Genomic DNA, 115,343 nt, shown 5'->3' with positions numbered 1-115,343 from the left:
AAATGGTACTGGCGAACATTCTCAGCGAGGCTATTGATCAGCACTATATTCCCGCCAATGACATTCAAGAGATGGCGCTTTTAGTACACGGTTCACTGGGGTCTAGCGCTGACCGCGCCGAAGACGCAGAAGACGTTGCCGAGCGTGAGCGCCACATTGCCTCGTCCATTCGTTTTATTCAGATGGGATTGGGGGCCCGTTTTGATGCCGAGGGGCATCCTGTGGCTTTACCCTTAGAAAAGGATGCCTTGGTTGCGGTGTAGGGGCGTAACTGACTGCACAACGGGGAACGGCAGATGGCGTTAGCCGAAGGTGAGCGCTCCGTAGAGCAGAACCCCGGTTACCAAGGCGATGAGTACGTTTTTGCGCCACAGGTATAAGCCGATAGTTGCTACCAGGGCAGCCGCCAGAGCCAGTGTGTTGCGGGTTTCAGTGAAGTTGCCGTGCTGAATGGAGTAGGCAACGAGAATTACCATGATTCCGCCGGGTAGCATTTTGCCGATGGCGAGCACGTAGGGGTTGGCGGCAACTGCGCGCATGCCCATCATGGGTACGAACCGCAGTCCGAAAGTGACGACAGCCGCTACCGCAATCAGAAAGCCCTGCCATAGCGAAAAGGGAAAGTGCTCTCTCTTTGGGGCAGCGCGCCTACGCTGACCTGTTCACCGCTTATGCCTCTTTTGGGAAAGTCTTTTACCCTGCGCTGATTGGTTTGCAGGTGGCGATGAGTGTGCTCTACCCCGAGGGGTAGATGGGCGCGATTATCGCTTCAGCGGCGTGATTTGTGTGGCGCTGGTGGGTAAGGGGTCTATCTCTAACTATTTCTTCGGTCTTGTTCAGAACGTTTTCTATTTTTATTTGGCATTGCAAGCGGTCTTCTTTGGTGAAGTGATGTTTGAGTTCTTCTACGTGATTACTCAGTTCTGGGGTTTATATACCTGGCGTAAGAATATGACTAAAGAACCAGAGGGGGGGACGAGGCTAAGAAGGTTCGCGCCCGCCGCGTCTTTGTGGCTGACTGGGCAGGTATTTTAGCGGTTTTGGTGGCTGGTAGCTGGGGTTACGGCATCCTGCTGACGAACATTGGTTCTAACCAGCCCTACGTTGACTCTTTCACCACCGTGATTGCGGTGATTGCCCCAGTTGCTCATGGTCTACCGCTTCCGTGAGCGGTGGCTGTTGTGGATCGTGCTGAACATCGCGCAGATTATTCTGTGGCTAACCAGTGACACTGACGGAGCTATGAACATATGTGGTCATATACTGCGCCTTTATTTTGAACTCCCTCTGCGGCTGGTACAACTGGACCAGACTCTCCAAGGTATCCGAAGTCCGTAGGGCAGGGCTGGCGGATGCGTCCATCGCAGACAGCGCGGACGCGGCTGCGAGTCGCAGGGCGTAAGTTTTGCGCACCCCTGTTGCAGATACCCACTGCGCGTTTGCACCAGGGTTTTTCGCGTGTTGCAAGAATTGTTGTAAGAGCGCTCTTTGAGGGCAAAACAAAACCCCGTTCATCTCAGTCTGACTGAGATGAACGGGGTTCATTGTTGGCGGAGGATAGGGGATTTGAACCCCTGAGGGCGTGAACCCAACACGCGTTCCAGGCGTGCGCCATAGGCCGCTAGGCGAATCCTCCAAGTGCTTACTCTCACCGGCCAAAGCCAGCAAAAAGTGAACAGGTACGAGCTTACCCTAAAACACCACCCCGTGGCAACGTGAGACCCCGCCCCAAGTGCTGCCCGCCCCAGTTTGCACCGCCTCAATCTCGCGTCCGCACACAACGTAGCAGGCACCATGAGAGCGCATTTGCCTCCACCTTGAGCTGTGGGGTAGACTCTTACCTAGCCTCTCATGTGGCGTCATCTTGGAAAACTCCCCCAGGGCCGGAAGGCAGCAAGGGTATCTGGGCTCTGACGGGTGCGTGAGAGGTCTTTTATTTTTAAGCACCCCTCATCACCGCTGTACACGCAAATGGGTGTAGGCGCAGCACTTTCGGCGTACCAGAACGCGGTCAGAGGCGGATGAGTCCCTAAAATGTCAGTCAACATCGTTAGACTTGTAGAAGCCACCCCTTTCGCCGGGTGTACAATCTCGTTAGAAACTTTGAGGGGTTAGTTGTGAGCACCGCTTTGTACCGTCGGTATCGACCCGAAACTTTTGCCGATGTCATCGGTCAAGAGCACGTCACTACCCCACTCATTACTGCCCTTGAGAAGAACCGCGTTAACCACGCCTACCTCTTCTCAGGCCCGCGCGGTTGCGGTAAAACCACCAGCGCCCGTATTCTCGCGCGCTGCCTTAACTGCGCCGAAGGCCCCACACCCGCCCCCTGCGGTGCATGTGATTCCTGCCGCGAACTCTCCCGCGACGGCGGCGGCTCTCTTGATGTGATTGAGATGGACGCCGCCTCCCACGGCGGTGTTGACCACGCCCGCGATCTGCGCGAGCGTGCGTCCTTCGCTCCGGTGCGTGACCGCTACAAAATCTTCATTATTGACGAGGCGCACATGGTCACCCGTGAGGGCTTCAACGCACTGCTGAAAATCGTTGAAGAGCCCCCGGCGCACATTAAGTTTATTTTTGCGACCACCGAGCCGAACAAGGTGCTGGGCACTATTCGTTCACGTACCCATCATTACCCCTTCCGTCTTGTACCACCCGAGACTCTGACTGCTTACCTGGGTCAGCTTGCCCAAGAAGAGGGCGTGCAGATTGCCGAGGGCGTACTACCGCTGGTGGTACGTGCCGGTGGTGGTTCGGTGCGCGATTCGCTCTCAATTCTTGACCAGTTGATTGCCGGCGCAACCGATGAAGGCGTCACCTACGATCTAGCGGTCGCACTGCTGGGCTTCACCCACGGTGAGCTGCTCGATACCGTTGTGGGTGCTTTCGCGGCGCAGAACGCTGGCGATGTTTTCGCCTCGGTTGACCGCGTCATTCAAACCGGGCAAGATCCGCGTCGTTTCATTGAAGACCTCTTGGAGCGTCTGCGCGACCTAATTATTGTCAAAGCTGTTCCGGACGCCGCCCAGCAGGTTCTGCACGGTATGTCAGCAGATCAGATTGAGCGACTCAAAGACCAGGCGCAGCAGCTGACCGGCGCTGAGCTGTCGCGAGCTGCTGACCTGACGAACGAATCACTCAACGCCATGAGCGGTGCCACCAACCCCCAGCTTCACCTTGAGCTGTTGTGCGCGCGCATCATGCTCTCCCCCGCCCAGACCGGTGGGGCACCTGCTGCTCCCGCAGCGGCTGGTGCTAGCAGCGGTAGGGTTAACGTTGGTGACCCTGTGGGTTCCGGGCGCGCCGCTGTACAAGCAGCCCTCAATGCCTCACGTCAGAAATCAGCTGCACCCGAACAGGGTAGGCAGCCGTCCCATGGCCGGCCCCAGCAACCTGCATCGAAAGGTCAGGGTGTTCATCAGAGCCCAGCACCCATCCATGCTCCTTCACCCCAGCAGCCTCAGTCATCAAACGGCGCAGGACCGCTCGCAGGTTTCCAGAGCAGCCAGCAACAGGCACAGAGCCAGGCTCGGCACCCTCAGCAAGTCCAGCCTCCGCGTCCTGCGTCCCAGAACCCTGCCCAACAAGGTGGTGCTCAGGCATACGCCCAGCAGGGTCAGAATGTTCATGCCGGTGACAACGTAGTCAATATGGTCGCGCATTCCTGGAACGAGATTATTAAGCTGGTTCCCAGCCCCGTCGCGCAGAACTTCTTTGCCCAGTGTGTACCCTCAAAATTTGAGAACAATCAGCTTTTCATTCGTGCCACCATGCCGGTGCTCCGCCGGGTCAAAGACCACATTGGGGAACTCGAACAAGCTATCTATCGAGTCGTGCAGTTGCAGACCAAGGTGCGCGGTGAGGTTGATAGGGGCGAGCAGACGCAGGGCTCTAGTACACCTGCAGAGACTCCTCGCAGCGTCCCGTCGCATGCCGGGCAGAACGCACCGCAGCAGGGCCAAAAGCGCCCGCCGTTAGCTACCGCCCAGCAAGCACCTCAGGGCAACCAGCAGAACACCGCACAGCGTCCTGAAATTCCCGTAGCAGAGGGGCCCCGCGGTGGTGAACAGGCGTGGGCGGCGCACGGTCAGCCTCGCTCGCAAGCAGAACCTCAGTGGAGCCAGGACGACTGGAACAACCCCGTTACCAGCTGGGACGTCGTAGCTGTACCCCAGGGAGATGAGAATCCCGCCATAGCACCCAGCGCACCCCTTGAAGCTGCATCAGAGACAGCGCCTAAATCACCGGCTACCGATTCTGACCAAGGCACCGCACCAGACGCTACCCCGATGCACGAGAGCTCTACCGAAGAGTCCTCGTCAGCCAGCGCTCCCAACGGGCAAAAGTACGCCCCCCAGCCCACGGTGGCGTCCCCTGCCGTACCCGAACAGTCAGAAGAAGCAGCCGAACAAACCGCCGAACAGCTCGGTGAGAGCGAAGACGAGGTCATGGAGGATTCCCACCCCGCCGCCGCTGAACCCGTAGAACCCGAGGGTAAGCCGGTAGCCGATGGCACCACAGCCACCGATACCCCTGCGCAACCCAATGAGAACGCCCACAATGAAGTGCAGGAGCAGCCTGCCGCTGGTGGTTTCCCAAAAGTCCCTGAGCAGCAGGCAGCCCACCCCGCAGCGGAGCAGCCTACCGCCGAACAGCCCTCTACTGAGCGCCCACCCCAGCAGGCGCGACCCATCGCTGAGGAATACAGCGACTACGAGGGGGGTTACTTCGATGCCCCCGTTGACGAGCCCGAATACATTGCTGGCGCTGGTTACGTCAACAATACTCAGCCCACCCCAGTAGCCACCAGGCAGACCCCCGTAGCCGAGCACTCACGTCCTGAAACTGCGGACGCGGACGCGCCCGCCGGGCCGCTTGCTGGTGGGGCAGATTCACTTGCTGCTGGACCGTTAGGTGGTAGGTCACAGGGGGCGGATCCGTTAGCGTCTGGACAGGTTGCTCCCCAAAACTCAGATGCGTCCGCACCGGGCACCGGTGTACCCAGTACCCCAGATGATTCCCCCTCCCCGAGTGCCCCCGCCAAGAAGCTCTCCTTTCGAGAACGCCACGCAGCGCAATTTGAGGCGGGCAAGCAGGCAGTAGCGCAAAGCAACGAACCGCAGCCACAGGTTGAGGATCCAGCTGAGTTTGTTCCTTCAGATGAAGATACCGCTCTTGAAGAGACGGTACTGATGGGTCAGAAAGCTATCGAGCAGATTCTTGGCGGCAGGGTGGTTGAAGAAACCAGTAACTTCTCTTAGAAACACAGCCCGCCTGGCAGCTAACAGGTACTGACCCGGCACGTTTTGCGTGCCTACTTATAGATGTGTGAAAAGGTGAGCATGTACGAAGGTGCAGTCCAGAATCTTATTGACGAGCTTGGGCGGTTGCCCGGTGTTGGCCCGAAGTCGGCGCAGCGTATCGCATTTTATATTTTGAATGCTGACCCGGCTGAGATGGCGAAGCTTTCTGGTGCGATTACGCAGGTGAAGCAGACGGTGAGTTTCTGCGAGATTTGCGGCAACGTGTCTGAGACGAAGCAGTGCGCTATTTGCCGTGATGACCGGCGCGATCCGGCGGCTTTGTGCGTGGTCGAAGAGTCGAAGGATGTTCTTGCGGTGGAGCGCACCCGCTCATTCACGGGACGCTACCATGTGCTGGGTGGGGCGATTAACCCGCTGGCTGGTGTGGGCCCTGAGCAGTTGCGTATTCGTGAGCTGGTGGCGCGTCTTTCTGATGAGCGTATTCAAGAGATTATCTTGGCGATGGACCCCAACCTTGAGGGCGAGGCGACCGCGACCTACCTCTCACGGATGCTTTCACCCATCGGTATTCGCGTTTCACGGCTGGCGTCCGGTCTGCCCGTGGGTGGCGATTTGGAGTACGCCGACGAGATTACTTTGGGGCGAGCTTTGGAGGGGCGCCGCATTATTTCTGAGGGTACCCGCTTTGAAACCAAGAACGCTGCCGAGGAGTTTGAGCAAGCAGTTGAGCAAGAAAATGCCGAGGTTGAAGCCCGCCAAGAGGCAGAACCTGTTCTTGAGCGCCCCCGCTGGAGCGGCTCGATGTTTGACGATATTGAGGACGCACCTGCCTCAGACCGCGCCGCAGTGGAGTCTGAGCAGGGCAATCTCAATGAGGTTCTGCTAGAGAACCATGTGCAGGCAGCTACCGAGGGCAGCCAGGCAGAAGATGAGCAGGAGCGTCCTGAAGTTCCCGGTGACTTGGAAGAAACGCAGCAGGCAGAACGACGCGCCGCAGCCGCTTTCGACGCCGAGCAAGCGCAGGCTAACGCCGAGCGAACCCAGCGTCAGGCGGAGTACGAGCGTCAGCTCACCGAGCTAAAAAAGACGCCCCTGCGCACTGCGGCACCGCAAATTCCGCCGATTCCCGGCAAAAAGTACGTGAACCCCTGGGAGTAAGTTTCTCCCACCAAGCAACCAACAGTAGACTGATAATCACCCACTCAAAGGAGAATCATGAAGAAGAAACTGATCATACTGGCATTCCGTATTATCCCCGCCTCCCTAGCATTCCAGATAGCTCTCTTTATCATCAAGAACAAGACTGCGCGCAATCTCGTCAAGAAGCTGTTCGGCCGTAAGATTACCCATTTCATCCCCTTTATCGGTCGCTAAATCATCGCTTAAGAGCGGGCAAGGCCTTCGGGCAGTGGGCTTTCAGCACCACGCCCGAAGGTTTTTGTTTTTAGTCAACTAGCGACACCGTGCTTGCCGGTCGTTTAGCCTACCCCGCGTCTAGATTGAAGTGACCCGCATCCCCCTTAAGGTAGGCAGGTAGCCAGATCGCCTCCCACTCGGGGGCTTCAGCATGAAGCACCGTCTCCCATCGGTCGGGGGCGATGTCGGCTAGCCAGTATGTTCCGGTCTTGTCGCGTTTGAGGTAGCCATAGTCCACCAGCTCGCGGCGCAGATAGGCAAAGTCCGACCAAAAAGCGGAGAGAATCTCGTTGACCTGTTTTTCGGTGTAGGTGCGCCCCGGTTCAAAATAGTTGACCAGGTACAACAAAACGTGCGCCCGCGCCTTACGTTTAGCGGGAAAAGCCGTCAGCGCCGCGTCCTTGAAAAAACGGGAAACCACGGTACGGTGCTCGGCCTCGGCAACCTGAACCTGCCGGGTGCGCTCTTTAAGAAGCTGCGCGCGGGCAGCGGTGTAGTTAAGCCCGCTTTCAGCCATACGCTGACGAACAAGAGTCTTGAAGCTGCGTGAAGAAGTCACGGATAACCTACCTTTGCGCATCCCAGCTCTGCGTTTTTAGGCACGGTTAACGCGCGTCCATCAGTGAAAAAGAAGTATCGCCGAAAGATTCTCTCTCCTTCGCGTGTACCCCACCGCGCTGGGTAGGTGAGGACGCTGGGCACCGGCTGTGTGCCTGCAAGTCAGTGTATCAGTATAGCGAACGTTGTCTTTACACCCGAGCGTTGCGGTTTTTGCCTACGATGTGGGCGGCAGACCAACGCCCACCATGTGAAACAGCACCGTCCCGCCGCGCACAGCCGTCATACCGCGTCATAAAGTAGTATTTGTTATCAAATGTGGCGGGCTAACCGTAACCGCATACGATGTAAACAGCCGGAAAACTAGCCGGTGCCACAACCTTTTTTACTGGAGATATCGATGAGCCTGATCGTCCAAAAGTTCGGTGGGTCTTCTGTTGCTGATGCTGACGGCATCAAGCGCGTAGCCCGTCGCATTGTGGACACCCAGCAGGCAGGCAATGATGTTGTAGTGGTTGTCTCCGCCATGGGCGATACCACTGACGAGCTGCTTGATCTTGCTGCGGAAGCCACCAATTCTGTGCCCGGCCCTTCCCGCGAACTAGATATGCTGCTGACGGCCGGTGAGCGTATTTCTATGGCGGTGCTTTCTATGACTGTGAACTCCCTGGGCGCTAAAGCTCAGTCATTCACCGGTTCGCAGGCTGGCATGATTACGGACGGCGTACACGGCTCCGCGCGTTTGGTTGAGGTAAACCCCGAGCGTATTCAGCGTTCTGTTGAAGAGGGCAACATCGCTATCGTCGCCGGGTTTCAGGGCATGAACCGTCAGACCGGTGATATCACCACTTTGGGGCGCGGCGGTTCAGATACCACCGCTGTAGCGCTGGCTGCCGCGATGAACGCTGACGTGTGCGAAATTTACTCCGATGTTGACGGTGTCTTCAGCGCTGACCCGCGCATTGTGCCTTCAGCCCGTAAACTAGATACTGTTACCAGTGAAGAGATGCTTGAGATGGCTGCCAACGGTGCGAAAATTTTGCATCTGCGCAGCGTTGAGTACGCGCGTCGATTCAATTTGAAGTTGCATGTGCGTTCGTCGTTCTCGCAGCTTGAGGGAACCATTGTGCTCCCCGATAACCCCGAAGAATTTGAGTTCGAGAACTTAAAGGAGATCCCCTTGGAGCAGCCCTTGATTTCTGGTGTTGCGCACGATCGCACCCAAGCGAAGGTCACCGTTATTGGTGTGCCCGATGTGCCCGGTTCTGCCGCGAAGGTGTTTGGTCTACTGAGCGAGGCAGATGTAAACCTCGACATGATTGTGCAGAACGTTTCAACTGATCGTCCCGATGTCACCGATATTTCTTTCACTCTCGACCAGGCGCAAGGTGGTAAGGCTGTTGAGGTGCTGACCAACCGCAAGGCTGAGCTGGGTTTTGAGGAGATTCAGTACAACGATTCCATTGGCAAGCTGTCTCTGGTGGGTGCCGGCATGAAGGCAAACCCCGGTGTTTCCTTCAAATTCTTTGATGCGCTGCGCGAGGCAGGTGTGAACGTTGAGATGATTTCTACCTCTGAGATTCGCATTTCAGTGATTACTGATATTGACAAGCTGGACGAGGCTGTTCGCGCTGTTCACTCTGCTTTCAATTTGGACGCCGAGGGTCAGGCTACTGTTTACGGTGGTACCGGCCGCTAAAGCCTAGTTTTTGTAGAGGTGCCCGCGCTCTTTCACGACTGTGAGAGAGCACGGGCGCTTTGTGTTTGTGGGGTGTATAAGGTTCTCCCCATTGTTAGTTGCCTTTCCTGCAAATAAACTGTTGAGATAACCATGCAATCAGTATGAGTTGCCTCAACGCATCCGATGTCTATTTTTGGGCTGTGCGAACTTTCGACAGGAGTCGCTACAGGGGAGCTGGTGATTCGTCATGATTAAATTCCTTGCATCACGGAGGAGGCTAAGGTTTCTCCTTTTTCTGTGCGTCCTTTGCTATCTAGCAACGGGGATCAGCGCCTTGATTACCCACACTTACGCAGATGCCTATATGGGGGCGGGCTTCCTTACGCTGCAATTCTTTGTGCTAAGCCTTGCCTTCACTATTTGCCTCATCTCGTGGCTTTTATTATTTGTCGAAGCAACCGATCGAAACGTTGAGGGATGTTCAGAAGTTTGGCAGCGGGCTGAGGTTCTTGAGGGAAAACACACCCCTTTCATGTCGTGGGCGTCTTATCGCAGAGCAGTGAACTCACGAGCCAGACTAAACTTGTACCCATGACTTCTTCTACTTTCACCGTTTTACCCCGCAAGGATTGGGAAAAGCTGGCTGCCGCTCACGAGAAGCGCGCCAGCCGCTACGCTAATCCTTACGTTGAGCGGCGTAATCGTGGGTTGAAGCATCCGGTAGAGGACTTTCTTTTCACTTATTACACGCTCAAACCTGCCCAGCTCAAGCGCTGGCATCCGGGTGCGGGTGTAGTTCTTTTGGACGCGCCAGAGTACGCGAGCCAGAAGTTTTACCGGACACTTTCGGCACCTGAGTTAGAACAGTTAGGTCTTGATACCGACAGGGCGCATAGACTCGCTAGCCACAACAGCGCGGTCACCGTTGATATTCACGCTTTCTTAGAAAAGCGCGGCACTGCTGTTGATTTCACGCGCGAGATTCTGGGCAATACCGCGGCTAAGCCCGGCTATTTTGGTTGCTTTGGTATGCACGAGTGGGCAATGGCGTATAAATCTGTTGAGAACAATATTCGCCACGACTACCTTGATTTGCGTCTGGGAGCAGAGGGCACAGATGCTGTGGTTGAAAGCCACAAGATTCGCTGTTCTCATTTTGATGCTTTCCGGTTTTTTATGCCGCAAGCGACCCCTATGAACGAGTTGCAACCTACCCGCGAGACCCAGCGCGTCCTTGAGCAGCCTGCTTGTTTGCACGCCAATATGGATGTCTACAAGTGGGCGTACAAACTTCTGCCCTTGGTCTCATCAGAGTTGCTCATGGATGCTTTCGAACTTGCTTGGCAGGTGCGAGAACTTGATATGAAAGCAGCCCCTTACGATCTTGTTGATTGGGGTTATGAGCCGGTTAAGGTTGAAACCGCCGAAGGTAAAGCAGAGTATGTAAAGATTCAGCGTCAGTTTGCGCTGCGTTCAGTTCAGATTCGTAACCGCCTCTTACAGGTGGTTGTTGATTACCCCACTTCACTCAATTTTCAGGAGAGTTATGTCTGATTCCATGACTATTGCAGAGACCGCCGTGTACTTGGGCGTCAATGAATTCAGCGTAATGAGTTGGTTCGGTGAGGACGCGCTGGCCCAGGACGAGTCGGCACCGGGCATCCGCTTCACCCGCGCGTCTGTGGAGGCACTCAAAGAAGCACTGTATGAGAGAACCAGCGCCTCTGCCGGGCTGTTGCGAGATTTTCACGCCCATCAGTCTGGTCATTAAAAAGCTGCTGCACCTCGGTGATGAGGTGCAGCAGTTTTTATATCAGCGCTGTGAAAGTTCTAAGAACTCTTACATGGTCTCGTAGCGGTAAATGAACGCTGCCATTGCCGCACGCTGGATGGAGGAGTCGGGGCGGAAGGTGCCATCAGCCCAGCCCTTTGCGATGTTCTGCTGGGAGAACCAGCTGATTTCGCGGTAGAACATGTTGCTGTCCTTGACGTCGGTGAAAGGCGGAACGTAGTCAGCTGCTACTGCGGGTTCTCCTGCATAACGGTAGAAGAAGGCTGCAATTGCTGCGCGTTCGGTTGAGGCATCGGGGCGGAAGGTGCCATCTGACCAGCCGGTGGTGATGCCCTGGGCTGCCATCCACTCAATCTCTTTGTAGAAGAGGTGGGTGGTGGGTACGTCCTTGAAGGTGGGGGTTGCCGGGGCTTCGAACTCGGGTGAGTCTGCCATGCGGTAGAAGAAGGCTGCCATCGCACCGCGTTCAATTGACTCGGTGGGGCGGAAGGTGCCATCTGACCAGCCGGTGGTGATGCCCTGGGCTGCGAGCCATTCAATTTCCTTAAAGAAGGGGTAATCTTCTGGAACGTCAATGAATCGGGGTTCGCGAGGCTCCTGGGCGAGGTTGATGCGCTCCCCCGCAAATTCAACGGTCTGGGTGGTACCTGAAATCTGCGGTGAGACTTCAAAGACTGCTACCGGGTCAATGTAGCCGCGGGCGATGTCTTCAGCAGTGACAGTATGTACCGCGGTGGTGCAGTCGTAGGATGCCTGTGCGCCCAGGTTGCGGTAACGGCAGTTGGGTGCGCTATTGGGCAGGAATCCAGCGTCGAAGTTACCGGCGGTGGGCACCACGGTTACTGCGTAGTCGTTGGGGTTAGTGACCTTGAAGCTGTAGGCGATCTTGTCACCTTCTGCGTAGGTTTCCTGAGCCGGTGAGCTCATGGTGCCGGTGACGGTCAGTTCAGGGGCGACGGGGGTCAGATAAACACGTTCGCCCTTGTGCTCAACGGTAGTGGTGCGGCTAGCATCGGTACGAGAAGTGACGGTGAAGACCATCAGCGGTTCGAAGTAGCCACGAGCGATATCTTCTTCAGTAACGGTGTGTGAGGCAGTCTTGCACTCGTACATCGCGTCAACTGCGAGGTTGCTGTAGCGGCAGTTGGGCGCGATGGGCGGGAAGAAGCCCTGCTCAAAGTTGCCCGCGCTGGGTACGACGCTGACAGATTCATTCGAGGTGTTAGCAACGGTGATGTTGTAGTTAATCTTGTCGCCCACCTTGTAGGGGGTGGTGGTCAAATCGCGCGACTGCGGACCGGTTCCTGACACAGTAACGCCAAAGACGTAAGCTGCGGGGACTTTCACCTGGAAAGTACCGCGGGACTGCTTGCCTGTGGTGCTGGTGAAGACAGCGTCCATGCTAGCGTTGCGTGCTTCCTCGCTGGCGGTCAGTTCTACGTTCACGGTGCGGGTTTCACCGGCAGGGATCGCCTCAACAGTGACTTCGTTGGCGGTGAAGCCCTTGGAATCGTGAATGGTGACCTTGCCGCTGAGAGGGGTGTCTTCTTGGTTGGTGATGGTAACGGGAACGCTGGTGGTTTCGCCCGCTACTGCCTTAGTTTCATCAACGCTCACTGGCGCGCAAACGTAGTTCAGCCAGGCTTCATCGAAGGAGCCAAAGCGCATGTCATTCTTGTAGCTCGCCTCGTAGAAAACACCGAATGTGCCGTCTGAGAGGGCGGTTGCGGTGGAGTAAGCGCCGAAGCCGTCCTTGAACTGGCGGACGCTCGGCCAGGTTTCGCCGTCATCACACGAAACGCGAGCGCTCAGGTTAACGCGGGCGCTATTAGCGTTGTTGTTGGAGTTGGTGAATATCAGCTTCTTCGCATCAGCTGAGCCTTCGGGTGCGTCCGGGAACATGCGGGTGATTGAAGCGTTGTTCTTGGGGTCAGGTAGCGCGGTGTCAATTACGGTTTCGCCCCAGGTCTCACCGCTGTCATTGCTGATGATAACCTTGCGGTAGCCGGAGCCGTCAAAGTCGCGGGAGTTGAGCATGATGCGTCCGTCAGACAGCTCAACAATCTTGTTTTCGTCCATGCCGATGCCTGCGAAGCCACCGCGCTTCCAGGTGACACCGTGGTCATCGGAGTAGACGGTGTAGGCGCGGGTCTTTTCGCTACCATCGGGCATTTTGACCATGCCGGTGAACTGTTGCATGAGGCGACCCTTGTGCTCACCGTACTTGAGCTGAATACCCTCACCGGAGGTAGCGAAGGTTGAGCGGATATCACCCACTGCGGGCGCGCCTTCACCGTTGCCGGGCTTGACGATAGAGGTGATGTCGCGGGGCTCTGACCAGGTAACGCCCTGATCTGATGATTCAACCACAACCGCTGCCATGACGTTGGGGTTCTTACTAATGTCATTACCGTACTGGCTACCCCAGAAGCCCTGGTTCTTGCAGTACACGAAGAAGGCAAAAACCTTACCGCTTTCATGGTCTACAACGAATGAGGGGTCTGAGTAACCGTACTTCTGGGTGCCATCAGTACCGAGGTTGCCCTTGGCGATGAAGGTTGTTTCGCCCCAGGTCTGACCGTTATCAATGGAGCGACGCATGACGATGGAGTTGGGGTTGGGAGCATCTGCTGCGTTTGTCGGACGCCCGTCCCAGGCGGCAAGTACTACACCGTTACCGAGGTCTGCCAGCGCAGGAATTCGGTAGTTTGAAGAATCGCCGATCAGTTTTTCGGCGATGTTCTGCTCGGTGTATGTTCCGGGGTCGCCTGTGGCGGGGAGGATGGGGGCGGGTGTTGCCCCTGCAATACCTACACCGGTAAATAAGATGGTTGCGGCGAAAGGAAGAGCGGCAAACTTTCTGACATTTTTCACGAGTACGCACCTTTGCGACATGAGGGGTAAATACATATGGGCTGGACGTAACAAGACGTCCTACCTCCCAAGATAACGTAGTTCACATCACTTTCCCAGACCTCGGCAGATATTTCGCTCACCCTTTAAACAATAGGTACGGAAGGGAGCAGACCGCCCAGTCTGCCTCCCACCTCTTGTATGGAAGTCTAGAGAATTGTCACCGCGTCCCGGTATTTTCTGCGGCGCTTAAACTTTCTGATCTTCATGCCAACGAAGACGGCGGTGGCAACCAGAGCGATGAGGGCGATCAGCGGCAGGAAGATAGCAGCCAGCGAAAGGGCGATAGCACCGGCATCCTCACCGGTTGAGAACACGGGGACAGCGAACCCAGCGGACACCGCGTTGAGCAGGGGGCGCAAGCAAAGGCACATACGCATTCAGCCCAGCCGAAGCAGCAAGTCCCGTTCCTATCAGAAACTCCATGGTTTTATAGTACGCGATAGGAGCACAAGCACCCTTTGTACACCCACCTGCGAACCGCCCGGCACATATGGTTACCACCCCTAGCTTTTAAGTTAAGATGTAACTGGTCAATTGTTACCTTTTACGCACATCTAGGAGTGCCCACACTATGGCCCGTATTGTTGTTGACGTTATGCTCAAGCCCGAGATTCTTGACCCCCAAGGTAAGGCTATTGCTAACGAACTGCCCCGCATTGGTCTGAAGAATTTCACTGATGTTCGTCAGGGTAAGCGTTTTGAACTCACCGTTGAGGGTGAGGTAACTGAAGAGCTGTTGGCGCAGGCTCGTGAAGCTGCTACCGAGTTGCTGTCTAACCCCGTTATCGAGGACGTCGTCAACGTTGAAGCGCTGGAGGACTAAGTAATGGCTGAGTCTTTGGCTCCTACCGAAGTTCCCTTGGTGGGCGATTTTTCTACCGCACCGACCAATAGCGCGCTGGCTGATGTGCGCGTGGGTGTTATTACCTTCCCTGGCACTTTGGATGACCGCGACGCTGTGCGGGCGGTTACTCTTGCTGGTGGCACTGCCGTACCGCTGTGGTACAACGATACCGATTTGCAGAATGTAGATGCAGTTGTTGTGCCCGGCGGTTTTTCGTATGGTGATTACCTGCGTGCCGGTGCTATTGCGGCAAAGGCTCCGATGATGGAGAAGGTTGCTAAGGCTGCTTCTGCCTCTGGCACTTCTGGTTCATCGCCGCTGCCGGTGCTGGGTATTTGCAATGGTTTTCAGATTCTGACAGAGACCCACCTGTTGCCCGGTTCGATGATTAAGAACGATCACCGCAAGTTCATTTGCCGCGATCAGGTTCTTCGCATCGACAACAATGAGACTTTCTGGACTTCTGATTTTGAAAAAGGTCAGCAGATCGTTGTTCCGTTGAAGAATCAGGACGGTCAATACGTTGCGGACGCGCACACCTTAGAGGCTCTTGAAGCTGAAGGACGCGTGGTGTTCCGCTACGTTGGTGTGAACCCCAACGGTTCTCGCAATGACATCGCCGGTATCACCAATGAGCGCGGCAACGTGGTTGGCTTGATGCCCCACCCCGAGCACGCAGTTGAGCCCGGTTTCGGCCCTGATTCTTCTGGTTTCGGTGATGTTGCCCTGCGCGGTGGCGCTGATGGTCTGGGTGTTTTCACTTCTGTTCTCAACCAGCTGGTTTCTGCCCGCTAAGCTCTAGTTTCAAGGAAATTTATACTCTTATGAGCGAAAAGCAGTTTAATCTGGATACCGTCAAGAATGCGGCGGCTACCCCCGACGCCGAGCTGCCTTGGGCTGAGCTCGGTCTCAAAGAAAACGAGTTTGAAGACGTCAAGAAGATTCTGGGACGTCGCCCCACTGCCGCTGAGTTGGCGATGTATTCGGTGATGTGGTCTGAGCATTGCTCCTACAAGTCATCGAAGGTTCACCTGAAACAGTTTGGCGCTAAGGTCACCGATGAGATGAAGAAAGATCTCATGGTAGGCATTGGTGAGAACGCCGGTGTGACCAACATTGGTAACGGTTGGGCTGTTACTTTCAAGATCGAGTCGCACAACCACCCCTCCTACGTTGAGCCCTACCAGGGTGCTGCAACCGGTGTTGGCGGTATTGTGCGTGACATTATTTCGATGGGTGCGCGCCCGGTTGCTGTCATGGATCCCCTGCGTTTCGGCGCCATCGACCACGAAGATACCGCGCGCGTCCTACCCGGCGTTGTCTCGGGTGTGGGCGGCTACGGCAATTCACTGGGTCTGCCCAATATCGGCGGCGAAGTTGAATTCGACGAGTGCTACCAGGCAAACCCCCTGGTTAACGCGCTGGCTGTTGGCATCATGCGTCACGAAGACATTCGCCTGGCAAACGCTTCTGGTGTTGGCAACAAGGTTGTTCTCTTCGGTGCCCGCACCGGTGGCGACGGCATCGGTGGCGCGTCCGTTCTGGCATCAGAGTCATTCGATGACACCAAGCCTTCTAAGCGTCCCGCTGTTCAGGTGGGCGACCCCTTCGCTGAGAAGGTACTGATTGAGTGCTGTCTGGAGCTCTTTAAGAACTCCATTGTTGAAGGTATTCAGGATCTCGGCGCTGCCGGTATCTCCTGTGCAACCTCCGAGTTGGCGTCCAACGGTGACGGCGGCATGCACGTCGATCTGACCAAGGTACTCTTGCGCGACCCCACCCTGACTCCCGGCGAGATTCTCATGTCAGAATCCCAGGAGCGTATGATGGCTGTTGTCACTCCCGAGAACCTCTCACGCTTTGAAGGCATCATGGAGAAGTGGGACGTCGAGTACTCCGTACTGGGCGAAGTCACCGGCTCGGGTCGCCTGACCATCGAGTGGGACGGCGAAATCATCGTCGACGTTGACCCCAAGACCGTTGCCCACGACGGCCCCACCTATGAGCGTCCTTACGCCCGCCCAAAGTGGCAGGACGAGCTGCAGGCGAACCACTTCACCGGTTCGGAGGCGGACGCGCAGCGCCCCACCTCGGGAGGTGCCCTGGGCAATGCTGTACTGGAACTCATGGCAGGGCCCAATCTCTGCTCAAAGTCATGGATTACCAACCAGTACGACCGCTACGTGCAGGGCAACACCGCTCTGGCAATGCCCGATGATTCTGGTGTCATTCGCGTGGATGAAGAGACCGGTTTGGGTGTTGCACTGGCAACCGACTCAAACCCCCGCTTCACCAAGCTCGATCCCTATGAGGGCGCACGCGCGTCCTTGGCTGAGGCGTACCGCAACGTAGCAACCGTTGGCGCACGCCCCGTTGCTGTGTCTGACTGCCTGAACTTCGGCTCCCCCGAGGATCCCGATGTGATGTGGCAGTTCGCTGAAGCTGTGCGCGGTTTGGCAGACGGTTGTATGGAACTGGGTGTTCCCGTTACCGGCGGTAACGTTTCTCTTTACAACCAGACCGGCGAGCGCGCCATCAACCCCACCCCCGTGGTGGCGATGATGGGCGTGATGGACGATGTCACCCGCCGTACCCCCTCAGGCTGGTCTGATACTGAAGACGGTCAGGCTATTTACCTGCTGGGCACTACCCGCGACGAGCTGGACGGTTCGGAATGGGCACGTTTGAAGGGTCACTTGGGCGGTCAGCCTCCCAAGGTTGATTTGGCGTTGGAGCGCACCTTGGGCGATATGCTGGTGAATATGTCACGCGATGGCATGATTGACGCTGCGCATGACGTTGCTACTGGTGGTTTGGCTGCTACTTTGGTGGAGTCGTGCCTGCGTTTTGGCACCGGTGCCCGTATTGGTTTGGGGGAGGTCGCTCAGCGTGACGGTGTAGATATCTTCACTCTGCTCTTCTCAGAGTCTCTGGGACGTGTGGTTGTTTCTGTTCCTCGTTCTGAGGAAGTTCGTTTCAACGACATGTGTACCGCACGTAACTTCCCCACCGCTCGCATTGGTGTGGTTGATTCAGCATCAAATGCTTTGGAAGTTCAGGGCGAATTCTCTCTGAGCATCGAGCAGATGCGCGAAGCACATGAGGGCACCATGGCACGCTACTTCGGTGAGGTAGCGCAGGGCTAAGCCTCCCATCTCTTGCGAGAGGACACGTGTGCATCATAATCGGCATGATTTTGACGCACACGTGTCCTCTCGCGGTTGAGGGTTTGTTGCACCGGGGGCGTAGTGGTCTGCCGGCTAATCTCGTTCCTGGGAATGGTGACGGGCTACGGTGAGCGCTCTAAAATCTTCATAAGACACCCATTGCCACGGATGCGAAACACGCAAGGACGCCTCCGGCAGGTAAACTGGGCAACATGTAGGCAGGTTCTACGCGGCAGTTGTAAAGACACTTTTCGTTCAAAGGCAGGGCGCACATTCGATGGTAGCTACACACCGGGCAACAGATACGGAACTCGCTACCACCGGGCTTTCTGGTGACCAGGTGCAAGAACTTACCCGCGAGGGTAAGACGAACACAGTTGATACCAGTACCTCGCGCCCTGTGAGCGCGATTGCGCGTACCCACCTCTTTACTCTTTTTAATCTTGTGCTGGGGCTGTGCGGTCTTGCCGTTATTCTCTTGGGCAGATGGCTCGATATGCTCTTTCTGCTTGCGGCGGTCACCAACGTGGTGGTGGGTTTCGTTCAGGAATACTCAGCGAAGAAGAAGCTGGACGCGATTGCCCTTTTGCGCCGCGACCCGGCAACGGTGGTGCGTGATGGGGCGGTTCAGCAGGTTGCTCTGAATGAGCTGGTGCTCCACGATGTTGTGGTGCTTAAGCGCGGGGATCAGGTGCCGGCGGATGCGCGCGTCCTCACCTCTGACGGGTTAGATCTTGATGAATCGATGTTGACCGGTGAGAATGACCCGGTAGCTAAGAAGCCTGGTGATACGGTGCTGTCTGCGTCCTCAGTGGTTCATGGTACCGGTAGGGTGCAGATTTTTGCGGTGGGCAGTGAGTCCCACGCTAACAAGCTAGCGCATGAGGCACGTCAGTTCTCGCAGATTAGCTCTGAGTTGCGTGCCGGTATGGAGCGCGTGGTCAAGTGGATTACGTTCGCGCTGATTCCCATTATTGCCATTGTGGTTAACGGTCAGATGGTTGCCGCCGGTGGCTGGCAGTATGCTCTTGACAGCGGTGCGTGGCAGGACACCACCATTGTTGCTGTTTCGTCGATTGCCTCTATGATTCCGCAGGGGCTGGCGCTCATGACCACCATTTCTTTTGCGGTGGCGGCGGTGAAACTCGCCCAAGATGAGGTGCTCATTCAGGAGCAGCCTGCTGTTGAGGTACTCGCACGCGTTGATGTGGTGTGCTTCGATAAGACAGGTACCCTGACCGAAGGTGGAGTAGGGTTCAACGACGCGGTGGAGTTCCCCGGCGCGCCCTCCGGCTGGCAGCGGGCGCTGGCGTGGTTTGGTGCTGATGAGAACGCTAACCCCACCGCTGCTGCGCTGGGTGAAGAGTTCACTGAGGTACCCGCGCAACCGGCAGCCGCGACCATCGCTTTCTCATCAGCCCAGCGCTTCTCAGCCGTTGAGTTTGAAACCGGTGCCTGGGTACTTGGCGCGCCTGAAGCTCTGTTGCCCGCTGACTCGCCTGAGCGCGTCCGCGCCGCTAAACTTGCCGCTTCAGGTTTGCGCACCATGGTGCTCTCGCATGCCCCGTCCTTGCCGCGAGGAGCTGATGGCAAGGCGCTCACAGACAAGCCCGATGCTACCCCCGCGGTACTGATTACCTTCCGTGAGCAGGTACGCGCTGAGGCACCTGAGACGCTGCGTTACTTCACCGAGCAGGGCATTGACCTCAAAGTTTTCTCTGGCGATAACCCGCAAACCGTTGCTGCTGCCGCGCGTATCGCAGGTATGGATGTTGAAAACGGTGCTATTGATGCCTCAACCCTGCCCGAAAACGGCAAGGAGCTTGCTCAGGCAGCTTTGACCCACAATGTTTTTGGTAGGGTTTCCCCCAAGCAAAAGAAGAACATGGTGCTTGCCCTGCAGGAGGCTGGGCACACCGTGGCGATGACGGGCGATGGCATCAATGACGCCCTTGCCCTCAAACACGCCGATTTGGGTATTGCCATGGGTAATGCTGCCCCCGCAACTAAAGCCGTTTCACGCCTAATTCTCTTGGACGGACGCTTTGACCGTCTGCCATCTGTACTGGCTGAGGGGCGCAAGATTATTGCCAATATTGAGCGGGTCACCAACCTCTTCCTGACAAAAACCGGCTTCGCTATTGCCCTTGGTGTGCTGTTGGGTATTTTGTGCTGGAAGTTCCCGCTACTGCCCCGTCAGTACTCCACCGCTGACCTATTGATTGTGGGCGGCCCGGCCTTCTTCCTCACTATGATGCACAATACTCGCCGCTATGTTCCGGGCTTCTTGCAGCGTGCCCTGCACTTTGCGATTCCCAGTGCCTTGATTGTTGCTCTCACCCTGGTTGCCGTGAATTTTGTAGGACGCGCCCTCTTTGCCGAGGGCGTAGCGTCCGGTCAGCAGTTGCAGACGGCAACACTGATTACCCTGGTCTTGTTGGGTCTGTGGAACCTCACCACCGCCGTCCGCCCCCTCGATGCTAAGCGCGCCGCCCTGGTTGCTGCCATGTACGCAGGTTTGGCGTTGGCGGTTTTGGTGCCCGCTTCGCAGTGGTACCACCAGTTTGAGTTCCCCGCCGGTCAGCTTCTAACCACCTGCCTGGTTGCCGGTGTGGTCGGTAGCGTGCTGATTGAAATCAACTACCGCTACCACAAGCGCTGGATGCACCAGCACCACCCCGAGGCTGTTGAAGCTGCCCGCGAGGCTAGGGTTCACGCGGGCGGACGCGCCTAGCCGCTACAGCGCGCTGGGTTCACCGCCAGCGCAAAGCACACAATCTTTAGTGCAAGCGCTGCAAAAAGATGGGCATATTGCTTTCTTTTTCTTGCCCTTTAAAAAGCAGTGGAGTAGAATCATCACACGAAACGTAATCGGTGGCTACACCGGTTGCACAGTATTCATCAGGATTGTTACTGGTTAGCAGGCAAGACCTGAGTTGCTTACATTTTCAAGAGGAAAGTAGCCAAACGCTACTGCGCTCTTGAAACTTTTCACCTGAAAGCTCAAGCCCTCCCTCGCGGTGTGGTTCGTAGTTTTTCTTAGGTGGTGTGCCTCCCTCATGGTGAGGGCATACTACAGGTGTGAAAAGTCGAACGTTAGCAACTCGGGTCTTTTTGTTTTCTGCAACAGTTTTGATGCGATTTTTTGTTACTTCTTACAAGGAGAAATCACGGTGAATAATACCGAGATGGGTAAGAGGATCCTCGAAGGTCTGGGAGGCCCCGAGAATATCTCTCACTTCACCCACTGCGCTACCCGTTTGCGCGTTACCCCCAAGTCCAAGGCAGCAATTGATGCCAAGGCGATTGAGAACACCCCCGGTGTTCTTTCCATCATTGAGCAGTCAGGTCAGACCCAGGTTGTTTTGGGCGACAAGGTTGAATCTGTTTACAACGAGATGCAGAAGCTACCCGGCATGAATCATGTAGGTGAAAGCGCCGCCGCTAACGATGCCAACGAAAAGAAGGCGTCCCCCTTGACCCGTGTCTTCGACGTTCTGTCAGATTCATTCCGCCCCGTGCTCTGGGCACTGCTGGGTACCTCAATGATCCTGACCCTGATCGTGTTCATGCAGCAGCTGGGCTTCTTTGGTCAGTACACCGACCTCACCGGCGAAAGCGTTAACATCGACATTGTGAATGGCCCGCGTCTTGCTGATGCTGACGCGGCAGCAGCGATGCTCAATGAGTGGCGAGCTGCCTTCCCCTTCTGGTTCATCATGCTGGCAGCCTCCCTGTCTGTTCTGCAGTTCATGCCCATCATGCTGGGTGCGACCGCGGCTAAGCGTCTCGGTGCCAACATGTGGGTTGGTGCAGCTATTCCCGCAGCTCTGATGACCGGCACTTTTCAGGGCTTTGCAGACATCGCTGTAGACGGCGTTGTCCGTGTTCCTTTCTTGGGTCTTGATCTGCCTCTCTACGTTATGAACTACACCGGTCAGATTTTCCCGCCCCTCTTCGCCGCGGCTCTGCTAGCGCCCCTGGAGCGCTTCTTAAAGAAGGTCATCCCCACCATGCTTCACATGGTTTTCGTGCCCATGATTTCTGTGATGATTCTGGTTCCCCTAACTGCCTTCCTCATTGGCCCCATCGGCATCAAGTTCGCGCTCGGTATCTCTGACTTCATTGGCGGCGTCAATGAAGTTGCTCCCTGGCTGGTAGGTGGCGTTATCGCCGGTCTCTACCTGTTTATGGTTCCCCTGGGTCTGCACTGGCCCCTGAACGCTGTCATGATTAACAACCTGCAGACCACGGGCACTGACTTCATCCAGTCCCCCATGGGCGCTTACAACTTCGCTGTTTTCGGTGTTGTTACCGGTGTTGCTATCGTGGCTCGCCGCAACAAGGAACTCCGCCAGACCGCCGTTGGTGCAGCCGCCTCCGGTCTGCTCGGTGGTATCTCTGAACCCTCCCTGTACGGCATTGTTCTGCGTTACAAGCGCGTCTTTCCCCTGATTCTGGTTCCCGCGATTATCGGTGGTGCTACCATCTCAGCTCTGGGTGTTAAGTCCTACGCTTTCGCCTTCACCTCTCTGATTTCTATTCCTGCTATGCAGCCCTGGTACCTCTACATGGTTGGTCTGGCTATCGCCTTCTTCGGCGCTATGGCAGGTGTACTGATTTTCGGCTACGAATCAAAGAGCCAGAAGACCGAGCCTGAGGCAGCAGCTGTTGGTGCCCCCGTAGTAGCAGGTAACGCCGCTGTTGTTGACCCCGTAGAGACCGGGGCCCCTGTAGCTACTCCCACTGAAACCGCAGCAGCTCACACCACTGCACACGGCACCGCGGCAACCGCATCCGCGCAGCCTGCAGCTGCCGGTGATATTATCACTCTGACCGCGCCTCTTGAAGGACGCGCGATTCCTCTGGCTGAGGTTCCCGACCCCATCTTCGCAGCAGCGAAGCTCGGTAAGGGTGTCGCCATTGATCCCAGCGGCAACACCGTAGTGGCTCCTGCTGATGGCAAGATCATCGCAACTCCCGCGTCAGCTCACGCTGTGGGCATCAAGCTGGATTCCGGTGTTGAACTGCTCATTCACGTGGGTATCGATACCGTGAACCTCGGTGGCGAAGGTTTCACCGTGAAGGTAGCTAAGGGTGAGCGCGTTGTTGCTGGCCAGGAGCTGATTGTTTTCGATCGCTCTGTAATCGAGAACGCTGGCTACCCGCTGGTTACCCCGGTTCTGGTGACTAACACTGTGAAGTTCGACGATGTTGAGGGTTCAACCGGTGCTGTCACCATCGGTGATCAGCTGCTGAAGATTACTACCAAGTAACTAGTAGCTTTTCCCGCACAAAATTGTGCAATTTTTGTTTGATTCTCCAAGAGAAAAGAACAAAAATTGCACAATTTTTGTGTTTAAAGAGTGAGCTCCATATCCACATGCGGGATGTCGTCTTCGAGGTAGGGTTCAGAGACCCTGCGAAAGCCGTGGGTCGCATAGAAGGTCTCAGCCAGATGCTCCTGGGCTGAGATAAAAACAGTGTACACGTGCGGCATAGTGGCGCGCACATGCTCAATACCGGTCTCCACCAGCTGGTGCCCTAGCCCGGTGCCACGTGCTGATTCTGTGGTGATGATGCGCCCTAAGGACGCAACGCCCTCCCGGCGCGGTGAATGATGATCCGCCACCGAGCTACGGTCAAAGATACGCAGGTAAGCCTCAATGTCTCCGTTATTCATGCGGTAGAGGTGCTGGCAGTGGGCATCAAGACCGTCGGTATCTTGGTAGGGGCAGTTCTGTTCCACGATGAAAACAGCGGTGCGCGCAGCGACAATGGCGTAGAGTTCAGCGGTCGTAAGCTCGTCAAAGGTTTTGAGGGTAAAGGCACTCATGGGCGGGGAACCTCCAGAATCATCTTGACGTGAGGTAATCCAACTTCTTCAAATTCTTCACCCACCTGCACGAATCTTGCCGGCGCATAGTAGGTATCTTTTAGGTACGACTGGGCATCAATCAGGACTTTTTCAGCCTTGGTTTCTGCGCTCACCCACTCAAGGGCGCGCTCCAGAATTTTGCGCCCCAGACCGCGTCCGCGCGCTTCAGGTACCACTGCAACGCGAGAGATGGCGTAGGCAGCTGTTACTTGCGGGTAATGGGAGTCAGTAAGGGTCTCCAGATGAATAAGACGCAGATAAGCAAGAACAGTACCGTTAGAATCTGCGTGAAAGACATGTACGGCGTGACGATCCACCAAATCTGGTTCTTGCACTGTGAGCTGCTGCCCCACAGTGAAAACTTGAGAACGGGCTATGTAAATCGCGTTGAGCTCTTCAAGGGTTAACTCGTAAAACTGCTTGACCTGAAACATCATAAAATTCAGACTACAGCTTGGTAATATTCGCTGACCCATCGCTGTCTCGCATAGCGTACTGCTCCCCGTTTGTTGCGCTTCATTTCAGGGCTTTAAGGGTCTCCAGCAGTCAGATGGACGGTTCCCTATTTTTTGGGTTAACAAAAACTTAACATCCAAATTCCCTTTTCCATTTCATTTTCTAAGACTTCATGACCTATGATAAAACCACACTTCGTGTTACCAGTCACAGGCGCCTGTGGCAGGGGTCATTAGGCCGCAACACTTACATCACTCATTCATATAGAAGGAGACCAAAAGCATGCGCTCTTCACGTATCTCAAGCGCTCTCAGCCTGACCGCAGTCGCAGCACTCGGCCTCACCGCCTGCGCCTCAACCGGTTCAGGTAGCTCATCAGGTGCAGCCGGCTCAGAAGACAAGTCAGTGTCAATGGCAATCACCAACGTCTTCACCTCACTCAACACTGACGCTGCCGAGGGTAACAGCGACACCAACGGCACCGTTGACCAGCTCACTTCCCGCGGTTTCTACACCGTCACTGACACCTTCGACATTCGCCACAACGAATGGTTCGGCTCCTACGGCATGACCGAAGAGGGCGAAGGTATCAAGGTTGATTACAAGGTTAACGACGGCCAGAAGTGGTCAGACGGCAACGACATCGACAAGGGCGATTTGCTCTTGGCATGGGCTAACCTCTCAGGCTACTTCAACGGCGAAGGCGAAGAAGGTATCACCTACTTCGACTACGCTGGTGACACCGGCGGTCTCGGTGGCGCAAACAAGCCCACCCTGGGCGAAGACGGTCGCTCCATCTCCTTCACCTACCCCCAAGCTTTCGCTGACTGGGAAATCGCTTACGATCTAACCAAGCCCGCTCACGTTGTTGCTGAACTCGCAGGCATGGACGAAGCAAAACTCGTTGAAGTTCTTGAAACCGCAACCCCCGGTGAAGAAAACGCTGACCTGCGCAAGATTGCTGATGCGTGGAACACCGGCTACAACACCACCACCATGCCTGAGAACGAGGCACTGCTGGTAGGTAACGGTCCTTACTTGGTTTCAGGTGTTACCGAAAACCAGGACCTCACCCTGACTGCGAACCCCAACTACCAGGGCGATGTAAAGCCCAAGGTTAACGAAATCGTTCTCAAGACCATCCCCGACGCTGCAGCTCAGGTTCAGGCGCTCCAGAACGGTGACGTCAACATGATTGCCCCCCAGGCATCCATCGACACCGTGTCACAGGTTGAAGGCATTAAAAGTGTTACCACCAACGTCCAGCCCGACCAGGCATACGATCACCTCGATTTGAACATGGTAGAGGGTAGCCCCTTCACCGATGAGAACGTCCGCAAGGCATTCTTGCTGACTATCCCCCGTCAGGACATCGTTAACAAGCTCATCAAGCCCATGTCAGACAAGGCTGTAGTTCTGAACTCACAGCTTTACGTCTCATCAGATGGTGATGCATACGACAAGACCATCGAGTCCAACAACTCATCTGAGTACCCCTCAGACAACATGGACGCGAACATCGAAAAGGCTAAGGAACTGCTGGCAGGCAAGACTCCTACCGTTCGTATTCTTTACAACAACAAGAACACCAACCGCATCAACTCCTACCAGATGATCAAGGAATCAGCTGAGAAGGCAGGCTTCAAGGTTGAGGACGCAGGTAGCGAAGAGTGGGCAAAGCTACTGGTTACCGGCTCTGAGGGCACCTACGACGCTTCAATCTACGGTTGGGTTTCATCAGGTGTTGGTAACGAGTCACTGGGTCAGATTTTTAAGACCGGTTCAAGCTCAAACTTCACCAGCTACTCCAACGCAACCGTTGACGCAGCTGCTAACGAGATCATGAAGACCACCGATCAGGACAAGATTGACACCCTCAAGATGTCAGCAGATGCCGAGCTGTTCAAGGACGCTTACGGTCTGCCCCTCTTCCAGTCAGTTGCAGTTGCTGCTTACAGCGACTTCATCACCGGTGTAAAGCCCAAGCCTGGTCAGCGCCCCCTTACCTGGAACGCTGAAGAGTGGGACATTGCTGAGTAACTCAGCACTACGCACTAACCGCCTACACGCCAATCCGGTCAATTAGGTATGAGCGCGGATGCTATAGGCATCCGCGCTCTGGTTGCATAAAATAAGACTTCATTTTTTCCATAACCCCAGGAACAAACTCATGTTAATGTACGTAGCGAGGCGCCTACTGACAGCAGTGTTCATCCTCTTTGGTGCATCCTTTCTGATTTATCTTCTCACCGCCGCTGCCGGTGACCCGCTCGAAGAGCTGCGCACTATGCAAAGTGCGAACAAAGAGATGCTCATTGCCCAACGCACCGAAGCGCTCAACCTCGATGTACCAGCGCCACTGCGCTACTTCATATGGCTCAGTGGTGTACTCGGCTGCTTTACGGGCCAGTGCGATTTTGGGCAGAACCTAGCGGGTACCCCCGTGACACAGTTGCTGTCTAACGCTATCTACCAGACCCTGGTTCTGGTCGTAGCCTCGACCATTTTGTCAATCCTTATCGGTGTCAGCCTCGGTATTCTCTCGGCGCTTCGCCAGTACTCAGGTTTTGACTACACCATCACCTTCACCAGCTTCCTCTTCTTCTCACTGCCGTCCTTCTGGATTGCGGTTCTGCTCAAAGAGTTCTTAGCAATCGGGTTCAACAACTTTCTGCGTAACCCGCAGGTGACGATTCCCACTACCTTGTTAATCTCAGCGATAGCTGGTCTCTTCTGGTTCGCCGCATCATTCGGCAAAACCAAAACCCGCATTTTGATGGGTGTCTTCGGCTTCGTTCTCACCGCGGCAATCATTGTTTTTGTGTCAATGACTGAGTGGATGCTCTACCCCTTCTTGGGCATTCCCTTCCTGGTAATCCTGGGTCTCATCACCGCTGTAGTAGCCACCCTGCTCATTTCTGGTCTGCGCAACAAGCGCGCTCTTACCTCGGGTCTGTTCATGGTCGCAGTGGGCTTGGCAATCTACTTCCCCGTTCAGCAGTTGCTCAACCAAGCAACCTTCCTGATGATCGTGCTGATTACTGCAGCGCTCGTCCTCATCGGCCTAGCAGTTGGAGCTGGCGCAGGCGGTTACGACCGCGGTCAGGGCATGCGCGTCGGCGCCATCACCGGTTTTGTCATGGCGCTACTCATTTTCACCGACCGCTTCATGCAGTCATGGAACGACTACATCACCAACCCGCGCATTAAGGGACGCCCCATCCCCACCGCCAACGCATCAACCCCCAACCTCAACGGGGATTTCTGGATTACCGGTCTTGACACCATGACACACATCCTGCTGCCCACCATCGCCCTCACCCTGATCTCACTTGCCAGCTACTCACGCTACTCACGCGCGTCCATGCTGGAAATCATGAATCAGGACTACATTCGCACCGCACGCGCCAAGGGCGTTTCAGAGCGCGGAGTCGTCATGAAGCACGCCTTCCGCAACGCGCTGATTCCCCTGGCAACTATCATCGCAATGGACTTTGGTGGCATCATCGGCGGTGCAGCTGTCACCGAACGCATCTTTGCCTTCAAGGGCATGGGTTCGCTGTTCCTAGACTCACTGGCACACACCGACCCCAACCCCGTCATGGGCGTCTTCCTCATCACCGGTCTGATGGCACTGGTCTTCAACCTCGTTGCAGACCTGCTCTACTCCGTTCTTGATCCGCGCGTTAGGGTGAAAGCATAATGAGCAACACTACAAACACCAACGGTAGCCACAAGGCTCCCACCACAGAAACCACCGCTCTACGCGCTGTTGAGACCAACACTGATATTCGTGCCCAAGAATCAGCGGGCAAGACCCAGGGTCAGATTGTTCGTAAGCGCTTTAGGCAGAACACCGGCGCTGTTGTATCGCTGCTCATCATCGTTGGCATCTTCTTACTCTCAATGACCGCTATGGGCATCGGCCCGATTCCCGGTTGGTGGAAGTACAGCCACACCGAAATGCAGTCAGTGCTCAACGGCGGTGCGCCCAACGCAACCCACTGGTTTGGTCAGGACGCCACAGGCCGTGACCTCTTCGCCATGACCATGCGCGGTATTCAAAACACCTTCCTCGTAGTGGTCCTTATCAGCGGCATTGCCGGCTTCTTGGGCGTTCTCTTCGGCGGTATGGCAGGTTACTACCGTGGCTGGGTTGAAGCGGTCATCATGCGTTTCACCGACATGATTATCATTATTCCGCTCATGCTGCTCACCGCTGTGCTCGGTAAAATTGCCGGTAGCTACTTTCAGGGCACCTGGAGCGTTATCGCTCTCGGTATCATCGTTGGTCTGCTCTTCTGGAGCTCACTGGCGCGTCTGGTACGTGCGGAATTTTTGACCCTGCGCGAACGTGAGTTTGTGGACGCTGCCCGCCTAGCAGGTGCCTCAGATATGCGCATCATCTTCAAGCACATTCTGCCCAACGCTATTGGCGTGGTGACCGTGAACGTCTCATTGATGATGTCTAGCGCGATTCTCACCGAAACCGCTCTCAGCTACTTGGGCTTCGGTGTGAAGCAGCCTGACTGGTCACTGGGTTCACTGATTTCAGCTAACCAGTCTGCATTCTCAACCCGCCCCTGGCTTTTCTGGTTCCCCGGTCTCTTCATCCTGGTGCTTTCACTGTGCATCAACTTCGTAGGCGATGGTCTGCGTGATGCCTTCGACCCCCGCCAGAAAAAGTTCAACCCCCGCAAGGCGAAAGAGCGCACCGCTCACTCCGCTGAAAACGGCTTGAACGTTGAGGGTCTGGCAGCGGCAGCACCCGGGGAAGCCACCATCAACGTGGGGCAAACAATCCACGAGGGTGATAACACCCCCGATGCCGGCAAGGCACACCGCTAGAACTCACCCCTGAGCTCAGGCGAAAGGGCGGACGCACCCTCACCGGCGCGTCCGCCCCACCAGAAAATTTCATACAAAATTTCAGAGAGAAACTAAAGCTCCCCTCGGGCACCTAGGGTAAATCTTTTACAGTAGGACGCTCAGGGCAGCAGCAAGAGCCAGTAGGGCAAAGATAACCCCGCCTTTAACATCGAAGGTTGTTTCTTCAATATTGGGGAAACTCTCAAGGTGCTCTGCCTCAACGATTTCTTGCCAGTACCCGCGGGCAACCAAAGCCGCCCCACCTGCAAGAGAATGGGGCAAATCGCTGGTACGCAAGCCGCCCTCAGCACCGTAGGAGATACTCGGTACGTTCTTGGTATCAACGGTCTTACGGTTCATCGCCGCAGCCATACCGTTACTGGGAACAGCAAATGACTGGTAGCGTCGCTGCGAAGTAACCGCGGTGAAGTGGAACTTCGTTGAGATATCAACCAGGTTAGGGTAACCCACCCGGTGATACTTAAAGGGGTTCTTCACCCGAATCTCCTCACGGTCGATCTCAAGCACGGGCGAACCCAGCAAGTACCAGACACCGTAGGCAAGGAAAAACCAGGGCCAGCACCCGGTCAAAAGAGCAGCCACCCCGTATTCCATAACGGTCGTGGCACACAGAATCAGGGCTACTATCACTGCGAAAGCGGTATATACATACCCGGTTCTAGCGCGAAAGCGAACCGGCGGGTCTATCAAGTACTGGGATTTCATAGTTTTAGTATTTTCTCAAACAAATGGGGCAGGTGCCGACAAACGCACTCACCCATTTCTAGAAGATTTCAACAGCAAAGAGTTGGGAAGCAGTACTCATGAACACTAAACCATCCCACATTTCAGCAGACACCCAAGCCCACTACACCGTGGGCGATGTGGTGTTGCAGGTACGCGATCTGAGCGTAGACTTCGGCGTCGAACGCCAGTGGGTACCCGCCGCCATGAACCTCAACTACGAGGTACGCGCCGGTGAGGTACTCGCTATCGTGGGCGAATCAGGCTCCGGTAAGTCAGTGTCATCCATGGGCATGATTGGGTTGCTACCCAAGAACGCCCGCGTCAGTGGCTCCGTCAAACTAGACGGCAAAGAACTCATTGGGCTCAGAAACTCAGACCTGCTGCAGGTACGCGGTGATGACATCGCCGTCATCTTCCAGGAACCCATGACCGCCCTCAACCCGGTGATGACCGTGGGCGAGCAGATTATTGAAACCCTGCGCCTGCACAAAGACATCTCCCCCGCCCAGGCTAAAGAAGAAGCCATTAACATGCTGGAACTGGTTGAAATGCCAGACCCCATCAAGGCATTCAACTCTTACCCCCACCAGATGTCAGGCGGTCAGCGTCAGCGTGCCATGATTGCCCAGTCGCTCTCCACCAACCCCAAACTTTTGATTGCAGATGAGCCGACCACCGCACTGGACGTTACCGTGCAGGCTGAAATCCTCGACCTCATGCGTAACCTGCAAAAGAAGCTCAACTCAGCAATCATCCTCATCACCCACGACATGGGCGTTGTCGCTGACCTCGCAGACCGTGTAGCTGTGATGCGCCGCGGCGAAATCGTCGAAACCGGTGACGTTGCCAAGATCTTCGCCAACCCCCAGCACGAATACACCCAGGCACTGCTGGGCGCTGTACTGCACTTGGGCGGCAACGAAATCGACGTGAACGCTGCCCTCGACGATGCAGCCGAAGGTCAGCGTCCGCCCACCGCCATCATCAACCAGGTAATGCCCGCCCCCGAACGCACCGGCGAGGTCATTCTTTCGCTCAATAACGTCTCACTCGAATACCCCAAGCAGGGACGAGTCGGACCTTTCCGCGCAGTATCCAACGCAACCCTGGACATCCGCGCGGGCGAAGTACTGGGCTTGGTCGGTGAATCAGGCTCCGGTAAATCAACCATCGGACGCGCCACCGTTGGCTTCTTGGACGTCGCAGAAGGCGAACTGACCGTCTGCGGTCACGACATGCGCAAACCCAACCGCAAGACCCTCGCCGCCGTCCGTAAAGACGTAGGCATGGTCTTCCAGGATCCCTCATCATCGCTGAACCCACGTCTGCCCATCGGTGAGTCAATCGGTGAGCCTATGTTCCTCGCAGGTGTTGCCAAGGGCACCGAACTACAGAAGCGTATTGAGACATTGCTTGACCGTGTTGAGTTGCCCCGCTCCTACCGTAACCGCTACCCCCATGAGCTATCTGGCGGTCAGAAACAGCGCGTTGGTATTGCCCGTGCGCTCTCGCTCAAGCCCAAGCTGCTGATTGCCGATGAGCCGACCTCGGCGCTTGACGTTTCGGTGCAGGCGCGCGTGCTTGAACTCTTCCAGGAACTTCAGGAAGAAATGGGGTTCGCCTGCCTCTTCGTCACCCACGACCTCGCGGTTATTGACGAACTCGCCGATCGTATTGCTGTGATGCGCCGAGGTGAGATTGTTGAGCAGGGTACGCGCGAGCAGATTCTGCGCCACCCCAAGCAGGCATACACCCAGCGCCTGTTGGCTGCTGTGCCCCTACCCAACCCGGACGCACAGGCGCAGCGCCGCGAGTTGCGCGCCAAGTTGCTGGAAGAAACCGGGCGCGTGGTTTCCTAGTCACAAAACAAAATGTATGTCATAGAACATATTTTTAAATTAATGCGATAGTGTTTACGTATAACACAAGCCACACAATAAATAGGAGAATACCTGTGGCAACCACTTTCGGTAGCAACACTTATAATGGGTGACCCGGACCCACCACCAACTAAGCAGAAGGCGCAATTGCATAGCAATTGCGCCTTCTCCATAAAATAAACTATAAAGAATTTTCTCACAAGTATTGCTCCCAAAATGATTTACCCTCTAAATTTATAGATGGATTAAATTTGGAGCCAACAACGAACGACCACTCCCACGGCCCTTCTATCTAACTGATCTTGAAGTCAGAAAATTGAATAATCCTCAGGTCTTTCTCAACGAGGTTTCACAAGGCTTCAAGCTCGATCTCCCCGCATCAAAAATACCTTCTTACCCACCCCCCTGCACACGCTCAAGTCAGAAATGAGTAAATTTATTCTACTGACCGATAAATTCAAAGATGACCCTATAAATAAATACTCAGGATATTTAATGGTCAATTTTTCACAGCCAACCATTTTTAGCGCGCACAATCTAGTGCGCGATCTGGGACCAAAGAATTTTCGCGCAGTCGATGACATCTCTTTTAAGATTAATGCTGGGCAAGTTCTCTTAAAATAACCACCATCAACATGTGTTCAACTCTGCTGATGCCAACCTCGGGTAGCATACAGGTAGCGGGCGTTGACGCAGTCGCACACCCTCGCCAAGCACGGCAACATATTGGCTTGGTACTCGGCGGCGATCGAGGTTTCTACTCACGCGCCACAGCCCGCGATAATCTACTGTTTTCGCGGACGCCCTGGGCGTGCCCCGAAAACTCCGCAAGGCGCGAGTTAAGGAAGCCTTAGAAGCCGTAGCTCTCACCGACCGCGCAGGCTCTAAGGTTCAGGATTTTTTTTCGCGCGGAATGAAACAGCGGCTGCACATCGCGCGCAGACTACTCAACGACCCTGCCCTACTTTTTCTGGACGAGCCCACCAATGGGCTTGACCCCGAACTAGCCCTTGATGTGCGCAAATTCGTGAAGTCGCTGGCGCAGCGCGGCACAGGCGTCCTGCTCACCACCCATTACCTTGCCGAAGCTCAGGCACTTACCGATAATCTACTGATTATCAATGAGGGCAAAAATATCTTCCAGGGTTCACTTCAAGAATTACGGGCACACAGTTCTCTACCCGAGCACGCAACTCTAGAAGATGCCTGTTTCGCAATTCTAGGCATTGACCCCGATACGAAAGCTGACGCATGAGACTTTTACGAATGCTCGCCTTTCACACGCGTCTCTTTGCGAGCAACAGTTACTTTGTGCAGCTCATGATTACCTCTACGGTAACGATTCTGCTGATGCAGTATGTGGCGTCATTTGCGTCTCACTCCCCCGAGTCAGCCAGTAGCGCCTGGTTGCGCGCTGGTCTGGTAGGCACATAGACGGTCTGCACGGTTGCAGCGGGTCTCATTGGCTTTCAGCGGTTTCAAGGCACACTAGTACACTTGGTCTTTACTCCAACACATGCCGGTTCTACCCTGCTTCCACTGATAGGCTCCGCGTCAGCTTTCGGTCTGCTGGCTTTTCCACTGACAGGCCTGCTCGCGTGGGTTCTGCGCTTACACCCGCAGGTCAGCTGGCACTGGTGCCCGCGGTATTCGTTTTCTGGCGATCTGCTGCGCTTGAGCACTTGCTGGGGTACTCGCGTCCTCACGTATTCTTGCACTGATTCGTAGCGGACTACACACCGAAGAAATTTGGTAGCCAACCGCGAGGGGTGCTTATAGATAAACCAAGGAAAATTACTTTACAACGAAAGTATATAGGCGTAGGGTTACACCATGAGCACCTCACACGAAACCACCAAACATTCAACCCGCGGCACCTACGTGCGCTCCGGCAAAGAGTACGACCGCGACACCAACTACATTGAAGACCGCATTGTTGCCAGCCCCACCACTTTTTCAGACGATACCGAGCGCAACTACTGGCCCGTTGAGGCCGGTAAGTACCGACTAGTAGCTGCCCGAGCCTGCCCCTGGGCTAACCGCACCCTCATTGTTCGCCGTCTACTCGGTCTTGAGAGCGCGATCTCGGCAGGTATGCCCGGCCCCACCCACGACACCCGCTCCTGGACCTTCGACCTAGACGAGGACGGCAAAGACCCGGTACTCGGTGTCGAACGCCTGCAAGAAGCCTACTTCGCGCGCTTTCCCAACTATCCCCGCGGTATTACTGTACCCGCAATGGTCGATATTGAATCCGGCGCGGTAGTGACTAACAACTTCCCGCAGATCACCGAGGACTTCTCTAAAGAGTGGAAGGACTTCCACCGCGAAGGTGCCCCCGACCTCTGGCCCGCGGAGCTTGAAGAAGAGATGAACGCGGTAATGAAGCACATCTACACCGAAATCAATAATGGCGTGTACCACTGCGGTTTTGCCGGTTCGCAAGAGGCATACGAGGCGGCTTACGAGCGCCTCTGGACTGCCATGGACTGGGTCGAAGAACGCCTTGCCACCCGCCGCTACCTCATGGGCGATCATATCACCGAGGCTGATGTACGTCTCTTTACCACCCTGGTGCGTTTTGACGCGGTCTACTACTCACACTTCAAATGCTCCCGCCAGCCTTTGAGCTCCATGCCTAATCTCTGGGGCTATGCTCGCGACCTCTTCCAGACCCCAGGATTTGGTGACACCGTAGATTTCCAGCACATCAAGGAACACTACTTCATTGTTCACGAAGACATTAACCCCACCGGCATCGTGCCCGTTGGCCCTGACCTTTCAGGCTGGCTGACCGAGCACGGACGCGAAGCCCTGGGTGGCTCACCCTTCAATGCGGACGCCGGTGCAACCGCACCGAATGAAGTGCGCGCGTCCGAACGGGTAGAGGCAGAGCACAACCCGCTCTACACCTAAAGCCAAGGTTTCGAAGCAATCCCCCTCATGTTTCAGAGAAAAAGCGCGTATTAAAAACAGTGGGGCTGGTCTTGAAGAATCAAGACCAGCCCCACTTTTCTGTGCTTTTATTGGCTACATCTTGTTGCGCCAGTTAGGCTCTTGACCAGCCTCAGCATCGCGCAGTGCCTGTAGATTGTGAGCAATGAGATCTTCGGGGTTCACCGGACGTCCGCCCGCTGAGTGCGGGGTGATAATCAGGTTCTTAGCGCCCCACAGGGGTGAGTCGGCGGGCAGGGGTTCCTCAACAACAACATCAACGGCGGCACCGGCAATCTCACCGGTGTTCAAGGCAGCGATCAGAGCCTCTTCATCAACAGTGGTGCCACGCCCCACGTTGATAAGGTAGCTGCGCTTAGGCAGCTTCTCCAGCTTGCAAGAATCCAGGGCGTTAGTGGTCTCGTCTGACGTCGGCAGAATCATAACCAAAATATCTGTCTTTTCCAGCAGCGGATCAATGTCTTCGGTAGCAACTACAGGAAAGCCAGCGCGCTCACCGGCGCTACGGGCAACACCGGTGACCTTGGCACCAAAAGCGTCAAAGAGACGGGCGGTTGCCTGACCGATAGAACCAAAACCCCAAATGGTGACATTGGCGTTCAGCAAGGTGGTTACCTGGTTCTCGGGGTAAAGCTCCTGCGCGCCACCAAGCTCTGATGCCCAGTGGTTGCGCTCCTGGTGATCCGCCAGGGTCGGCAGAAAACGCACAAAGTTCAGGGTCAGCGCCACAGCGTGCTCAGCAACAGTCTTAGAATGCAAACCAATACCCGATGTGATCACGGCTTCATCGCGGAAACCCGCCGCACGCGCCTGATCGGGGCCCGCCAGCAGTGCCTGCACCAGCTTCACCTGCGAAAGGTTAGATGCCGCGTCCTTCAGCTGGTCATTAGTATTGGCCCAAGAAATCAGCACATCAGCATCGTAATCAGCCTCAGCCAGAGGTGCTTTGGGGTCGTAGCTAACGATGGTATCTTCATCGGTTAAGCCCAAGCGGCTCTCATCGAGAGTCACCGAAGTGGGAACAAGAATCTTCATGAAACTATCTTTCTGTGGTGGGTACAAGCTACCCCTAGCCTATTGCGCCGGTATGAGCTGACGCTACTTTTACACCCTGTAAACACCAGAGTGCAGAAATATTTAGACATAGACGCGCGGCACCCCGCGCACTTGCCCCGTGAGGACGCGCCCGCTAGGTGAGGTGCCTGCACCCAAGTTGTAGACTGGGTATCAATGAACTCCTTACCCTTGCCCACCTTCAGCATTCCCGGTTTGCCACCGTGGGTGTCGCTGAGCCTAGTTTTTCTTGATCTGTTCATTCGTCTGATCACGATTTTCTGGCTACCGTACAACCGCAAACCGATTGTGGCGTTGGGGTGGCTGATGGCGATTTTTTTGATTCCCTACGTGGGGTTCTTGGGGTTCTTAGTTTTTGGTTCGTCGCACCTGCCACGCTATCGGCGGATGCGTCAGAGTATTATGAACGATGTTATGCGCGATGCTCTGCCCGAGGATTCTCCGGTGGTGGGGTCTAACATTCAGCTTTCCGAAGTGGCGCGGGTAGCGGCTAATCTCAACTACCGCCTGGGTTCACTGCCCATGGTTAGTGGCAACAGTTTCACCCTGCACCGCGATAATCACGAGGCCATGTTGCTTCTCGCCGATGAGATTGATAAGGCGCAGACCTACGTTCACTTCGAGTTTTACATTGCCTCCCTCGATGAAGCCACCCGCCCCCTATGGGAGTCCCTGGTACGCGCTCACCAGCGCGGAGTGAGAGTTCACGTGCTCATCGACCACATCGGTTCGCGCAGATACAAGGGCTATTGGGCACTGAAAAAGCTACTCAACGAGTCAGGCATTAGCTGGCACCTCATGCTGCCCCTACAACCGCACAAAGGTCAGTGGCAGCGTCCTGATCTGCGTAACCACCGCAAAATCGTTGTCATCGACGGACGGCTCGCTTTCTCAGGTTCGCAAAACGCCATTCACCGCGCCTACAACGTTGCAAGAAATGACGCGCGGGGCATGCACTGGCTAGATCTGAGCTTTACAGCCCGCGGCCCCGTGGTCGAAGAACTGAACGCGGCGTTTGTGTCTGACTGGTACTCAGAAACCAAAGAGCTGCTGATTGAAGAAATCGATCCCTCCCTCAGTACCGCGCACGGCGGTGCGCTGGCTCAGGTTGTGCCCTCAGGACCGGGGTTCGAAACCGAAAATAATCTGCGACTCATTAACCACCTGATTTACAATGCTGAACGCCGTATTCTGATTTGTTCACCCTACTTCGTACCCGAAGAAACCCTCTTACAGGCACTAACCAACGCCGCCCTCTCCAATATCGACGTCACGGTCATCGTGACCGAAAAAGGCGACCAGTTTCTGGCGAACATGGGCCAGCGCTCCTACTACGAACAGCTACTGCGCGCAGGCATTAAGATTCAGGCATACCCCGGCCCCACCGTCCTACATGCCAAGTTCATGCTCATTGACGATGAGATGGCGCTGATTGGCTCCTCGAATATGGACCCTCGTTCCTTCTCCCTCAACCTCGAAATCTCCACCTTCATCGTGGACGGTGCCGTCGTTGATGCCGTAGAAGAAGTCGCCAACGACTACCTCACCTGCACCAAAGAAATACGCTACAACGAGTGGATTATGCGCCCCCACCGCCTCAAAATGATCGAGAACGTTTGCAGGCTCACCTCATCATTGCTCTAACTACCGTGCTGCCGTAATGAAACAGTGAAGTTTTTTGTAATTACACGCAGTGAAGGACGCGCTCCCCTTCCTGTGAGGAAAAGGCGGGGAGCGCGTTGCGTTATTTTCAAAGGCGAAGAGTATCTACTGTGCCGTTAAGGTTTCTTTATTGTTCGGTTGTGTAGACAGCTTCTGCCAGCTTCAAGAAGTCGCGTGCCGGAGTATCGGCGGCGGAGGGCTTACCCACGTAAGCGCCGCGGTACTTGGCTGCCGGGTGGCGGTCATCTACCCTAGTGTTACCCACGCCGAAGAGGCTCTCACGCAGGGTAGTGCCCTCGTAGGCGGTGCGGTAGCGTCCGCGCTTTTGCAGCTCAGGAACCACGAACTCCACGAAGTCCTCAAAAGAGCCGGGTGAGACATGGTAGGCGAGGTTGATGCCGTCAAGACCTCCCTCGTCAACCCAACGCTCAAGCTCATCGGCAACAGTCTGCGGTGAACCCACAATCACCTCACCCATGCCACCGGTGGCGCAGTGAGCGGCGATATCGTTGCGCGTCCACTCGTTCTCTTGGTCCATGAGGGTGAAGGGGGTCAAGAACGACTGAATCGCTTCGGTCTGCACGTACTTGATAGCTTCATCTTCATCGAACTGAGAAAGATCTACACCAGACCAGCCGCCGATAATGCCCTGTGATGATTCAAGGTCAGCATACTTCTTGTACTCTTCGTACTTCGCCTGCGCCTTCTCATCGGTTTCATCAACGATGACAGAGAGCATCGCCAGAATCTTAACGTCATCGCGCTTACGCCCCGCTGCCTCAACTTTTTCGCGGATGCGGTCGGTGAGAAAGCGGGTCAGGTGCGGGCGCAGGGCAGTAATGAAGATAGCTTCAGCGTGTTGAGCTGAGAAGTCCTGCCCACGAGAGGACGCGCCCGCCTGGAAGATCACAGGAGTGCGCTGGGGGCTGGGCTCGCTCAAAGCAATGCCCGGAACCTGGAAGTGCTTACCCTTGTGCAAAATCGGGTGAATCTTAGAAGCATCAGCAAAAACGCCGTTCTCGCGGTCGCGCGGCACTGAGCCGTCCTCCCAGGAACCCTCCCAGAGCTTGTAGCAGACATCCAAGAACTCTTCAGCGATCTCATAGCGCTCATCGTGTTCAATCTGACCGGGCAAACCCTGGTTTTCAGCCGCGGACTGCAGGTAAGAAGTCACCACGTTGAAACCCACACGTCCACCGGTGAGGTGGTCAAGAGTGGAATAGGAACGCGCCAGAGTGTACGGCTGATTATAGGTCACCGCCGCAGTCACGCCAAAGCCCAGGTGCTCAGTCACCGCAGCCATCGCAGAAATCTGCAAGAAAGGATCACCCACAGGCACCTGAGCGCCATCTTTGAGCACGGGAGCTACCGAGTCTTTGTAGACGTCATACACGCCCACCACATCTGCAATAAAAACCGCATCAAACAGACCCTTCTCGCAGACCTTCGCCAAATCAGTCCAGTACTTAATAGTGTTGTACTCATCAGCACGGTTACGCGGGTGACGCCAGGTACCAAAACTCTGGTGGCTGGTAGTGGTCATATCAAAAGCGTTAACAACAATGCGCTTTTTCTCTTCAGAACCTGTAGCGGTCGTGGGGTTAGCCTGCTCAGCCATGATGCGTTCTCTTTCGGCACGGTTTGAATCTCTTGCAAACCCGCAACCCGTTGCACCGCTCGCCACGGTCTTTTGCGGGAAGGCGCGCCAGGCGCCGTACTTGCCCACGCGCGTCCGCCCGTTTTATTGGGTAGTGTTGGGACGCACCGTGTGCCTGATCTTCATCTGGGGCACCCCGCTACGGGAGAGGGTTGCCGCCCAACTAGCCAGAGCTTAACGCTGGGTCTCATGATCGTTGATGTCAGCCTACGGCAGGTGTGTTACGGCTGACAATCTATGACGCGACATAACAAATGTGACGGTTTATTGAGGGGTGGACGCGAGAGGGTTCTTGGTGAGTGTTGGGTTTACGCCCGAGCGTTGCGGCTTTTCCCTAACGTTCGGGAGGAACCCCAACGCCCGGAGTGCAGACACCCGGTTACAGCCGCCCAGCGTCATAGACTGTCACATTCGTTATCTCTTGTCACGCCTTCGCGGTGTACCTGCCTGTTCCGTACTCTAAACAGTAGATAAGAAGGCAAGACCAAAGGAACTCTTGTGGCGCTACCCGCTGATTTCACGTTTTCTGACCCGTTTAATCCCACCCCGAACCCCGCGCTGATTTCTGATGAAGCGCGCATACAGTTTTGGGGCGATCAGGCGCGGGCGCGTCTCACCTGGGGTGTGCCCTTTACCGAGGAGAACACCCACTCCTTCAAGAAACCGGTTTCGCTGGGGCTTGATGCGGACGGCGTAGAACAGTTTACTATTCCCGAAATTAAGTGGTTTGAAGGCGGCAAACTCAACGTTGCCTACAACTGCGTTGATCGTCATGTTGAGGCAGGACGCGGGAACAAGACCGCCCTGCTTTTTGAGGGTGAACCCGGCGACCGCGAGGCGATCTCATACGCAGAACTGCAAAAACGAGTTGCCAAAGCCGCCCACGGTCTTGAAAAACTGGGGGTGACTAAGGGCGATCGCGTAGTCATTTATCTACCGGTGATTCCTGAAACCATTATCTTCACGCTGGCATGTGCCCGCATTGGCGCTATTCACTCCCTCGTGTTTGGTGGTTTCTCTGCCGAGGCACTGCGCTTCCGTGTAGAAGACACCGGCGCCAAGGTACTCATCACCACCGACGGACAGAACCGCCGCGGCTCCGTAGTGCCCGTCAAGGTCAACGCTGATGACGCCTGTACGGGCGAAAACAAGATCGAGCACATCATCGTGGTAGACCGCACCGCAGGCACTGAGGAGGCGCGCGCGTCCGTGCCCTGGGCTCAAGACCGCGATGTTTGGTACCACGAGCTCATTGCCAATGTGCCCGACACCCACGAGGCTCCCCTGCACGATGCCGAAGATCCGCTCTTCATCATCTACACCTCCGGCACCACCGGAAAACCCAAGGGTCTAGTACACACCATGGGTGGCTACCTGACGCAGACCGCCTACACTCATGCCCTGCTCTACGATTTGCTACCCGATGTTGAAGGGGAGGACGGCGTACGCCGCCCCGATGAGCTTTCCACCGTCAATGACCCCGCCAAGGTTGAGTCAGCCGTCCACTGGTGTACCGCCGACCTTGCCTGGGTGACCGCTCATACCTACGAGATTTACGGGCCGCTAGTCAACGGCGTCACCGAAGTTATCTACGAGGGCACGCCCAACACCCCCACTTTTGAGCGTCATTTTGAGATTCTTGAGCGCTACAAGGTCACCAACTACTACACCGCGCCCACCCTGATTCGCTCCCTCATGGGAGCTTTCCCTCAAGGACCGCAGGCAGGCAAGTTCGACTTCTCCTCGATCAAACTGCTGGGCTCGGTCGGCGAGTCGATCAACCCCGAGGCGTGGCACTGGCTCTACACCCACATTGGCGGGAATAACGCATCCTTCATTGATACCTGGTGGCAGTCAGAAACCGGCTCAACCGTGTGCTCCCCGCGTCCGCACGACCCCCAGTTCGCACCCGCTGGCACTTACCCCGACGGCGCACCGCGCACCTCTCTCAAGCCCGGCTGCGCTACCCGCGCCGTTCCAGGCATCTCAACCCGCGTGGTCGATGAAAAGGGTGACCCCGTTGAAACCGGCACCCAGGGTTTTATTGTGGTCGATAAAATCGGTCCTTCCATGGCGCGCACCGTTTGGGGCAACCCGCAACGCTACCTTGACTCCTACTGGAAGCACTACGGAGAGCGCGGCTGGTTCTTAGCGGGCGATGGTGCCAAGCAGGACGCAGAGGGTGACACCTATATTCTGGGTCGTATTGACGATGTTATTAATATTTCGGGGCACAGGCTCTCCACTATTGAAATCGAATCTGCCCTCATCACCCACGAAACCGTCATTGAAGCAGGCGTCTGCCCCATCGAAGACGAGCTAACCGGCCACCAAGCAGTCGCCTTCGTAACCCTATCTAAGGCAGGGAACACACTTTCAACACAAGAACTCAAAACAGTTTTAAGCGAACACATCCGCCACGAAATCGGCCCCATTGCCAAACCCAAAGACGTTGTAGCTGTTGCAGATATTCCCAAAACCCGCTCAGGCAAAATCACCCGCCGACTACTGAGCCAGCTCTACGAAGGGAAGGCTCTAGGCGACCGCTCGTCCCTGCAAAACGAAGAAGCACTGGACGCGATTGCCAGGGTGATAGCAGCCCACTAGTATCCGTCCCTCAAGATCAAGGCGCCACAGACGTCCGCCGGAAGAAGTGCCACCTGTTCGACAAATTGCTTCCAGCTAGTTTCTAATTGAGCTAGCCGTTGCTCACCTTCGGCGGTGATAGCGTACATTTTGCGCCCCGGTCCGCCGTCGCCGTCCTGCCAGTGAGTTTCAAGATAACCTGCCTCCTCGAGCTTGGCTAAAGCTGGGTACAAGGTAGCGCCTTTAATCGGCTCAAACCCCCGCCCGATAAGTGCTTTGCCCAGGGCATAGCCGTGCGTGGCACCCCCCTTAATTTCCTGGAGGAGCAGCAAGGGAAGAACAGCGCGCTGCCAGGTGGCAAAATCTTTAGAACTCATCATCAGCCGCCTTGGCAAGAGCTGCATCGCGTTTGGTTCTATCGCGGCGATAACCAGTTATGAAGGTGACAATAGCAAGTATCGCAACGCCGACTGCCCAGTAGAAGGCAAGACCAGACCACTCTGCACGCGCAGCCATAGAGTAGCAGATAGCAAGCAGGGCAAAGGCGGAAATGGCGCGGGCAATAATCCAAGATATAAAGCGACGGGTAATGCTACGGGTGCCCTTACCCGCCATTTTTTCGGCGTAAGCAGCCGGATCACCAAATTCTTCGCCGGGGTCAGAAGCAGATTCAGCGACATGAGCGCGGGCTTCCTCTACCAGAGCGCGGGCTTCTGCCTTGGAGTAAAGATGCTGCCCACGCAGGGCACCTTCATAGCGAACAAACCAATCGCGGGAATCCACAGGTGTTGCAAGTAGCGAGGGTGCAGAGAATACGAACCAGCCGCTAACTACCAGGAGCAGAAGGTTGATGCCCAAGGCAAGCAGGGTGGGAATCTGCCAACTGTTGTCGGTATCAAAGGCCCAAGTTCCGAGAGCGAAACACGTTGCAGCCAGTAAAGCAATACCGGCAAGGACGCTTACCACGGCCGCCCCCATCATGCCGCGCTTGAAGTAGTTAAAACCTGTCATACCTGCGGTGTAAGAGATGATGAGCATCAGCACTATAAAGACGAGATTATCTGCTTGCTTAACCATCCAGTTTTCGGAGGCAAACAGAATAATGACCAGTGAGAGGATAAAGGCAATAAAGCATCCCGTAGCCATTGAAGAGGCGGTTGTTTCAACGCGGTTTTCGGTGATCCCTACTGAGGTATCTATATCAGCAAAAGCTTCGCGAGCGGCGCCCTGAGGTTCTCCGAGTATCTCAGCAGCAGTAAGGTCTTCGCCGTTTGTCAGTAGGCGGGCTTGTTCAAGGGCATCATGAATGTTCTGATTTGTTGCACCAGGCATACTGACAAGCTCGGTGGCAAAATCAAGTGCCCAAGGACGGTTGCGCTCGTCCCAGGCTGTGAAATCTACATTGTTGTGTAGTTTCTGAGCCATCGAAGATTCACTCCTTGAAACGAAAGGTAAACAACTTTGTATACTAGATAAAATTATTACATAGTTCAGAAAGCTACTCAATAGTCCTGGTGTAGGCTTGTGCGTATGCATTTTGTCTTTGACGTAGACGGAACCACCAGCTTCAACGGCATGACCATTGAGCCCGAAGTCTGCGAAGCTTTCCGACAGCTCATAGCTGCGGGGCATACCGTGGTACTGGCGTCGGCGCGTCCTATTCGCGATATTTTGCCCATGCTGCCCGCCGACCTCAAAGACATCACCTGTATTGGTGCTAACGGCGCTCTAATATATGAGGACGGCGAGGTGCGGGTACGTGCGGTCATTGACGCTGAGGCTTTCAACCGGGTGCGCGAGCTGATTCTGGAGCACACAGTTGATTTTGTGGCTGATTCTTCACGCCACTACGCCTACTCGCTACCGCACAACCATTTTCTCATCGAACGCATCGACGTTAACCAGCTAGATACCAGGGTTGAGTTCGCGCAGTTGAAGCATGCCACCAAGGTGATGATGCTGAATATTACCGACCGCGCCCTGCACCAGTTTCTGCACGATGAAGTTTCAAAGCTGAAAGTTGAGGTCGCTGAGCATGATGACCCCACCGGTGCCAACATTGATTTAACCGCCGCCGGGGTGCATAAACAGGCTGCCCTTACAGAACTGTTAGACGGCACCCCCTATATCGCCTTCGGCAACGACACCAACGACATTGAAATGCTACAGGGCGCTAGCTACGCGGTAGCGGTGGGCCCCAAAGAAGAGATTATTGCCCTCGGCGATACGGCGGTGGACGCGCGTGGGCAGGCAGTTGCCCACGCCATCGACGTGCTGGTAGGAAACATACCGGTAGAAGTTTAGGACGCCTGAAAGTGCCACATCGGGGTCAAATACACCCCCTGATGGTACTTTCAGGCGTCCTAAAGAGTCTGTGGATTCTTATCTAAACACCTCGGTTAGATGCGGTAGTCCGACATTTCGAAAATTTGCAGGAACTGCTTGATGCGTTCGTTATCGGAGTTGAAGAATCCCTTAGGTTCGCCGTTGTACAGCAGGTTGCCGCCTTCAAGAAAAATGATGCGGTCGGCGACCCTCTGCGCGAACGCCATGTTGTGGGTGACAACTACCAGCGAGCGGTTTTCCTTCGCCAGGTTCATGAGGACGCGAATAACCTCGGCTTCAAGCTCGGGGTCAAGGGCGCTGGTGGGCTCATCAAAGAGCAGGTAGTCAGGTGATACAGCCAAAGCACGGGCTATTGCCACGCGCTGCTGCTGACCGCCCGAAAGATTGTCAGGGTAAGAATCTTTCTTCTCGCCCAAGCCCACTTTTTCAAGCAGGGAGAGGGCAAGCGCGTCCGCCTCTTTCTGACCCATCTTGCCATTGAGAACCGGTGCAAGTGCTACGTTTTGCGCGGCGGTGTAGTGCGGGAACAGGTTAAAGTTTTGAAAGACCATCGCTGAATGTTTGCGGATGGTGCGTACCTGCTCGTCGGTGAGTTTGCTACCGAAGTCGATGCGGTCGCCCTCGATGCTGAGACTACCAGATTCGGGGGTTTCGAGCAGGTTGAGGCAGCGTAGCAGGGTTGATTTTCCCGAACCGGAGGGGCCTAGGATGACGGTGGTTTCACCGCTAGTTAGCTCAAGTGAGATGTTGTTAAGTACGGTGTTGTCACCGAAACTTTTGGTGAGGTGATCGAGGCTAAGCATTAGCGTTCCTTACGTAGCGGCTGCTGCGCTTTTCGAGCAGATTCTGACCCCAGGAGAGTACGGTGACAATTAGCAGGTAGAGTACGGCGACTTCGAGGTACATGGCAAGGGGTTCGTAGGTGCGTGCGGCAACCTGCTTGCCTGATTGGAAGAGATCTACCAACGAAATGGTAGAGACCAGGGCGGTACCTTTGACCAGGTCGATGAGGTCGTTGCCCAGTGGTGGCAGCGCGATACGGGTTGCCTGCGGAATGATCACATGGCGTAGGGTCTGCATTTGGGTGAAGTTCAGGGTGCGGGCTGCTTCAAATTGCCCGCGGGGAATGGAAGCAACGGACGCGCGGAAGGTCTCTGCGACGTAGGCACCGGTGTTCAGGCTCAAAGTAATAATCGCTGCTGTCCAAGTATCAAGGGTGATACCAACTTTAGGCAGACCGTAAAAAATTAGGAAGAGCTGCACCAACAGCGGGGTACCGCGAAAAACCCAAATGTAGAACCGTGACAGCCAGTTTAGCGGATTCTTAGCAGATCGCGAGCGCATTGCGGTAGCCACGATGCCAATGAGCAGCGAGAGGCCAAAGGCAATGAGGGTGAGCGGAAGCGTCACCTTCACCATTGCTTCAAGCAGGGAGGGGAGGGACTGAATCCAGAGTTCTATGTAGCGATCCATGGGTGCTTTCGGGTGCTGGTGCGGTAAAAGTGCAAGAAAAACCTTTCCTTGGGGTTACGGGGTTTTTCTTGCACTTTTGCGCGCGTGGGGTGTTTACGCCTTGGGTGAGAGGTCAGCCTTAACGTATTTTTCGTAGATTGCTTTCAGGTTGCCGTTTTCGAGGTGTTTGGTGAGCGATTCGTCGATGGCGGCTTTGAGTTCTTCGGCACCCTTTTCCATGAGGATAGCGGCTTCTGCGCCGTCGCCGAGTGTACCGTCGAGCAGGCGCAGATTGGCGTCGGGGTGCTCTTCCATGTATGCCTGGAAGGTCACGAAGTCGTTGCCGGTCAGATCAGCGCGACCTGAGAGTACCTGTTCGATTGCCTCGTCGAAGCCGGTGACGGGAATAATGGTTGCGCCGCGTTCTTCAACGAGGGTGCGGAAGTTTGAGGTTTCTGACTGGGCGGCGCTCTTGCCGGCGAGGTCGTCGATGCTCTGTAGCTCTGAATCCTTGAGTACACCCACGCGTCCTTCTGATACTGCGTAGGGTACGGAGAAGTCGTACTTCTGCTTGCGTTCTTCGGTGGGTGAGACGTTGTTGATGACGATGTCGTAGCGATCAGCGTCAACGCCTGCAATCAGGGAGTCCCAGGGGGTTTCGATGTATTCAGCTTTAACGCCGAGGTCTTTGGCGATCAGGTCAGCGATTTCTTTTTCGAAGCCGACGAGGTCGCCTGATTCGTCATGGTAGCCGAAGGGCTTGAAGGTGCCTTCCATGCCGATGCGGATTTTGCCGGCGTCCTTGATGGCCTGCAGTTTGTCGGTGGCATCGGCAGATGCTGCGCCGTCGCTGGTGTTGGTGGAGCATGCCGCCAAAACGGTGCCAAGAGCGCCGAGACCGAACATTTGCAGGGCAGCTTTACGGGTTACTTCAAGAGCCATGAGAGTTTCTCTCTTTCATCAGGTAGTTGGTGTTTTTGAAAATCTAAGGGGGGTCGGACGCGCTTAGGCGGCGTCAAGGGCGGTTCGCAGGTCGGTGAGTAGGTCATCGAGGTCTTCGATTCCAACAGCTACGCGCAGGAGGTTATTCCCTACCTGGGAGTCGGCAAGATGTTCAGGGGCGTAGGCGCCCTGAGTCATGGTGGCAGGTAGGCAGATGAGTGATTCAATGCCACCGAGCGAAACAGCGAAAGTGAAGACCTTGAGGTTATCGAGGAAGGTTTTAATGTCTTTGCCTTCTACCAGGGTAAAGGAGAAGAGCGCGCCGATGCCCTTTGCTTGGCGGTTGTGAATCTCGGCTTCGCTTTCGCTGGCTGACCCTGCGTAGAAGATGTCTTCAACGGCAGGGTGTTCGCGTAGCATCTCAAGGATAGCCAAAGTATTCTCTTGCTGACGTTCCATGCGGATCGCGAGAGTTTTGACGTTCTGCATGAGACGGTAAGAATCCATCGGGGGCAAAATACCGCCGGAAATGAGTTGCGCCTTGAAAACCTGTTCGTCAATATCAACAGAGTTAGTGGTGACTACGCCGCCCAGCAAATCACCGTGACCTGCCAAGTACTTGGTCGCTGACTGCACCACTACGTCCGCGCCCAGCTCAAGCGGCAGCTGCAAATAGGGAGTCATGAAGGTGTTATCAACAACCAGCAAAGCCCCGTTACGGTGGGCAATTTCAGCAATGCGAGCAATATCAGCAACGCGCAGGGTGGGGTTGGTGGGGGTCTCCAAAAAGACCATCTTCACATTGCCCTCAAAATCGGCGTCTGTCAGGGTGGAGAAGTCATGAATAAAACGGGTTTCAATGCCACGCTTGGGCAGCTCGATAGTGGCAAAACGGTAGTTACCACCGTAAACAGGCATGCCCAACAGCATCGTTTCACCGGTTTTCAGCATGCCCATCACAGCCGCAGTTGCGCCCATACCCGAGGCGAAAACACGGGCGTGCGCTGCGCCCTCAATTTTCGCCAGAGTGGTCTCAACATTGGCACGGGTGGGGTTGCCACCGCGCTGGTACTCGAAAGGTCCCTCTTCAAAAGTGGTGGGCTGACCGAACGTCGACGCCAAGTAAATCGGGGGAACAATCGCCTCATTCTCAACGTTTTCAATGGCGTGAATAGCGCGGGTAGTAAAACCTGACATGTGCTCTTCTTTCGTGCTGATGGCATTCGGTGTATGCACACCGATAGTTGGGCTATTTTATGTTCCTTCGCCCCTGCACCCGTAATCAATATGAAGCTTTATGACACTGTGCCCTCCATCCAAGACCCCATCGTTCGGAACTCCAAGGCAATTTCTGGTGGCTCTCGCACAGTACCCAACGCTACGATAACTCTATGCACCCTCACCTCATTGCCGAGCATTTCACCCTGCGACCTCTACGCCGGGCAGATGCACCAGAACTTACCGAAGCCTGCCAAGACCCCGAGGTTCTGCGCTGGTGCGCGAGCATTCCCCTGAACTACACTGAACAAGACGCTCTTGGCTTTATTGAGTACACGCAAGATGCCGGTAAGCGCGGAGCAGAGTACGTGTGGGCTATCGATTACTCGGGAGTTCTTGCCGGGGTGGTGACCTTACGATGCGCTACCCCCGATACAGCAGAACTAGGTTTCTGGGCGACACCCACCCTGCGCGGGCGGGGTATCATCACCGAAGCCTGCCACCTGGTGCTGGGGTTCGTCTTTGACCCTGCGGGGCTGAGCTTAGAGTCGGTGGAATGGACGGCAATCTACGGTAATGACACCAGCTACCGGGTTGCTCAAAAGCTCGGCTTCAGCGATATTGAGTTTATTGAGAATGGCACCCCCGACCGTCCCGACGTCGCCGGTGTGCCCCGCCGGGCGGACGCTTGGCACGCGTCCATGACCCGTGAGCAGTGGTTGGACGCCAATTTTAGGGTCTAAATGCCACTTCTTCTAAAATTTACGCGACAGATTGCGTCCCTCACTGCATCATATGCAGATTTCGTCTAACCTATCCGCTAAAACGCTGACTGCAGAGGTGACCATCAAAAGTAATGCTGACCGTACATATCGCGGTCAGCATTACTTTTAGCGGTCACCTCCGAGGCGCGCAGACGAACACCGGGTGAAAACGTCCTCCTTCTTAGTACCCCCCCCGAAAACAAAAGTGCCCCACCCCGGATAAACCGGGTGAGGCACTTTTGGAAAATCCTATATGAGGGGATTAGCCACCGTATGCTGCGCTCATGGAGATGTAGATAGGAGCGGACGCTGCGGGCAGGTTAGCAGAGAATACCTTGGTGCCCATGCCTTCCCAGCCACCGTGGACTGCCTGACCGTTGCCAATGTAAACAGCGATGTGTGACTGACCGAAGCCGTTGGATGCGTAGTAAATCAAGTCGCCGGGCTGGGCTTCAGCGGCGCTCACAACGTTACCCAGTGACATGTAACCTACGGGCCAACCGTGGTAGTTCACGCCAGCTGCCTTGATGGAGTTGGTAGCCAGCAAGGTGCAATCGAACTGTGCGTTCTGCGCTGCGTATGCCAGGGCAGCTGATACGACAGCCTGACGCTGAGCGCTGACGTTCTGTGAGGGTGCAGGAGCTGCAACAGGTGCCTTGGGGGCTTCCTGAGCAGGTGCAGGAGCTGCTACGTGAGCTACAGTTGCGATGTTCACTGCAGGAGCGGCGGGCGCTGGCGCTGCAACAGGTGCCTTCTCTTCAACTGCGGGAGCCGCAGGAGCAGGTGCTGCTGCCTCGGGTGCGGGTGCTTCTTCAACAACCTCAGCCTGTGCAGCTTCTTCAGCGGCAACCTTCTCAGCCTGAGCAGCTTCTTCTGCCGCCTGAGCCTGTGCAGCTTCTTCAGCGGCAACCTTCTCAGCCTGAGCGGCCTTTACCTCTGCGATACGCTGAGCGTGTGCTGCTGCGTCGTATTCAGCGGGGGTCCACTTATCGAACTTGGTTAGCTGTTCAGCTGCGAATGCTTCGAGTGAAGGGGTGGGGTCTACGATGACCTCGGAGTCTGCGGTTGCGGGGTTTGCAGCCGCCAAAAGAGCACCTGAGATGAGCACACCTGCCGCACCAACTGAGAGATAACGCATCGGAGTAGTGACCTTTCGCCGAAACTGTTTATGTAAAACTAAGAAAATCTTGGGGTACCTTGATAAGAGGCACGATGAACACTTTATAACAGTTTGGTAACGATGTATATCAAATCGTTATAAAAAATTAATAATTGTAGCCGAGGGCACGCGGAGCGCATCGCGCTTTATGCAACTCAGAGCTAGCCTCATACCCCTCAAAAACCACGGAAATCCGGGGTCTGAGACCAGGACGGGGGTGCGCGTCCGCCCAGCGAATGCCCACCCCCGTTGATAACTTTTTAATTAACACGCACAGCGCGTGTCTACGCCGTTACCTGACGCTTGGACGAGATGACACCGGTGTTAAAACCTGCCAAGTGCAGGCCGCCGTGAAAACGTGCGTGCTCAATTTTCACACAACGATCCATGACCACGTTCAGACCAGCGCCTTCCCCCAGACGGGCAGCTTCTTCGTTCCAAGAACCCAGCTGCATCCACACGGTCTGGGCGCCGGCATCAATTGCCTCCTGCACCACACCGGGCAGATCTTCATTACGGCGAAAAATCTCAACCATATCGGGGGCTTCCGGCACATCAGCTAAAGAAGCATATACCTTCTGCCCCAAAACTTCCTTACCTTTCGCCGCCAAAATCGGGTTCACAAAAAAGACCCTGTAAGGCGATGATGAAAGCAGGTAAGTCGCTACAAAATACGAAGCGCGGGAGATCTTATCTGACATACCCACAATCGCAATCGAGCGGGTATCACCCAAAATCTTCAGGCGCTCCGGGGCACTGAGCCCCTCCCAGGTGCGCTCAGCGGTGGTATTGGTCGCCTCAGACATTACTTACCCTCTTTCTTGGCAGCTTCGTACGCAGCGACATCCGCCTCAAAAGCAACCTTTTCAGCGGCAAGCTGCACAGCACGTTCTTCTGTTGCGGCGGCACGCTTATCGGCAGCGGACTCCCCCACCCTCTCACCAGAACGGTTGGTGCCAGTAGCGTAGGTCAGCGCCTGGTCGAGATCCCAGATAATATCTTCGACATCTTCAAGACCTACCGAAATACGAATCAAATCTTCTTTCACGCCACCCTCAGCCAACTGCTGCGCGGTGAGCTGCTGGTGGGTGGTGGACGCAGGGTGCAGCACCAGAGTGCGTGCGTCCCCAATATTTGCCAGGTGCGAAGCCAGCTGCAGGGCACCGATGAACTCAGCACCCACGTCGCGTCCGCTCGCCTTTTCGGTAGCGGCAACACCGAAAGAGAAGACCGAACCAACGCCCAGGGGTAGCTGAGCGGACGCACGCTCGTGGTGGGGATGCTCCGGCAAACCCGCGTAGTTAACGTAGGCAACACGGGAGTCAGTATTCAGCCACTCCACCACAGCCTTAGCGTTGGTAAGGTGAGCGTCCATGCGCTGTGGCAGGGTCTCAACGCCCTGCAAGAGGTTGAAAGCTGACTGGGGGCTCATTGAAGGGCCAAAGTCACGCAACTGTTCGGCGCGTAGCTTGGTCAAGAAGCCGTACTCACCGAAGTTGCCCCACCAAGAAACATTGTTATAGGAGGGCACGGGTTCGGTCATGGTCGGGAACTTACCGTTGCCCCAATTGAACTTGCCCGACTCAACAACAACGCCACCCAGGGTGGTGCCGTGACCGCCTAAGAACTTGGTCACCGAGTGAATCACAATGTCAGCACCATGTTCAAAAGGACGAATCAGGTAGGGGGTGGAAAGAGTCGCATCAACCACCAGCGGAATACCCGCCTCGTGGGCGACATCCGCAAGGCCACTCACATCAGCAATCTCACCCGAGGGGTTAGCGACAACCTCGGTGTAGACCGCCTTCGTGCTCTCGGTGATAGCAGCCTTGTAGTCAGCCGGATCAGTACCGGGCACAAAAGTGGTCTCAATACCGAAGCGACGCAAAGAAACATCCAGCTGGGTCACGGTGCCGCCGTAAAGCTGAGAGGACGCCACAATGTGATCGCCCGCCTGGCAGAGCGCCGCAAAAGTAATAAACTCAGCCGCCATACCAGAGGCGGTAGCCACCGCACCGATACCGCCCTCTAGCGAGGCGATGCGCTCTTCAAGGGCAGCAACTGTAGGGTTCGACAGGCGCGAATAAATATTGCCGTACTTCTGCAAGGAGAAGAGGTTAGCCGCGTCGTCCGCGTCCTTAAAAACAAAAGACGACGTCTGGTAAATGGGAACCGCGCGAGCGCCATGCTCAGCGTCGGGGGTGCCACCCGCGTGCAGGGCACGGGTGCGGAAACCGAAGGTATGTTCAGCCACGGGTTTACTCCTTGGTGAGGGTAGGACTTTTCAGTATTCATACTGGTCTACCGCCACTCAGGTAAACAAGTGTGAACCAGGTTGCGAAATATGACGGACAGTCAAGCTGAAAGCGGGCTAGAAGGTTGTACCAAGCGTCCGCGCCATCGCTCTTCTTGGACTCCTCCTCCCCCCCCCCGCCTGACGCCCCTACCCCGGAGGTGACCACGAAAAGTAATAGTGACCATGAAATATACGGTCAGCATCACTTTTCATGGTCACCCCTGATTTTTCGTGGTCACCTTGGGGGACGTGATCCGGCCCCATTTCCCGGATGCCGGCATGCAAGAGGTCAGGTTCACAGGTGACACTCAGCGCTATCGCTAGCGCTGGGGCAGTTAGTGCCTGAGAATAAGGGGAGTCTGAAAAATCTGTGAAAGGCACCAATGTTTAATTCCGTTGTTGACTGGGTTATCTCTATAATGGAGACGCTCGGCGCGCCCGGCGTAGGTATCGCAATTCTGCTGGAAAACGTCTTCCCACCGATTCCCTCCGAGGTTGTACTACCCCTTGCTGGCTTCACAGCGTCTGTCGGATCCATTAACGTCTACGCAGCTTTTATTTGGGCGACCATCGGCTCAGTCTTAGGTGCCTATATTCTGTACGGCGTGGGTGCGGCAATTGGTGCCAACCGTCTGCGCAAAATCGCTGACTGGATGTGGCTGGTTGACCCTGAAGATGTCAACCAGGCACTGCACTGGTTCGATAAGTACGGCAGAGTCTCTATCTTCTTTGGCAGGCTGATTCCCGGTGTGCGATCACTTATTTCTATTCCCGCCGGTATCGACCGCATGAACCTGGTTTCTTTTGGTCTGTATTCACTGGCTGGTTCGGCCCTGTGGAACGCTATCCTCATTTACCTCGGCTATATTTTGGGCGAAAACTGGACCCAGGTTGAAGCCGTCATCAATGAATACTCCAGCGTTGTGAAGTACCTGCTGGTGGCTGTAGCTCTTATTATTTTGGGCTTGCTGATTCGCCGTGCCCACAAACGCAAGAAGCAGAACAAGCCGCTGCTCTAAAGCTCGCCCTTTCGCAAGATACAGGACGCCACCGCTACAGTTGAAACTGTAGCGGCGGCGTCCTTCTTGTATCTGCGCCCCGTTTCAGTGCGTGCTGGGTTAGCGCCAGAGCCTATTGTGGGCGTGAATCGCTGAGGGGCGAATCTGCATCCACTCCGGGCAACTCAGGCGCACAGCCTTAGTGCAACCAGAAAGCGCGGTAATGATAGATTCGCAACGGCGGTGGAACTCCGCCAAATCGCACTTAGCAACCACCTGACCGGGAAAGTGCCGGTGCATCTTCGACACCGAATCACTCGATTCCTGCAGACCGTGACCTGTATGCCCCGGAACGTGCTTCACCAAAACTCTGCGCTCGCGAATAGCGGTGGTCAGGGCAGTCATCTCATCAATGACCTGCTGATTTTGCACGCCCTCTGAAATCCAGTGCTGAAAATAGTACCGGTTGTGGGCAAGACGCAGTACAAAAGTGAGCGCCCCCAACGAATCAGTATGAATCACCAGCTGCCTGCCACCGTGGTAAAAAATGTTAAAAGCAGCCAACATAGCAGTGAGTTCACCGGTCATAATATTGGTGGCATCGTAGTGAGCGTGGAAATAGAAACCGTCCTCGCTCACGCCACCAATACCCATGCGTCCGCCCTTGAGGTAGCGCTTATTATTGGTTGATCTGAACGAACAATCCGTGAATACCTTGTACTCTTGCAGTACTTCAAAGGGGCGCTCTGCGAGGTCGGTCTCCATGCGCTCGTGTGCCAAGCGGGAGGATTCCTCCAAGAAATGCGACACGTACTCCCCCACCGGGGTGCCCATGACCTTCACGTGAATTTCACCCAACGAATGAGACTCATAGTGGTTCAGAATCTTCTCTAAAGACCTGTACTCAAAAATCTCTTTCAGGTGCGGAAACTGCCTAAACAGCAACTTCAAATAGTGCTTATCAGCCACCACCGTCACGAGGTTCTTCTTGTATTCGGCGGGAATAAAATCCCATGCCTTCAAAATAGCGCGCCCCACCATTGCAACATGCGAATCCTCACATGACTCTAACATGGAATGTGAATGTGTCTCTGTAATCGGTTCGCTCTGAATCAGTGACCGTTCGCCGCTTTCGTGCGATGTGTACAGCATCGTTGAAAGCCCCGTATAGCACACCCCCTTTGCCTGGTGAGTATGCATCATTATTGCAATCACTGCGACGCCTTGCTGCGTATACCCGGCAGGGTACGACGACGTGTAGTCAGGTGCTTCCCACGTCAGCTCGCATTTTTTGATACTTGCCGGTGTAATACCCATAATCTTCACCTCCCTTAGATGTGATGTTTTATTGTTCTAAAATTCGAAATCTTGGTTGCGCGGTTCGCTGCGGTTTCTCAGATATTCGCGCAGGTGCGGCACAGCGAAAGTGACCTTGCCGTAGGATGCTGGTCTAATGATGTGCGCTTCGACTAGGCGGTTGCGATAAACCCCTGCGTATTGGGGGGTTTTGCCGAGCCTGCTGGCGATGTCGCTCATTTTTGACGGCGCATCATCGGTTGCCATGGCATGCAAAAAGGCGCGGTCTCCTGCTGAGAAATCTTCAAGCATGGGTTCAAAAATTGCCGCTTCTAAGCTCTGCTGGGCTGAAGCGATACCGTTTTCAAGCTCACCCTCGGTGAGCTCGGCGCAGGATTGAAGGAGGTTCTGCCCCAAGGTGTACACCATGAAAGGATGACCCTTGGTAGCGCCGGACGCGCGTTCAAGAATGTCCTGGTGAACCGTGCGGTTGGACTGGGCGAAGAGCGCCGCGAGCTCATCTTGAACCTGGTTGCGGTTATAGGGTGATAAGTCAATGCGGTGCCCGCTACCAGCAAAAGCATGCGCTGACATGATCTGGCATACCTCAGCCGGGCGTCCTGCCATAACCAGCAGTAGGGGCTGTTCTTGTGCCGCGAGGTGTTCAGCGGTGTCTAAAAGTTCGGTAAGTTCGCGTGCCGATGATTTGCGAAGATCATCAACAGTAATGAGCAGACCCGAGTTCTGAGAAGCCAGGACGCGCGTAATCGACTCTAGCTGTTGGGGCAGGGGTAGCGCGGTGAAGGTTTCGAGGTCTGCATCTGCCGGGGAGGTTTCTAGGGACTCCCACAGGGCAGGTAGGTAGGTGCCGCGCAGACGCTTGTGTGAGTCGCGACCAGCTGATTCTGAAATCACGCGCCACTGATGAGTGCGCGCCATCGATTCAAACTGTTGCAACAGGGTGGTTTTACCAAACCCCGTGAGCGCGGCGATGAAAAGGGGCGAGCGAGGATTACCCTCAAGGCGGTCAGTAAAGTGCGAGAGCTCGTCAGCACGAACTAGGCTCTGCACGGCGGGAACACGTGCGGTGAGAACCGGAACCAATGCTTACCCCTTTCTACAGCCAGATTTTTTATATCCTTTATATCTTTTATATCCCTTACGGGGAGAGGTATTCAAGGTCAACAGCGGATTAAGCGGGGAACTTAAAACAAAAGCTCCCCACCTCGAACTCTATGAGTTAAGCGGTGAGGAGCTGATAGCTAGGGTTAGTTTCTACTCGGGGACGACGCGCACACCACCCTTATCGGCACTAGTCACCATCGCCGCGTAGGCGCGCAGGGCCTTAGAAACCTGACGCTCGCGGGGCTTAGTGGGCTTCCAGGGGGCTGCGCCCTTCTTCGCGCGTCGTTCGGCAAGAACCCCATCAGAAACATTGACACGCAAAATACGATTGTGTACATCAATTTCGATTTCATCGCCGTGCTCAACGAGACCGATAGCGCCACCGGCTGCCGCCTCGGGAGAAATGTGACCGATAGAGATACCCGAAGTACCGCCCGAGAAACGTCCGTCAGTAATCAGGGCGCACTTCTTGCCCAGCCCCAAACCCTTGAGATAAGAGGTCGGGTACAGCATCTCCTGCATACCCGGCCCGCCTTTGGGGCCCTCATACTGAATAACGACGATGTCGCCCTCTTTCACGTTCTTCGACAGGATTTCGTAGACAGCCTCATCCTGGGACTCCACCACGAACGCCTTACCGATGAAATGGAAGAGTTCCTCATCAATACCAGCGCTCTTGATGATGGCACCGTCCTCAGCGATATTGCCCTTAAGAACAGCCAGACCGCCGTCCTTAGTGTATGCATGCTCAACAGCGCGGATGCAGCCGTTCTGCGCGTCCGTCTCGTGGGACTCGTACTTATTGGCGGTAGAGAACGCCTGGGTAGTGCGGACGCCACCGGGGGCAGCCAAGAAAAGCTCCTTAGCGGTGTCGGTGGCAGCTCCGGAACGAATATCCCAGTCACTCAACCAGGAGTCAAGAGAATCAGCGTGTACCGAGTGAACATCAGCGTTCAGCAGACCGCCGCGGTGCAACTCGCCCAAGATTGCGGGAATGCCACCGGCACGGTGGACGTGCTCAATATGGTACCGGGTAGAGTTGGGCGCTACTTTTGCCAAGCAGGGAACCTTACGGGAAATCGCGTCAATGTCATCGAGAGTAAAATCAACTTCGCCCTCGTGGGCGATTGCCAGAATATGCAGCACAGTATTAGTGGAGCCACCCATAGCAACATCCAGCGCCATCGCGTTCTCAAAAGCCGCCTTAGTGGCGATGTTGCGAGGTAGCACCGACTCGTCATTGTTTTCATAGTAGCGCTTGCACAGCTCAACAATCTTCTTGCCAGCACTGATGAAGAGTTCCTTGCGAGCAACCTGGGTTGCCAAAGTAGTGCCATTGCCAGGAAGAGCAAGACCGATAGCTTCGTTGAGGCAGTTCATAGAGTTCGCCGTGAACATACCCGCGCAGGAGCCGCAAGTAGGACAAGCGTTCTTCTCAATCTGCGCCAGATCGCTGTCGCTGACTGATTCGTCAACAGCCATAACCATCGCATCCACCAAATCAAGGCGGTGCTCGACAACGCCTTCGATACCCTCACCGGACTCCATGGGACCACCCGACACAAAAATAACGGGGATATTCAGGCGCATCGCAGCCATGAGCATGCCGGGGGTAATCTTGTCGCAGTTAGAGATGCAAACCAGCGCGTCCGCCCGATGGGCATTTACCATGTACTCCACTGAATCAGCGATCAGATCACGGGAGGGCAGAGAGTAGAGCATACCGTCGTGCCCCATAGCGATACCGTCGTCAACGGCGATAGTATTGAATTCCTTGGCAACGCCGCCAGCTTCTTCAATAGCAGAGGCGACCAATGAACCCATGTTCTTCAGGTGAACGTGACCGGGCACGAACTGCGTAAAGGAGTTCGCAATAGCAATAATGGGCTTACCAAAATCATCATCGCCCATACCGGTGGCGCGCCACAGGGCACGAGCGCCAGCCATATTCCTGCCGTGGGTAGAGGCGCGAGAACGCAATTCTGGCATTATGGTTTCCCTTCAAAATCTACTGCGGTGTTAGATGTAAAGTTTACGCCCCCAAAACCTCCTAACAAGCACACAAGACTTTGATTTCAGAGTATGAACGAGAAAGCGGGCAGTGGTAAGCACGGGGGGGGGAGGGGGCGGAGGACGTGCAGGGGTGCAGCGCGATACAGCGCGTGAGGACGAGTGGGGTTAGGTAAGAGGTGACCACCAAAAGTAATGCTGACCACGAAATGTACGGTCAGCATTACTCTTCACGGTCACACCTGATATTTCGCGGTCACACGAGACGCGGACGAGGGACGGCATACCGCCCAAGTCGAGGGTTTTCATCCTCAGGCAATGCGAGCCAGGACGCATTTGACTACAGATTTGGCGGAAGCCCCCTCAGACTTATTCCCGTCTACGCGGGGAACACAGTGGGTGTTCCATTACCAGTGTTTCTACTAGGGGCTCATCCCCGTCTACGCGGGGAACACGCACCTGCTGCCAGTAGCGTCCCAGTTCTTCAGGGCTCATCCCCGTCTACGCGGGGAACACGCGAGCGCGGTAACTTGGGGGTTTTGGCGGTTGGGCTCATCCCCGTCTACGCGGGGAACACTCTGAGCATCGCTCTTGCTTTCGTATGCGATGGGGCTCATCCCCGTCTACGCGGGGAACACCTGCCCCGTATCTCTCCACAGCGGGATATTCAGGGCTCATCCCCGTCTACGCGGGGAACACGCTAAGAGTTCCGAGCAAAACCAACTCCACTTGGGCTCATCCCCGTCTACGCGGGGAACACCTACAACCTGAGCCCCAGCACTGTTAGTCACCGGGCTCATCCCCGTCTACGCGGGGAACACATTCGCCTTACCCGTAGGCGAGTTCAAAGCAAGGGCTCATCCCCGTCTACGCGGGGAACACCAGTCCAGTATGTGCCGGTGTTGCCGAAGTGGGGGCTCATCCCCGTCTACGCGGGGAACACGATACGTCTAAGAAACGTGCGGCGCTTGTGATGGGCTCATCCCCGTCTACGCGGGGAACACATTTTCATGGGGCGGACGGCGGAGAATGCTTGGGGCTCATCCCCGTCTACGCGGGGAACACGCTCGGTAACGCCGTGTTTGGCTCTCTCCTTGGGGCTCATCCCCGTCTACGCGGGGAACACTGGACGGCTGCGGTCTCTCGTAACAACTCCAAGGGCTCATCCCCGTCTACGCGGGGAACACTCTGGCTTGGGCTTCCCAGTTTCCAGAGGGTCGGGCTCATCCCCGTCTACGCGGGGAACACCCGTTCGATTGAAATCACCTACGGTGTTAATGGGGCTCATCCCCGTCTACGCGGGGAACACCCCTGCAACCACTCACGCACTGGTATGCCCGTGGGCTCATCCCCGTCTACGCGGGGAACACAAACGAAGTAAACCCCTCAGTTCAGGGTCATAGGGCTCATCCCCGTCTACGCGGGGAACACTGGACGGCTGCGGTCTCTCGTAACAATTTCAAGGGCTCATCCCCGTCTACGCGGGGAACACACTAGGTGACTAGGCGTAACACCTATTCACCTAGCCTAATTTATTTAGTTTGCCTCAATAGCCACGTTTTAGAGTTTACCCTCACTCGTTGTTGCTGACTTGCAATCCAAGCTCTTGGGAGTATCGAATTTTCTTTCCTGCAAGCAAACATTCGTAATTGGCGTCAAGCATTAACGTAAGTTGGTCTTTCAGCAGATAGTGTTGCTGCCAGCCGGGAATATAGTTCCGTTCCAGTTCCCCCAGCGCTTTGTCGAAAGGATTCTCAGCTGCCGGTTTACCGTTATCTGCAAACTGATGTGGTAAACGAATGGTCGATCCAGCCAAGATATTTGCGAGTTTCCAGTCGGGTTTTTCTGGGCTTTCAACATCAAAATAGATGCCTTTATAGTCTGAGCTGAGTGGTCTGTATTGCTCCCCCGTTGTATCAGCCTGCACCACGATAACCTCTAATGTTTCGTCGGTATCTCGTACTTTCGCTTGTGCCTTCGCCTCATCTGAGTCAGTGCCTAGGGCACGTCCGCCCTTGCCGAAGTAATCAAACATGAAATCTTTACCTGGTTGCATAGAAAAAACACCGGCCTTTTTCACACCAATATTTTGTTGTTCCTTCAGCTTTTGCTGTGCCTCATCCCATTCATTAGCCCATGATGTCGGAAGAGTCGGGGAATCCATATAAGCCTGCTGCACTAGTGCGCTTATATCAGCCGGTATTCGCAGTTGTTTTCCCTCAAAATACGGCATGAGCTGGGCGTAACTTGAAAGCAAAAACGCCTTTGCATAGATGAGTTCTGCGGCCTTTACGAAAGTAGGCGGTTTGCTCTCGGAGCCAAGCTGTTCTACACCTCGCACATAACAGATCGGACGCTCAAAAACTTCAGGACGCTGCCCCGCCCTCTCATGCCTATGCAGACGCCCCATGCGTTGCAAAATAAGATCCACCGGTGCATGGTCAGTGATCATCACATCAAAATCAATATCGAGGGATTGCTCAATAACTTGAGTACCTACCACAATAAGACGGTGCGGACGCCCCGCCCCGTGTCGGGCTTTCTTGCCCAGCTTTGAAACGAGGTTTTGTTCCATTGCTACCCGGTCCAAAGCCAAAAAACGGGAATGTACGAGCATCACTTCTTGTTCTGTGAAAGTTCCCTGCAGGTGCTCGTAAACTTCTTGCGCGCGCCCCACCGTATTGCAGATAATCGCCGCGCAACCACCGTCCGTCTCTAACGGGGCAAGAACACTGTCTAGTTCAGCAAAAGAATCATCCATCACGCGCACAGAAAATTCCTGCTGTTGTGGAGGCTGTTCGATCACCCATTTCTGAGGTACACCAGCTGAGTCTGCTGAAACGGTATGAATGACGGGGTAAGAAAGATCCACCTCTACCTTTTGCGGCGCAGGAGGCTGCCCCTGGCTAGGTCTCCTTTTCCTACTGCTATCATTGTGAAGGCCCAGAGCGTATGCGTCGAGAAGCTTCTTTCTCGTGGCAGATGGCAAGGTAGCTGACATCAAAACTACGGGAGCCCGCATCTTACCCAACCATTTCAACGCATTTATAAGATACACATTCATATAGGCATCGTAAGCATGCACCTCATCGATGATGATGACCTTCTCTGATAGACCCAGATGCCTCAGCATTACATGCCGTGAGGCAAGTGCCATCATCAGCACCTGATCGACCGTACCCACCACAAAGTTAGAGAGCACCCCGCGTTTTTTAGAGAACCACTGGTGGGCTACGACGTTCGCAAACTGATGGCTATCGGTTCCCGGCTCAGAGGTGTTGATGCGGGCAAAACGCTTTTGCTTAAACTCTTCATTGAGCTGATTCTTTGAATGAGCCAAATACATTGAGACGCACTCACTGGTGGCAGCAGCTCTCTGAGCCCATTGATCCACACGGGTGAAAAGGGCGTCAGCGGTTGCTTGGCTGGGTGCAGCAAACATAAGACCGTTTTTCCCTGCACGGTGTGCAAGGATTTCAGCCGCGACCAGGCCCGCCTCAGTCTTTCCCTGCCCCATGGGCGCCTCAATACAGATGAGACCTCCATGAGGTAAAGACCTCGCAGCCTCAATAGCTACTCGCTGCATGGGGCGCAGATTAATATCACCCTCCCAGCCAAAACGTTGACTATATATTTCTTCAGGCTCAAGATTTTTCAAGGATGACGGCTGCCAGGGGGAGTTTAGCGCGAGGCGGCTGAAAGCAGTTTCGATTCTAAGGTTTTGATCCTCAATGTTCGTTTCATAGGGGAAGTAGTCCGCGTTTGAGGCAATCCAGTCAGACATAATGGTAAGGCCTGTGAGAAAGAACTGAAGTTCAGCAGGGATTCCGCCCCCACCATTAATCAGTTGCCTGAGTGCGTGCTTCGCGCCCGTCTGCTCAGTGATGAAGCCCAGCAATTCTTTCCAGGCTTCGCCCCAGTTCGCGTATTTTTCATAGTCATCAACATATTCAAGTAATTGTTCATCACGGCGGTCAGGACAAATGTTTGTAGGACGGTCAGCGGGTAGCCCATGGTGAGCCCCGCTGATGTGAGCGACTGTTTGAGCCGCTGTTTCTACAGGCTCAGCTTCATCTCCTAGAACGCGCGTGAGCCAGGATGTGATGATGCTTTGGCTGTACTGGGAGTGCGCGCACCTGCCCTGCACATTCGTCAGGCTAACCGGAAACTCATAGCCGGCGTCCTCAATCTTCTGGCGGTACACAAAGAGTTCTTGGTTTTGTCTGCTATCAAGTTGACCAGAAAACTCAGGGGTAGCTTTGCCGATATCGTGGGTACCTACTACCCACGCAACAAAGGCACAAGCATCTTCTGGTGTAAGCCCAAGTTTTTCTGCAACGTTTAGCTTACTGCCTTCAGATAGCCAGCATTCCCAGAGACGCTGAGCAACCATAGCGCTATCTAACATGTGCTGCGGCAGGCTCATACCAGGTACAGGTGTTTCTTTATCACCTGTTTTCGCCCAAAAACTCTGCACCTGAGCAGATAAATTTTTGACTGGGTTACTCATCTTTCACCATTCCTCACAAAGGTTTCTGTGCAATGACTTGCGGAATAAATGCCCGACCAGCAAACCACGAGGCGGCTGCTGGGTCGATGGAGTTGATAGTTCTAACAGCAGATCGATGAAAATATTTGAGTTGTTTTATATCTAGCAAAGGCTCAAGATGGGACGCCCTATTACGTGCATACCGCAGATGCTGAAGCCAGTAGAAAACAGTATTACGATCTTGCCTACCAAAGCTCTCGCTTAGGGTTTCATCCCAAAAGTTAAGGGGAAATTTCTGGGGGTTACTCGCCTTCGAGCTGGGAATGAATCTTACCCACACACCGAAAGTCAATGCGGCTAGATAATCAACATGAGATGGGATCTATTTGACGTCTTTCCCCTGCATATCTTTCATTGCAGCGTGAGCGTTCCTGAGCAGCCTGCTAGATTCTGGCTGGTCACCCTGATACAGCCAGTTTTGACAGGCAGGGCTAGGGTCAAGAATCCACTCTTGGGTATACGGATAGTTTCTATGAGGAACCTCTGCAAAAAGTTGCTGGCAGTTCCACTTCTTGAACGCTGCATCGATTGTATTTCGCAGAAAAACCTCCACGACTGCAGTAGAAGATTGGATCGCTGATGCAGCCTTTAGATTCCACAGATATAGGTCTAAAGCTTCATCGTATGATTGATGAGCTTGGCTCATATATGTAGAAAACCGCGACTCCCCCACCAGCCGAAGCATCTGTTCCTCTGTGAAAGACGACAACTTCTTCTTCCTTCCCTATTCCCTTTACTTTGTGTAGAGTAGTGTTCAGCAAACGGGTTAAAATCCGTATTCATTGGGGCTGTTGCCGTCTTAGACGGCGGTAGTCCTTTTTATTTTGCGCCACCAATGCGGCGATGAGCCATTGGACGAATATCGTTCGTCAATGAGGCTCTCTCTATTTCTCGCGAAGACGAGAGCAAATTCCTCACAGACTTCCTACTTTACACATTTTCAACAACTTGGAAGAATATCTTTCTACCTATTGATTTTTAGTATAGATTATGCCTTAGGCATGTTCTTATCACAAGACATAGTGACAGAACCGACTGACAATTTAGCAACCTTTCTACCTCATTCGGCCAGCAAGTGAGTATTTTTTGAAAAGAGGACACCCATGATCAAAGACCCCATACAGCCGGGGTTCAACCTGATACTTGATCCGTGGATTCTTGTTCAGCGTTGTGATGGGACGAGCGCAGAAGTTTCCATCAAGGAGCTTTTCGAACATGGCTACGACATCAAGCGGCTTGCACACGAGGATCCGCTCATAGATACCTCGGTTCTAGCTATACTCGTGGCGGTCTTCAACCGTGCCATCCTGCATGACTTTGACAAGCAGTGGGAAGAGGATGACTCCTTCACCCCTCCCGAAAAAGACGCTGCCATCAAGACATGGATCCAGAAAAATTTTCAGCCTAATACTGCGAATCTAGAACCGATACTCGACTATTTAGAGAGTGCTGACGTTAAGAACAGGTTTGACCTCTTCCACCCTGAGCACCCCTTCATGCAAGTAGCCAACCTGCACACCTCAAAAAATACTCGTTCTGAGGTCTCACGCATTATTTTTGACTCAGAGTCAGACCATTTTTCAATCCGAGCAGATAAAGGCAAAAAAACCCTGAGCTTTGCTGAGGCTGCCCGTTATCTGATAGCTACCCACGCCTACGACTACTCGGGCATCAAATCAGGTGCAGTGGGGGACCCCCGCATCAAAGGGGGTAAAGGCTACCCTATCGGCACTGGCTGGTATGGAAGCACCGGTAAAGTCATCTTGCACGGTAAAAATATCATTGAAACTCTGCTACTTAATACGCCTTATGATGAGTTGTTTGAAGTCAGCGATGATGCCGATGGTTACTCAACGCTGACAGCTCTTGCAGATCAGCCCGTCTGGGAGCGTACCCCCGATACTGCTGCCCAGAGAGAAGATAGCAGAGAAACGGTTTTGCCCACTGGCAGCTCTGATATTCTCACCTGGCAATCACGCAGAATCCGCCTTTTTCCAGAAGGTAAAGCCGTCACCGGCGTGCTCGTCTCTAATGGTGATAAAGTCTCAGACAAGTTCGTTGAAGCAAAGAACCTCTTTGACCCCTGGACCGGTTATCGCTACAGCAAAAATCAGTCCTCAAAAACTGAGGATGTGTGGATGCCCCAGCAGCATAATGCAGAACGCACTCTCTGGAAAGGCATCGATGCTCTACTTACGCTCTCTTCGGGTTCAGCAGGCGTTAAAGAAAACATTCGTCCTCGCACTGTTACCAACCTAGGGCGGTACTTCCCTCAAGATATCCACCTGACGGTACAGTTAGTAGGTGTGGTTTACGGACCCCAAAACTCAGTAATCGAGGCGGTTATTGATGAGCACCTACCCCTCGAATTGGCGCTTCTCACCGAAAACCACCCCAAGATTCGAGCTGCAATCATAGAGAACTCCAGCAAGACTGTGAACGCCGCTGTACAGCTTGGTAGGTTTGCAGGTCATATTCTTGTGGCAGCGGGTAAAGAATACGAATTTCAGCCGCAACCCACAGAAAACGCCCTCTACCTCTTAGAAACAGAGTTTAGAAACTGGCTTTCAACGGTAACCCACCATATGCGCCCCGAAGAAGTTAAAGCGTTATGGCACCAGCAGGCACAAAAGTTCTTTACCCAAGAGGCACAACGAATGCTGGCAGCTGCACCACCCAAAGCTGTTCTTGGTCGACTTGAGGATGAGAACGGCATACAGCATTTGGTAACGGCAGCAACCGCCCATAGATCCTATCTCAAGAGCTTGCGTGAGACCTTCCCGCTTGCCTACCCCGATATCAGAAAGGAGAATACAAATGGCTAATACCCCAACCAGCACAAGTGAGCAGAGTCTTTCTCGCTTCGTTACTCGTAAAGTCAATGCGCTCTATGGTTCTTATTCATCCGGTAGTTCTCTCTCTAAGAAGCAGCTGAGTGAACTGCGTAAAGCGGTCGGTCAAGACCCAGCGCGGTTCCCTCTTGCCTGGCAGTACGTTATTTCCGCCGAGGACGAGCATGCCTTCCCTGAGGATGCGAAATACCGGCAGGGAGATTTACCCACCCAGCGAGAGCTAGCGGCTTTCACCGCGCTGACGCTCTTCGCGGTGCATCAGCAATCAGAACAGCGCATCATGCACGCTGCAGGGCGCTCATTCGGCTCCGCTGTAGGTGAACTCGTTGCCAAACGTACCGCGTCCATCAAAAAACGCTTCGATTCTCTCTTGCAGGCACGCGCCTATACAGCGGTGAGTTATCATGCACGCTCACTTGTGCAGTTGCTCAAGCAAGAAGAGATTCCTTTCGACTATGGCACTTTTAGCGAAGACCTAGCCAAGCTACAGAGCCCAAAACACCGTAGCAGCGTCATCACCCGATGGAGCCGTAACTTCGTCTACGGTTTCGACAAGACTTCATCGCAAACCCCCACCCATTCATAACTCTTGAAGGAGAAAAACATGAGCTTTTTTATTGATATTCACGCACTACAGACTCTTCCGCCCTCAAACATTAACCGTGATGACACCGGCGCGCCTAAGACAGCTGTGTTTGGTGGCGTCCCCCGTCAGCGGGTTTCTTCCCAGGCATGGAAGTCGGCTATCCGTCAGGATTTCGCAGGTAATCTCGACAGCTCACAGCTGGGTTTGCGTACCAAGCGAGTCGCCGAAAAAGTTGTCAAGAAAATCCAAGATATTTCTGAAGAGTACGACGTTGAAAAAGCGCAGGCAGGAGTGACCGCAGCTTTTAAAACTGCTGGTATCAAGATAACTCCTAAAGTTAAAAATAAAGGTCTTGAAGATGAAAAAACAACGTTAGAGACAGGCTATCTCCTTCTTCTCAGCACCCAACAAATCAACCGCCTAGCGCAGGCAATTATTGACGCAGATGGCGCCAAGCTCACCAAAAAAGAAGTAGCAGAGATTCTCGATACCCAGCACAGCGTCGATATTTCCCTCTTTGGTCGCATGCTAGCCGATGCACCCGACTTCAACGTAGACGCTTCCTGTCAGGTAGCCCATGCTATTGGAGTTCACGAATCAGAACCAGAATTCGACTACTACACCGCTGTAGATGATGTTGTGCGCGAGGCAGAAGAATCAGGTGCAGGCATGATTGGCACCGTAGAAATGATGTCATCCACTCTCTACCGCTACGCAAACATCAACCTGGACGGCTTAGTCAAAAACCTCGATGACAAGGAAGCTGCTCATGCTGCGGCTCTACAATTCATCAAGAGCTTCATCTCTGCCATGCCCACCGGTAAGCAGAATAGCTTTGCCAACCGTACCCTGCCCGAAGCAGTGGTAGTAACCTTGCGAGATGACCGCCCTGTTTCCTACGTCAATGCCTTTGAAACCCCAGTCAAAGAATCTGCAGAACATGGCCGTCGCGTCATGGCCGCTCAAGCACTGGCACAAGAAGCTACTGATCTCGCTGAGACCTACGGTCTTGAACCAGCCAAGAGCTATGTTCTTGCTGTTGGAGAGCTCAAAGAGTCCCTCGCCGCACTGGGTGAAGAAGTAAACCTCAAGACCCTTCTTGACAAGCTGCAAGCAGACCTAGCTGAGGTGCACACAAACTAATGCACTCTCTGCTTCTTCTCTTCAAAGCGCCGCTACAGGCGTGGGGAGCTGATAGCCGGTTCAAGACTCGTAGCACCAATAAAGAACCCACTAAATCAGGTGTGATCGGGCTTGTGGCTGCGGCACTCGGCAGAAGCCGGGAAGAATCGGTTGCTGATCTCGCCGAACTAGAATTTGCGGTTCGAGTCGATCACCCTGGTTCTCTTATGCGCGACTATCACACCGCCCGCAACTGGTTCGGAAACGAAAAAAATTCCCAGCTTTCCACCCGCTACTACCTATCAGACGCCGTCTTTGTAGTGGCACTTAGCTCCCCCGACCGCGCTCAGCTCGAAACTCTTGAAGCCGCCCTGAGGCGTCCTGTTTACCCTTTGTATTTAGGACGCCGTTCCTGCCCCGCTAACCCTAACCTCGTCCTAGGTATCAAGGACGGTGACGGTGAAACGGTGCTGCGAGCGCAGCCATGGTTCGCCCCTACATGGGTGCGTGAGCAGGCTTACAATCCCGTTTCGCTACAGATATTGCGGGATGCTCGCCAGGGTGAACCGGCTGATACTTTGCGGGATACGCCTGTTAGTTTCAATCCTGAGTACCGCCAGTACACTTTGCGTGCTGTGTATCGTGCCGAACCTGTGGAAGTCGAGAACCCCAACGGGGTAGAGCCTCAGGATGATTTTATGAAGGAGGTGACTGAGGCATGACTTATTTCTCGCGTATTTTGCTGAACCCTCAGCGGCGAGAAGCTCGGAAGCTTATTGCCAGCCCACAGGCTATGCACGCGGCAGTGCTAGCAAGTTTTCCGCCAGATAGCCCGGTTTCAAAAGATAGCCGAGTGCTGTGGCGGTTGGATATTCAGGGCGCTAGTTACACCCTTTATATTCAGAGTCCCGAGGAACCTGATCTCAGGCATCTTCAGGAATCTTCGGGCTGGGAGTCTCGCCCCGGTGAGACTGCTCCTCTGGGGAAACTCTTGAACAAGCTGGAAAAAGGGCAGTCTTGGGGGTTCCGTTTTACGGGCAACCCTGTGAAATCCCTACCAGTTGCTGATGGCAAGCGCGGCAAGGTGGTTCCACATGTTACTGCTGAACAGCAGTTAGGATGGCTTCTTCATAAAGCTGAGCAGTGGGGCTTTACTATTGCTCAGGATCCTGAAACAGCGCAGCCGCTAGCAAATGTCATCGGCAGGAACGACCAGCGTTTCTCCCGTAGGAATCCGCACGAAGATGGTGCGCTGCACAGCGTGACTCTGCGTCAAGCACAGTTTGACGGCGTCCTAGTCATCACCGATGTAGACCTTTTCAAAAAATCTCTACTGACCGGTATGGGCAAGGGTAAGGCCTATGGCTGCGGGTTGCTCACGCTACGAAACGTTTTATCCTAACCTTCACTGGGGTATGTCTGCGGGCATGCCCCAGTTTTTACTACTACCTAGTTTCAAAGGCGAGACACATGATTGGTGCTACCCCACCCACCTCACGAGAACTCACCAGAGCATCTGAGCGAATCTCATTCATCTACGTTGAGCACAGCATTATTCACCGCGAAGATAGTGCAATCACAGCAACTGATACCAACGGCACAGTTCACATACCGGCTGCTTCCCTAGGCGCACTACTGTTAGGTCCAGGGACGCGCATCACCCACCACGCCATGATGCTACTAGCTGACTGCGGGGTGACTGCCGTATGGGTCGGTGAACACGGCGTACGCTACTACGCACACGGAACGTCTACCGCTAAAACAGCAAGACTGCTTCAAACGCAAGCAGATAAAGTCAGCAATACCCGCAAACGCCTTGAGGTTGCCCGCACCATGTACAGCATGAGATTTCCCAACGAGGACGTCGCCGACCTTACCATGCAGCAGCTACGCGGGAAAGAAGGTGCGCGCGTCCGTAAAATCTATCGAGAGCATTCCGAGCGAACCGGAGTTGCCTGGAATAGCCGCAAATATGATCCCAATAATTTTGGTAGCTCAGACCCCATCAACAAGGCGCTTTCAGCAGCCCATGCCTGCCTCTACGGTGCGGTACACGCTATAGTGGTTGCCCTCGGGTGCTCCCCCGGTTTGGGTTTTGTACACACTGGTCATTCGCGGGCTTTTATCTACGACATCGCTGATCTCTACAAAGCTGAAATTACAATACCTGCTGCATTCGATGTTGTCGCTGAAAGCACTGAAGACATTGGGCCAAGAACCCGCCGCGCCGTCCGCGAAAAAATCAAAAATAGCAAAATTATGCAGCAGTGCGCTCACGATATCCAACGTTTGCTGGTGCCCGCCGAACTCGATGAGGGCGAGCTATACGCAGATGTCGTTTCGCTGTGGGGCGAGCGCGGTGAAACTGTAGAAAGCGGGCAGAACTACGGAGGAGCCGGCGCGTGATCGTGGTTGTTGTCTCTAACTGCCCACCTGCTTTGCGCGGTGACCTTACCCGCTGGCTACTTGAAATTAGTAGCGGTGTCTACGTTGGTAAGGTAAGCGCCCGTGTGCGCGAACACCTCTGGGAGCGCATCATTGCATCGGTGCAATCAGGACGCGCGCTCATGGTTTTCTCAACCAACACAGAACAGGGTTTTGACTTCAAAGTTCACCGCCACCAATGGGAAACCGTTGATTTTGATGGGGTGACGCTCATGCGCAGACCCACCGCTGAAAGTAAGAAACCGGCCTTCGTAAAGAAGGGCTGGTCTAATGTCAGCAAATACCGCAGGGCTCGTTCTTCCCGATAAAAAGGTGTCGGGGGCGGATGACGCATCCGGCTCGGGTGCTTTTGCGTCCTACTGCCTACCCAGCACGCAGTACCGTTCTAAGACGAAAGTACCTCTTGGGGGAGTAGTTCAGTTTTGGGGTGTGACCACCAGACGTAAGAGATGACCACCAAAAGTCATGGTGACCACGAAAGGTACGGTCAGCATTACTTTTCGTGGTCACCTCTTATTTTTCGTGGTCACCCCTGCTCACTCGCGCTCGTTCAGCCGCTCCCCTGCCGCCAGCCTTGTACGTGACCTGCCCCGCCCCGCTTTCCCCCGCTAGGACGCGTCCAAGAAGGTCAGGACTGCGCGCACACGTCGGTTGCCGGCATCTGGGGCGAGACCGAGCTTATCGAAGATGTTACCGATGTGTTTGGCAACAGTAGCGCTTGAAACGAAGAGTTCAGTTTCGATATCGGTGTTTGATTTTCCCTGTGCCATGAGGGCGAGGATTTCTTTTTCGCGGTTGGTGAGAGCGGCGAGCTTGTCGGTATCGGGGGTCTGCGGGCGCATGAGGTGGGCGATGACGTCCGGGTCTACGACGGTGCCGCCGTCTGCGATGGTGGTGATGGCGCGGGCGAAGTCCTCGATGTTGCTGACGCGGTCTTTAAGCAGGTACCCCAGCCCGTTGGCGCCGGCGGCGAAAAGTTCGCGGGCGTATGCCGAGGCAATGTATTGGGAGAGAACGAGAATGGGGGTATTGGGATTTTCTTCGCGTAGGGTGAGAGCTACTTGCAGACCATCTGAGGTGTTGGTTGGTGGCATGCGGACGTCGGTGATCACCAGATCGACTTCGTGCGTTCCAACCCGTGCATAAGCGTCCTGCAGGTCGGGGGCGGTAGCGGCTTCTGCCACGATGGTGTGGCCCAGGTGGGTGAGCACCATTTTGAGCCCTTCACGTAGCAGGGCGGAGTCTTCGGCGAGGATAATACGCATAGTTTTCATTCTAGTCAGCACCGCCCCTCGCTGTTCAAGGCGAAGACGAAGGGGCAGGGGGTGTTTAGCACCCTGGCAAGGGCAGGGTGAGGGTTACTGTGCTGGATGCTCTGGGCACGCTGGTTACTTCTACAGTGCCGCCGAGGGTTTCGGCGCGCTCACGCAGACCGGCTAGCCCTGTACCGCGGGTGGGGTCAGCACCGCCCCCGCCGTTATCGGTGATATCCAGAATGAACTGGGCAGCTGAATTGGTGGCGGTAATAGTGAGGGCGGACGCGCTGCTGTGCTTGAGCGCGTTAGCCACGGCTTCGTTGGCGGTGTAGTAGGCTACCCGTTCAGCATCTCGAGGTAGGGGAACGTTTACGCGGTAATCAAGGTGGGTGGGGATGATGGTGTGGTGGGCGAGTTCTTCCAGGGCGGCGTGCAGACCGTGGTCTTCAAGCACTGCCGGGTAGATGCCTCGCACGGTGTTACGCAGGGTCTCAAGGGCGTGGGTGAGATCCCCTTTAGCCTGTGCAACTTGGGTGTGCAGGTTGTGCGCGGGGTGGCCCGCCGCCACTAGGTTTTTGGCTTCCATCTCGGCGAGTCCCAAACGCAAGCTAATGTTCACCAGCTCCTGTTGCACCCCGTCATGCAGGTTGCGTTCAATGCGTCGACGTTCGGATTCAAAGGAATCCACGATGGTAGAGCGTGATGCGGTGAGTTTCGCCAGCTTACGCTCGTACTCCTCGGGGCGAGGTGAGAGCACCATCTTTGACAGAGACGCGCTTGCACCACCTATGATGCCATTGAGGTAAGCAAAGACAAAGAGACCAGCAAGAATCAGTGCAATCGGCAGCCACCAGTGCTCAGGAGTCAGCTGCCACTGAGGATTATCGGGGTCAATATTGGGGTCAAACGGAAAACCATACTCTCTATATTCTGCGATTTCCCGGTCAGTCATGCCCTGAAAATAGGCATTATTCGGGTACCAGAGGTTGATGGTATCTCGCTTGATAGCCAGTACCCAGAAGAGCAGCCCTGCTGCCCACAGGCATAGCGCTTCAAATGCCATGACAACAGCAGCTAGTGTGCTAATCACCTGCCCCAGAATCAGCGATCCCAGCTCGCGCCATGTCGCGACTTCGGTGAAGCGCACCTTATACCAGTGGGTAAATTGTGAAAGTGGCACCGGTACGTGACCATTTGGCACCTCGCCGTGACCTGTCATGCGTAAGCGCCATCGTTCAAAGTATCCAAAGCAGACTGCAATCGGCGGTGCTAGCAAGGTTGCGAAGATGAGCGTAAAGGGTGCTAGCAGTAGCAGAACACCGGATGCCAGAAAGATAAGACTGCTAGCAACAAAAGGCATCAAGACACTTACGAGAGTTGAGCTCACAACGGCAAGTAGCACCAAGGTAATGATCGCTAGCCAGGGTCCTACCCCCAGTACGTAGAAGGGGCTTGCCATGCGTCGCCACAGGGTTTTGTGGGGGCGGGTTTCCACGGACGCGACCCCCGGCACGGGGTCTTCACCCGCGTCCGCACCCTGAGGATCGGCAGGGGGCAGCTGGGCGGTGTGTTCCGGTACCAGAGGCCGGGTTGGTTCTTCTGAGAATGTAGGTGACGTGTTCATGCCTTCAATTCTTCTCTTCTTACCGCAAGATTACAGTGGAGCACCATCTACTCTTGACTGGTAGAGCCAGCTATACCGCAGGACGCCCCGATGCCCAACACAGCAGACCAAAACCAGACAAGCTGTCTAGACAGGTGCTAGGGTGGTTATCATGGCCAACAAGTACCAGCACGTAGCGAGCAACCTCACCGACCGCATAGAGTCCGGCGAATTCCAGGTAGGCACCCTCCTGCCCAGCGAAAAACACCTCGCCGCCCACTACCAGGTCTCCCGCGAAACAACACGCAAGGCGCTCGCACTGCTCACCGATGAGGGACGCATCCAAAAAATGGTCGGCAAGGGCTCCATCGTTATCAGCCCCACCCGCTACACCCTGCCGGTCTCTAACCTCGTTAGTTACACCCAGTTTCTCAGAAGCAACGGCCTCACCTCGGAAAACCGCGTGTTTGCCCTCGAAAAAGCGCCGGTGCCCGCCCGCCCTTTTATTGAAATAGATCCCACCCACTCCCCCGGCAGAGAAGCTACCTATGTGGGGCGCGTTCGCGTCATTGACGGGCTACCCTCAATTATCGACCACGATTTCATTCTCACCTCAGTAGTACCCGATATCAGTATTGAAGTCGCCCAGACCTCCCTCTACTCCTACTTTGAGGGGGAACTCGGGCTCACTATCGCCTACTCCCCCAAGCAAATCACCGTGGAGCCAGCCAACGCCCAAGACCGCGAGCTTTTAGGGCTGACCCCCGGCGCTTACATAGCGGTCACCAGCTCCATTACCCACCTAGCTGATACCACAGCCTTTCAGTTCTCACAGTCGCGCCACCGCGCCGATAAATTCAAGTACCAAGATTTTGCCCGCCGCAAGTAAGCACCCCACCCACGAAAGGTTTTCTTTTGAGCTTTGCAGATAAAGTGATCTACCAGATCTACCCCAAGTCTTTTTACGATTCGACAGGGTCAGGTGTGGGCGATTTACGCGGCGTCATCGAAAAAGTATCCTACATTGCCTCACTGGGCGTCGATATGGTCTGGTTCAACCCCTTCTTTGCTTCACCGCAAAAAGACAACGGCTACGACATCTCCAACTATTACGCGATTGAACCCAGCATGGGCACCATGAGCGACCTTGAAGAACTCATCGCAGCTCTCGACGAGCACGGCATCGGTGTCATGTTCGATATGGTCTTCAACCACGTTTCTACCGAGCACGAGTGGTTTCAGCGCGCCCTTGCCGGCGAAAAAGAATACCAAGATTTCTTCTACCTCCAACCCGCACAGGTAAACGGTTCGCTACCCACCAACTGGAAGTCAAAGTTTGGCGGCCCCGCATGGGAGCCTTTCGGCGACACCAACCTCTACTACCTGCACCTCTACGATGTATCGCAAGCTGACCTTAACTGGCACAACCCGCGCGTACGCCAAGAACTTTTTAATGTTGTAAATTTCTGGCGTGACAAAGGTGTGCGCGGGTTCCGATTCGACGTCATCAACGTCATCGGCAAAGACGAAGTTCTGCTGGACGCGCCCGAGGGCACCCTCGATAAGCTCATGTACACCGATACCCCGCGCGTACACACCTGGGTCAAGGAGATGAACCGCGCGTCCTTCGGCAACGAAGCCAACAGCGTGACCGTGGGCGAGCTGTCATCTACCACTATCGAGAACGGGGTGCTTTACTCAGCCCCGGCACGCGATGAGCTGTCGATGATTTTCAGCTTTCACCACCTCAAAGTGGATTACGATGCCGGCAATAAATGGTCGCGCGTGCCCTTTGATTTCGAGGCTCTCAAGGGGCTGTGGCACGGCTGGGCTGAGGGCGTACAGGCGGGTAACGGCTGGAATGCCCTGTTTCTGAATAACCACGATCAGCCGCGAGCACTCAACCGTTTTGGCGATGTTGAAGCCTACCGGGTGGAGTCGGCAACCATGCTGGCGGCAGCTGTTCATCTTTCGCGCGGCACCCCCTACATTTACATGGGTGAAGAGATCGGCATGGTTGACCCTGTCTATTCGTCGATGGATGACTACGTTGATGTTGAGGCGCACAATGCTTTTGCGACTCTGCGCGAATCGGGGCTGTCTGAGGCGCAGGCGTTTGAGGTTGTGGTCTCTAAAGCGCGCGATAATTCTCGCACGCCCATGCAGTGGGACGCGAGTGCCCATGCCGGTTTTACCAGCGGCACTCCGTGGCTGGGAACCGCTGATTATGCGGAAATCAATGTTGAGGCTGAGCAGCGTGAGGGTAAGATTCTGCCCTTCTATAAGAAGCTGATTGCTCTGCGTCATGAGTACCCCGTCATCTCAAGGGGCAGGTATACGCCCTGGGTTGCCGACCACCGTAGCGTTTACGCTTTCACCCGCCAAGACGGTGAAGGCTCAGCCGCAACTGAACTGCTAGTGCTCAATAACTTCTACGGTGAAGCAACTGACGTCAGTGTACCCGAGCGGTTCATTGGCGGGCAGGTGCTGATTTCTAATTACAGTGCGGACGCGCCGACCTCCGGCACCTACCGTCTGCTGCCCTATCAGACCTTGGCAGTGCTGATACAGGGCGGTCAGTAACTAGTAGTTCGCACAGTAAAAGCCCACCGGTGAATCAGCCCACCGGTGTGCTTGAGCCATAAAGCGATATCTAGGGTAGTGCCAAGCGGAAGACCTTGCGCCAGGTCTTGAGAATCTGAACCGGCAGCGGACCCGAGTTGTAGGGCAGGCCGTACTCCTGGCAGATTTTCCGGACGCGCGGTGCCACCTCAGAGAGGCGGTTGGAGGGCATGTCGGGGAATAGGTGGTGCTCAATCTGTAGGGAGAGGTTGCCCGTCATAAAGTGCATGAGCTTTGAGCCGTCGATGTTGGCTGAACCCAGCACCTGACGCACGTACCAGCCACCGCGGGTTTCGTTCTCGATGTCTTCTTCTGAGAAGACCTCTACTCCGTCGGGGAAGTGACCGCAGAAGATCACCGCGTGTGCCCAGAGGTTACGAATAATATTTGCCGCTACGAAACCCTTGATAGCGGCAACTCCCGAGCCGTTGAGCGAAGCCAGCGCCGGGGAAAGCACAAAGTCTTTCGCTGACTGGCGTCCAAACTTTTTCAGGGTGCGCTTCACATCGCGCAGGGTGTCTTCTTTAGACTTCTGACCGGTCATAAAACGGTTGAGCTCGATGTCGTACATGGCGATACCCCATTCGAAACCCGGCGCCAGAATAGCGTTCATGACGGGGTTCAGCAGGTGCTTGGGTTTCCAGGGCTGGGAGTCGTCCATGCGCAGCAGGTTGTATCCCACGTCCTCGTCTCTGCCGACCACGTTCGTCCATACGTGATGCGACTCGTTGTGGGTGCGTTGCCAACCGCTAGAGGGCGTCACGAAGTCCCACTCCCAAGTGGTGGAGTGAATCTCTTTATCGTTCATCCAGTCCCACTGACCGTGCAGAACGTTGTGCCCGATTTCCATGTTTTCGAGAATCTTGCTGACCGACAGCGAACCAACGCCCAACAGCCACAGGGGCTTGTGCTTAGCGAACAGCAAAGAGCCGCGGCCGAGCATCTCCAGGCTGCGCTGCAGTTTCACCACGCGGCGAATATAGCGCGCGTCCTCCTCACCACGCTGGGCAAGAATCTCATCGTGAATAGCATCAAATTTTTCTTCGAGTGCATCAAGCTGTTGCGGAGTCAGCTGAATGGGTGAAGAAGCAGGCAGGGTCTGCGTCATGGGTAGTTCCTTCTTACAATAATGGTTGCGGTTGCGAGAAAAAGTCGTGGTTACAGTTCTAAAATGGCGTGGGGTGAGGGGCGCGAAATGCAGCTTTGAATCATGCCGGGTTCATCAATCATTTCGCCGGTGCGCATATTTTTCACAGCGCCGTCGCTCATCATGACCAAGCAGCTACGGCACACACCCGACCGGCATCCGTGCGGCAGTTCTGTGCCGGCATTCTCGCTGGCTTCGAGAATGCTCTGGTTCTCAGGCACCGTGATTTCAGTGCCATTGTTGATAACCAAGGTGCCGGGGCCGCTGTAATCTGAGGGCAGCAAGCGGGTATCGAAGCGTTCAACGACGATATTGCCGTCTGCTTCTTGCACGGCGGCCTCGATATCACCCACAAATTCATCCGGGCCGCAGGCGTAAATGGTGCGCTCAAGAACATCGGGATACAGGGCAGCCAGCTGTCCTGCTTCGCGCAGGGTCAAGCGTCCCAGTGATTTTGTGAAGTGAAAACGCGGCTTGAAACCGGGAAATTGGTCGGCAAGTTCCAAAATTTCATCGTGAAATATGGTGGATTCTTGGTTTGCCGAAGAATGGATCAGCACCACGTCATGGTCGGGGCGGCGAGGCATGAGCGTGCGCAGCATCGACATAACCGGGGTGATACCCGAACCAGCCGTCAAAAACAAAAGCGCGGTGGGGCTGATTTCTAGCAGAAACTGACCAGCAGGACGCTCAAGGTAAAGAATATCGCCGGGTTTCGTGCCGTATACCAAGGCTTCCGAGACACGTCCGCGTGCTTTGACAGTGACTGACGGTGCCGTGTCTTCGGCGGCACTAATGGAGTAAGGACGCCACAGTCTGCGTCCGTTCACAGAAACTCCAATGCGCGCCCACTGCCCGGCTTTGTGCGATGCCCACCCCTCACCGGCAGTAAAAGTAATGGTCGCAGAGTCAGGTGTTTCATGGTGAACCTCGGTCACCACACCGCGGGTATAATGCGAACTCGACAGAGGGTTAAAAACCTGAATGAACTCACGAGGATCCTGCGGGTGGGTGATCAAACCCAATGCCGCATACGACATACGAGAAAGAATATTTTTTCTCTTCACCGGGCACTCTTTTCTCAAGTGAAACGCAGATCATCTGCGGTGAAGGCAGAGGCACCAGTTACCCGATGCTTCACGCCATTTGCTCGGCATACAAGAACCACTAGAAAGCCACGGTTACCATGTGCCATCTTTGATATTACTCCCAGTGGTCAGACCATAAACATGTTTACAGCAAAACAACACCCCTTAAATTTGTGTAATGGGTATCACTTCAAAAGCACGCCCACCCCCCATTTTTTAGAGATATTCGATATTAATTTCAGAATCCGCATCAAAATAGGTCACCCCGGCAGGCTACTACAGAAGTTGCATACCAGGTTCAAAGCTGCGCTTACCCAGCAGGCGCAGCGCGATGATCTTGCCCCGCAGACCACCACTCAGCTCCTCGGTAGGGCTCATGTAGGCAAAGGGCTCCGCACCCAACTGTTCAATGTGCGAAACAGTTGCCAACAATCCGCGTCCATCGATAGATTCGTCGGCGAGAGTCCATCCCCCAGTGCTCCAGACGAATACCGGCGACAATCCTCTTATCTGCCACCTTGGCAGCAATATCAGCGCCAGTACTGGTGCGTTGGCTGATGGTGCCAAGGACGAGTGTAGCTGCTCACCATCGCGAACCATCGGCATGTTCCCGAAGAGAGTCATAGCAGGTGAGACAATAAATTCAGCAACAAAGGTGTTGCCGAGGTGGTAGTAGAGGTACATAAGCTCATCGCACTATTGAAAAATACCATCTTTGAGTACCCGCCTATGGTCATTACTTCAGTCTGGTCGTGGGTCATATAGACCGTGGTTACGTCCAGTTCCCGCTGCAACTGAGAAACCTGAGCGCACGTTGAAACGTGCAAACGAGCGTCCAGATTAGACAGGGGGTCGTCCATCAAAAAGACTTTGGGTTCATGCACAATTGCCCTGCCCATTGACACACGCTGATGCTGACCGCCGAACATATTGGCAGGGTTCACATCTAACAAAGCCTCTAGCTCTAACGAGGTCTTCTCAACACGGTGGTTGATCTCACCCTTATCCATCTCGGCGCTTTCCAGGGCAAATGCCATATTTTGGTGTGCCGTCGTATTTGGGCAGAGAGCATAAGATTGGAGCACCATGGCGACATCGTGGTCACATGCCCGCAAATCAGCCACGTCCTGCCCGCCGATTCTAATGGTGCCCTCGTTGACCGATTCAAACCCCGCAATCATGCGCAGACAGGTTGATTTACCTGAACCTGAGGGACCATCAGAGCCAGAAACTCACTATTGTGTACGTCAATGTTGACGCGGTTGACAGCTGCCGGAAGTGAAGAATCATAAATGCGAGAGATGTGCTGAAATTGTACGTCTACCGTGATGTTCCGTACCTGTACGAACCTAAAAACCGTACGCTTTTAGAGGTTGGACTTAATGTCGCGGTCGATAGTCTGCTGAATCTCATCTTGCAAGGTTGCGAATGTCTGTTCGACATCCCGGTCCACAACAATCTTGTCGAGGGCACCACCGATTTTCTGGTCGCCACCGTTGACGAAGACGCGGGCACAATCCTGAGACTTGCTGTTCTCAGCCAGCTGCTCAATAGCGGTACGAGCATTCAGGTTTTCGTCCAGGTGTTTCTTCCTTCGGGCTGTTCAGCGACGTCCTTGCAAATCGGCATGTAACCGGTTGCCTGGGTAAAGGTGATGATGTTCTCGATGTTGGTCAAGAAGTCAATGAACTTCACCGAGGTTGTGAGATACCCACAGGAACAGCCAAAACAGCGATACCGGTGGTGTTACCGGGGCCGGGCAGGTAGATGGTAACGAAATCGCCGGAGGCTGAGTTCTTGAGACCGCCCAGTGAACCGGTTGCATCCAGCAGACCGCAAGAGCCACCTAAGCCGAACTCGTTACCGGAATCTTTCATGACCTCGATGTGACCCCGGCTGACCTAACCCTCAAGAACTTACCTACTTCGATGTTCTTGGGGTCGGTGAACTTGAGATCCCATTCATCAGAGTAGCCGCCGCCAAATGCCAGAAAGTACCAGTCCAGGTAGTTTGACCCGTCATCAACAACCAGAGGCACCTTGCCGGTTGCATCCAGCAGCTTGGATGCCCAGTTGTCGGCGAAATCTTGTCAAGTTTCGGAACCCTTATCGGTGTGTGGGGGGTAGGGTTAATGAGGTGGTCTAACTTTTGGGGAGCGCTACAGCACTAAAGCCAGTACATATCATTGAGTGCCTGGTTCAGTGTGAGCTTGCGTGGTTTTTCGTTGGGTTTATACCAGGTGAGGTGGGCTTGTAGGGCTTTGAGTAGCATGGTGATTTGCTGGTTGGGCAACGGTCTTTTCCGGTATGGGTTGAGGTTATTTCTGGCGATTTGACTCTCTATTTTTTGCCGTTGGTAGGGTTGTTGTCTAGTTAGTAGGTTCTATCCCTTATGAATAAGCCTCCTTCATCAAAATTTTACCGGCGGAGCAGGCAAACAGTGGGTACGGGGCAGGTGGCATCTAGAGACATCTTATTGAGCATGCCAGAAATCTCAACCAAAGCCACAAATAAGACTGCGTGCAGTTTGTCCACTCACTGAGATGACTACCCTTTGAGTCTACCTAAAAACCCACGATTCATCTAGGGAGATAAATCGTAGGAGGGTATTAGATTACGCATAAGAAAAATGAGCGTAAAGTATGCACACGCCTCTCTACACTAATTATTTTCTCAATAACCTCAAGAACACTCCAAATTTTATAATAAATTTCTAAAATAAGTTAACTTGTAAATTTTAATATATCAAGAATATCAAATTTTGGGAACTTTAAGGGGGGTTCGTGGTCATTTTTATTATAGAGCCTTAAAATTTCCTGCCAGATACTTAATTGCTTTTCGAAAACATCAATCGATTCTAGAACTGAATTAGCGCATTGCAATCCTAGATCCCAGATATCCTCGACTCCACCAGACATATATCCAGTATAATCCTTAGAAAAACCAATTGAATTTATTTTAATTCTGTAGGATTCTGAAACTTTCGGATACTGCACAACCGCAATCTTCTCCTCTTGTGAAAAGTCCTCTGAATCTTGGATTTTCTCGTAACAGTATTGAGTCGCACGCTGAAGAACTCCCGACAGAAGTTTCACCAAATCACCAATCTGCACCAAGGAGCTAGAGAATGTAAAGTTAAGGAATGACGATTGGCTCCGCAGAAGAATATCATCAGAAGTAACAACGAATAAAGGATTACCGCTCCTTCTACTTAAATCTTTCTCAATTTCCGATGCTAAACGATGGAAGGCTTCGTCTATAAACCTCAAAATTGGTTCTGCATCTCTAAATAAAACCGATTTCTGCGGGGGGCTATCCCAGACATCTCTTTGAATCATTCTTGGAGAAAATCGATAATACCAATCATTATTTTTTAACTCTTGAATTGGCGTGACAAAAAAAGGTGATATACACTCTAGGAGACTATAGATAATCTCTGAAAGCCTCCTAAAAATAAATATCCCCATAGCCGTAGATATATAGTGTCCATTAATAAGTGATATAAGGTCACCGCATTCTAGTGAGTGCTTATCAGCCAGTAAAGATCTAATAAACTGAGCGGCAGGAACAACATCTCCGGAACCGTAAGAGGCAGAAAAATCTATATATATACGATCTAAGAGATAATCATTGACAGCAGCATCTAAAAGATACTCATACGTACTTTTACTAATACCTGTTCCACCATTACTTAAATTCACTATTTTGGTAGCACAAATAATTTTCGCGAGGTACTTCTCAACCTTATTCACATTACCTATAACATGCCCGTCCAATAAGATTTTTTGTTGGCTCTCAAGTACCTCGTAGGAATCAAGAGGACCCAGCAGGCTGGTAAATCCGTATGCTTGTCGACCTTCCGCAAGACACGACAATATTCTTTCTCGCTCGTACTCAATAAGATCGCAAGCATCATTCCAACTTTGTGGTATAGCTGTTTTATCAGCGTAAACTAAAATGTCTTTTAGAATCATTATTCAGCATCCTTGTTTTTCTTTAAAGCAAAAACTGCTATAAAAGAAGTGAGAACAGCAAAGAAAATCATCCATAAATCTATGCTGACACTTCTAATAAACTTAGATGCCCCCAGCTCACCAATACCCTCACCGGCTTCTGTCTTAACGTCACCAACAAAAGATATATCAACAACACCGATAAAAAATTGGAATATAGTCAACAAGCTAAGCGCGAGAAGTAGCTTGTTAACCCAGATTCTATTTCTTGACTTAAAATTTTCATGATGAAAGGAGTTTATCCCCTCAATAGATTGGATTCTTGATTCCAAACGCGTATGTAACCCACCCAACCCCCACGCATCATAACAAGCAATGGCAGTTTTTTTCCGCACTCCTTGCAGATCTAAATTGATTTCGTCTACAGATAAGTCAAGCAAAGCTTTATTTTCCTTAATTGACATTATTTGATTATGGTATTTTGAGTAATCCTTTTCCTTTTCAAATTTATAATCAATAATCTCATGGGATATTCTCTGAGATTCCAAAATCAATTCATCGCTCTTACCCCAAATACCCTGAGCATCAACGATCCCTCGAATAAGCTCCGTGGGATCAACTTCTTTTTTAAAATCTGCTATGCTGAATACCTTATTGTTGCCCCATGAAATCAAGCATTCTACATCGGCTGCAGGGCCACCTGATATGAGCGTGGGAGACCATTCAATAGAGACACCGTTATCAGAAATCCAACCATTTGGAACTAGCTTTGCGTCTTCTTTATTGTAATAAATAATAGTTCTATTTACCCAATTGAAATTTAGCCCATCTAATCTATCGCCCACAAAATTTGCAAGCCTGTTGCACTCCTCCTCGAGTTCAAGAGAACTCATTCTATCGAAATCTTCTAAATTTTCAATCTCAGCAAGTACTACAAGGAAATATTGATCTTGAGTACTGTATAAATCGCAGGAGAATACTTGATAATTTAAGAAGATCCAATCATGATCATCTTGGATTTCAAAGCTTCCTTCACGCATATAAAGAGATTTCTTTTTCTGAGCAAGTTCTCGAGTTTGGTAAGATTCCTGACTTTCGTATCCTCTCGGCTTCCATATATTCTCGTTTTGCAGCTCCTGCGAATCATGATTCTCTGTGTAATTTTTTACTGGAGCAATTAAAAGAAGGTCCACTTTATTTCCTTATAAGTGTAATTTTTAAGGGATCTGAAATCTATTACTTTGGGCTTATCAAATCCCTCTTCAAGCATAGCTCTTTGTAACCAAGGATACTTCATCCTTCCTCTCCTTTTCTCCATGAGGTTAGGGTTAGTTCGTAGACTCCCTCGGCGCACCACCCGAATTCGCTGAACGTGCCGTGGGCGTGCCCGGTATCGAAGAAAAATACGGCTGCGCCTTCAAGGACTTCTCACCCATCAACGACGGCGGCGGCCCCCTCACAGTGGACGCGCTACTCAAGGGTGATGTTCAGGTAGCTAACATCTACACCACCTCCCCCGCCATTGCAGCTAACGATCTAGTGTCTCTCGAAGACCCCGAAAACAACTTCGTAGCCCAGCAAGTACTACCCTTAGTTAATGATGAACTCGTTTCAGACAAGGCAACCGAAGTGCTCAACCAGGTCTCAGCAAAACTCACCACCGAAGACCTCATTGAACTCAACACCCGCGTTTCAGGCGATGAGAAAGCAGACCCCGCAGCGGTTGCCGGTGACTGGGTAGAAGAGAACCTCTAAGTCCACCTCGTGACTGCTCTCTTAACGCCCAAGCCTTGTGGCTTTTCCACAGCGCTCGGGCGTCGAGCCAACGGTCAGCGTAGAGACGCGCGCTCCCGCCCCACCTGTTCAGCCCACCGCTGACACTCTAGGCACTGGGGGTAAAAAGTGATTTGCTTAATACCATGAGTACTTACGCATTAACTAATGCAAACACGGGTGAAGTTGAGCAGACTTTCGATTCGCTCACCCCCGATCAGATTCCCGGCATCATTGAGCACGCCCACAAAGCTCATCTTGAATGGAAGACCACCCCCTACGCCAAACGCGCCGAGGTGCTGAACAAGTACGCGTCTTTGCTTGATGAAAAGCAGGACGAGCTTGCAGATATTATCGGACGCGAGATGGGCAAGCCCCTACCACAGGGCAAAGCCGAGTTGGCGAAGGTTGCCCGCACTGCCCGCTGGTATGCGGCTCATTCTGAACAGTTCCTCGTGCCCACCGAGTTGCCCGCAACCGGCGCTGAACGCACCTATGTTCGCCATGATCCGCTCGGGGTGCTGTTTGGTGTAATGCCGTGGAACTTCCCCTACAACCAGCTGGCACGTTTCACCATGCCGAATTTGATGGTGGGTAACAGCATCCTCATGAAGCAGGCATCAATCTGCCCGGTGTCATCGCAGAAGTTCCAGGAGCTACTTGAAGAGGCTGGTCTGCCTAGCGGTGTTTACACCAACATTTACTTGAATACCGAAGATGCTGAGCAGGTGCTCAAAGACTTCCGCGTTAAGGGTTTCTCTGTGACCGGTTCAGAGGGTGCAGGCGCAGCTATTGCCGGTATTGCAGGCAAGAACCTCAAGCGCGGCGTCCTTGAGCTCGGCGGTAACGACCCCTTTGTGGTGCTTGATACCGACGATGTGAAGGCACTGGCACAGCAGGCAGTTACCTACCGCACCACTAACGCAGGTCAGGTCTGCACTTCTCCTAAGCGTTTCATCGTGGTTGAAGAGCTGTACGATGAATTTGTAGCGGCGGCGAAAGAAGCGATTGAAGCGGTGAAGGTCGGCGACTACAACGACCCCGAGATTAATATGGGTCCTCTGTCTTCAGAATCAGCTCGTGACGATATTCTTGAGGCACTTGAGCAGGCAAAGAAGGACGGCGCGACTCTGGTCACCGGCGGCGAGAAGCTGGAGCGCCTAGGGTGGTTCATGCGTCCTGCTCTGCTGACCGACGTCGATATCGACTCAGACACCGGCCGCCACGAAATCTTCGGTCCGGTTATGATAATTTTCAAGGCGAAGGACGAAGAGGACGCGTTGCGCCTGGCGAATCATACCGAGTACGGTCTGATGGCGTCAGTATGGACCACCGACCTCGATAAGGGTCGCCACTTCGCTGAGCGCATCAATGCCGGTATGACCTTCGTAAATAAGCACATGGAGTCAGAACCGAACTTCCCCTTTGGCGGCATCAACAAGTCCGGCTTCGGACGCGAAAACGCCCAGTGGGGTCTGCGCGAATTCACCAATGAACACCTGGTGAGAGTGCACCAGCAGTAGGCTCTTCTGACTGATGCCCACTGCACCGTGATGAAAAGGGCCGTAAGGACGCGCGCCCTTACGGCGCTTTCATTCTTTCAAAAACGGGCAGTACAGCTAGCTGGTGTGCCGCCTCGATAGATTTTCCCCATGTTCTCTTTTGCTACCGGCGCACTGGAGTGGACGCTTGCACGTCGCACTTTTACCGTCGAGGATGACAGGGTTGAGATCACCGCTGACCCGCACACTGACCTGTGGGTAGCGCACCTATTCTTATTTCCGCGTTGGCACCGCCCCAGTGATACAGATGAAAACCCGTGAAAATTACTTTTCGTTCATCGTCAAAGCAGACTTCACGAACAGTGTGTCACCAACAACTGTTACTCAGGCTGGGCGACCACCGTCATCCCCGCCGACGCCTAAAATCCTCTGTAAGTCAGCGGTCGAGTCGGGCAGACGCCATCTCCCACAGTTGCTGCAGCAGGGCGGAGTTGGCGATTTCGTCGTTGCTGACAATGCGCGGCCCGTTATCTGTGCCGTGGACGGTGGTGTGCAACCGTTCCATGCGCTCATCAAGTTGCGCCGCAATGTGGGCGGTTTCGGTCAGTTCGTCCACGAGGTAGTCGGGTACATCGCCCTCGTACTTGTAGAAAATCTTGTGCTCAAGCGCCGCCCAAAAGTCCATGGCAATCGTGCGAATCTGCACCTCAACGGTCACATCTTTAGGGCCAGTAGAGAGAAAAATCGGCACCGAAATAATAGCGTGCAGCGACTTATAACCATTCGGTTTGGGGTTCTTGATGTAGTCCTTCACCTGCACCACCGTCACGTCCGACTGGGCGGTGAGCGCATCAAGCACCCGGTAGGTATCCGCAATGAAACTGCAGGTAATACGCACGCCAGCGATATCAAAAATATGCGCCGCAACTTCTTTAGGGTCGAGCGAAATGCCCTTACGAACTAGTTTATTGGCGATGCTTTCAGGGGTCTTAATGCGCGATCCCACATTTTCAATGGGGTTATAGCGGTTGCGGTGCATGAACTCCTGACGCAGAATCTCGATCTTTGTCATCACTTCATTCACGCCGAACTGATACTCCATCATGAGCTGACCAAAATCAGCACCCACCGCGCGCATAGCAGTCAGTGCCGGTACCAGCGCCTGATGAAATTCGAGGGAAGATTCGTGCGTTGACATGTTATTCCTAGAGTTCTGACGAAAATCGTTCCTTACCATTTTTTCATAGGCTGTGAGTCAGCTCGCTGATTGCCACCTGCTAAGGTGCTGGGAACGCACCGCGCACATCACCTTCAGAGAACTGCGGAGCCCCCGCATCCTTACAGCCACTTTTCCTGTTTGAAAACAAGCCACAGAATAAAGGAAACAGCCACCATCAGCCCCCAGGGGTGCAGGGTATCTCCCTGCCCAGTGCAGCTCAGGCATGGTATCGAAGTTCATACCGTAAATTGAGCCGATTACGGTGGGTGCTATAGGAATTGCTGCCCATGCCGAGATGCGTTTCATGTCGTCATTTTGACGTTCCGCCACATGAGAGTTTCACAGTCGATGATTTCACCGGTGTAAATAGGAGCCTCATTCTCACCCGTCCCACTAAAGACAGCGGACTTACCCTGCATTACGACAGCCAGAACCTTCTGGGCGATGAGATCATGCAGGTAACGCTGCACCGTTTTCGTGCAAACACCCACGTGAGAAGCAATTTCAGCCTGCGTATACTGGGCCGTATACTCACCCAGACGGTAACGGAAACTAATGTAATCAATGATTTTTTGAGCTGTGCGCGCCTTGGCACGAGAGAGCGTCGATAAATACCGCACAGCCGCATGCTTACGCCAGGGCAAGGCATTCTGGGGCGACTTGGTTCCTGGTGGGCGTGATGCTATAAGCTGAAAAATTGTGGCGTTAGCCCGTGCCCTTGCGCTACCCCTGTGTGGTGCTGGTAAGCTATACACAGAGACTCCTTCTGTGTGTGATGCGCATAAGTTGTTTCCTCACTGGATGTTATTCGATCTTGCCGGAACGTGACATCCCAATATTTTTAGTGAAAGCCCCTCCTTGCAAGGAGGGGCTTTCGTTATTTAAAAATCTTGTTGACTCCTACTGTACTGGACAAACCAGGCTCTTCGCAGGCTATAAGACACCACTGAGACAAGTTTAGAATTTTTAAAAACCACTCTGAAACCATCAGTTTCCTTACAACCCCAGGGAAGAACCGGTCTCACGCGACGCCCCGTCCATCTGATGCAGCCGATGATGCCAGGCATAATTATCCAGCCGCGGTCTCTGCTGTGAAGCGGGTAGGGGCGTGGTGGGCTTTATCGGTCAGTGGTAGGTCTTCAATGAGCCAGAAGGCTTGTACGCCCTTTGAGGTGAAAACCACTGCGTGAGGATAGATTTCACAGGGTAAGTCAAAGACGTAGTTCGCGGCGAAAAGGTTATCGATGTCTATCACCAAAACACGGCAAAAAGCAGGGCTGGGCTGGTAAAACTCGAACCGGTGCAAGTCCCTTTCAGGGTTTTAGCAAGCGGGTCGCTCTTGGTTTCTGAGCAGAGGAAAACCCGCTGTCGATCTGTAGAGATGTGCGTAATGCGCGCACATCACGAAATATCTGACTTGGTTAATTTATCCACTTTCGTTATAGGGAAGTTTGTAGCACTGTAAAACCATGACCGAAACCCTCGACTGGGAAACCACTAGTACCGTCCAACAAAGAGCACGACGTGCCCGCAAAGAAAGAGCCGAAGAACAAAAGCACTCCCCCCCCCAAGCAGCATAAGAACATTACTTCAGCGCAGCCCCGCACATACGGTGCGGGGTTTTTCGTACCCGCCCCCTTACTGACCATACGCGGAGTATAAGCCATCAAATCAACGGCTGTCGTAGGGTGCCGCTTGCGATGCCATAGGCGCCCTTGACCGGGTGCGCTCGGTAGCTACACTGCGTCGTGCAGCGCCAAGAGAAAGAAAAATTTCCCTCTTACACAGTGCAGCATCTCGAAAAACCGGTCTAAAATCAAAAAATACCCCCTAAATAGAGGGTATTTTTTGAGGGGTAATCAAGAAAATTTTTTGATAATTCTAAGAATCTCTTTTTGATTGTATTGATTCTCTTATCTCTGAGAATCCTTCCTTGATAATTTGATTACCCTCATTTAGCTTCTGCTCATATTCTTCATCCGAATAGTTAGTCTTCCAAGGGGTGCCTAATGCCAAAGCTGGCACTGTTCCACCAACTATTCCTGCCACAGCCCCCAGCCAAATCGCGTTGTAGGTTTGAAGTAGCAATATAGTTACTAGGGGAGTTACAAGCACCCAGGGAAAAGCCTCGTAAACTGTAGGAAAAAATCCTGACGGAACATATGTATCATGTTTGATGCGATAAGCTCTATCGATTAGTGCCACCATTGTACTAGCTACCATTGTAGATACCAGTGAAATAGCTACTATATCTTGAATAAGAACTTCCTCATTCGAAAACGTTCGAAGAACTAGGAGAGAAACAAATATAAGTGGGGCTTGTATTATTAAAGCAATAATTATTGAACCGACTAAGTTTTCTCCCAGAGAATGTTGCTGTTTACTCATTTCATATTCACTCATTTAGCCTTTTATATACTTCTACCCGAGCAATCCTCTACACGCTTTATAAGCCCCACCCATACCAAGCAACTCTTCCAGGATCTTGACTCCATCTTCACCGATTTCATGAATATGGGCACCGCGTCTAATTTCAGATACAGCCATACGAATACTGCCCCACTCTCTAATGGCCGTCCGAATTACGTGAACAACCTTGCGCAGAGGAAAAGCAATTGAAAGAAAACCCAGCAAAACAGCAACCGCACATTCCCAGATACCCTAGGGATTCGTAGATTGAGCAGAGATGACTGAACTGAGTTCAAGGTTCAGATTTCGACCCGAGTTAATTTTTCTCAGCTCTTTTTTAACCAATATTTGGAAATTAGGCGTAGTAGATGGGTCAGCTTCCAGCAACCATTTAGGGAGTTGTGACAAATCATCAGCGAGCTCTGCAAACTGTCACTCAAGATCCCAATCAACACCCTGAGCTTCTGCATTCCTATGGAATGAACGGGTATCCAGCGCAGTTGCAGGAGCGCTAGTGAATACAGTCAGCAGACCAGTTACACCGGAAATGGCTAGAAAGTTTCTACGGTTGACCAAAGAAGGCATATGTGAGACTCCTTACTAACAAGTTAACTTACAGCCTAAAGAGGATGTGCAGAATAGTCAAGAGTCATCGCACCTCAAACCACCACAACAGCACCGCCGTTTACACAGGCTTTCACGAGACGGCGCCGTGTTTTAGATAGCCCCTTATTATGAATAACTCATAGTAGAACTTCCTAAGTCATTCAATGCATGAGGTGTGACAGAAAAACGGCAACCAAACCCCAAGAGCTTGCGAACAAAAAACGTGAAACGCGCTGCCGATTTCTAGTCCGAAAAACTTTTCGCGGTTACGCATACAAGACCAGTGCGCCTGTGCAAAAAACCGGCGTGAACCTGTGAGGAACGAACAAGGGAGGGGCACGGCTGGGTTTTTGCACGGGTGAATGCGTCGCCTGTAGCGCAACCGAACAAGAGCTACTAGGGGTTAGGGGTTTGCTCTTGTGCTTTGAGAACCTTATGCGCAGTAGGACGCGGGCACTTTCCCACCAGCACCCCTTTCCATGCGAGTTCTTCAAGGTCTACCCCGTAATTCTTGGAAGGTCATTTCTAAATCATCAAAGAAAGCACCCATCAGCGGGTCGGCTCCTTGGTTTACTCGTTCGCGCCATGGTGAGAGCATCAGCGCCAGTTGTTCCACAACCGGGGGATTTTTTAACAGATTAGACAGTCACACCTCTTGCGCCCAATGACTTAGGAAGTACTGAGGCTTATTCAAAAGTAAGAGCACACCCCCACACCCACCAACCAGACAACGGCTCCACCACACGGCAAAAATATGAGCGTTAAATCTCTACAAATAACCTCAAGCCATACCGGAAAGACCGTTGCCACACCAACGTACAACCGGGCTAACAGCTACGCAATTCACCACGCGACTACAAGCCCTGAAAAACCACCTCACCTAGACAAAACCAAGAGGCAGACCGCCAGCGCTCACCCTAGCCCAAGGACTCAAAGCTACTTTGCTCTACCACCGACACAACCTCACCGAAGAACTCCTCGCAGCCCTCTACGGCGTATCCCAACCGACAGTTTCAAGAACCATCAACCGGATCGAGACGGCACTGGATAAAATCCTCAAACCACTCATCCAACCCTTAGAAAAAGCACTCAAAGCACCAGGGTCACTGGTCATCGACGGGACACTAATACCGGTCTGGAACTGGCGCTCACTAGGTAAAACCAACTTCTCTGGTAAGCATAAGCGGGCCGGGTGCAATCACCAGGTCATCTGCACCATCGACGGCAAGCTCCTGGTCATCACTGACCCGCTACCTGGTGCTCGGCACGATGCTTATGCCTTCAAAAAGCATGGTTTAGATAGGTACTTGGATGAGACAACCCTAGCCGATAAAGGCTACGTAGGTTTGGGGCTACTGGTACCAACCAAGCGCAAACCCGGGGTGAAGACATCGAAGGCTGTCAAGGACAATAATCGTGTGATTAACAGGGTGCGAGCTGTGGTGGAGCGTGTCATCGCGCAGATTAAGACCTGGCGTATTTTTCATACGGGTTTCCGGCGTCCTTTGGGTTCTTATGGGCGGGTGTTTTCTTCTGGTGCGTGGGTTGGTGTTTTATGCGGCCGGGAGGACTTTTGAATAACCCTCAAGGACTTATTTCTTAAAAGTTCTTAAGGGGTGGACATTTTAACACTAGGCACCAGAAGGGTGGGTAGGCCTATTGTGTTGAGCAGCAAAGACATTGGTTCTAGTCTACTTGAGGCGGTACTTTGGAAGCGCTCCTAGTATAGTGAACGGGGTTCTTTGCCCCGGTTTTATCTGCCGTTGAAAATGCTGCTGATGTTGTGAAGAGAGAAAGGGTGCCCGTGAAGGTTTTAAAGTACGACGGTATGCCCGCTATTGTTGCCACTTTTGCGCTGGCTATTAGCGGTCTGTCGCTTCTATTGCCAGCTACTCCTGCGTGGGTGGTAAGCGGCGGCGCGGGTTCTCTGGGTGCTGGTTTAACGACGGCGACGCTGATGGGGTGTACCGTTGCTACCCAGTTATGCATGCCGAGGATTCTGCGGCGGTGGGGGTGGACGCGCGTCCTCGTGACCGGTGCGCTGCTCATGGGTTTGCCCGCGCCCTTGCAGGCTTTCTCACCGAATCTGGGCCTGGTGCTGGTGAGCTCGGGGCTTCGCGGGGTTGGTTTCGGTATTTTGACAGTGTGCGCTTCAACCGCGCTGACGCTGTTGATTCCGGCGGAGGCACGCGGTCGAGCGGTAGGTTTGTACGGGCTGGCGGCGGCTGGTACGCAGATGATTTTGACGCCGTTGGCTCCCTGGCTGGTTGAGCTGTGGGGCTTTCGCCCGGTCTTGGTGCTGGGTGTTCTGCCTGCCCTGGGTGTTCCTTTTGCTTATAAGTTAGGCAAGCTGGTGGACGCCTTACCGCCGCAGCCTGTACGCGAGCGGCAAGCCGGTGGCAGCGTCCTGTCCCGTATTTGGCCGGCACTTCTCACTTTGACCCTGACCACAAGCGCGGGTGGTGCTTTCATGACATTCGCTGATCAGCTCTCACCGTCAGCCAGTGCAGCGGCGGTGGCGTTGCTGGTATTGACCGTTATGGCAACTCCCACCCGGTTGTACGGTGGAGGGCTGACAGATAGATTTGGTACCCGCGTACTAATGTCGCCGGTGTTGGCGCTCACCGCGGTGGGCTTATTGCTCATTAGTTTTTCTACGCGAGAGCCTACCCCTGATTCCCGTTTGGTATTGCTGCTGGGCGGGGTGTTGCTGTTGGGCTTTGGGTACGGTTTCTTGCAGAGCGTTACGATGGTACGAGCTTTCGCGGATTCCGAGGGTGAGACAACCCGCGCGTCCGTGGCGTGGAACGTTAATTTCGATGTGGGCACCGGGTTAGGCGGGCTCATGTTGGGTGCGTTGATGCAGGTTTCTACTGCCTCTACCGCCTGGTTGCTGTGGGCAGCGTTGCTGCTTGTGACAGCTGTGTTACTGGGGTTCAAGGACGCGCGCGAGCGACAGAGCGCCGGGCGGTAGTACCTCTAGGGAATACGTGCCCCCCCTTGCTGAAAGCACTCCCCGTTGTTGATTACCTAACCGGCACCGCTACGTCACCAACCGCCTTTTCAGGTACGGTTATGAGGTGATTATTTCTACCGTTGCCATCATTGTTCGTACTAAAGATCGCCCTACGTTTTTGACTCGCGCGCTGGCTAATATCGCGGCGCAGACCTACCCGCATTACAGTGTGGTGGTGGTCAATGACGGTGGCGCTACTGCTCCCGTTGATCGAATTGTCGCTACTGCTGGGCTGGGTGAAAAAGTTCAGGTTCTTCACCGCGAGGTCAGTGAGGGCATGGAGGCTGCTTCTAATGCTGGCATCCGTGCCAGCGCCTCAGACTACATCGCTATTCACGATGACGATGACCTGTGGGAGCCCACCTTCCTTGAAAAGACCGTGGCTCGCCTTGAGCAGACAGGCGCGGCGATGGTGACGGTTCGTATCGATGAGTATTTTGAGCGCATCACGGACGCGGGCATCTTCAAACATTTAGATTCGCGTCCTTTCTGGGGTTTCATTCAGGGCGTTCATTTGCACGATCTTTTCCGCATTAACCGGGCTGTTCCTATCGGCATTTTGCACAGGCGTTCCCTGCACGATGAGCTGGGCTATTACGAGGAGTCCCTACCTGTGGTGGGTGACTGGGAGTTCAACCTGCGCGTAGCTCAGCGCTACCCCGTGGAGTTCGTCGATGAGAACCTTGCCCACTGGTCTAAGCGGGTCAATGCTACCGGCGCGAACGCTAATAGTACGGTGGCTGGTTTTGATGCGCACCGCCATTACGATGCGTGCGTTCGTGAAGAAGCGGTGCGCGACCATCTGACATCGGGTGGTCACGCTGGTCCTTACCTTTTTGCTGCCAACCTCGCTAACGAGGTCCAGGGCGCGGTAGATGAGGCACACGCGAGCGTGCGTGCCTCCGCCGGGGAAACCGCTGATATGCTGCGCGGTGTCAGTGAGAAACTTGATCGCATTGAGCACGCCCAGCGTGAGCAGGCAGAACGTCTTGCCCGCATTGAGAAAGCACTATCGGTTAAAGACCGCGTTCGGTCAGTTCTGAAGCGGGGTTAGTCGCATGAAGATTCTGGTTCTTTCAGATATGGGTCAGCAGACCTATCATGTGGGTGATGAGGCGATGGGCATCGCTGCTGCCGATGAGATGATCAGCCGCGGGCATGAGGTTGTTTTTCTGACCCGTTCCACTGAGCATTCTCAGCGTTTTGTGGGCGCCGGCGATTACCACCCCACTCTGCCCTTCCCCTGGCCCCCGGCTGATCGCGAGCGATACCTTGCCGACCTGATTCGCTTTGTGGAGGGCGAGCGTGATTTCACCTTCCCTGAGACTGAAGCTGATTACACCCGTTTTGTAGAGGGCGTTGCAGAGGCGGATGCTGTGCTGTTGGCTGGCGGTGGCAACATGAACTCCCGCTACGGCTGGCTACTCTATGAGCGCGTGGCGCTGCTGAGCGTAGCCCACCATCTGGGTAAGCCGGTGGTTGTTTCCGGTCAGTCGCTGGGTCCGGTTCTTTCCGGGCACGACGCAGGGGTTTTGGCATCCGCTCTTAGCCAGGTTGATGTGGTGAGTATGCGTGAGGTTACCTCTTTCACCTGGTGCCGCACGCGCGGTATCGCCGCTCTTGCAGGTCTTGATGATGCGACTTTCTATGAGCCGGGCGAGCGCCGTCTGCCCGGTGAAGGCGAGCTTTACCTGCCAGAGGACTACCTCTCGGTGACCTTCAACCATCTGAGCGATGAGCAGGTGGAAGCGGCGGCGCAGTTGCTAGATCGCGCGTCTGAAGAGCTTGGTCTTGCCCCGGTTTTCGTTCCTCACATGGGGGATCCTGCCCTGGGCAATGGTGATGTTGTCTTGCACCAGCGCATTGCCGAACGCATGAAGGCACGTTCCACGGTTCTGCCCATGGTTCACGCTGATACGGCGGTTCGGGTGCATCGCGGGGCTGCCCTCGTGCTGACTACCCGCTACCACCCGGCAGTTCTAGCGCTTGCCTACGGGGTTCCGGCGTTGGGTCTACTGCCCGATGCTTTCACTGATATCCGCTTGGGCGGGGCGCTTTCCCACTATGGTTTAGAGGATTTCGCGCTGGCTCTTGACTTGCTGGATTCCCCCCATGCGGTCTTTGATGCCCTGGCGGAGCTTCACTCCCGCAGAGCAGAGCTGTCAGCGGCTTTAACCAGCCGTGGTGAGCAGCTACGTCTCTTTCAGAAGAAGTGGTGGGACGCCGTGGCGGCAACTTTGACAGGTGCTGAGGCTGACCTGCCGATTCTGCAACCGGCAGCCCCGCTCAGCTCCAGCTCTCAGGACGCGTCCGGCACCTGGCGTCAGTTCAACGAGCTGTTGCGCCCAGTAGCGCGCAGACTCTCCTTTGAGGCGCAGACCGCAGAAGCTGAGTTTGATAGGGCACAATCCTACAATCGCAGGTAAAAGCCCTGCCCAAAAATCCCATAAAAATGCCCGGTGCTTCTAAAGTAGAAGCACCGGGCATTCTGGTATCAACGATTTAGTCTTCGATTAGATCGCGCACCACAATGGTCTGCTCGCGACCGGGGCCAACACCAATCGCCGAAATACGGCAACCCGAGATTTCTTCGAGCTTCTCCACGTACTTACGCGCATTTTTGGGCAGCTCGTCCAGAGTCTTAGCGTTGGTGATATCTTCTGTCCAACCTGGGAAGTACTCGTAGATGGGCTTAGCGTGGTGGAAGTCCGACTGGGTCATGGGCATCTCGTCGTGACGCACGCCGTCCACATCGTAGGCAACACAAACAGGAATCTGTTCCAAGCCGGTGAGAACATCCAGCTTGGTGATGAAGAGGTCAGTGAAACCGTTGATGCGCACAGCCTGACGTGCCAGCACCGCGTCGTACCAGCCACAGCGGCGGGGGCGACCGGTGTTCACACCGAATTCGCCGCCAGTCTTCTGCAAAAATTCGCCCATCTCGTCAAAGAGTTCGGTGGGGAAGGGACCCGCGCCCACGCGGGTGGTGTATGCCTTCTGAATACCAATGACGCGGGAAATGCGGGTGGGGCCAATGCCCGAACCTACGGACGCACCGCCAGCAGTTGGGTTGGAAGAGGTGACAAAGGGGTAGGTGCCGTGGTCAACGTCCAAGAAAGTTGCCTGACCGCCTTCCATGAGCAGGTTCTTGCCTTCATCGAGCGCATCGTTCAGTAGCTGGGTTGATTCAACAATCATGGGTGCCAGACGGTCGGCGAAGCTCATGAAGTACTCAACGATTTCTTCGACCTCAACGTGGTGGCGGTTGTAGACTTTCACCAGCAGTTCGTTCTTCTGACGCAGAGCGCCCTCAACCTTCTGGCGCAGAATCGACTCGTCGAGGATGTCCTGAACGCGAATACCCAGACGTCCGACCTTGTCCATGTAAGCGGGACCAATGCCACGACCGGTAGTACCGATAGCGCGCTTACCCAAGAAACGCTCGGTAACCTTGTCCATGGTCTGATGGTAGGGGGCAACTAGGTGAGCATTCGCTGAAATCTTCAGCTTAGAGGTGTCAGCACCGCGGGCTTCAAGACCGTCGATTTCCTCAAAGAGAGCCTCGGGGTTCACGACCACGCCGTTACCAATCACGGGCACAGCGTTTTCAGAAAGAATACCCGCCGGAAGGAGCTTCAGCTCAAACTTCTGACCGTTCACCACAACAGTATGGCCCGCATTGTTGCCGCCGTTGGGCTTCACCACGTAATCGACGCGTCCACCCAGTAGGTCGGTAGCTTTACCTTTGCCTTCATCGCCCCACTGGGCGCCTACAATCACAATCGCTGGCATAAAAAGAATTACTCCTAATGGAAGGTCTCACCTGCCGGGTTTCACGGCGGTGGGGCGCGCCTCCCCTTGCGTAATAATGTGTGGTTCGAGGAATAAGCCTTCTCTTGCTTGAGCGCACCATCCACCAGTTTACCCGGCAGAGGGGCGCGGAGCTATCTTTTAGTGTGGCGGCTGGATTTGTGACGGGTGCAGACCCCAATATCTCACAGTTCGAAACCGTTCGGCACAGACCCCGTTCTCCGATTCTCCCCCGCTAAGATGCCGGTTATCGCGTAATAATTACGTCACGAGGGATTTTGTACAAATTTAACGTATTATTCAAGATAACCATGACGCCAACCACACTCTAATGACCCCCATCATGAGAGAGCGTCACGGGCATTCACACCATCCATTCGGTCTTTGATCAAAGGAGATTCATGAACTACCGTCGCAAGAAGGCAGCACGCGCTGGCGCGTCTGCCCTGCTGGGGTTCTCCCTGGCACTGCCGCTCGCAGTAGCACCCGGAGCATCCGCCGCAGAACTGCCTCACACCCAGGAATCCATTGCACAGTCTGCAGCAACCAGTGGAAAAATCAGCGCCAACCTTAAGAACACCGAAGGCAACATCAGCGTCTTCGTGAAGTTCAAGGGCGAAGGTGCTTACCGTGCTACCCAGCCCAAGGACGTCCTCGATGGCTCACGCGAACCCGTAGCAGCGGTTAATCGCGTACAGCAGATTGAGCGAGCCGTTCAGTCACAGGCAGCGCAGGTTGCCGATCAGTCATCAGGCAAGATTCTTTACACCACCCACAACACCGTACGAGGCGTAGCACTCTCCGGCGATGCGCAGGCACTGATTGATCTGGCGAACCGCAGCGACGTTGAAAGCATCGCCCGCATTATTCCTAAGGAACGCAACAACGGTGGCACCGTTATCGACACCGAGGCTATCAATACCTGGACCCAGACCGGCAAAACCGGTAAGGACGTCAAGGTAGCAGTCATCGACACCGGTATTGACTACACCCACGCAACCTTCGGCGGCCCCGGTACTGATGCAGCCTACAAGAGCGCAAAGAACTCCACCGATCTTCCGGCACAGAACGCTAAACTCTACGATCCCAAAAAGTTCATCGGTGGCTACGATTTTGCAGGCGATAGCTATGACGGATCCAATGACGCTCAGCCTGATGGCAACCCGCTTGACTGCGAAATTGCAGGTCACGGCACCCACGTTGGTGGCACCGCTGTAGGCTACGGCGTGAACGCTGACGGTTCAACTTTTGACGGGGATTACACCAAGCTCTCCGCCAAGGACGTTCAGGGCATGAAGATCGGCCCAGGTTCAGCACCAGAAGCTCAGCTGTTGGGCTTCCGCGTCTTTGGTTGTGAAGGTTCAACCAACCTCACCGGTCAGGCGCTGGACGCCTCACTTGACCCCAACGGTGACGGTGACTTCTCAGACCGCGCAGACGTCGTTAACCTGTCACTGGGCTCTGACTTCGGACCCGTTGACGATCCTGAAAACGAGATCATGGACTCCCTCTACCGCAACGGTGTTCTCACCGTTGTAGCAGCGGGTAACGCTAACAGCTACCAGGGTGTTGGTGATACCTACTCCATTTTGGGCACCCCCGGCAACACTGTTTCCTCTTTGACCGTAGCCAACTCTATTGGTTCAAACGCTTACAGGGACAAAGCTGAAATTCTTGCACCCTCCGACATTGCAGGTGAGGTAGCAGGCGACTACAGCGTTAACTTCGATTACGATGCAGCAACCGAAGAACAGCTCACCGGTGAAGTTGTTATGACCACCGCAGACAACCCCTACGCTTGTGATGAGTACGGCCCCGATGTTGATTTCGGTGGCAAGTGGGTTTTCATTGACTGGTCTGATGAAACCGGCGACTACCCCTGTGGTTCAGGCGTCCGCTTCGATAACATCGCTAAAGCAGGCGGTAAGGGCGTAGTACTGGCTTCTCAGGTTCTGCTGGAAAACGCGGGTATCGCAGGTAATAAGACTATCCCCGGCATCCGTATCAACTCACAGAACGCCGAAAAGGTGCGTGAAGCTGTCATCAAGGGCGGCGTGAGAATCAAGCTTGATCCCGAATCCATCGGTGTAGCCGCGATTGAAACCGGTAAGCTCGACACCTTGAACCCCTCCACCGCACGTGGTCAGCACGGTTCACAGGGCTTCACCAAGCCCGACGTCGCAGCATCGGGTACCTCCATCAAATCAGCAGCGGTAGCAGGCGGCAATAAGCCTGCTGTCATGACCGGCACCTCTATGGCTGCACCCCACGTAGCCGGTATCGCCGCGCTGGTAGCTGAAGCTCACCCGGAGTACTCACCTGCTAACATCAAGGCAGCCATTATGAATACCGCGCACCACGATCTTCGTGACGAAGAAGGAGACATCTTCTCCGTTGAGCGTGTAGGTTCCGGTCGCATCGACGCGAAGGACGCTGTAGACACAGACGTCCTGCTGTACAACTCAGACCGCCCCGAGCAGGTCTCAACCAGCTTCGGCGTTGTTGAGTTGGCACCCAACGAAACCAAAACTTTCACTCGCAACTTCACTGTTGAGAACCGTGGCGAATCAGCACGCACCTTCGCTGTAGATTTCGCAACCAGTTCAGAGCTTCAGGGCGTTACTATCTCAGCCCCTGAAACCGTTACTGTTGGCGCTAACAACAACGCTACCGTCACCGTGACCGTCACCGTTAACGGTGCCGAACTGGCTAAGCAGCTTGACCCTGCGACCCTCGAATCGCACTCCCAAATTGCTCGCCAGTACATCTCGACCCTCTCAAGCCGCATCCTGCTCACCGACGGTGACTTCCAGTTGCGCGCGCCCGTCCAAATTGCGCCTAAACCCGTCTCGAACATGAGCGCTCAGGCTCCCACCTTCACCGGCGCGGAGAACGCAGCTCGCGTTAAACTGACCGGCGAAGCTCTGAATCAGAACGGTTACATTTCAGCACTAGGTGCTTTCCAGCTAGGCGAGAAGAGCCCCCGCATTCCTACCCATTCACTGGGAATCGCATCTGCCCAGGCAGTAGATATTCAGTACGTGGGTGCAAACTCAACTATCCCCGCGCAGCTTGCCACCGGCAACACTAACGCTGACCCTTTCTTGAACTTCGGCATTTCATCTTGGGCTAACTGGGAGACTTTCAGTCGCAGCCTCAACTACGAGATTGACATCGACCTCGATAACGATGACAACCCCGAGTACATCGTTTCTACCGGTCGCATCGCCGGTGTTGATTACCCCATTGCCCGCCTCTACAAGCGTCAGGCAAACGGTCAGTTCGTTTCCATTGATGCACAGGCTATCAACGGTGTAACCGGTGAGGTAGATACCAACCTCATGGACACCAACACCATGGTTGTTCCTGTGAACCTCGCCAAGATGAACCTCAGCGCTCAAGAAGCGGCTAACCTGCGTTACGCCGTCTTCAGCTCAGCGGCAGGCGTCGATGGCCTGGTTGATAGCACCGGTTGGATCTCATATAACCCTGCAGCACCCGACCTTGCCTTCGGCGCAGATAAGGTTGTAGGCAGCTCAGCTCTCTTTGCTGATTCACCCGAAACTGAGCTGACCGCTTACCGTGCCCGCAAGAGCGATGCTCAGGCACTGTTCTTGCACATGCACAATGGAACCGGCAACCTCTCGGGTATCCGTGCAGGTGAAGATGGCGCTAAGGCTGAGGTTGTAGACATTGAGACCAAGACTCTCACTTACGACCCCCGCTTCACTGACGTTCCCGCTGAACACATGTTCCATGAGGAGATCTCATGGCTAGCGACCCGCGGCATCACCAACGGTTGGGCTGACGGCACCTTCCGCCCCGACGCTTCCATTGATCGTGGCGCAATGGCAGCGTTCTTCTACCGTCTCGCTGGCTCACCCCAGTTCACGGTATCTACCAACTCACCGTTCACCGATGTGCCCACCACCCACCCCTTCTACAAGGAAATTTCGTGGATGGCTGAGCAGGGTATCACCACCGGTTGGGCTGACGGCACCTTCCGCCCCGACGCTCCCGTTGAACGCGCCGCAATGGCAGCATTCTTCTACCGTCTCGCTGGTTCACCCGACACCGCAGCACCTGCCAATAACGTCTTCGCAGACGTGAGCGCTAATCACCAGTTTGCTACTGAGATTAGCTGGCTGTCTGAGCAAGGCATCACCAACGGCTGGGATGACAACACCTACCGCCCCGACCTCAGCATTGAGCGCGGCGCGATGGCAGCATTCGTCTACCGCTACGACAAGAACGTACTGGCTAAGCGCTAAAACGCGAACCACCGTATAGGTTCTTTTCGCAGGTAGTAGCGAGGGGTCGCGTCCGTCAGTTTTCTGATGGACGCGACCCCTCCTTTGTCTTGTGCTCAAGAAGGTTGCTTTCTCACCAACAACGCAGGACGCGCCCCCTGTTCTCACCGCCGAGAACAGGGGCGCGTCCTGGTGGTTTTTGCAGCTTAGTTGAGTACCTTCATCTGCAGCGGGTAAGTGTAGAACTCACCGTTGTTGGTTTTGATGGCAGCAAGAATATGAATCACCAGCATAGCGATTCCGGTGACCAGGTAGATCGGCCAGACAACAAAAGCTGCAACGCCCAAGGTGACGATGATGGAGATATTAGCGATCATGTTGATGATCCACATGGTGAAGCTGAAGTTGAAAGCACCAGCGGCGGTTGCGCGAAGGTAACCGTAGCCGGGCTTGTCTTTGTAAATAAACCAAAAAATCAGCGGCACAGCGAAGCCCAAAAGAGTACCGCTGAGATAGGTGGCGGCGAGGGTGCCAACATGAATCAGGAGGGCGAGGCTCTTAGTATCAGCGGGCATACCGTTAAAAGCACCGCCCTGATGAGGCATCCGATGTTCGAAGCCGGGCTGAGAGTAACCGGGCTGAGAGTAACCGGGCTGCCCGTATACAGGGTGCGGCTGAGTTGGCTGCTCAGGATTGTGGTTATAAGGGTTCTGGGTCGTCTCTTTTCTTTCTCTGTACCGTCTGTGATACTTACAGCCTACGTGGTGAAGACATAGCTCACCAGAATAAAGCGTAAAGAGTAGAGTCAGCTCTACCGAACAAGGTGTTATTGCCCGACTCACACCGCTAAGATGGTGAGCATGAGCGAACTTCAACAGCAGATTGTTGCCCACATGGGCGTTAAACCAGAGATTGATGCCCCCGAAGAGATTCGTAAGCGCGTGCAGTTTTTGTGCGATTACCTCAAGGCGAGCCACACACAGGGGTTTGTGTTGGGTATCAGCGGCGGCGTTGATTCCACCCTTACCGGACGTCTGTGCCAGCTCGCGGTAGAGGAGCTTGCCTTTGAAGGTATTGACGCTGATTTCGTGGCTGTTCGTTTGCCCTATAAGGTGCAAGCTGATGAGGATGACGCCCAGGCGGCACTGGATTTCATCATGCCCAAGACCACCGTTACTTATAACATTGGGCAAGCTGTGGACGGTTTCGCTGACGCTTTTGAAGACGCCACCGGGCGCACCATCGGTGATTTCAATAAGGGCAATGTCAAAGCGCGTGCGCGCATGATTGCCCAGTACGCACTGGCTGGTGAAAAGAACCTGCTGGTGGTAGGTACCGACCACGCAGCTGAGAACATCACCGGTTTCTTCACCAAGTTCGGTGACGGTGGCGCCGACGTGCTGCCCCTCGCTGGTTTGAACAAGCGCCAGAACCGGCAGCTGCTGAAGACTCTGGGCGCGAAAGAGCGGCTCTGGGTGAAGGCTCCCACTGCTGATTTGCTTGACGGAAACCCTGGGCGCACTGACGAGGACGAGCTCAGCATCACCTACGACCAGATTGATGACTACCTCGAAGGTAAGCAGATTGACCCCGCCGCAGCCGAAGCGCTCGAAACCAAATATCTGCGCTCACGCCACAAGCGCGTCCTACCCGTTACACCGGCTGACGACTGGTACAAGAGCTAGGTGATTTACAGAGGGTACCCGGTGTACGCCCGCTAATGACTTCGGGAAAGACCGCGTACCCCAGTAGCGTGATGCAAGCTCCCAGTAAGATGCCCGCCAGCACGTCGGTTCCCCAGTGTACTCCTGCGTAGATGCGGCTGGCGGCGACAGCAAGTATCAGTATGCCCGCAGTAACACCGGTCAGGACGCGCGCTGTACGACCCATGAGGGCGTAGGCGGCGAGGTAGATGCCTAGGCTCAGGGCTGTTATACCGGTGGCATGACCCGAAGGAAAAGAGTAAGCATACTCAGGTACCAGGTGGAATTCCTCTGCCGGGCGCAAACGGTCAATAATGCGTTTGATGACCCACATGAGCCCCGGTGCCACCACCATGCCACATGCAATAGTGAAAAAGGGCTTTGCAGACCGGTGTGCCCAGCTCAGCGCTATAGCGGCAACGGTTGCGTAGATTGTTTGCGGTACCGTGTTGAAGGCCTGCGTGAAGCGCGCCACCAGGGGGTTGAGCGCGTCCGCTCTCTCGCTGATGGCGAGGTGCCACAGCCACTGGTCAAAAAGGTTGTCGTGGTTGGTGAGCACGATAAAACTTGTAATTACACAGAAAATCAGCGCGCAGGTGAGGCCGGTCAGCAGCAGGCGGCGGCGCAAGGTGGAATCGGGCATTGTTCTAGTCTAGCCCGCTCCACAAAGTATTCCGCTACGGTGAAAGTACCCGCGCTAAAGACAGTACTTTCACCGTAAGCCCGTACTTTTTGCATCCCTACGGATGCGACCCCTACAGCGCAAAGAATCCCTCGATGGCGCGGGTTAGGTAGGCGGCGTCGTCCACGTGGCACATTTCGCGCGCGGAGTGCATCGAGAGTAGCCCCAGACCTACGTCCACGGTGCGAATGCCCAGGCGGGTTGCGGTAATGGGGCCGATGGTTGAACCGCACGGAACATTATTGTTTGAAACGAACTCCTGGTAGGGAACCCCCGTTTTCTGGCAGGCGAGCGCGAAGGTTCCTGCACCGAGCGCGTCCGTGGCGTAGCGCTGGTTGGCGTTGATTTTTAGTAGGGGTCCGGCTGCTGGTGCGGGGCGGACGCGCGGGTCATGGTGACCTGCGTAGTTGGGGTGTAACAGGTGACCGGCGTCCGATGAGAGGCAGAAGGATTCTGCGATGGATCGTCGGTGTTCTTCGGTGCTTTCCCCGCGGGCTACGCTCAAGCGTACCAGGATGTCTTCGAGGAAGGACCCGGCGGCACCTGATCGGGATTCCGAGCCGATTTCTTCGTGGTCGAAGGCGGCGAGTATGACAGTGTGCTGGGCGCTAGCGTAGGCGTCGGACGCGGTGAAGCGGGTGAGAGCGGTGAGTCCGGCGTGTACCGATGAAAGATTGTCGAGGCGTCCTGATGCGAAGAATTCTTGGTTTTCGCCAAAGACGCGGGGGGCTTGGGTGTCTGCTAGTAGCAGGTCGTAGCCGACGATTTTTTCGGGGTCGATAGCGCCGTTTTCGGTGTGTGAAGCAAGGTAGCCTAGGACGTCGCCGGTGGAGTCCCCCGCGCCCCAGACGGGGTAGATGTTGCCCTGTTTATCGAGTTTGAGACCGTTGTTGGCGTCGCGGTCGAGGTGGATTGCAAGCTGCGGTATGCGAGCGACCGGCGCGGTTTTCACCAGATGTGAGGTAAGGGTGCCGTCGATGGCGGTGACGAGTCGCCCGGCGATGCAGAGTTCGCGGTCGAGCCACGAGTTTAGCAGCGGGCCGCCATAGACTTCTACGCCCACTTGGTTCCAGGTGAAGGAACGCACCGAGGATTGGGGTTTGAGCTTGAAAGAAGGCGAGTCAGTGTGTGCCCCCAAGATGCGATAGCCGGAGGCTTTTGCGGCAGTGGGCGCGCCTGCCCAGGCGATGATGGCGCCGTCACGCACCACGTAGTGCTTGCCGGTGGCAACGTCAGATGCCCACGCCTCCTCTTCATTAAGGGCTGTAAAACCCGCTGTGTTCAGGCGACGCGCGGCTTCTGCTGCCGCGTGAAAGCTGGTGGGCGCTGCCTGCACAAAGCTGGCGAGGTCATCAATATTCTGAGCTGCATCAAAGGTCATGCTCCCCATTTTACGCCCCGCAACCTATCAGATGTTGATCACAAAGATACTGCCGAGAAGAGTTCATCGGCGAAATACACCGGGTGAAAGATTCAAAGAGGTGTGTGCCGTGCATAAGATTGAAGGTAAGCATCCCACTGCTGGAATGAGTATTATGAGCCCGCGTTTTAATCCTCCGCCCAGCCCATCATCCGGCAGGTGGGTGTTCGCGACTGACCGCTTGCGTCCTCGCCCCGTGATGCCAACAGCTGTGCAACTGGATTCAAAAACGCCCATCTGAACATTTCAGATGGGCGCTTTCACATCGTTTATGATCCAATAACCGGCTGCTGATCTGCTGCCGGGCGGACGCGCTGGATCTTGCGTTTGCGGGCGGCAAACACCACCGCACCGGCAAAGATAAGTTCCATAGCGAACACGGTAAAGAAATCTGCGGGAGTAGAACCTGCGTTGGCGAAGGGATCAACTGTGCCCATGAGTCCTGAGAACATTGCCAGAACGTTGTTGATAACGTGCAGGGCGATAGCGGCTTCTAGTCCGCCGGTGTACCAGACTAAGAACCCAGCGGTGAGCCCCATACACAGCACAGAGAGCTGACCCCAGAGATCATAGCCGTGACCGAGCATGAATAGGGGCGCAGGCAGAATAATCGCCCATGCTGGATGCTTGAGCCAACGGCCGATGGTTTGCATCAGGTACCCGCGGAAAATAAGCTCTTCGGCGTAGCACTGAATGGGCACCAGGGTAATCAGCAGCACCAGATAGATCCACAGGGGGCTTGCCTGCTCCCGCCAAGGCTCAGTAGCTTCAGCTCCACCCATGAAAGGGGTGATAGCAAGCGGAACCAGCAAAAAGATGAGGGCAGCAATACCACCGCACAGCAGCATCCATCCCCACCGCAGGCGTCCGGCAACCGAATGAACCAGCCCCCACGGTTTCGGGCCTATGATGAGACGAGCCAGCCACATTGACGGGAACATCACCGCAATGGAAGCAAACAAGTAGGCGAACACCCAGGGGTTTTCAAAGGCTGCGGTGGTGAAGGCTTCCATCGCTTTAGACGGGTCGGTCTCTGAGAAAAGACTGGGGAAATCCGGCACCATGAATATCGCCGCGACGAGGGGAACGGTCAGCAGGGTCTGAAGAGCCAGAAAGATTCCCAGTCCGATAGCGCCTTCCACTAGCGGTTTCCACCAAGCATTTTTGGGGTCAGCAAAAGCGAGGCGGTGGTGGGGCAAAGGCCTGGGATTGTAGGGACGCGCAAAGGCGGGGTATTGCCCAGGGTGAGGTGCATTGGGCGGTAGCTGCCCGTTATACCCCACTGGGGGGTAGGGCGCGTTCGCTCCGGGAACGACCGCGGCGGGTACTCCATAGTTACCGGTTGTTGGTGGAGCTCCGGGCGGCTGGGCGGCAGCGCCGTTAGTAGCTGCGGAATCTTGTGCCCAGGGCACATGGTCAGGGTTTGAACTCATACCTTTCACCCTAGCAAAACGAGTGCCTCTCCAGTGACGGGACGCTCGCTACCATCTCACAGTCGTCGCGGTGGTGTTCCCAAGCGGGGCTGGGGTCGCCCTCGGGCACCTTGCCGCTAATCGCATCGCCGTGGGTATTTTTAATGTCTACCATGATGAACTTTCCCTACTTTAGGATTCCGGTGAGTACGGCGATGGGGATGCTGATGTTGCCCCAGCATGACAATCAGGGCGTACACACCGGCAATGAGAATGCCCCATGAGCGTGCTTTTTCGCTGACGGTGACGCCGAAGTCGTAGACTACCGCCCACAGACCGTGTGCTAGGTGAAGGGAAGAGAACGACCAGCGGCTAGGTAGACCAGTGAAATGAGGGGCGCTCTGGTGTATACAGCCTTATTTTGTTGCGATGTGCCGACGATGAATGAGGGCAGTGAGAATCCATAACATGACCGCCGCAAAGAGACAGATAATGGGTACGGACGAGACGATCAGCGCGGGTGCCGAAGCATCGTTAAGCCCCTGGTCACTACCGTGAATCCTGATCGCAATATTCATGGGCGAGATTGCCAGCCCTACAGCGGCAACCACCGTCAGGGCGTAAAAGACCCAGCGCACCCAGGTACGAGAATAAGCGAGGAAGGGGCGCGCGTCCACCCACAGAGTCATCATCAGCAGCGGCAACCAAATGTTGTGATGAGACCACGAAATCGGTGACATCATCATCATCAAAAAGGCGTTCAGGGAAATCTCGCTCAACACCATGCGACGGGAGTGCAACTTCGGCAGAAGATAAGCAACGCCCAGCAGCAGAGCCAGCGTCAGCGTGTACTGCAAGATTTTGAGCAGGGCGCCTTCGGGAATCCCCAGGTGCATGAGCCAGCCGAGAATCGAGATGTTGTCAGGGAAGTTTATATTGCCCACGCGCGAAGGATCAGAAAGAGCTGAAAACCAAAACTCTTTCGCCTCTGCGGGCATCAGAATGAAACCCAACACCACGGTTGTAAAGAAGCTAATGCCTAGGGTGATAACGCCCTTAAAATCGCGGCGCATCAACAAAATCAGGCCAAAAGCCAACGGGGTCAGCTTAATACCACCGGCGATACCAATCAGCACACCGCGCGGAATACGGCTTGCCGGGCGTAAAAGGTCCACCAGCACCAAAAGCATAATCAGCGGGTTAATCTGTACCAACCCCATCAACCCGCGACGCCACGGCCCCAGCACCAAAATGCCCGCAGTCATCAAGGCAATCGTTCCGGTGCGACCGATAAAGTGCTGGCAGGGAATCTCATACCCGCGAGCATTCACGTAATCGTAGATAAGGGTCGCGAGTAGCCACGCCACCGCGAAAGACAGCACCAGCACGCAAACCACCCCCAGCCAGTGCGGCATGAAAGCGAGCGGCACAAAAAGCATCGCCGCAAAAGGCGGGTAGGTAAAGGGCAGCCAGAAATCCTCGCTCCACCGCACAATATCGGGAACATAGAGGTCCTTGGTAAACCCCTCGTTATCAAAAATAGTCATCGCGCCAGCGCGGTATACCGAAAAATCGAAGGCATCCAGCGTTAGTGCCTTGTACATGTGTTGGTATACCACCCAGGCAAGCAGGGCATAAGCCACGAAAGATAGCCATTTCTGGCTAGAGGTCACCCACAGGTTTGTACTCACACCACTCACGAACGCGGTGCCTCAGTGGTATTGTGAGCACCCTGCGAAGATTGGGTAGGCTTAGCAACAGCAACTAATCGGGTACCCTGGGGTACTTTCTTCTTGTTCCTGCGCGGAGTGCGGGCGGGCGCGTCCGCCCCGGTGCTCTGGGGTACGGACGCGATGGTGAGGGCCAGTGAGACCACCAATAACCCCAAGGCAATGTAGTAAATGAGCTGAGTGGGGTAGAACCAGTACATATCGGTGTACACGCCTAAACCGGTGAGCACTAGCAGAACCGCTCCGATACCCGCCAGCGCGTAGTGAATCGGGGTGAAGGTGCCTCGCACCGGGTTTTTGAACCCGATGTAGGCGGCGGCGAGCGCGAATAGGATCGGGAAGAAGACCTGCCCCCACATGGTAATGGAGTCGTTGGAGTAGCGGTAGATTCCTAGCGCTTGGATCACCGCGACGGCTAGTAAAAGAACGAGTGCTGGCAAAGATTTCACGTTGGCAAGTTTACCGCAGGCAGTGGAGCCTCTCCCTCTTGTGGTCGAGAGCGCATTTTAAGACATGTTATGCCGCGAAACCTGTATTTTTTTGTATTCTCGGCAGCTAGGGGGTCAGAAAGTAGGTGAGGGAACCAAGGATGAAGACGCTACCGGCGGTCAGGGCGCAGGCGAGTTCCACCAGTATGCCCAGTCCCATCGATTTGAGGGCTGCTACGGTATCGGGGATTGCTCTGCGCATATCGCCCTGACGCACAGACTCGCTGGTGTACAAACCCACCGCGAAGCCAATGAAGAGACCGACAATCGGAATCACAAACATCCCCACCACGGCACCAACGATGGCGAAGAGAATAGAGCGGTTGGGTATCTGGTGCCTTTTCATGGTACGCCCGGTTAGCACTGCTTGGGCGGTCATACCGGCAATCATAATCAGCCCGCCGATAATAGCCACCGCCCATCCTTCAGGACCGCGCAGGGTCAGACCCCACGCGAGAATACCGGTGAGTGCTGCCAGCGAGCCAGGCAGAATGGGGTACACAATGCCAACGATGCCAACAGCTATTAGCAGGACGGCAATGATGGTCATGATTACAGCGAGAGTCATGCTTTTTAGTGTAGAGGACGCGCTCCCCTGCCCCTGCGGCGGGTGGAGGTTTGTTGAGTGGGGCAGAGTGAACGTCCTATAATTGCATTATTCATACCAATTAAATGTTGAGGTAAATTGTGCCTGAAAACCCTGCGCCACTCCCTAACCGCCGACCACTCACGTTGAGCGCGCCGGGCACTCAACCCGCCGATGGGCCGGGCATGCCGGTGTCTGAGACGCAGGCGAAAGATAGGGCGTCGGGGCGGGCTACCTGGCACCGCAAGGCGTCGAAGCCGGTGAGTCTGTGGATGATTGCCCTTTTTGTGGCGCTCATGGTTCACCGCTGGGTGCCTGATGCCCTGTGGCTAATGGTGCATATGGTGACGCTGGGTCTGATGACTAATAGCATCCTGATTTGGAGTCAGCATTTCACCGAGGCGCTCCTGAAGAACCGTCTGCCTGATTCGGCGCGCGGAGTGCAGATTCGCCGTATTTATATGCTGAATATTTCTATTGTGGTGATGATGGCGGGTATGCTCACGGCGACTTTCCCGCTGACGGTGGTGGGTGCAACGGGCGTGGGCGCAGTGGTGGCATGGCACGGGTTTTCCCTCTTGCAGCAGGTTAGAAGTGCCCTGCCTGCCCGGTTTACGTCTACGGTGTATTTCTATATTGCGGCGAGCTGGCTGTTGCCAGTGGGTGCTGTGCTGGGCGCTTTCTTAGCAAAGGGACTGAGTTCTGACTGGTATGAGCGCACTCTGCTTGCCCACGAGGCAGTCAATATTCTGGGTTTTGTGGGGCTGACGGTAGTGGGCACTTTGACGACTCTCTGGCCTACTATGTTGCGCACCAAGATGGTTGCCAATGCGGTACAGCTTTCGTTACGTGGGCTTTACGGTATGTGCGCCGGTCTTGCGGTGACCGTTGCCGGTGCTTTGGCGGGGTCTCAGTGGCTCGCTGTTGCCGGTTTGGTGCTGTATTGCCTGGCGTTGGGGGTTATTGGCTACCTGATGGTGCGTACCTGCACCGCTAAGAAGCCAACTGAGTTCGCCACGATGTCGGTGTCGGCTGGCTTTATCTGGCTTATGGTGGGTGTTATCTGGACTGCCGCTATGGTTGCTACCACCAGCTTTGAAGAGCTAAATATGCGAACGGTCACCCCCGCGTTTGTGGTGGGTTTCTTGGTGCAGGTTCTTCTGGGCGCTATGTCTTATCTGCTACCGGCACGCATGGGCGGGGGTCCCGCAGCGGTGCGTACCGCTAATGAGGAGTTCAACCGCTTTGCGGCAGGACGCGTGGTCATTGTTAACCTCTGTCTGTTGGTGTTCGTGCTCCCGGCAGATGTCACGGGTTCGTGGGTGCGAACCACAATGTCCTTGTTGGGTGCTTTTACCCTGTTTGCTTTTATGCCCCTGATGATTCGCGGGGTGCGTCGCTCTGTTACCAAGCGCAAAGAGATGATCTTGGCGCGTTCTCGCGGTGAGGCGCCCAAGCCTGATCCGCAGGCGTTGAGCCCCTCCCCTGCCCGTCACGGACGCGGTGCCGCAATCGGTGCCGGTGCGGTTGCGTTGGCGCTGGTGGCGGGGTTGCTCGCTAACCCCACCGTGTTCTCGCGCGGTGTTGAGAGCGTCTCAAGCGTTACGCCCACGGGTGAGACAACCACTGTGCAGGTGGAGGCTACCGCTGATATGCGCTTTGAGCCGGCTGCCGTTGATGTTCCTGCCGGTAACCGCCTGGTTCTTGAGGTCACCAATACCGATGCTGGCAATGTACACGATTTGGTGCTTGCTAACGGCACCAGCACCGGGCGCATTGATCCCGGTGCCACAAAAACCCTCGATGCCGGTGTGGTCGGTCAGTCCTTAGAGGGCTGGTGTTCCGTTGTGGGGCATCAAGCGATGGGTATGGTTTTTGATGTCAACGTGATAGGCGATGAGCCAGCAGATGCTGGCCACTCCGCGCATGCCGGTGGGCAGGGTGCGTCCGCTCTTTTAACCACCGCTGATCTTGACCTGGCAAAAGCGCCCGAGGGTTTTGAAGCCCGCAGTGCCGTTCTTGAACCGCTCCCCGAAGACGCAGCTACCAAGGGTGCCACGGTACACCGCCGTACCCTTAAGGTAGAAGAGCTCAACCGCCCCGTCGCACCCGGTCTAGAGATGCAGGCGTGGACCTTCGGCGGGGAGATTATGGGTGAACCCTTGCGCGGAAAAGTGGGCGATATTTTTGAGATTACCCTGGTCAATAACGGCACGATGGGTCACTCCATTGATTTTCACGCGGGTATGGTGAGCCCCGATGAGCCCATGCGTACCATTGCGCCGGGTGAGTCTCTGGTCTACCGGTTTGAGGCTCGCGGTGCAGGTGTGTGGCTGTATCACTGCTCTACCGCGCCGATGAGCACCCATATTGCTGCGGGCATGTACGGGGCTGTCATTGTCGAGCCCGAGAACCTTGAACCCGTTGACCGCGAATATGTACTGGTGCAAAGCGATACCTACCTGACCGATACCGGCAAAACAACCGATAACGGTAGCACGATCGCGGCGGTGCTCCCCGAAGCTGTTGCCGCTGGGGTGCCTTCACTGACTACCTTCAACGGTTACGCCAACCAGTACGTGTACGACCCATTGCAGGCTAAGGTGGGCGAGCGCGTACGCATCTGGGTGCTTGCTGCTGGTCCCTCGAAGGGCATGAGTTTTCATGTGGTGGGTAGCCAGTTCGATACCGTGTATAAAGAGGGGGCCTATCTGCTGAAGCAGGGCGAGGACGCTTTGGGTAGCACCGACGGGCACGCCCAGGCGATTAATCTGGCGGCTGCACAGGGTGGTTTCGTTGAGATGGAGTTTTTAGAAGCGGGTAGCTACACTTTCGTCAACCATGATTTCGCCGAGATGGAGCGCGGTGCGCGCGGTGTTATTGAGGTCGGTCAGTAGTTTTTTGAAGTGGTGTGCCGCCCTCGTGCCCTTAGCGGGGTGGTGCCGGGGGAGTAATCCCGAAAGTGTGAGTAAGCGGTAACTCTGCTTGCTTAAACATTTTCGTGAGAAACTACTAAGCTAGATGCGATGGCTACTGATAAAAAAACTTCGTACGGTGCCCCTATCAGAGTGCTTACCGGCGTGCTGGCGCACTGGCAGGTAATTGCGTCCGCGGTACTACTAGGCATAGGTGTTGCTGGTTTGGCTGCTACCTATAACTCATACTGTGGTATGACGGACTTAGCGTATGCGCCTACAGAGGTGCATGACAATTTGCGGGCGGCATCTACTGAATCTGGGGTGCGCACGGGTATTTTGGCTGCCCAGTTAGAGACTGAGAGCCGCTGGCGGGTGGGTGCCGCCTCCCCTGCTGGCGCCCAGGGTTTAGCGCAGTTCACCCCCGATACCTGGGAGATTTGGGGGCAGGACGGTGATATTCGTGACCCCGAGGACGCTATTCGTACACAGGGTCACTATTTGGCATATCTGCGTGATCGCCTTGAGCCGCTGGCTGATAACGAGCAGGAGCTTCAAGATCTGATGCTCGCCGGTTATAACGCGGGCCCCGGTGCTGTCGAGGAGTTTAAGGGTATTCCCCCCTACCCTGAGACACAGGGGTACGTGAAGAAAATTAACCAGTTAGGCGCATCGAAGTATCAGGTGACCTGTCACCCTGACCCTGCTTTTAAGCAAGAAAAAATTAGGCACCCCGACCGCTAGGGTTGATTTTTCATGGGCTTTTGAGCCTCAAGTCTAGTCTCAGCAAATGGGGTAGTGCCTTCTTTTAGGGGTTTTAGCGGTTTTCCAGATGTATCATCTCGTGGGCGTAGTCGGTGATGATGCCGTCCGCGCCCCAGTTGAATAGCTGGTTAGCACGAGCGCGGGAGTTCACCGTGTAGACGTTAACTTCAAAGCCGGCTTTTTGGGCGAGGGCAACCATGGGCTGGGTGAGGTTGCGATCCTCGATGTGGATGGTTTCAGCACCGCACAGTTGCATGAGCGAGAGCCAGTCGTGGCCTAGGGCATCTGCGGTGAAGAGAGCTGCGGTGCGGTAGTGAGGTGCGCGTCGTTTGAGTTCGGCGAGCAGTAGCAGGTTGAAACTAGAAATCAGCACTTTACGTTCATCATCGAGCTTGTCGAGTTCAGCGATCACCGCGTCGATGAGTTGGAAGGTGCGCTCTGCACCCTGTTCATTCGATTTGATTTCAATATTGCCGTTGAGTTTGCTCTCGTTCATGACCTGAATCAGCTGGGCAAGGGTGGGCAGAGGCTCCCCCGCAAATTCGGGCGAGAACCAACTGCCGGCATCAATATCATCCAGTTGTTCGACGGTCAGATCGTAAATGCTACCGGTGCGATTGGTGGTGCGGTGCAAGGAGCTGTCATGGATGATGATGGGGGTGCCGTCGGCGATAATATCAACGTCAGTTTCGAACCAGCTCACCCCGTAATCACTGCAACCGCCCAAGGCAGCAAGAGTATTTTCGGGGGCAATGGCTGATAGTCCGCGGTGGGCAAAAATTCGAGGCATCGTTCTCTCCTTGCAGCGTACATACTTTAGGTATCACGATACCCCTGCTTTTTAGCTGTTACCTGAACATCGCGTAAACGGCGTATGGCAACCCTACTGGTGCCCGCCCTGTAGGTGGGCGGACGCGTCCGTCCACGTGTAACAGACAAGCCTACTGGTAGGTGACCACCCAGGGTTTGGGGTCGAGTTCGTAGGTTTGTGCCGGGGTCATGGTGGGGGTGTCTTCGTCGTAGAAGTTCTTCCACGAGGGGTAGATTTCTTTATTTAACCCGGTCAGCAGGGAGTTATAGGTATCTACCTTGAGTTCCGGTGAGCCGTGACCATCAGCGTGTAGGGTCAGTGCCAACTCGGGGTGGGTAACCGTAATGGTTTCGCGGTTACTAATCATGGTGTGTGTGAACTGGTGCAGCACCACCATCTTCTGAGGTAGGTCATTCTTTCGGGTGAAGTCAGCCAAGTAGTCCAGGGTGTCATTGATTTCGGCGGCGGTCACAGAACCAATCTGCTGAAGATGCACTTGCCCAGGTGCTAACCGCCACTCGGGGTCAAGCCCAACACCCACATTGGGGTATTTGAGCAGATCTTCATACAAACGCACCTGACTCAAGAAATCGCTGTGACCGGGTTGAAAATCGATGACCACGTAAACATCGTTCTCGTAGGCTTCTTTGATGAGCGGTTCAATATCTTCAATGAGCGCAGCATCTGAGTAGTCGCCATCTACACCGGGAGCGCTTGACGCTGTGGTCACGATAACTTCGAAGGCGGGCACTACCGTTTCGGTGGCGTGGGGCTGGTACTGGTCAACCAGCTCTTGAACGCGTGCTACTGAGGCGGGAGCGTCCTGCTCACCTAAAACACCGAGGGAGGGACGTCCAGGCGCACCGTAGAGGGCGATGTACCGTTTGCCGTCGAAGACTTCTTGTCCGCCGCCGGGCAGCTCTTCGGGCGTGGGGGTGGGGCTGGGAGTTGCTGAAGCACTCGTCTGTTCAGCGGGCTGAGATGCCGACTGATGCGCCCCTTCCGAAGGTGATGACGCGGTCTGTTCACCACCGCAGGCAGCCAGAAGAAAAGTAGTTGCCACGGTGAGGGCAGTGAAAGCAGAAAGGCGCATAAAAGAGAGGCTTTCGGTCAGAAGTCTGTGTGTACTCTCCACGCTATAGGCTTTCAGATAAACAGCCAACTTATTGCAAAAAATTACGGCGCACCTTCTAGATCGAAACAATATCTTCCAAGGAGCGTCCTGCTGTTTCTGGCACTTGAGCGCGCACAAACCAGATGGCGGCAACGCCCAGCACTGCGAAGAGTGCGAAGGTGATACCCAGACCAAAGGCGGCAACGATCTGCGGAAAGCTGAAAGAAACCGCGAAGTTCGCCAGCCACGAGACAAAGGTAGCAGCACCCATTCCTGCACCGCGCACGCGCGAGGGGAATACTTCTGACATGAGCACCCAGGTGACAGGCGAAACGGCACCCTGCTGAAAGACCAAGAAAATCACTGACACGGTGAGTACCGCCCAAGCACGGGCGCCTCCTTCAACAAAGCTTGAGATGAGGGCGAGCGCCAGCAGGGACGCGGTGGTTCCGGCTAAGCCGATGGTGAGGGTTGCTCGGCGGGGCAGTTTTCCCACGAACCAGATACCAAGTGCTGCGCCGATTACCGAGATCACGCCGTTGGCGATGTTGGCGGTAAGGGCGGCGTCTGTAGCAAAGCCTGATTCGCGCAGCACCTGCGTGCCGTAGTACATGAGGGCATTGACGCCAGTAATTTGCTGCACGATGCCAATGGTTGCACCAACCAACAGAGTGGAACGCAAGGCGGGGCTTGCGAAGAGGTCGCGGAGGGTAGCGGTTGAACGGTTTTCTTCGGCAGCCAGACTCCTTTGGAGGGCGGCAAGTTCTGCCGGGGTATCGTCGACAGTGTTTTCAAGGACGAGCTGGGCATCGCTGGTGCGTCCTACGCGCAGGAGCCAGCGCGGTGATTCAGGAACCGCGAACATACCGATAAAGAGGGCGATGGCGGGCGCGATGGAGAGCGCAAACATGATGCGCCAGATGCCAGTTTCGTGCAAGAAGATGTTACCGAGGGCGGCGTTGATGCTGTAAGCAAGCAACTGACCGGTAACGATCATAAACTGGTTGCGGGTTACGATAGCACCGCGCTGAGCGGCGGGCGCTATTTCAGCTAGGTACAGCGGCACAACAGCCGATGCGGCACCCACTGCGAGACCTACGATCACGCGAAAGGCAATGAGCATCCCCAGGGCAGAAGAGAAAGCGATGCCGGCTGAGCCAAGAATAAAGACGAGGGCTAGCACAAAAAGAACACGACGGCGTCCGAATCGATCAACTAACTGCCCCACTGTCACCGCACCTAGAGCAGCGCCCAACGTCAGCGATGAGGTCGTAATACCCTCAGCAACTGGCGACAGCACAAACTGATCCTGCAAGAAAGGCAGCGCACCGTTGATGATGCCGGTATCGTAGCCAAACAGAAAACCACCGAGGGTGACAATCCAGGTATAAAAGTTAAGGCGTGAACGCCTGGGTGCTGGTGTTTGTTGCATTGCTGATCCCGCCCAAAGATGTAAGTAGGTAACTCAGAAACTTTACACCTCACGTAACCTATATACGCTATAAATACCCCTGTGAACCCTAAAAATAAGTTTTAGGTCCACAGTTTGTAGTGCTGGATGTTTATAGTTGCGTGAGCAGTTGGTCAAAGGATACGAGTTTGAGGGGTCTAATCCTGGTGCCTTGCATTCGGCGGCGATGCCTTCATTGTGTTGAGTGGTTTTATTTTGGAACGAGTGCCTTTATTGAAATAGATTCCGCATCTTAGCACCGCGAAATCCACACAGAAACAGAAATAGTATGCCTAGATTAAATTAACTTTACGCATCAACGGTTTCTGTTGAGTCATCATCCCACAGCTCGCGGGCAAGTCTTGCGATATGAATGGCTAGGTAGGTCAGCTCATCATCGGTGAGCTCCTGACTCAGGTGCATTTCGAGCAGCAACAAAACTTTACGGGCACACGCAAAAGCCTTTGGATAACTGGTACGCATCGCCTCTGTTACGAGCGGCATGGAAGTTTCAGCGGACGCACGCGCTTGCGCTTTCTGGTCGGTCCGCACGAAGAGATAACGCAGGTGGGTAACAAAGCGAGCCACACTCATAGCTGTCTGATCAACCTCGTGACCGTAGCTGGTGCCGATGATATCGAAAATTTGAGCAAACACCTCCGTCATGCGGAAAGTCCTGCTCATATCTTCGTAATCAAACTGCGAGTTCACTAGGTGCAGCGCTAGAGGTATTGCCTCGTTTTCAGGTAGTTTCACACCGGTGCGTTCGAGCACTAGCTGCAGGGCGCGATACCCGAACTCTACCTCTGTGGGGTAAAGCTGCGTAACTTCGAGGGTAAGGGGATAGTCAACGGTGACGCCCTCCTGCGCACGTACAAGGGCATAGTTGAGGTGGTCAGCCAAAGGAATGATAAAAGAGTGGGCTATTTTGATACCGTGTTTTTGGGTGACCTGCTGCTCTAGCTCTGTAGCGAGCGAAAGAATTTCTGAGGGGATCTGCTCTAAAGACCAGGTCAGACGCTCGTTAGTAGTGGACGCATCCGGAACAAAGGTCTGTTCGACCTTGGTGGGGTCTATCATATCGCCTTTGCGTTTACCGAAGGCGAGCCCCTTACCGATAACCACTATTTCCTGACCTTTAAAGGTAGTAGCTAGAGCGACATTATTATTGTAGATACGACTAATGCGCAATAGCTTTCCCCTCGCAGTTTGTTTTACAAGTATAATGGATATTTTCGTTCTAAGTTATCCAGTTTACCGGGAAACTTACAACCCAACATTAAACGAAAAAGGAGCCCGAGCCACAGCCCAAACTCCTCCATCAAACAAAAAACCCGCGGTGACCTACTCTCCCACACCCTAACAAGTGCAGTACCATCAGCGCAAAAAGCCTTAACTACTGGGTTCGGAATGGAACCAGGTATTTTACTCTCGCCAAAACCACGGAAA

98 protein-coding genes, 1 tRNA gene, 1 rRNA gene, 1 other RNA gene, 2 pseudogenes, 1 CRISPR repeat array and 1 riboswitch (1 of these 105 running past the window's edge) are annotated in these 115,343 nt (G+C 54.4%); of the genes and pseudogenes, 50 read left to right on the top strand and 53 right to left on the bottom strand.

The annotated features are described in order from the left end of the window. A protein-coding gene (locus tag JTP09_RS09225; RefSeq protein WP_204878171.1) for a TetR/AcrR family transcriptional regulator crosses the window boundary here: on the top strand, nt 1-263 show its final stretch. The gene continues 400 nt to the left of window position 1, outside the view; 263 of the gene's 663 nt are visible here — the last part of the coding sequence; its start codon lies off the left edge, out of view; the stop codon is at nt 261-263. Nucleotides 264-302: 39 nt separating this feature from the next. Here JTP09_RS09225 and JTP09_RS09220 read toward each other — a convergent pair whose 3' ends face one another. Continuing rightward, nucleotides 303-593, bottom strand: coding sequence for an AzlD domain-containing protein (locus JTP09_RS09220; protein ID WP_255521948.1), 291 nt, complete (start codon nt 591-593; stop codon nt 303-305). 184 nt (nt 594-777) lie between these two features. Between JTP09_RS09220 and pnuC the strand changes: the two genes are divergently transcribed. The 3 genes from pnuC to JTP09_RS10380 are packed head-to-tail and all read left to right on the top strand — an operon-like array spanning nt 778 to nt 1,338. Next, nucleotides 778-1,035 carry a nicotinamide riboside transporter PnuC gene (pnuC, locus tag JTP09_RS10385; RefSeq protein WP_370592553.1) on the top strand — a complete coding sequence of 86 codons (258 nt, stop codon included), beginning with the start codon at nt 778-780 and terminating at the stop codon, nt 1,033-1,035. Next, nucleotides 1,011-1,169 (top strand): hypothetical protein, encoded by a 159-nt coding sequence (locus JTP09_RS09210; RefSeq protein WP_204878169.1) that lies wholly within the window; start codon nt 1,011-1,013, stop codon nt 1,167-1,169. The genes pnuC and JTP09_RS09210 overlap by 25 nt, the downstream gene beginning before the upstream one ends. Then, on the top strand, nt 1,150-1,338 hold the full coding sequence (locus JTP09_RS10380; RefSeq protein ID WP_204878168.1) for a hypothetical protein: 189 nt from the start codon (nt 1,150-1,152) through the stop codon (nt 1,336-1,338). Before JTP09_RS09210 ends, JTP09_RS10380 begins: the two co-directional genes overlap by 20 nt. A gap of 210 nt (nt 1,339-1,548) precedes the next feature. Here JTP09_RS10380 and JTP09_RS09200 read toward each other — a convergent pair. Next, nucleotides 1,549-1,636, bottom strand: a tRNA-Ser gene (locus JTP09_RS09200). A gap of 204 nt (nt 1,637-1,840) precedes the next feature. On the opposite strand from JTP09_RS09200, the gene ffs reads away from it, so the two are divergent. The 4 genes from ffs (at nt 1,841) to JTP09_RS09180 (ending at nt 6,641) form a co-directional block, all read left to right on the top strand. Further along, nucleotides 1,841-1,937, top strand: an RNA gene (gene ffs / locus JTP09_RS09195) — signal recognition particle sRNA small type. Between the two features lie 180 nt (nt 1,938-2,117). Continuing rightward, complete coding sequence (locus tag JTP09_RS09190; protein ID WP_204878167.1) at nt 2,118-5,264, top strand: DNA polymerase III subunit gamma and tau; 3,147 nt, start codon at nt 2,118-2,120, stop codon at nt 5,262-5,264. 81 nt (nt 5,265-5,345) lie between these two features. Then, nucleotides 5,346-6,425, top strand: a complete 1,080-nt coding sequence (gene recR, locus JTP09_RS09185) for a recombination mediator RecR (RefSeq protein ID WP_204878166.1) — start codon at nt 5,346-5,348, stop codon at nt 6,423-6,425. A gap of 57 nt (nt 6,426-6,482) precedes the next feature. Next, nucleotides 6,483-6,641: a hypothetical protein gene (locus JTP09_RS09180; protein WP_204878165.1), complete on the top strand. Its 159-nt coding sequence runs from the start codon at nt 6,483-6,485 to the stop codon at nt 6,639-6,641. Nucleotides 6,642-6,750: 109 nt separating this feature from the next. Here the strand turns inward: JTP09_RS09180 and JTP09_RS09175 are convergent, their stop codons facing one another. After that, complete coding sequence (locus JTP09_RS09175) at nt 6,751-7,242, bottom strand: DUF2087 domain-containing protein (RefSeq protein WP_370592552.1); 492 nt, start codon at nt 7,240-7,242, stop codon at nt 6,751-6,753. 399 nt (nt 7,243-7,641) lie between these two features. Here JTP09_RS09175 and JTP09_RS09170 point away from each other — a divergent pair, with 399 nt between their 5' ends. From JTP09_RS09170 to JTP09_RS09160, 3 genes are all read left to right on the top strand, one after another. Next, the gene (locus tag JTP09_RS09170) at nt 7,642-8,940 is read left to right on the top strand and encodes an aspartate kinase (RefSeq protein WP_204878163.1); all 1,299 of its coding nucleotides are present in this window, start codon (nt 7,642-7,644) and stop codon (nt 8,938-8,940) included. Nucleotides 8,941-9,513: 573 nt separating this feature from the next. Beyond that, nucleotides 9,514-10,476, top strand: a complete 963-nt coding sequence (locus tag JTP09_RS09165; RefSeq protein WP_204878162.1) for a 3-methyladenine DNA glycosylase — start codon at nt 9,514-9,516, stop codon at nt 10,474-10,476. Continuing rightward, the gene (locus JTP09_RS09160) at nt 10,469-10,693 is read left to right on the top strand and encodes a hypothetical protein (protein WP_204878161.1); all 225 of its coding nucleotides are present in this window, start codon (nt 10,469-10,471) and stop codon (nt 10,691-10,693) included. The genes JTP09_RS09165 and JTP09_RS09160 overlap by 8 nt, the downstream gene beginning before the upstream one ends. A gap of 69 nt (nt 10,694-10,762) precedes the next feature. Here the strand turns inward: JTP09_RS09160 and JTP09_RS09155 are convergent, their stop codons facing one another. Together JTP09_RS09155 and JTP09_RS09150 are read right to left on the bottom strand one after the other, a co-directional pair. Next, nucleotides 10,763-13,588: an S-layer homology domain-containing protein gene (locus tag JTP09_RS09155; RefSeq protein WP_204878160.1), complete on the bottom strand. Its 2,826-nt coding sequence runs from the start codon at nt 13,586-13,588 to the stop codon at nt 10,763-10,765. A 188-nt stretch (nt 13,589-13,776) separates the two neighbouring features. Further along, the gene (locus JTP09_RS09150) at nt 13,777-14,001 is read right to left on the bottom strand and encodes a DUF4126 family protein (protein ID WP_204878159.1); all 225 of its coding nucleotides are present in this window, start codon (nt 13,999-14,001) and stop codon (nt 13,777-13,779) included. A 200-nt stretch (nt 14,002-14,201) separates the two neighbouring features. Here JTP09_RS09150 and purS point away from each other — a divergent pair, with 200 nt between their 5' ends. The 5 genes from purS (at nt 14,202) to JTP09_RS09125 (ending at nt 22,917) form a co-directional block, all read left to right on the top strand. Beyond that, the gene (gene purS / locus JTP09_RS09145; RefSeq protein ID WP_204878158.1) at nt 14,202-14,453 is read left to right on the top strand and encodes a phosphoribosylformylglycinamidine synthase subunit PurS; all 252 of its coding nucleotides are present in this window, start codon (nt 14,202-14,204) and stop codon (nt 14,451-14,453) included. A 3-nt stretch (nt 14,454-14,456) separates the two neighbouring features. Continuing rightward, nucleotides 14,457-15,269: a phosphoribosylformylglycinamidine synthase subunit PurQ gene (gene purQ / locus JTP09_RS09140; RefSeq protein ID WP_204878157.1), complete on the top strand. Its 813-nt coding sequence runs from the start codon at nt 14,457-14,459 to the stop codon at nt 15,267-15,269. Between the two features lie 29 nt (nt 15,270-15,298). After that, the gene (purL, locus tag JTP09_RS09135; RefSeq protein WP_204878156.1) at nt 15,299-17,620 is read left to right on the top strand and encodes a phosphoribosylformylglycinamidine synthase subunit PurL; all 2,322 of its coding nucleotides are present in this window, start codon (nt 15,299-15,301) and stop codon (nt 17,618-17,620) included. A gap of 298 nt (nt 17,621-17,918) precedes the next feature. Beyond that, on the top strand, nt 17,919-20,375 hold the full coding sequence (locus JTP09_RS09130) for an HAD-IC family P-type ATPase (protein ID WP_204878155.1): 2,457 nt from the start codon (nt 17,919-17,921) through the stop codon (nt 20,373-20,375). Nucleotides 20,376-20,814: 439 nt separating this feature from the next. Next, nucleotides 20,815-22,917: a glucose PTS transporter subunit IIA gene (locus tag JTP09_RS09125; RefSeq protein ID WP_204878154.1), complete on the top strand. Its 2,103-nt coding sequence runs from the start codon at nt 20,815-20,817 to the stop codon at nt 22,915-22,917. An 83-nt stretch (nt 22,918-23,000) separates the two neighbouring features. Here JTP09_RS09125 and JTP09_RS09120 read toward each other — a convergent pair whose 3' ends face one another. Together JTP09_RS09120 and JTP09_RS09115 are read right to left on the bottom strand one after the other, a co-directional pair. Further along, nucleotides 23,001-23,477, bottom strand: a complete 477-nt coding sequence (locus JTP09_RS09120) for a GNAT family N-acetyltransferase (RefSeq protein WP_204878153.1) — start codon at nt 23,475-23,477, stop codon at nt 23,001-23,003. Beyond that, on the bottom strand, nt 23,474-23,956 hold the full coding sequence (locus tag JTP09_RS09115; protein ID WP_204878152.1) for a GNAT family N-acetyltransferase: 483 nt from the start codon (nt 23,954-23,956) through the stop codon (nt 23,474-23,476). The genes JTP09_RS09120 and JTP09_RS09115 overlap by 4 nt, the downstream gene beginning before the upstream one ends. Before the next feature lie 301 nt (nt 23,957-24,257). Here JTP09_RS09115 and JTP09_RS09110 point away from each other — a divergent pair, with 301 nt between their 5' ends. The 3 genes from JTP09_RS09110 to JTP09_RS09100 all read left to right on the top strand — a co-directional run bounded on the left by JTP09_RS09110 (nt 24,258) and on the right by JTP09_RS09100 (nt 28,823). Next, nucleotides 24,258-26,015: an ABC transporter family substrate-binding protein gene (locus JTP09_RS09110; RefSeq protein WP_204878151.1), complete on the top strand. Its 1,758-nt coding sequence runs from the start codon at nt 24,258-24,260 to the stop codon at nt 26,013-26,015. 130 nt (nt 26,016-26,145) lie between these two features. Then, nucleotides 26,146-27,678 carry an ABC transporter permease gene (locus JTP09_RS09105; protein WP_204878150.1) on the top strand — a complete coding sequence of 511 codons (1,533 nt, stop codon included), beginning with the start codon at nt 26,146-26,148 and terminating at the stop codon, nt 27,676-27,678. Further along, nucleotides 27,678-28,823 carry an ABC transporter permease gene (locus tag JTP09_RS09100; protein ID WP_204878149.1) on the top strand — a complete coding sequence of 382 codons (1,146 nt, stop codon included), beginning with the start codon at nt 27,678-27,680 and terminating at the stop codon, nt 28,821-28,823. The genes JTP09_RS09105 and JTP09_RS09100 overlap by 1 nt, the downstream gene beginning before the upstream one ends. Before the next feature lie 126 nt (nt 28,824-28,949). Here JTP09_RS09100 and JTP09_RS09095 read toward each other — a convergent pair whose 3' ends face one another. Further along, on the bottom strand, nt 28,950-29,570 hold the full coding sequence (locus JTP09_RS09095) for a hypothetical protein (protein WP_204878148.1): 621 nt from the start codon (nt 29,568-29,570) through the stop codon (nt 28,950-28,952). Between the two features lie 98 nt (nt 29,571-29,668). On the opposite strand from JTP09_RS09095, the gene JTP09_RS09090 reads away from it, so the two are divergent. From JTP09_RS09090 to JTP09_RS09075, 4 genes are all read left to right on the top strand, one after another. Then, the gene (locus JTP09_RS09090) at nt 29,669-31,450 is read left to right on the top strand and encodes an ABC transporter ATP-binding protein (RefSeq protein ID WP_204878147.1); all 1,782 of its coding nucleotides are present in this window, start codon (nt 29,669-29,671) and stop codon (nt 31,448-31,450) included. Nucleotides 31,451-32,282: 832 nt separating this feature from the next. Continuing rightward, a complete protein-coding gene (locus JTP09_RS10125; RefSeq protein ID WP_370592551.1) occupies nt 32,283-32,726 on the top strand; it encodes an ATP-binding cassette domain-containing protein in 444 nt (147 codons plus the stop codon). Next, nucleotides 32,723-32,905, top strand: a complete 183-nt coding sequence (locus JTP09_RS09080) for a hypothetical protein (protein ID WP_204878146.1) — start codon at nt 32,723-32,725, stop codon at nt 32,903-32,905. The genes JTP09_RS10125 and JTP09_RS09080 overlap by 4 nt, the downstream gene beginning before the upstream one ends. A 399-nt stretch (nt 32,906-33,304) precedes the next feature. Then, nucleotides 33,305-34,387, top strand: a complete 1,083-nt coding sequence (locus JTP09_RS09075; protein ID WP_204878145.1) for a glutathione S-transferase family protein — start codon at nt 33,305-33,307, stop codon at nt 34,385-34,387. A gap of 114 nt (nt 34,388-34,501) precedes the next feature. On the opposite strand, the gene JTP09_RS09070 is transcribed toward JTP09_RS09075, so the two are convergent. Next, nucleotides 34,502-35,461: an NAD(P)-dependent oxidoreductase gene (locus tag JTP09_RS09070; protein WP_204878144.1), complete on the bottom strand. Its 960-nt coding sequence runs from the start codon at nt 35,459-35,461 to the stop codon at nt 34,502-34,504. A gap of 195 nt (nt 35,462-35,656) precedes the next feature. Here JTP09_RS09070 and cls point away from each other — a divergent pair, with 195 nt between their 5' ends. After that, nucleotides 35,657-37,144: a cardiolipin synthase gene (gene cls, locus JTP09_RS09065; RefSeq protein WP_204878143.1), complete on the top strand. Its 1,488-nt coding sequence runs from the start codon at nt 35,657-35,659 to the stop codon at nt 37,142-37,144. Between the two features lie 145 nt (nt 37,145-37,289). Here the strand turns inward: cls and JTP09_RS09060 are convergent, their stop codons facing one another. Beyond that, nucleotides 37,290-38,780 (bottom strand): LLM class flavin-dependent oxidoreductase, encoded by a 1,491-nt coding sequence (locus JTP09_RS09060; RefSeq protein ID WP_204878142.1) that lies wholly within the window; start codon nt 38,778-38,780, stop codon nt 37,290-37,292. Between the two features lie 91 nt (nt 38,781-38,871). Then, nucleotides 38,872-39,014: riboswitch (SAM riboswitch) on the bottom strand. 303 nt (nt 39,015-39,317) lie between these two features. On the opposite strand from JTP09_RS09060, the gene JTP09_RS09055 reads away from it, so the two are divergent. After that, entirely contained in the window at nt 39,318-41,426 is a 2,109-nt protein-coding gene (locus JTP09_RS09055; protein ID WP_204878141.1) for an AMP-binding protein, read from the top strand. On the opposite strand, the gene JTP09_RS09050 is transcribed toward JTP09_RS09055, so the two are convergent. Next, nucleotides 41,423-41,782 (bottom strand): PadR family transcriptional regulator, encoded by a 360-nt coding sequence (locus JTP09_RS09050; protein ID WP_239479146.1) that lies wholly within the window; start codon nt 41,780-41,782, stop codon nt 41,423-41,425. The genes JTP09_RS09055 and JTP09_RS09050 overlap by 4 nt on opposite strands. Then, complete coding sequence (locus JTP09_RS09045; protein ID WP_204878140.1) at nt 41,772-42,830, bottom strand: hypothetical protein; 1,059 nt, start codon at nt 42,828-42,830, stop codon at nt 41,772-41,774. The genes JTP09_RS09050 and JTP09_RS09045 overlap by 11 nt, the downstream gene beginning before the upstream one ends. A 105-nt stretch (nt 42,831-42,935) precedes the next feature. Between JTP09_RS09045 and JTP09_RS09040 the strand changes: the two genes are divergently transcribed. Continuing rightward, entirely contained in the window at nt 42,936-43,709 is a 774-nt protein-coding gene (locus tag JTP09_RS09040) for an HAD-IIB family hydrolase (protein WP_204878139.1), read from the top strand. Nucleotides 43,710-43,804: 95 nt separating this feature from the next. On the opposite strand, the gene JTP09_RS09035 is transcribed toward JTP09_RS09040, so the two are convergent. From JTP09_RS09035 to JTP09_RS09020, 4 genes are all read right to left on the bottom strand, one after another. Continuing rightward, nucleotides 43,805-44,554, bottom strand: a complete 750-nt coding sequence (locus JTP09_RS09035; RefSeq protein WP_204878138.1) for an amino acid ABC transporter ATP-binding protein — start codon at nt 44,552-44,554, stop codon at nt 43,805-43,807. Next, entirely contained in the window at nt 44,547-45,224 is a 678-nt protein-coding gene (locus JTP09_RS09030; RefSeq protein ID WP_204878137.1) for an amino acid ABC transporter permease, read from the bottom strand. Before JTP09_RS09030 ends, JTP09_RS09035 begins: the two co-directional genes overlap by 8 nt. 93 nt (nt 45,225-45,317) lie before the next feature. Then, nucleotides 45,318-46,145, bottom strand: a complete 828-nt coding sequence (locus JTP09_RS09025) for a transporter substrate-binding domain-containing protein (RefSeq protein WP_204878136.1) — start codon at nt 46,143-46,145, stop codon at nt 45,318-45,320. A gap of 63 nt (nt 46,146-46,208) precedes the next feature. Next, nucleotides 46,209-47,342: a PLP-dependent aspartate aminotransferase family protein gene (locus tag JTP09_RS09020; RefSeq protein WP_204878135.1), complete on the bottom strand. Its 1,134-nt coding sequence runs from the start codon at nt 47,340-47,342 to the stop codon at nt 46,209-46,211. Between the two features lie 194 nt (nt 47,343-47,536). Here JTP09_RS09020 and JTP09_RS09015 point away from each other — a divergent pair, with 194 nt between their 5' ends. After that, nucleotides 47,537-48,106, top strand: coding sequence for a GNAT family N-acetyltransferase (locus JTP09_RS09015; protein ID WP_204878134.1), 570 nt, complete (start codon nt 47,537-47,539; stop codon nt 48,104-48,106). Between the two features lie 283 nt (nt 48,107-48,389). Here JTP09_RS09015 and JTP09_RS09010 read toward each other — a convergent pair whose 3' ends face one another. The 3 genes from JTP09_RS09010 to JTP09_RS09000 all read right to left on the bottom strand — a co-directional run bounded on the left by JTP09_RS09010 (nt 48,390) and on the right by JTP09_RS09000 (nt 51,540). Beyond that, nucleotides 48,390-49,265 carry an NlpC/P60 family protein gene (locus JTP09_RS09010; protein WP_204878133.1) on the bottom strand — a complete coding sequence of 292 codons (876 nt, stop codon included), beginning with the start codon at nt 49,263-49,265 and terminating at the stop codon, nt 48,390-48,392. 305 nt (nt 49,266-49,570) lie between these two features. Further along, nucleotides 49,571-50,092 (bottom strand): CoA-binding protein, encoded by a 522-nt coding sequence (locus JTP09_RS09005; protein WP_204878132.1) that lies wholly within the window; start codon nt 50,090-50,092, stop codon nt 49,571-49,573. After that, nucleotides 50,092-51,540: an O-acetylhomoserine aminocarboxypropyltransferase/cysteine synthase family protein gene (locus tag JTP09_RS09000; RefSeq protein ID WP_204878131.1), complete on the bottom strand. Its 1,449-nt coding sequence runs from the start codon at nt 51,538-51,540 to the stop codon at nt 50,092-50,094. Before JTP09_RS09000 ends, JTP09_RS09005 begins: the two co-directional genes overlap by 1 nt. Nucleotides 51,541-51,965: 425 nt before the next feature. Between JTP09_RS09000 and JTP09_RS08995 the strand changes: the two genes are divergently transcribed. After that, the gene (locus JTP09_RS08995; protein ID WP_204878130.1) at nt 51,966-52,601 is read left to right on the top strand and encodes a DedA family protein; all 636 of its coding nucleotides are present in this window, start codon (nt 51,966-51,968) and stop codon (nt 52,599-52,601) included. 99 nt (nt 52,602-52,700) lie between these two features. Here JTP09_RS08995 and JTP09_RS08990 read toward each other — a convergent pair whose 3' ends face one another. The 4 genes from JTP09_RS08990 to cas3 all read right to left on the bottom strand — a co-directional run bounded on the left by JTP09_RS08990 (nt 52,701) and on the right by cas3 (nt 61,521). After that, nucleotides 52,701-53,897: an RNase H family protein gene (locus JTP09_RS08990; protein WP_204878129.1), complete on the bottom strand. Its 1,197-nt coding sequence runs from the start codon at nt 53,895-53,897 to the stop codon at nt 52,701-52,703. 36 nt (nt 53,898-53,933) lie between these two features. Then, nucleotides 53,934-54,980 carry a hypothetical protein gene (locus JTP09_RS08985; protein WP_204878128.1) on the bottom strand — a complete coding sequence of 349 codons (1,047 nt, stop codon included), beginning with the start codon at nt 54,978-54,980 and terminating at the stop codon, nt 53,934-53,936. A 171-nt stretch (nt 54,981-55,151) separates the two neighbouring features. Then, entirely contained in the window at nt 55,152-56,990 is a 1,839-nt protein-coding gene (ilvD, locus tag JTP09_RS08980; protein ID WP_204878127.1) for a dihydroxy-acid dehydratase, read from the bottom strand. Between the two features lie 386 nt (nt 56,991-57,376). Then, nucleotides 57,377-58,503: direct repeats of the CRISPR family, unit length 29 nt; unit sequence GGGCTCATCCCCGTCTACGCGGGGAACAC. A gap of 81 nt (nt 58,504-58,584) precedes the next feature. After that, the gene (cas3, locus tag JTP09_RS08975) at nt 58,585-61,521 is read right to left on the bottom strand and encodes a CRISPR-associated helicase Cas3' (protein ID WP_255521076.1); all 2,937 of its coding nucleotides are present in this window, start codon (nt 61,519-61,521) and stop codon (nt 58,585-58,587) included. A 1,142-nt stretch (nt 61,522-62,663) separates the two neighbouring features. On the opposite strand from cas3, the gene casA reads away from it, so the two are divergent. The 7 genes from casA (at nt 62,664) to cas2e (ending at nt 68,873) form a co-directional block, all read left to right on the top strand. Beyond that, nucleotides 62,664-64,385 (top strand): type I-E CRISPR-associated protein Cse1/CasA, encoded by a 1,722-nt coding sequence (gene casA / locus JTP09_RS08970; RefSeq protein ID WP_204878125.1) that lies wholly within the window; start codon nt 62,664-62,666, stop codon nt 64,383-64,385. Then, complete coding sequence (casB, locus tag JTP09_RS08965; protein WP_204878124.1) at nt 64,378-64,998, top strand: type I-E CRISPR-associated protein Cse2/CasB; 621 nt, start codon at nt 64,378-64,380, stop codon at nt 64,996-64,998. Before casA ends, casB begins: the two co-directional genes overlap by 8 nt. A gap of 18 nt (nt 64,999-65,016) precedes the next feature. Further along, nucleotides 65,017-66,141: a type I-E CRISPR-associated protein Cas7/Cse4/CasC gene (gene cas7e, locus JTP09_RS08960; protein WP_204878123.1), complete on the top strand. Its 1,125-nt coding sequence runs from the start codon at nt 65,017-65,019 to the stop codon at nt 66,139-66,141. Continuing rightward, on the top strand, nt 66,141-66,842 hold the full coding sequence (gene cas5e / locus JTP09_RS08955) for a type I-E CRISPR-associated protein Cas5/CasD (RefSeq protein WP_204878122.1): 702 nt from the start codon (nt 66,141-66,143) through the stop codon (nt 66,840-66,842). The genes cas7e and cas5e overlap by 1 nt, the downstream gene beginning before the upstream one ends. Beyond that, nucleotides 66,839-67,522 (top strand): type I-E CRISPR-associated protein Cas6/Cse3/CasE, encoded by a 684-nt coding sequence (gene cas6e / locus JTP09_RS08950; RefSeq protein ID WP_204878121.1) that lies wholly within the window; start codon nt 66,839-66,841, stop codon nt 67,520-67,522. The genes cas5e and cas6e overlap by 4 nt, the downstream gene beginning before the upstream one ends. Before the next feature lie 68 nt (nt 67,523-67,590). Continuing rightward, nucleotides 67,591-68,526 (top strand): type I-E CRISPR-associated endonuclease Cas1e, encoded by a 936-nt coding sequence (gene cas1e, locus JTP09_RS08945; RefSeq protein ID WP_204878120.1) that lies wholly within the window; start codon nt 67,591-67,593, stop codon nt 68,524-68,526. Further along, nucleotides 68,523-68,873, top strand: a complete 351-nt coding sequence (cas2e, locus tag JTP09_RS08940; protein WP_204878119.1) for a type I-E CRISPR-associated endoribonuclease Cas2e — start codon at nt 68,523-68,525, stop codon at nt 68,871-68,873. The genes cas1e and cas2e overlap by 4 nt, the downstream gene beginning before the upstream one ends. A gap of 300 nt (nt 68,874-69,173) precedes the next feature. Here cas2e and JTP09_RS08935 read toward each other — a convergent pair whose 3' ends face one another. Beyond that, entirely contained in the window at nt 69,174-69,830 is a 657-nt protein-coding gene (locus JTP09_RS08935) for a response regulator transcription factor (RefSeq protein ID WP_204878118.1), read from the bottom strand. Between the two features lie 64 nt (nt 69,831-69,894). Next, complete coding sequence (locus tag JTP09_RS08930; RefSeq protein ID WP_204878117.1) at nt 69,895-71,445, bottom strand: sensor histidine kinase; 1,551 nt, start codon at nt 71,443-71,445, stop codon at nt 69,895-69,897. Between the two features lie 151 nt (nt 71,446-71,596). Here JTP09_RS08930 and treR point away from each other — a divergent pair, with 151 nt between their 5' ends. Beyond that, nucleotides 71,597-72,313 (top strand): trehalose operon repressor, encoded by a 717-nt coding sequence (gene treR / locus JTP09_RS08925; RefSeq protein ID WP_204878116.1) that lies wholly within the window; start codon nt 71,597-71,599, stop codon nt 72,311-72,313. 26 nt (nt 72,314-72,339) lie between these two features. Further along, nucleotides 72,340-74,007 (top strand): alpha,alpha-phosphotrehalase, encoded by a 1,668-nt coding sequence (locus JTP09_RS08920; protein WP_204878115.1) that lies wholly within the window; start codon nt 72,340-72,342, stop codon nt 74,005-74,007. Between the two features lie 70 nt (nt 74,008-74,077). On the opposite strand, the gene JTP09_RS08915 is transcribed toward JTP09_RS08920, so the two are convergent. From JTP09_RS08915 to JTP09_RS08885, 9 genes are all read right to left on the bottom strand, one after another. Beyond that, entirely contained in the window at nt 74,078-75,154 is a 1,077-nt protein-coding gene (locus JTP09_RS08915) for an acyl-CoA desaturase (protein WP_204878114.1), read from the bottom strand. A 50-nt stretch (nt 75,155-75,204) separates the two neighbouring features. Next, a complete protein-coding gene (locus JTP09_RS08910) occupies nt 75,205-76,260 on the bottom strand; it encodes an iron-sulfur cluster-binding domain-containing protein (protein ID WP_204878113.1) in 1,056 nt (351 codons plus the stop codon). 297 nt (nt 76,261-76,557) lie between these two features. Further along, entirely contained in the window at nt 76,558-76,881 is a 324-nt protein-coding gene (locus tag JTP09_RS10120; RefSeq protein WP_239479144.1) for a hypothetical protein, read from the bottom strand. Between the two features lie 20 nt (nt 76,882-76,901). Next, on the bottom strand, nt 76,902-77,462 hold the full coding sequence (locus tag JTP09_RS10115) for an ABC transporter ATP-binding protein (protein ID WP_239479143.1): 561 nt from the start codon (nt 77,460-77,462) through the stop codon (nt 76,902-76,904). 385 nt (nt 77,463-77,847) lie between these two features. After that, nucleotides 77,848-77,976, bottom strand: a complete 129-nt coding sequence (locus tag JTP09_RS10225) for a hypothetical protein (protein ID WP_255521075.1) — start codon at nt 77,974-77,976, stop codon at nt 77,848-77,850. Beyond that, nucleotides 77,973-78,158: a hypothetical protein gene (locus JTP09_RS08900; RefSeq protein WP_204878112.1), complete on the bottom strand. Its 186-nt coding sequence runs from the start codon at nt 78,156-78,158 to the stop codon at nt 77,973-77,975. The genes JTP09_RS10225 and JTP09_RS08900 overlap by 4 nt, the downstream gene beginning before the upstream one ends. After that, the gene (locus tag JTP09_RS08895; RefSeq protein ID WP_204878111.1) at nt 78,155-78,319 is read right to left on the bottom strand and encodes a hypothetical protein; all 165 of its coding nucleotides are present in this window, start codon (nt 78,317-78,319) and stop codon (nt 78,155-78,157) included. Before JTP09_RS08895 ends, JTP09_RS08900 begins: the two co-directional genes overlap by 4 nt. A gap of 684 nt (nt 78,320-79,003) precedes the next feature. Continuing rightward, nucleotides 79,004-80,254 (bottom strand): hypothetical protein, encoded by a 1,251-nt coding sequence (locus JTP09_RS08890; protein ID WP_204878110.1) that lies wholly within the window; start codon nt 80,252-80,254, stop codon nt 79,004-79,006. Beyond that, a complete protein-coding gene (locus JTP09_RS08885; protein WP_204878109.1) occupies nt 80,254-81,426 on the bottom strand; it encodes a hypothetical protein in 1,173 nt (390 codons plus the stop codon). The genes JTP09_RS08890 and JTP09_RS08885 overlap by 1 nt, the downstream gene beginning before the upstream one ends. Before the next feature lie 163 nt (nt 81,427-81,589). Between JTP09_RS08885 and JTP09_RS08880 the strand changes: the two are divergent. The 3 genes and pseudogenes from JTP09_RS08880 to JTP09_RS08870 all read left to right on the top strand — a co-directional run. Next, nucleotides 81,590-81,988 (top strand): annotated as a pseudogene (locus JTP09_RS08880) (glycine betaine ABC transporter substrate-binding protein); the annotation flags it as partial. Nucleotides 81,989-82,152: 164 nt separating this feature from the next. Continuing rightward, complete coding sequence (locus JTP09_RS08875) at nt 82,153-83,529, top strand: NAD-dependent succinate-semialdehyde dehydrogenase (RefSeq protein WP_204878107.1); 1,377 nt, start codon at nt 82,153-82,155, stop codon at nt 83,527-83,529. A 129-nt stretch (nt 83,530-83,658) separates the two neighbouring features. Then, nucleotides 83,659-83,829, top strand: a complete 171-nt coding sequence (locus JTP09_RS08870) for a hypothetical protein (protein WP_204878106.1) — start codon at nt 83,659-83,661, stop codon at nt 83,827-83,829. A 115-nt stretch (nt 83,830-83,944) separates the two neighbouring features. Here JTP09_RS08870 and JTP09_RS08865 read toward each other — a convergent pair whose 3' ends face one another. From JTP09_RS08865 to JTP09_RS08845, 5 genes are all read right to left on the bottom strand, one after another. Next, nucleotides 83,945-84,706 (bottom strand): GTP pyrophosphokinase family protein, encoded by a 762-nt coding sequence (locus tag JTP09_RS08865; RefSeq protein ID WP_204878105.1) that lies wholly within the window; start codon nt 84,704-84,706, stop codon nt 83,945-83,947. Nucleotides 84,707-84,763: 57 nt separating this feature from the next. Next, on the bottom strand, nt 84,764-85,033 hold the full coding sequence (locus JTP09_RS08860) for a CorA family divalent cation transporter (RefSeq protein ID WP_239479141.1): 270 nt from the start codon (nt 85,031-85,033) through the stop codon (nt 84,764-84,766). Then, complete coding sequence (locus JTP09_RS08855) at nt 85,030-85,347, bottom strand: hypothetical protein (RefSeq protein ID WP_204878104.1); 318 nt, start codon at nt 85,345-85,347, stop codon at nt 85,030-85,032. Before JTP09_RS08855 ends, JTP09_RS08860 begins: the two co-directional genes overlap by 4 nt. 1,261 nt (nt 85,348-86,608) lie before the next feature. Further along, nucleotides 86,609-87,130 (bottom strand): hypothetical protein, encoded by a 522-nt coding sequence (locus JTP09_RS08850; protein WP_204878103.1) that lies wholly within the window; start codon nt 87,128-87,130, stop codon nt 86,609-86,611. A gap of 438 nt (nt 87,131-87,568) precedes the next feature. Then, a complete protein-coding gene (locus tag JTP09_RS08845; protein ID WP_204878102.1) occupies nt 87,569-87,721 on the bottom strand; it encodes a hypothetical protein in 153 nt (50 codons plus the stop codon). A gap of 941 nt (nt 87,722-88,662) precedes the next feature. Here JTP09_RS08845 and JTP09_RS10220 point away from each other — a divergent pair. The 5 genes and pseudogenes from JTP09_RS10220 to JTP09_RS08825 form a co-directional block, all read left to right on the top strand. After that, a pseudogene (locus JTP09_RS10220) lies at nt 88,663-88,794 on the top strand (transposase family protein); the annotation flags it as partial. Beyond that, nucleotides 88,774-89,319, top strand: coding sequence for a transposase family protein (locus JTP09_RS08840; RefSeq protein WP_370592555.1), 546 nt, complete (start codon nt 88,774-88,776; stop codon nt 89,317-89,319). The pseudogene JTP09_RS10220 and the gene JTP09_RS08840, both read left to right, overlap by 21 nt. A 227-nt stretch (nt 89,320-89,546) precedes the next feature. Next, nucleotides 89,547-90,716, top strand: coding sequence for an MFS transporter (locus JTP09_RS08835; protein ID WP_204878100.1), 1,170 nt, complete (start codon nt 89,547-89,549; stop codon nt 90,714-90,716). Between the two features lie 106 nt (nt 90,717-90,822). Next, the gene (locus JTP09_RS08830) at nt 90,823-91,812 is read left to right on the top strand and encodes a glycosyltransferase family 2 protein (protein ID WP_370592550.1); all 990 of its coding nucleotides are present in this window, start codon (nt 90,823-90,825) and stop codon (nt 91,810-91,812) included. 4 nt (nt 91,813-91,816) lie between these two features. After that, nucleotides 91,817-93,184 (top strand): polysaccharide pyruvyl transferase family protein, encoded by a 1,368-nt coding sequence (locus JTP09_RS08825; RefSeq protein WP_204878099.1) that lies wholly within the window; start codon nt 91,817-91,819, stop codon nt 93,182-93,184. 76 nt (nt 93,185-93,260) lie between these two features. Here JTP09_RS08825 and JTP09_RS08820 read toward each other — a convergent pair whose 3' ends face one another. Beyond that, nucleotides 93,261-94,550 (bottom strand): adenylosuccinate synthase, encoded by a 1,290-nt coding sequence (locus JTP09_RS08820; RefSeq protein ID WP_204878098.1) that lies wholly within the window; start codon nt 94,548-94,550, stop codon nt 93,261-93,263. A 419-nt stretch (nt 94,551-94,969) separates the two neighbouring features. On the opposite strand from JTP09_RS08820, the gene JTP09_RS08815 reads away from it, so the two are divergent. Then, nucleotides 94,970-98,839: a S8 family serine peptidase gene (locus tag JTP09_RS08815; protein ID WP_204878097.1), complete on the top strand. Its 3,870-nt coding sequence runs from the start codon at nt 94,970-94,972 to the stop codon at nt 98,837-98,839. 185 nt (nt 98,840-99,024) lie between these two features. On the opposite strand, the gene JTP09_RS08810 is transcribed toward JTP09_RS08815, so the two are convergent. Continuing rightward, complete coding sequence (locus tag JTP09_RS08810) at nt 99,025-99,393, bottom strand: DUF4870 domain-containing protein (protein ID WP_204878096.1); 369 nt, start codon at nt 99,391-99,393, stop codon at nt 99,025-99,027. 285 nt (nt 99,394-99,678) lie between these two features. On the opposite strand from JTP09_RS08810, the gene nadE reads away from it, so the two are divergent. Continuing rightward, nucleotides 99,679-100,503, top strand: coding sequence for an ammonia-dependent NAD(+) synthetase (gene nadE, locus JTP09_RS08805; protein ID WP_204878095.1), 825 nt, complete (start codon nt 99,679-99,681; stop codon nt 100,501-100,503). On the opposite strand, the gene JTP09_RS08800 is transcribed toward nadE, so the two are convergent. Together JTP09_RS08800 and JTP09_RS08795 are read right to left on the bottom strand one after the other, a co-directional pair. Continuing rightward, on the bottom strand, nt 100,472-101,164 hold the full coding sequence (locus tag JTP09_RS08800; RefSeq protein ID WP_204878094.1) for a phosphatase PAP2 family protein: 693 nt from the start codon (nt 101,162-101,164) through the stop codon (nt 100,472-100,474). The two genes, nadE and JTP09_RS08800, sit on opposite strands and share 32 nt — an antisense overlap. A 112-nt stretch (nt 101,165-101,276) precedes the next feature. After that, nucleotides 101,277-102,584, bottom strand: a complete 1,308-nt coding sequence (locus JTP09_RS08795) for a M18 family aminopeptidase (RefSeq protein ID WP_204878093.1) — start codon at nt 102,582-102,584, stop codon at nt 101,277-101,279. Nucleotides 102,585-102,693: 109 nt separating this feature from the next. On the opposite strand from JTP09_RS08795, the gene JTP09_RS08790 reads away from it, so the two are divergent. Further along, a complete protein-coding gene (locus JTP09_RS08790; protein WP_204878092.1) occupies nt 102,694-102,864 on the top strand; it encodes a hypothetical protein in 171 nt (56 codons plus the stop codon). A gap of 28 nt (nt 102,865-102,892) precedes the next feature. Here JTP09_RS08790 and JTP09_RS08785 read toward each other — a convergent pair whose 3' ends face one another. The 5 genes from JTP09_RS08785 to JTP09_RS08765 all read right to left on the bottom strand — a co-directional run bounded on the left by JTP09_RS08785 (nt 102,893) and on the right by JTP09_RS08765 (nt 106,821). After that, nucleotides 102,893-104,056: a CPBP family intramembrane glutamic endopeptidase gene (locus JTP09_RS08785; RefSeq protein ID WP_204878091.1), complete on the bottom strand. Its 1,164-nt coding sequence runs from the start codon at nt 104,054-104,056 to the stop codon at nt 102,893-102,895. 10 nt (nt 104,057-104,066) lie between these two features. Then, the gene (locus tag JTP09_RS08780) at nt 104,067-104,210 is read right to left on the bottom strand and encodes a hypothetical protein (protein ID WP_204878090.1); all 144 of its coding nucleotides are present in this window, start codon (nt 104,208-104,210) and stop codon (nt 104,067-104,069) included. 241 nt (nt 104,211-104,451) lie between these two features. Beyond that, nucleotides 104,452-105,678 carry a glycosyltransferase 87 family protein gene (locus tag JTP09_RS08775; RefSeq protein WP_204878089.1) on the bottom strand — a complete coding sequence of 409 codons (1,227 nt, stop codon included), beginning with the start codon at nt 105,676-105,678 and terminating at the stop codon, nt 104,452-104,454. 53 nt (nt 105,679-105,731) lie between these two features. After that, nucleotides 105,732-106,214 carry a hypothetical protein gene (locus tag JTP09_RS08770; RefSeq protein ID WP_204878088.1) on the bottom strand — a complete coding sequence of 161 codons (483 nt, stop codon included), beginning with the start codon at nt 106,212-106,214 and terminating at the stop codon, nt 105,732-105,734. A gap of 106 nt (nt 106,215-106,320) precedes the next feature. Beyond that, nucleotides 106,321-106,821, bottom strand: coding sequence for a DUF456 domain-containing protein (locus JTP09_RS08765; protein ID WP_204878087.1), 501 nt, complete (start codon nt 106,819-106,821; stop codon nt 106,321-106,323). Between the two features lie 119 nt (nt 106,822-106,940). Between JTP09_RS08765 and JTP09_RS08760 the strand changes: the two genes are divergently transcribed. Continuing rightward, nucleotides 106,941-109,736 carry a multicopper oxidase domain-containing protein gene (locus JTP09_RS08760; protein ID WP_370592549.1) on the top strand — a complete coding sequence of 932 codons (2,796 nt, stop codon included), beginning with the start codon at nt 106,941-106,943 and terminating at the stop codon, nt 109,734-109,736. Between the two features lie 129 nt (nt 109,737-109,865). Beyond that, nucleotides 109,866-110,498, top strand: a complete 633-nt coding sequence (locus JTP09_RS08755) for a lytic transglycosylase domain-containing protein (protein WP_204878086.1) — start codon at nt 109,866-109,868, stop codon at nt 110,496-110,498. 73 nt (nt 110,499-110,571) lie between these two features. Here the strand turns inward: JTP09_RS08755 and JTP09_RS08750 are convergent, their stop codons facing one another. The 5 genes from JTP09_RS08750 to rrf form a co-directional block, all read right to left on the bottom strand. Further along, the gene (locus JTP09_RS08750; protein WP_204878085.1) at nt 110,572-111,309 is read right to left on the bottom strand and encodes a glycerophosphoryl diester phosphodiesterase; all 738 of its coding nucleotides are present in this window, start codon (nt 111,307-111,309) and stop codon (nt 110,572-110,574) included. 151 nt (nt 111,310-111,460) lie between these two features. Continuing rightward, nucleotides 111,461-112,423 (bottom strand): hypothetical protein, encoded by a 963-nt coding sequence (locus JTP09_RS08745; protein WP_204878084.1) that lies wholly within the window; start codon nt 112,421-112,423, stop codon nt 111,461-111,463. A gap of 97 nt (nt 112,424-112,520) precedes the next feature. After that, the gene (locus tag JTP09_RS08740; RefSeq protein ID WP_204878083.1) at nt 112,521-113,876 is read right to left on the bottom strand and encodes a sugar porter family MFS transporter; all 1,356 of its coding nucleotides are present in this window, start codon (nt 113,874-113,876) and stop codon (nt 112,521-112,523) included. A 327-nt stretch (nt 113,877-114,203) separates the two neighbouring features. After that, nucleotides 114,204-115,085, bottom strand: coding sequence for a PRD domain-containing protein (locus JTP09_RS08735; protein WP_204878082.1), 882 nt, complete (start codon nt 115,083-115,085; stop codon nt 114,204-114,206). A 140-nt stretch (nt 115,086-115,225) separates the two neighbouring features. Then, a 5S ribosomal RNA gene (gene rrf / locus JTP09_RS08730) occupies nt 115,226-115,342 on the bottom strand. Nucleotide 115,343: the final 1 nt, after the last annotated feature.

The sequence above is a fragment of the Rothia sp. ZJ1223 genome (assembly GCF_016900985.1).
GTDB lineage: Bacteria > Actinomycetota > Actinomycetes > Actinomycetales > Micrococcaceae > Rothia.
Note: the sequence above shows the minus strand (reverse complement) of the source record. Positions and strands in the feature narration are given on the sequence as shown.

Excerpts from the sequence above, each read along its gene's own strand:
- JTP09_RS10380 (WP_204878168.1), top strand. The coding sequence starts at position 1,150 with ATGGTCTACCGCTTCCGTGAGCGGTGGCTGTTGTGGATCGTGCTGAAC.
- recR (WP_204878166.1), top strand. The coding sequence starts at position 5,346 with ATGTACGAAGGTGCAGTCCAGAATCTTATTGACGAGCTTGGGCGGTTG.
- JTP09_RS09180 (WP_204878165.1), top strand. The coding sequence starts at position 6,483 with ATGAAGAAGAAACTGATCATACTGGCATTCCGTATTATCCCCGCCTCC.
- JTP09_RS09170 (WP_204878163.1), top strand. The coding sequence starts at position 7,642 with ATGAGCCTGATCGTCCAAAAGTTCGGTGGGTCTTCTGTTGCTGATGCT.
- JTP09_RS09165 (WP_204878162.1), top strand. The coding sequence starts at position 9,514 with ATGACTTCTTCTACTTTCACCGTTTTACCCCGCAAGGATTGGGAAAAG.
- JTP09_RS09160 (WP_204878161.1), top strand. The coding sequence starts at position 10,469 with ATGTCTGATTCCATGACTATTGCAGAGACCGCCGTGTACTTGGGCGTC.
- JTP09_RS09150 (WP_204878159.1), bottom strand. The coding sequence starts at position 14,001 with ATGTGCCTTTGCTTGCGCCCCCTGCTCAACGCGGTGTCCGCTGGGTTC.
- purS (WP_204878158.1), top strand. The coding sequence starts at position 14,202 with ATGGCCCGTATTGTTGTTGACGTTATGCTCAAGCCCGAGATTCTTGAC.
- purQ (WP_204878157.1), top strand. The coding sequence starts at position 14,457 with ATGGCTGAGTCTTTGGCTCCTACCGAAGTTCCCTTGGTGGGCGATTTT.
- purL (WP_204878156.1), top strand. The coding sequence starts at position 15,299 with ATGAGCGAAAAGCAGTTTAATCTGGATACCGTCAAGAATGCGGCGGCT.
- JTP09_RS09130 (WP_204878155.1), top strand. The coding sequence starts at position 17,919 with ATGGTAGCTACACACCGGGCAACAGATACGGAACTCGCTACCACCGGG.
- JTP09_RS09120 (WP_204878153.1), bottom strand. The coding sequence starts at position 23,477 with ATGAGTGCCTTTACCCTCAAAACCTTTGACGAGCTTACGACCGCTGAA.
- JTP09_RS09115 (WP_204878152.1), bottom strand. The coding sequence starts at position 23,956 with ATGATGTTTCAGGTCAAGCAGTTTTACGAGTTAACCCTTGAAGAGCTC.
- JTP09_RS09110 (WP_204878151.1), top strand. The coding sequence starts at position 24,258 with ATGCGCTCTTCACGTATCTCAAGCGCTCTCAGCCTGACCGCAGTCGCA.
- JTP09_RS09105 (WP_204878150.1), top strand. The coding sequence starts at position 26,146 with ATGTTAATGTACGTAGCGAGGCGCCTACTGACAGCAGTGTTCATCCTC.
- JTP09_RS09100 (WP_204878149.1), top strand. The coding sequence starts at position 27,678 with ATGAGCAACACTACAAACACCAACGGTAGCCACAAGGCTCCCACCACA.
- JTP09_RS09095 (WP_204878148.1), bottom strand. The coding sequence starts at position 29,570 with ATGAAATCCCAGTACTTGATAGACCCGCCGGTTCGCTTTCGCGCTAGA.
- JTP09_RS09090 (WP_204878147.1), top strand. The coding sequence starts at position 29,669 with ATGAACACTAAACCATCCCACATTTCAGCAGACACCCAAGCCCACTAC.
- JTP09_RS09080 (WP_204878146.1), top strand. The coding sequence starts at position 32,723 with ATGAGACTTTTACGAATGCTCGCCTTTCACACGCGTCTCTTTGCGAGC.
- JTP09_RS09075 (WP_204878145.1), top strand. The coding sequence starts at position 33,305 with ATGAGCACCTCACACGAAACCACCAAACATTCAACCCGCGGCACCTAC.
- JTP09_RS09070 (WP_204878144.1), bottom strand. The coding sequence starts at position 35,461 with ATGAAGATTCTTGTTCCCACTTCGGTGACTCTCGATGAGAGCCGCTTG.
- cls (WP_204878143.1), top strand. The coding sequence starts at position 35,657 with ATGAACTCCTTACCCTTGCCCACCTTCAGCATTCCCGGTTTGCCACCG.
- JTP09_RS09060 (WP_204878142.1), bottom strand. The coding sequence starts at position 38,780 with ATGGCTGAGCAGGCTAACCCCACGACCGCTACAGGTTCTGAAGAGAAA.
- JTP09_RS09050 (WP_239479146.1), bottom strand. The coding sequence starts at position 41,782 with ATGAGTTCTAAAGATTTTGCCACCTGGCAGCGCGCTGTTCTTCCCTTG.
- JTP09_RS09045 (WP_204878140.1), bottom strand. The coding sequence starts at position 42,830 with ATGGCTCAGAAACTACACAACAATGTAGATTTCACAGCCTGGGACGAG.
- JTP09_RS09040 (WP_204878139.1), top strand. The coding sequence starts at position 42,936 with ATGCATTTTGTCTTTGACGTAGACGGAACCACCAGCTTCAACGGCATG.
- JTP09_RS09035 (WP_204878138.1), bottom strand. The coding sequence starts at position 44,554 with ATGCTTAGCCTCGATCACCTCACCAAAAGTTTCGGTGACAACACCGTA.
- JTP09_RS09030 (WP_204878137.1), bottom strand. The coding sequence starts at position 45,224 with ATGGATCGCTACATAGAACTCTGGATTCAGTCCCTCCCCTCCCTGCTT.
- JTP09_RS09025 (WP_204878136.1), bottom strand. The coding sequence starts at position 46,145 with ATGGCTCTTGAAGTAACCCGTAAAGCTGCCCTGCAAATGTTCGGTCTC.
- JTP09_RS09020 (WP_204878135.1), bottom strand. The coding sequence starts at position 47,342 with ATGTCAGGTTTTACTACCCGCGCTATTCACGCCATTGAAAACGTTGAG.
- JTP09_RS09015 (WP_204878134.1), top strand. The coding sequence starts at position 47,537 with ATGCACCCTCACCTCATTGCCGAGCATTTCACCCTGCGACCTCTACGC.
- JTP09_RS09010 (WP_204878133.1), bottom strand. The coding sequence starts at position 49,265 with ATGCGTTATCTCTCAGTTGGTGCGGCAGGTGTGCTCATCTCAGGTGCT.
- JTP09_RS09005 (WP_204878132.1), bottom strand. The coding sequence starts at position 50,092 with ATGTCTGAGGCGACCAATACCACCGCTGAGCGCACCTGGGAGGGGCTC.
- JTP09_RS08995 (WP_204878130.1), top strand. The coding sequence starts at position 51,966 with ATGTTTAATTCCGTTGTTGACTGGGTTATCTCTATAATGGAGACGCTC.
- JTP09_RS08990 (WP_204878129.1), bottom strand. The coding sequence starts at position 53,897 with ATGGGTATTACACCGGCAAGTATCAAAAAATGCGAGCTGACGTGGGAA.
- ilvD (WP_204878127.1), bottom strand. The coding sequence starts at position 56,990 with ATGCCAGAATTGCGTTCTCGCGCCTCTACCCACGGCAGGAATATGGCT.
- cas3 (WP_255521076.1), bottom strand. The coding sequence starts at position 61,521 with ATGAGTAACCCAGTCAAAAATTTATCTGCTCAGGTGCAGAGTTTTTGG.
- casA (WP_204878125.1), top strand. The coding sequence starts at position 62,664 with ATGATCAAAGACCCCATACAGCCGGGGTTCAACCTGATACTTGATCCG.
- casB (WP_204878124.1), top strand. The coding sequence starts at position 64,378 with ATGGCTAATACCCCAACCAGCACAAGTGAGCAGAGTCTTTCTCGCTTC.
- cas7e (WP_204878123.1), top strand. The coding sequence starts at position 65,017 with ATGAGCTTTTTTATTGATATTCACGCACTACAGACTCTTCCGCCCTCA.
- cas5e (WP_204878122.1), top strand. The coding sequence starts at position 66,141 with ATGCACTCTCTGCTTCTTCTCTTCAAAGCGCCGCTACAGGCGTGGGGA.
- cas6e (WP_204878121.1), top strand. The coding sequence starts at position 66,839 with ATGACTTATTTCTCGCGTATTTTGCTGAACCCTCAGCGGCGAGAAGCT.
- cas1e (WP_204878120.1), top strand. The coding sequence starts at position 67,591 with ATGATTGGTGCTACCCCACCCACCTCACGAGAACTCACCAGAGCATCT.
- JTP09_RS08935 (WP_204878118.1), bottom strand. The coding sequence starts at position 69,830 with ATGCGTATTATCCTCGCCGAAGACTCCGCCCTGCTACGTGAAGGGCTC.
- JTP09_RS08930 (WP_204878117.1), bottom strand. The coding sequence starts at position 71,445 with ATGAACACGTCACCTACATTCTCAGAAGAACCAACCCGGCCTCTGGTA.
- treR (WP_204878116.1), top strand. The coding sequence starts at position 71,597 with ATGGCCAACAAGTACCAGCACGTAGCGAGCAACCTCACCGACCGCATA.
- JTP09_RS08915 (WP_204878114.1), bottom strand. The coding sequence starts at position 75,154 with ATGACGCAGACCCTGCCTGCTTCTTCACCCATTCAGCTGACTCCGCAA.
- JTP09_RS10120 (WP_239479144.1), bottom strand. The coding sequence starts at position 76,881 with ATGGTTCGCGATGGTGAGCAGCTACACTCGTCCTTGGCACCATCAGCC.
- JTP09_RS10115 (WP_239479143.1), bottom strand. The coding sequence starts at position 77,462 with ATGATTGCGGGGTTTGAATCGGTCAACGAGGGCACCATTAGAATCGGC.
- JTP09_RS08900 (WP_204878112.1), bottom strand. The coding sequence starts at position 78,158 with ATGAAAGATTCCGGTAACGAGTTCGGCTTAGGTGGCTCTTGCGGTCTG.
- JTP09_RS08890 (WP_204878110.1), bottom strand. The coding sequence starts at position 80,254 with ATGATTCTAAAAGACATTTTAGTTTACGCTGATAAAACAGCTATACCA.
- JTP09_RS08875 (WP_204878107.1), top strand. The coding sequence starts at position 82,153 with ATGAGTACTTACGCATTAACTAATGCAAACACGGGTGAAGTTGAGCAG.
- JTP09_RS08870 (WP_204878106.1), top strand. The coding sequence starts at position 83,659 with ATGTTCTCTTTTGCTACCGGCGCACTGGAGTGGACGCTTGCACGTCGC.
- JTP09_RS08865 (WP_204878105.1), bottom strand. The coding sequence starts at position 84,706 with ATGTCAACGCACGAATCTTCCCTCGAATTTCATCAGGCGCTGGTACCG.
- JTP09_RS08860 (WP_239479141.1), bottom strand. The coding sequence starts at position 85,033 with ATGAAACGCATCTCGGCATGGGCAGCAATTCCTATAGCACCCACCGTA.
- JTP09_RS08850 (WP_204878103.1), bottom strand. The coding sequence starts at position 87,130 with ATGAGTGAATATGAAATGAGTAAACAGCAACATTCTCTGGGAGAAAAC.
- JTP09_RS08845 (WP_204878102.1), bottom strand. The coding sequence starts at position 87,721 with ATGCCTTCTTTGGTCAACCGTAGAAACTTTCTAGCCATTTCCGGTGTA.
- JTP09_RS08825 (WP_204878099.1), top strand. The coding sequence starts at position 91,817 with ATGAAGATTCTGGTTCTTTCAGATATGGGTCAGCAGACCTATCATGTG.
- JTP09_RS08820 (WP_204878098.1), bottom strand. The coding sequence starts at position 94,550 with ATGCCAGCGATTGTGATTGTAGGCGCCCAGTGGGGCGATGAAGGCAAA.
- JTP09_RS08815 (WP_204878097.1), top strand. The coding sequence starts at position 94,970 with ATGAACTACCGTCGCAAGAAGGCAGCACGCGCTGGCGCGTCTGCCCTG.
- JTP09_RS08810 (WP_204878096.1), bottom strand. The coding sequence starts at position 99,393 with ATGCCCGCTGATACTAAGAGCCTCGCCCTCCTGATTCATGTTGGCACC.
- nadE (WP_204878095.1), top strand. The coding sequence starts at position 99,679 with ATGAGCGAACTTCAACAGCAGATTGTTGCCCACATGGGCGTTAAACCA.
- JTP09_RS08800 (WP_204878094.1), bottom strand. The coding sequence starts at position 101,164 with ATGCCCGATTCCACCTTGCGCCGCCGCCTGCTGCTGACCGGCCTCACC.
- JTP09_RS08795 (WP_204878093.1), bottom strand. The coding sequence starts at position 102,584 with ATGACCTTTGATGCAGCTCAGAATATTGATGACCTCGCCAGCTTTGTG.
- JTP09_RS08785 (WP_204878091.1), bottom strand. The coding sequence starts at position 104,056 with ATGAGTTCAAACCCTGACCATGTGCCCTGGGCACAAGATTCCGCAGCT.
- JTP09_RS08780 (WP_204878090.1), bottom strand. The coding sequence starts at position 104,210 with ATGGTAGACATTAAAAATACCCACGGCGATGCGATTAGCGGCAAGGTG.
- JTP09_RS08765 (WP_204878087.1), bottom strand. The coding sequence starts at position 106,821 with ATGACTCTCGCTGTAATCATGACCATCATTGCCGTCCTGCTAATAGCT.
- JTP09_RS08755 (WP_204878086.1), top strand. The coding sequence starts at position 109,866 with ATGGCTACTGATAAAAAAACTTCGTACGGTGCCCCTATCAGAGTGCTT.
- JTP09_RS08750 (WP_204878085.1), bottom strand. The coding sequence starts at position 111,309 with ATGCCTCGAATTTTTGCCCACCGCGGACTATCAGCCATTGCCCCCGAA.
- JTP09_RS08745 (WP_204878084.1), bottom strand. The coding sequence starts at position 112,423 with ATGCGCCTTTCTGCTTTCACTGCCCTCACCGTGGCAACTACTTTTCTT.
- JTP09_RS08740 (WP_204878083.1), bottom strand. The coding sequence starts at position 113,876 with ATGCAACAAACACCAGCACCCAGGCGTTCACGCCTTAACTTTTATACC.